Source organism: Bacteroides helcogenes P 36-108, assembly GCF_000186225.1.
Lineage (GTDB): Bacteria > Bacteroidota > Bacteroidia > Bacteroidales > Bacteroidaceae > Bacteroides > Bacteroides helcogenes.
Genome location: NC_014933.1, coordinates 2,768,227 through 2,883,569, shown reverse-complemented (window position 1 = coordinate 2,883,569; position 115,343 = coordinate 2,768,227). Strand labels below are relative to the sequence as shown.

The following is a 115,343-nucleotide window of genomic DNA, read 5'->3' as shown; positions in this document are numbered from 1 at the left end:
ATTTGGGTGGCATTGGGAGCCCATTCACGAAAAATCCAACCGTTGTCAGTGCAATGCAAACCGAAATAAAGATATCCGGATGCAAAGTCTGATAGTTTCTGTTTTCCATCGTTGGTTAATTCAGCTTCTTTGTTTATGGCATGTTGGTGGCGTCCGTTGATGGCATCTGCGTAAGGTTCCAGCCAAGGATCATTCTTAATCAAATTCAATGTTTCCATATTGGATAAGTTTTGGGTATTTGATATATTTATGCTTTTACTTTCACTATTATTTTCTTGACTCCGACTGGGGTGATACCAGGAGCATGTCCATCTTGGGGAAAGAATATAACGAACATGCCGGGGCTAACCTTAATATAGTTTTTGGCCGATCCCTCGAAGAAAGTGATATCTTGTTCTGTATCATAGGGCGTATTTGCTGGGGCACAATCTTCTGCAGCAGTATAGCCTATCATTTCAGTTCCGGAAAGTGGAATCTGTATATCAATGAATTCTTTGTGAGTTTCCAGTTTGGCTTCTTCTTGAGTCTTGGCTTCCGTTTGTGCCACATTCACAAACAAATCTTTGTTTTTCAATTCTATTTTTCCAACTTCCAATGTGTTCAGATCATGTGATTTTAAAAAATCAATGGCTTGCGCAAACAAGGGATTAAGCGAAGCATATTTTTCTATATTTTCTAATTTGTCTATAATCATAATTCAAATGTTTTAAGTTAGTTCATAGGTAATTATTCGAAGTCGTCAATAGTGTAATTTACAAAATCAGAGAAACGTTTCACTTGCCTAAAGATGTCATCTGTATGATCCAGAAAATCAGAAGTGAGGAAAAAACTGTCAGGTTGGCGGCAGGCAACCGTATATTCCTTACACTGCAAGTATTTTAAATATGGATAGTCTTTGGGAAAGCCTTTGGGGGCAGACTTCAGAAAAGTCTCTCCGATTATGGGAAAGTATTTCATAAAAGAAGGATCTTCCACAATACTACGGAACTCGTCCATATTATCATATACAGCCTGACGCAATGCTTTTAATAATGGTGAGGGAGGGCAGTAACTGCCTCCTGCAAGCAGGCAATTGTCCGGTTGCAGATGTATGTAATATCCGCAATGGTCGGATTTCTTTCCTTTGGCATTGATGTAACCCCCGAAATGATTTTTATATGGGGTCTTATCTTCTGTAAAACGGGTATCGCGATAGATACGATATGTACAGTCCTTAGCCTCTATACCACGTATACTCTCATCAAACAAAGAAATACGGGAGATAATGGTTGTAAGCAAATCTTCAAACTCAGTACGGGCAGTTTCATATTGTTCCCGATGAGAATTGAACCATTCACGATTATTGTTTGCGGACAGTTCCTTTAAAAATTGAAAAATAACAGGGATATTCATATCATTTTCTTTCCTTATTATATCTGCCAAATTTACGGATTATTTTCTAACATTCACCATAGAAGAGTAAAAAAAAGCATCGGCTCTGGTAAACCGATGCTCTTTACACATTTATCAATCAAACAGACGCTTCTGTTTTTTGATGTACTTACTTGTCACAAGCGGGTACGTCTCCTTTAATTAATCTTATATCTAATACTATGAAAAACACAATTATAAAACGTTTCATACACATTTTTTGTTCACAAAAATAAGGGTAAATTTTGTATTTATTATATCTTTGCAAGAAAATTCGTTAGATATGGCAGAATATAAGTATGATGAAGGAAGTATCAAACTACTGATGGATTGGGCGAAAAGCATGAATTTTCCTCAACAGGTAAAATTAAACGAAGCTGAAAATATTATTGATGTGAAGCGATATGTGCAAGCGAATCTGAGTGATATAAACACACATTATCCGGATGAATTTTATAATCCAGCCATAACGCGCTTGTATATCCTGAAAGAAAAAATGGAGGGAGGATGAATCCATGCTCCCCTCCTTATAGTTTTATTTTTAATATCTTTCCGCTATATCCGCCAACTGAAACAGTTGTCGCTTTATAAGGAAGCAAACTGATCATTTCTTCTTTTCTGCTAAGTAGATCTATGGCTTTACACCGATCTATTTGTGGTATTTGTAAGAAGTCGAAAGCATGGGCGGGAATGTTGACGGCGAGTTCCACTGACATGTGGTCGAAGTTTACAACAAAGAACAATAGTTCTCTTTCGAATTTGCGTAGAAAGGTATATTGCTTGTGCTCATTAAAGTGCCAGCCGTTGACATTGGCATACATCAAATCAAAAAAATCACCTTTCGCGATAGCTGCTTCTTTATTGCATAGAGTCAATACCTGTTGATAGATACTGTATAGGTATTTTTGATCCTCTGTCAACATCTTACCGTCAAATTTACCACCGTTGCGCCAACGACGGATAGTGTCAACACTCCAATAGTCGAATATTGTGGTACGTCCGTCTCGTCCGCTGAAACCTTCACTGTCCATACCCAATTCTCCGAATTCCTGTCCGAAATAGATCATCATCGGATTGGTATTCATGCAGGCTGATACGATGAGTGCCGGAATGGCTTTACGGGGGTCGCTGGCAAAGAAGTCAGAGGCAATGCGCTGTTCATCGTGATTCTCAAGGAAATTCAACATTCGCTTTTCTATGCCGCCCAGACTTTGCCAGGAATGGGTAATGGCAGTCGCAGACTCGCTTCCGTTTATCAGGGCGCGGAGGGTATCGTACAATCCCACTTTGTCATATAAATAATCAAACTTTCCACGGAACAAATAATTGTGGTATTCTTTCGGATTATAGACTTCAGCTATGAATAATAGCGAGTTATATTGGGCCTTGACTTGCGGGATGGCCCATTCCCAAAATTCAACGGGAACCATTTCTGCCATGTCGCAACGGAAGCCGTCAATCTCTTTCCCTGCCCAGAAGAGGAGGATATCCAACATTTTAGTCCAAGTATCGGGAATAGGGCAGAAGTGGCATGTGCCGCCGTTCTGATAATCCACGCCATAATTCAGTTTTACGGTTTCGTACCAATCATTGATGTTGGGATATGCATCGAAGCGATTGTTTCCGGTTGCTCTTGCTGGACATTCCTTATAGGATTCAGTGGCAGCACCTTTCATGTCGAACTGACCGTGAAGTTCAGACTGTGGAATGTAATAGAAGTTATTGTAAGGGCTGAATGCATAGTTGGAGTCATCATTGGCTCCAAGCTGTGAAGTCCCATCAGGCTGAGCATCCGAGTGGTATTGACGGGCAACGTGGTTGGGCACAAAATCAATAATGACTTTCAGGCCGCTGCGATGTGTACGTTGCACAAGGTTCTCGAATTCCTTCATGCGTTCGGGGACGTCCTTGGCCAAATCAGGATCTACATCATAGTAATCTTTAATGGCATACGGAGAGCCGGCTTTTCCTTTTACAATGGCCGGATGATCGGGCTGGATATTATAGCGCCGATAATCGGTCTGAGTAGCGTGCTCTATAATGCCGGTGTACCAGATATGCGTAGCACCCAGCTTTTTTATTTCGCTCAAAGCTTTGGAGGTAAAGTCGGCCATTTTGCCACACCCGTTCTCTATGATGTTTCCGTTGTTGATGCAGTGATTATTATTGTTTCCGAATAACCGGGTGAATACTTGGTAAATAATCAATTTGTTTTCGTTTCTCATTTTCTTGTTATTTAGAGAATGGTTATTTCTGTTATTCTTTCCAGATAGTGCCTTTGTCCACTAACAGCCGTTCCAATGTGTCATTAGCAGCATTGTAACCTTGCATGAATATTTCTTCCGCCTTTTCCAGTTCTGTATTGCTGTATCCATCCAGATTGTAGGGCTCTACCAATAGGTCAGCTTTTTCGCGTTCGGCAAAAGAGTTGGAGCGAAACATGAAGTTGTATGAGCGAAGGGCAATGCTGACAATGTTCATCTTATATTTGGTAGCCATCAGTGGGCTGACATTGACTGCCACTACTTTTTCGCAAATGCGGCGAATGGTGGATACCGGCAGGTTCATCAGCAGACCACCGTCCACGTAGTGAGTTCCTTCTATCTTGACGGGGGCAAACAATACGGGCATACAACATGAGGCAGCAACGCGTTCTGCGATGTCTCCTTTATGGAAATGTACCGAACGCCCATGGTCCAGGTCAGTGGCGGTAATGATCAGAGGAATTTGCAGTTCTTCCAGTCTTTTGGCTTTCAGGTTGCTCTTCAGAAAACCAATGAATTCTCCTAACTCGAACAATCCTACTTTGGGAATAACTAACTTGGTGAGATCCTGAAATTTGTGTCCGGAAAAATAGTCCAATACCTTATGCGGTTCATTACCATCGGCATAAAATACCCCGGCCAGCGCGCCGGCACTGACACCTGAAAGAATGTCGGGTTTGATGTCGTGTTCCAGCAGGGATTGAATTACTCCTAAATGGGCAAAGCCTTTTATAAAGCCGCCGCTTAGTGCAAAGCCTACGGGATATTTTTTTGTGAACCGGTTATTCGTTGCTATTTCCATGTTGAGAATGATATCTATTGTCAGGGCACGAAATTACTGATTTTCTTGAAGGGAGAAAGGAATTTGAATAAAAAATGTTCAAATCAGAGGTGGAAAATGCCATAAGGGGCCGTTTCCATGTCCTATATGTAGTCCCTTTCCATCGGTGATGGCGTCGCCGATGTACTTCTTTGCACGGCGGACTGCTTCATCCAAATCGTTGCCATAGGCCAGAAATGTGGCTATGGCAGAAGATAGCGTACATCCTGTGCCGTGCAGGTTGCGACTCAATATTTTGGAGCCGGTAAATAGTATGGGAGTCGCATTCTCTGTGGACGGGAGGTTGCAGTGCAACACATCACACATTACATCCCCGTCCAAATGTCCTCCTTTGATAAGGAAGGACGTGCCATATCGCTGCGACAGCTCTTGTGCGACTTGCTCCATGTCTGCCACTGTGGTCACGGGCTTTGCGCATAGCAGGCCGGCTTCAGCGAGGTTCGGGGTGATCAGGGTGCAAAGCGGGAAAAGAAAGTCCTTGATTGTCTGCACGGTTTCTTCTGCCATCAGGCGGCATCCGCTGGTGGCAATCATAACGGGATCGTAAACAACGAACCGAGGGCGGTATTTACGCAGACATCCGGCTATGGCATGCACTATATCGGCATCATGTACCATGCCTATTTTTATGGCAGTTGGTTGCAAGTCGTTCATGACGGATTCTATCTGCATACGTACCATGTGGGCGGACAGTGGAAATACGGCCTGTACGCCAAGAGTGTTTTGAGCTGTGACGGTCGTAATGGCCGAGGCGGCATATCCCTTTAAGGCGGATATGGTTTTGATGTCGGCTTGTATGCCTGCACCGCCCGAACAGTCGGAACCTGCGATAGTGAGGATTACAGGAGGATTCATAAGGATATGTATAGGTTTTAAGGGTTATAAGATTGCCTGAGTTCGAGGAAGTGACTGACGACATCGCTTTTCTCCCTGTTCCAGATGTCACCTAACAAAGCGGCTCCACCGAATCCCAGAGCCTCTATTTTGCGCAGACAACCTGCCGTAATGCCACCCAGTGCCATGACTTTGGAGTCGATGATGCCGACTTTCCGTGCTTCACAGAGTTCCCGGTGGGAGAATGCGGAGGCATAGCCTTCTTTGGAGATGCTGTCGAATATGGGACTGAGAAATACATAATCGCAGGCGGATTTATACTTTGCTACTTCATTGAGCGAGTGGCAGGAGAGGCTGACGTGTCCCACATATCCATGAGGTACATCGGGGCTTCGCCTGTTCAGGTGGATTCCTCTCAGGTTAAAGACGGATGCCAGGTGGAAGTGCTCGTGGATGACGATACGCTGCATGTACTGCTCCGGCAATTGCCGGAGCAGGTGTTCGGTTTCTTCGGCAGAGGCGCCGGGCTTGCGAAGATGAAGCACCTCCAAACCCGCACGAAAAAGGGAGGTGATTTCCTTTGCTTCTCCCTCAAAGAAGCAGGGGGTGGTAATGACGATCAGTTTCATTGCTTTCTTGGTTATATAGTACGTCATTTATCTATTTTGCTATATCGTCAGGATGTATGATTGCATGGCTCTCAGGTCGATGGTCCAGAGTTTTCCCGTCAATGGGGTTCCGTAGCCGCAAATCAGTTTTATCACTTCGTTAGCTTCCACGCTTCCCACAATGGCGGGGGCGGTTCCGATGATCGATTTTCCGGGAGGGGGCATGCTCAGGGTTTCCTCTTCATCGGGATAGAGATCCCGATATGTTTTTGGAGAATCGCCGTGGCAGAGTACGGCGACCTGCCCATCCATCTCTCGGACGGCTCCATAAACATAGGCTTTGCCCTGAGCCGCACAGGCGTCACTCAGCAGGTAGCGTGTAGCAAAATTGTCGCATCCGTCCACCACGATGTCATACCCTTGTATTACTTCGTGGATGTTTCCGCTATGCAGACGGAAAGGGTGGGGCACTGCTTGCACGTCTCCGTTGAGTGCCTGTAGCCTTTGGGCTGCACAGCAGGCTTTCTTTTGCCCCACTTCTGCTTCGGTGTATAATACTTGGCGGTGCAGATTGCTAATGCTGACATTGTCATCATCTGCCAGCCCCAATGTGCCCACGCCTGCACCGGCAAGGTAAAGGGCGATGGGAGAGCCGAGCCCGCCCATGCCGGCTATCAACACTCTGGCCTTACGCAGTTTCTCTTGTCCGGCTTCGCCTATCTCCGCAAGGGAGGTTTGGCGGATATATCTATCGTCCATGATTCGTTAGAGAAGCAGGGGTAAACTTTTCCAGACTCACATCCCAGTCCTTCCACACTGGTTCGCGCCCCAAGCGCCGCAGGGCGGCATCCACTTCCGTAGCTTTACGTTCATCGCTCACGTGGAATTGCTCCAATGTTTGTGGATAACTATAATATCCACCCGGCTCCGTTTTGCTTTCGGCACTCATGGTGGTTACACCGAGTGTGGCCATATTATTGCGTATGGAGGCGGGTTCACGGGTGGAGTAGGAGATGTCCACATCATGGTCGAAGATACGCATGGCAAAAGTGACTTGTGCCAGCTCGCGATCACTCATGACGACGTTCGGCTGGAATCCACCGTTTTCGGACGGGCGCATGCGGGGAAAGTTGACGCTGTATTTTGTTTTCCAATAATGCTTCTGAAGATAGCGCAGATGGTGTGCCATCATGCAGATGTCTGTTCTCCATTCTTTCTCCAATCCGATGAGTACTCCCATGCCGATGGAATGGACTTCGGCCTGCCCCATGCGGTCGAAGCCGTTTACACGCCACTCGAACTTGGACTTCATACCACGGGGATGATAGATGTTGTAATTCGCCTTGTGGTAGGTTTCTTGGAAGCAGATAACGCCGTTCAATCCATGTTCCTTCAGCGTGGCATATTCTGCGGCCTTCAGGGGCATCACTTCAATCTTCAGGTTGCTGAAATAAGGTTTTGCCAGGTCCAGCGCACGGGCAATGTAGGGCACACCGGCCACGGCGGGATTCTCACCCGTTACCAGCAGCAGGTTCTCGAATGGAGCCAAGCGCTTGATAGCTTTATATTCGTTCACTATTTCCTCTTCCGTCAGTATGGTACGGGGCATGGGATTGGTGATGTGGAAACCGCAATACACGCAGGAATTGGTGCAAGAGTTGGTGATATACAGTGGGATGAACATGGAGATGGTCTTGCCGAAGCGTTCTTCGGTGTATCTCTTGCTCAGGCGTGCCATCGTCTCTAAATAAGGCGTGGCGGCGGGCGAGATGAGTGCCATGAAATCCTCCACATCACAATGTTCTTTGGACAGCGCACGGCGCACGTCAGCATCCGTTTTGGAGTTGATGCGTGCTGTGGTTTCTTCCCAGGATATCTTTTCTAATTCGTCTGAAAACATGTTTTCTATGTTTAAGGGGCTCATTTTCCTTGAAAGAAGAATGAGGGATGTTTCACAAATAATATGAATGATAATTTTAGAACGGTTTTCCGTCCTTTTTGGGAGAACTGGAACTTTTTAGTTCTCTCGACAGTCGCATGGCGCAGAAGTTAGGCCCGCACATGGTGCAATACTCTCCGTCCACGTGATGTCCGGCACGGAAATAGGTTTGTGCACGTTCCGGATCAAGTGAAAGGTCAAACTGGTCTTTCCAACGGAACTCGTAACGGGCCTTGCTCAGTGCATTGTCGCGCACCTGTGCACCGGGATGTCCTTTGGCCAGGTCGGCGGCATGGGCGGCTATCTTGTAGGTGATGACCCCCACACGCACATCTTCTTTGTCAGGCAGAGCCAGGTGTTCCTTCGGGGTGACGTAGCAGAGCATTGCCGTGCCCAGCCAGCCTATCTGCGCTGCACCGATGGCGGAGGTAATGTGGTCGTAACCCGGTGCAATGTCCGTCACCAAGGGGCCGAGCGTATAGAACGGTGCATTGTGGCATTTCTCGATCTGGCGTTCCATGTTCTCCCTGATTTTGTGCATGGGCACATGACCGGGGCCTTCAATGAATGCCTGTACATTCTTGTCCCATGCACGCAGCACGAGTTCACCCATCGTGTCGAGCTCGGCAAATTGTGCTTCGTCGTTGGCGTCGCAGGTGGAGCCTGGACGCAATCCGTCACCCAAAGATACAGCTACGTCATATTGCGCCAATATATCACAGATGTCGTCAAAGTGTTCGTACAAGAAGCTTTCACGGTCATGCTCTAAACACCATTTGCTCATGATGCTTCCGCCGCGGCTGACGATGCCGCAAAGACGCTTGTCGGCCAGATGCACATTGTGGCGGCGGATGCCTGCATGGATGGTGAAGTAATCCACGCCCTGTTCGCATTGTTCGATGAGCGTGTCGCGATAGATTTCCCAAGTCAATTCTTCCACCCGGCCGTTCACCTTCTCCAGTGCCTGATAGATAGGTACAGTACCCACCGGGACGGGACAGTTGCGGATAATCCATTCGCGCGTCTCGTGGATGTTCTCTCCGGTAGAAAGGTCCATCAGCGTGTCACCGCCCCATTTGCAACTCCAGAGTGCCTTTTCTACTTCTTCGTCGATGCTCGATGTTGTGGCCGAATTGCCGATGTTGGTGTTGATCTTCACAAGGAAGTTGCGGCCGATAATCATCGGTTCGGCTTCGGGATGATTGACGTTAGCGGGAAGCACAGCACGTCCTTGGGCTATCTCTTGACGCACAAACTCGGGTGTGATGTGTGTTTCTATGCCCAATTCGGCACAGTTCATGTTCTCACGTATGGCCACATATTCCATTTCGGGAGTGATGATACCCTGTTTGGCATAATACATTTGGGTGCAACATTTGCCCTGCTGCGCCCGATAGGGCAGGGCAATGTGTTCAAAGCGGAGTGCATCAAGCGATTGGTCATCGCGGCGCATGCGCCCGTATTCGGAACTTACTTCGGGAAGCCGTTCCACATCGCCGCGCCGCAGTATCCATGGTTCGCGCAAGCGAGGAAGTCCTTTCTTCAGGTCTATCTCAACGGCAGGGTCACTGAATGCTCCGCTGGTGTCGTAGATGTAAATGTCCGGATTGGGGGTGATAACCTTTTCTCCATCTATAAAGTTGGTGCTTGGCACTTGTTCCACCTTGCGCATACCCACACGGAGTTCCGGATAAATACTTCCCGGCAAGTAAACCTTTTCGGAACGTGGGAATTTTATTTTTTGTTTCATGTCAGATAGATTATAATGTAATATTTTTTCCTTTCCTGTATTTCGTGATATTTTAGAACTTTTTTTCTTTTCAGTAAAACTCCGGAGAAGATTTACTAAAACTTCGGGAGATTTTTACTAAAAATCCGGAAAGGTTTTACTAAAAAATTTCTTCACCGCTGGTAATGGCCTGAAAGATATTTTTTCTTTCAGGCCAAAAAAAGAGAAAAAGAGCCTTATTTGTAAAATAATCGGCTTTTATTCATTCAAAAATGCCGTCAATGGTGAGCTGGCTTCGGCCAGAAAGTTGTCTGTCTGTACTCCCAAGCCCGCCTCGTATGCCGTACGACCGGCTTCCACTGCTTGCTTGAAGGCTTGTGCCATGTTCACCGGATTGCCTGCTACGGCAATAGCCGTATTCACCAAGCAAGCAGATGCGCCCAGCTCCATGGCTTCGGCGGCATGGCTCGGAGCACCGATACCGGCATCCACTATCACGGGGATGTTGACTTGTTCAATGATGATGCGCAGGAAGTCACGGGTTTGCAACCCTTTGTTTGTGCCGATGGGTGCACCCAACGGCATCACCGTAGCGGCGCCTGCTTCCTCCAGTCGCTTGCAGAGCGTAGGATCTGCCTGACAGTAGGGGAGCACCACAAACCCCAGTTTCACCAACTCCTCCGTAGCTTTCAGTGTCTCCACAGAGTCAGGAAGCAGATAGCGCGGATCGGGATGTATCTCTAATTTCAACCAGTTTGTGCCAAATGCTTCACGCGCCATTTGTGCAGCAAATATGGCTTCCTCGGCATTGCGCACGCCCGAAGTATTGGGCAGGAGCTGTATATGGGGGTGCTGTATGTGCTTCAGCATATCATCCTCTTTATTGTCTAATTCGATGCGTTTCATGGCGACAGTTACCATTTCTGTGCCGGAAGCCAAGACAGACTGTTCCATCAGTTCATTCGAGTTGAATTTTCCGGTTCCCAAAAACAAACGTGAGCTGAACTCGCGCCCTGCGATAATTAATTTATCCATATCTTCTTTTTCTTAAATGATTATTTGCAATGATTGATTGTCCGGTTGGCTTCCGCAACGGTTCTTTTCATTTCTTCTATTGGATTCTTTGCCCGGAGCACGCTACCGGAAAGAGCAATACCTGTTACGCCCGTCTGCATGATTTCCTTGATATCATCCGGCATTATGCCGCCGATGGCCACTATGGGCAGAGAAATGTGGCTCGCTTCCATCCGTCTGACGATGTCGGCGTAACCGTCCGTGCCCAATATCGGACTGAGATTCTTCTTGGTGGTGGTGTAGCGGAAAGGACCGCAGCCAATGTAGTCTGCCCCAGCCTCATAGTGTTGCCGCACATCCTCAAAAGAGTTGGCTGTTCCGCCTATGATATACGTTTCACCCAAAATGCAGCGTGCATCGGCAATGGGCATGTCCATCTTGCCAAGATGCACGCCATCGGCGTATATCTTGGCAAGTTCCACGTGATCGTCGATGATAAAAAGTGCTCCCTGCTGTTGGCATAACTGCCGGACCTGGCGTGCTGTGGACTCCACTTCTTCAAGGGGAGCATCTTTCATGCGCAGTTGTATCCAGCGACAACCACCCTCAAGTGCTATGCGTGCAGCGTCTAAGTAGGAATAGCATTCGGTGTAGTGCGTGATGAACTGAACGTTTCCGTTTTTCCTTATCAATGATTCCTTTTCCATCGTCTTCATCCTCCGCAAGCTGCTTTGATGACAATGACAGACATCCCTTCTTTCAAAGCAAACTGTGTCCATTCCGTTCGTGAAACCATGTGATTGTCCACAGCCACGGCAATGCCATGCGATGGCAGCGATAACTCCTCGATAAGTTGTGAAAGGGTAATGGCAGCGGTCTGCACCTCTTTGCTGTTTACTGATACATTCATTCTTTTTCTTGTTTTTAAAGATAAAAAAATAGCGGGTAGTAAATACAAAGAAGTTTCCGTTGCGGAAATATCAGAAAAGAAAACAATATCCAATTCCTACGGCAGTACTAACTGCATCAGGTTCGAGGGTATGATCTCAGCCCGTCCGGGCACCCCTTTGTCTTTACGGCAACAAAGATATAACTAATTCTTTATTTTACGATATATTGATGCTTAATTTATACGTGTATGCAAGATGTGCTATGTGTTAGGTCTTTATTTTGTACATTCATAAAAAAGGGAACCGCTTTCATGCAGAAAGCGGTTCCCTTTTTTATGAATGTACAAATAGCAAGCAAAAACTATGCTATGCCGTGAGCATCGACTTCCGGAGTTATTTTCTTGATGAGGCCTTGCAGCACTGCACCCGGTCCACATTCCGTAAAGTCTGTAGCACCATCGGCAACCATATTCTTAACGGTTTGAGTCCAACGTACGGAAGCTGTCAACTGGGCAACCAGGTTCTTCTTGATTTCAGCCGGATCTGTGTGAGGTAGGGCATCCACATTCTGATAAACCGAACATTTAGGAGCATGGATTTCAGTAATGTTGATGGCTGCCTCCAGTTCCACCTTGGCAGGATTCATCAGCGGAGAGTGGAAAGCACCGCCCACTTTCAAAGGCAACGCACGTTTTGCACCAGCGGCCTTCATTAGTTCGCAAGCCTTTTCGATACCTGCGATAGAACCGGAAATTACAATTTGTCCCGGACAGTTATAATTGGCAGCAACACATACTTCACCTTCGGCACTTACTTGGGTACAGATTTCTTCTACCTTCTCATCCGGCAAAGCAATAATGGCAGCCATTGTGGAAGGTTGTGCTTCACAAGCTTTCTGCATTGCCATAGCGCGCGCATAAACCAACTTCAAACCATCTTCAAAACTCAGAGCACCGGCAGCAACCAATGCGGAGAATTCACCCAATGAATGACCGGCCGTCATTTCGGGTTTAAAATCATCTCCCATACACAAAGCGGAAATTACGGAGTGGAGGAATACGGCAGGTTGAGTAACTTTGGTCTGGCGCAGATCCTCATCCGTACCGTTGAACATAATATCTGTAATGCGATATCCGAGAATATCATTTGCCTTCTCAAAAAGTTCTTTGGCTAAAGCTGAATTTTCGTACAGGTCTTTTCCCATACCTACGAATTGGGCCCCCTGACCCGGAAATACAAATGCTTTCATATTTACTTGTTTTTTTATTTAAATAATAAAAGGTGTCGCAAAGGTAGAGGTTTTTCTGATATTCACCACACAAAATATATTTTTTGTGCAATGCTCATCTGTTGTGCTGTGCTGAAATACAATATGGGTATGTGACTTGTTTTTGATAATGATGTATTTACAACTTTCAATTCTTTTACAAAATAACATATTGTACTTTATACTATAACACGCGATATGATATTGTAATAAGTACGATATGTATATTATTGTAAAATAATTATTTATACTATTAATAAAATGTTGTTATATCTATTGTAAATTAGAAAAACCTCTTTATATTTGCAGCGCTTAAAACAAATATATTATGCAAGACATTGATTATAGGACGCCGTTAGCAAACAATCACATTTCTGTAGATTGTGTAGTGATTGGCTTCGATGGAGAACAGTTGAAAGTGTTGCTGATAAAACGGGCAGGCGAGGAGGAAGGAGAAGTGTTTCATGACATGAAGCTGCCGGGAAGCTTGATTTATATGGACGAAGATCTGGATGAAGCTGCCAAAAGGGTATTGAATGAACTGACCGGGCTGAAAAATGTAAACCTGATACAGTTCAAAGCATTCGGTTCCAAAAACCGTACAAAAGACCCCAAAGATGTGCACTGGTTGGAGCGTGCCATGCAGTCTAAAGTAGAGCGTATCGTTACCATAGCCTATCTTTCCTTAGTAAAAATAGATCGGACATTGAGCCGTGACCTGGATAATTATCAGGCCTGTTGGATAGCTATGCACGATATAAGAGCCTTGGCATTTGATCATAATCTGATTATCAAAGAGGCCATGATATATATACGTCAATATGTTGATATAAATCCGTCTTCTTTGTTTGACTTGTTGCCACGTAAATTTACAGTCTCACAACTGCGCACTTTATATGAACTGGTATATGGCAGAAAAATAGATGTACGCAATTTTCATAAAAAAATAGCTTTCATGGAATATGTGGTTCCCTTGGAAGAAAAACAGCAGGGAGTAGCCCACCGTGCGGCGCGTTATTATCGTTTTGACAAGAAAATATACAATAAGATCAGGAGATAATCAGATTTTTAAAGGAAGGTTAATTCTTTAAATAAAAATAATACTATGTACCTATTAGGTTATGACATTGGTAGCTCGTCCGTCAAGGCGAGCCTGGTAAATGCAGAAAGCGGTAAATGTATATCATCCGCTTTTTTCCCGAAAACGGAAGCGGAAATCATCGTAGTAAAACCGGGATGGGCAGAACAAAATCCTGAAGATTGGTGGGAAAATCTAAAGTATGCCACATTAGCTATACTGGCAAAATCCGATGTGAAGGTTGAAGATATAAAGGCCATCGGCATTTCATATCAGATGCATGGACTGGTATGCGTGGATAAAAATCAGGAAGTGTTGCGTCCTGCTATCATTTGGTGTGATTCAAGAGCTGTTTCTTATGGACAGAAAGCTTTTGAAACATTAGGGAAAGAGAATTGCCTTTCTCATTTACTCAATTCTCCAGGCAATTTCACTGCATCTAAATTGGCGTGGATTAAAGAAAATGAACCGGACATTTACGAAAAAATACATAAGATAATATTGCCGGGTGATTATATAGCCATGAAGTTGAGTGGCACGATTTGTACAACGATTCCCGGCTTATCTGAAGGTATGTTCTGGGATTTCAAGAATGGTCAGGTCGCAGATTTCTTGATGAAATATTATGGTATTGATATGTCTTTGATTGCCGACATTAAGCCTACTTTCTCCGAACAAGGTCGCGTTAGTGCGGCCGCAGCCAATGAATTGGGACTGAAAGAAGGCACTCCGATTACATATCGTGCCGGAGATCAGCCCAACAACGCGTTATCACTGAATGTGTTTAATCCTGGAGAAATAGCCTCTACTGCGGGAACGTCTGGTGTGGTATATGGTGTAAATGGTGAAATGAGTTATGACTCCAAATCACGTGTAAATACATTCGCACATGTTAATCATACTACCGGGCAAACTCGTTTAGGTGTGCTGTTATGCATCAATGGTACAGGGATTCTGAACTCATGGATAAAACGTGTGATAGCTCCCCAGAATCTTTCTTATGATGATATGAATCTATTGGCAGCACAAGCTCCTATCGGTAGTGCAGGTATCAGTATTCTGCCTTTCGGCAATGGCGCCGAACGTATGTTGGAAAATAAAGAGGTAGGCTGCTCCATACAGGGAATTGACTTCAACCGGCATGGTAAGCAACATATTATCCGCGCTGCTCAGGAAGGCATTGTTTTCTCTTTTAAATATGGAATTGATATCATGGAGAGCATGGGCATTCCGGTACGAAAAATTCATGCAGGTAAGGCAAATATGTTTCTCAGCCCTCTGTTTCGTGAAACTTTGGCAGGCGTAACGAATTCCGTCATTGAATTGTATGATACGGATGGTTCTGTGGGGGCTGCCAAAGGTGCTGGTATAGGTGCAGGTATTTATAAAGACAATAATGAAGCCTTTTCTACACTTGAAAAACTGGAAGTAATAGAGCCGGAACAATCCGATAGCCAGACTTATGCAGATGCTTATGCACGCTGGAAATATAGTTTGGAGAAAGCAATGAAATGAAAAAAGAATAACGACTAAATATATTAATCCTTAAAAATAAATTAAGATTATGGCAACAAAAGAGTATTTTCCCGGAATAGGAAAGATTAAATTCGAAGGCAAAGAGAGTAAGAATCCGATGGCGTTCCGCTATTATGATGCAGATAAAGTAATTATGGGCAAGAAAATGAGAGACTGGCTGAAATTTGCTATGGCATGGTGGCATACTCTTTGTGCAGAAGGCGGAGACCAATTTGGTGGTGGTACAAAAAAATTTCCTTGGAATGGTGATGTTGACAAAATACAAGCAGCCAAGAATAAAATGGATGCCGGCTTCGAGTTTATGCAGAAAATGGGAATAGGCTACTACTGCTTCCATGATGTTGATCTTTGTGCGGAAGCCGATACTGTGGAAGAATATGAGACTAACCTGAAAACTATCGTGGCCTACGCTAAACAAAAACAAGCCGAAACTGGAATTAAACTGTTGTGGGGTACTGCCAATGTATTCAGTCATGCCCGTTATATGAATGGCGCAGCTACCAATCCTGATTTCGATGTAGTGGCGCGTGCAGCAGTTCAAATCAAGAATGCGATTGATGCAACAATAGAATTGGGTGGTACAAACTATGTATTCTGGGGTGGACGTGAAGGATATATGTCTTTGTTGAACACAGATCAAAAACGTGAAAAAGAGCATCTTGCACAAATGCTGACTATTGCTCGTGATTATGCACGTAGTAAAGGCTTTACAGGTACGTTTCTGATTGAACCAAAACCAATGGAACCGACAAAACATCAGTACGATGTAGATACTGAAACCGTCATCGGCTTCTTGAAAACTCATAATCTGGACAGAGATTTTAAAGTAAATATTGAAGTAAACCATGCTACTTTGGCCGGCCACACTTTTGAACACGAGTTGGCCGTTGCCGTTGACAATGGTATGTTAGGATCTATCGATGCCAATCGCGGCGATTATCAGAATGGTTGGGATACCGATCAGTTCCCCATAGATAATTTTGAATTGGTTCAGGCTATGATGCAGATTATCCGTAATGGTGGCTTAGGTAATGGCGGTACTAATTTTGATGCTAAGACTCGTCGTAATTCCACTGATTTGGAGGATATTTTCATTGCCCACATCGCAGGTATGGATGCTATGGCTCGTGCCCTGGAGAATGCAGCCCGATTATTAGAGGAATCTCCTTATAAGCAGATGCTGGCCGATCGTTATGCTTCTTTTGACAGTGGCAAAGGCAAAGAATTCGAGGAAGGCAAACTGACCTTGGAGGATATTGTGGCTTATGCAAAAAACAATGGCGAACCGAAACAAACCAGTGGAAAACAAGAACTATATGAAGCAATCGTTAATATGTATTGCTGATAATCAATTGATTGGTGATTAGTGTTAACTAATCACCAATTTTCCTTTAACTTCCTAATCTATTTTATTATGAATGATACAGAAAAAGGCAGCAAAGTTTATCTCTTTTTCATTGTGCTTGTAGCTGTTATCGGTGGCCTGCTTTTTGGGTACGATACAGCAGTTATTTCAGGTGCAGAGAAAGGACTTCAGGCATTCTTTATGGGCGCCTCTGATTTTGTTTACACAGACACGATTCACGGTATAACTTCTTCCAGTGCACTGATAGGATGTATCATAGGTAGTGCATTTTCGGGGATTTTTGCCTCAAGTTTAGGGCGTAAAAAATCGCTCTTTATTGCTGGTATATTTTTCTTCTTGTCTGCATTGGGCTCTTATTTTCCCGAATTTTTGTTTTTTGATTATGGTGTTCCTTCTTACTCGCTGCTCATCGCTTTTAATTTCTACCGGATATTGGGAGGCATCGGTGTGGGATTGGCATCAGCCATATGCCCGATGTACATTGCGGAGATAGCGCCGAGCAACATACGTGGTACTTTGGTGTCATGGAATCAGTTTGCTATTATTTTGGGACAGTTGGTTGTTTATTTCGTGAATTTCTTGATATTGGGTGAGAATGTAAATCCGGTAATCAAAGTGGTTGGGGGAATTAATGAGATTTTGAACCCGGAAATTGCAAGATGGACCATAGAAACCGGATGGCGTCTGATGTTTGCCAGTGAAGCCGTTCCTGCCGGAATTTTTGCATTACTTGTGTTGTTTGTTCCTGAAACTCCGCGTTATCTTGCTATGTCCGGTAAAGATGAGAAGGCTCTATATATACTCCAACGTATCAATGGTTTATCACAGGCTAAAGTGATTTTGTCGCAAATTAAGGCCACAGCAGAAGAAAAGACAGAAAGGCTGTTTACTTATGGTTGGATGGTTATTTTCATCGGAATTATGTTGAGCGTATTCCAGCAAGCAGTAGGTATTAATGCCGTACTTTATTTTGCTCCTCGAATATTTGAGACAATGGGGATGGGAAATCCTATGATCCAGACCATAATTATGGGTGTTATCAATATCTTATTTACACTTTTGGCTGTCTTTACCGTTGAGAGATGGGGACGTAAACCGTTACTCATTTCCGGCTCTGTCGGCATGGCGATAGGGGCATTGGGAGTGGCTTTATGCAATATTGTAACCGGGCTTGCTCCGATTGTTTCTGTTGTTTGCATTATGGTTTACAGTGCTTCCTTTATGTTCAGTTGGGGACCGATTTGCTGGGTGTTGATTGCAGAGATTTTCCCGAATACCATTCGCGGAACGGCTGTTGCCATCGCTGTTGCATTTCAATGGATATTTAACTTTATAGTATCTTCAACTTTCGTACCTATGTACAATATGACATTAGGCGATATGGGTGACAAGTTCGGACATATGTTTGCTTATGGTTTATACGGTTTTGTTTGCGTAATAGCAGCTTTGTTCGTATGGAAACTTGTTCCCGAAACCAAGGGAAAAACTTTGGAAGATATGACAAAGTTATGGAAAGAGAGAAGAAATGAAGTATAAGATATATGTTTTCGAAACTCATTTGATCAATAAAAAAGTACGGCCTTTTAGACCGTACTTTTTTATTTCAAGAGAGAAACAATAACGTATATTATTTCAATATATCTTTTATTCGTTTAAAATTCCCATCTGTTTTCTCCGGAACAATCTGCAACAAATAGGCAAGTAGAGGATAAATATCTACATTGACAAAACCTTTTGAAGTGTATCCTTTTTTGAAGTCCGGACCAATGGCACGGAATATGACCTGCATATCGGAATACTGAGGAAAATATCCATGAGCACCTTTATGACTTCGTGCTACATCGGTAAATTGCCACCCCAACTCCGGAGCTACCACAATGTCACCGATACGGTCACTGCTACCATAATTCAGTTCAACTGGAATTTCTTCTTTTTTCCAGACACGGATATGATCTACATCTTTCAATGCATTATAAATAGAATCGCGATAGCCTTTCTTTGAGAAGATGGAGGTCGGGGTACGACCGTCTATTACTTCATACCATTCGGATTTTAAGTACCTATTCATATCTACAACACGGTCTTTACTGATTTCGGTCATTCCATGATCTGAAGTCACTATGAGATTAATATCTTTCGCAAAAGGAAGATTCCATAGTTTTGCAAGTAATACCCCTATCAACTTATCCATACGTTCCACTACGATTCCTGTTTCTTTGCTTCTCGGGCCATTATGATGTCCGCTGCCGTCCGGTTCTTCAAAATAGAGCATAACTAAACGGGGACGTTCTTCTTCTGGTTTCTTTAACCAACTCAAAACGCTGTCTATACGTTGTTCAAAAGTAAGGAAAGGCTTTTCCGACCACTTTCTGTAATAGGTTGGATATGTATTTTTAATGGCAATGTCCGAACCTACCCAATACATATTTCCTGTTTTTATACCTTGTTTCTGAGCTGTCACCCAAATAGGTTCTCCCGAATAATATTGCGGATTATAGCGGGTGGCAGAATCTCCCATAGAGTATTGACGGTTGTATCGTGTATCCCAAAAGGTGTTGTTTATGATACCATTATGGTCTGGTACTAATCCGGTAGCAATTGTGTAATGATTCGGAAAAGTAGATGCCGGATAGGAAGGCAGCATAACGGCTTTTACTCCTTCATGGGCCATGCGATCCAAGTTGGGAGTATTATACATCATGGGGTAATCCCAACGAAAACCATCGAGTGAGACAAGGATGGTATAGCTTTTTTTCGAATTTTGAGCATTCAGGGGTACTAATATCAATAGTACCAAGCAAAGTGCACTTACAATGATTCTACGCATATCTTAATTTATTTTTTGAGTAGTATAATAGCAAAAGTAACTGAAATAAATTTATGTTCTTCTTATTCCCAGCCATTTCTTTATCAGAAGTATTATAAATCATCTTCCAAGGCCGTGCTCTTGGCATAAGCTGTGCTTTTGGCTTCAAAGAAATCAGTCTTTACCATATTGGCATTTGAATATTGTGATACCCAATGCATACTTTCAGGTTCCGTCTGGTTATCCTCATATAAAGGTGCATATCCCAGACTTTTCCAACGCAGATTTCCTAAGTAATGAATATAATCTTCCAACATTTTCCGGCTCAGACCTTGGATATTATCTCCTATGACATATTGTCCCCACGCAATTTCTTGTTTTACACCTTCACGCATCATCTCTTCATAGACTTTCACTTTATCCGGAACAAACAATTCAGGTTCTTCTTTTTTCAGCTCCAGAATGATATTGCGGAACAACCAAAGATGTGTATTTTCATCCCTGTTAATATACCTTATTTCTTGAGCCGAACCAGGCATCTTTCCATTTCGGCTCAGATTATAGAAAAACATAAATCCGCTATAAAAATATATTCCCTCCAAAATATAATTGGCTATTAAAGTTTTCACCAGTGCAAATCCATTTTGACTTTCCTGAAACTCATTATAGCAGTTGCCTATAAAAGTATTTCTTTTTAGGAGATGCTCATCTGTCTTCCATTGGTATAAAATGTCATTACGTTCTTCCGGGCTGCAGATTGAATCAAGCATATAACTATAGCTTTGACTATGCACACATTCCTGAAAGGCTTGTATGTGCAGACAAAGGTTTACTTCATTGGCTGTGATGTATTCGCTGAGAGTTGGCAAATTATTGCTTTGCAGGGAGTCCAGAAAGACGAGAAAACTCAGAATCTTGTCATAGGCTACTCGTTCCGCTTTGTCCAAAAGGGGATAGTCTTTGGTATCTTGAGTAAGATTAATCTCTTCGGGAATCCAAAAATTATTCATAGCTTGACGATACCAGTCGCTTACCCATTTATAGCGCATATTATTGAAGTCATTCAGGTTGGTGGTGTTTCCTCCTATCATTCTCCGATGAAGAATCTCCGTATCACCCGACGGGTTGAATAATGCATTTCTTTTTAATTTATTCATAGCCATATCATTTTTATATAATCTGATTTTATAAATCCTTTAGTTTTTAATAATTTATGATGCACAACTTTCGCATTCTTCCACTTCCAAAGACTTACTTCTCACATAATATAAAGTTTTCACTCCACACTCCCATGCCAACAGATATAATCTAAGTACCTGCCTCATGGTAAACTCATTGGTAATGTATAGATTTAAACTTTGTGCCTGATCAAGATGCCGTTGTCGGATACCGGCAGCACGGATACTCCATTGTTGGTCTATTAAGTATGCGCCTTTGTATATCCAATAAGTCTTGTCGGACAATCCCGGAGCCACACGCGGAAGCATAGCGCCTTTCTTTTCTTCCAGAAAGAAACGTTTCATTACCGGATCGGTTCCGGCAGTTGTTCCTGCTATTATTCCGGTACTGCTGGTAGGTGCAATGGCTAATAGATAGGCGTTTCTCATACCATACTCTGAGACTTTTTTTGCCAATCTCTGCCAGGCAGAAGATGTGTAGCCACGTTTTGAAAAATAAGCTCCGGTCTGCCAGTCACTACCTTCAAAATAAGCATATTTACCTTTTTCTTTGGCCAGGTCTGCACTTGCTTGGATGGCGGCATAGTTAATTCGTTCGAATACTTTGTCCATGAAATGCAAATGTTCGTCACTTTCCCAATGAATGCCACGTAGAGCCAACGCATGATGATAACCACTGACCCCCAATCCTATGCTGCGGTAACGATGGTTTGTTATCCGAGCAAACGGAACTGGATAGAAATTTAAATCAATCACATTGTCAAGTGCACGTACTATGGTTGCTACTTTATCTCTCATCTGCTCTTCATCTTCCAAAGGTAGATGTCCTAATGAAAGGCTGGCAAGGTTACAGACCACAAAATCACCCGGACGGACGGTTTTCACTACGACTGTATCTCCTTCTTTTGTCTTGATGTCCGTGGATATGTTTTCAATGGCCGACATGTTTTGAGCTATTTCCGTACAAAGGTTTGAACAGTAAATGATGCCTTTGTGTGTATTGGGATTGGCATAATTCACGGTATCACGGTTAAAGGTGAAAGGTGTTCCTGTTTCCACGGCCGATCGCAGCACCAGTCTGATAATATCTTTAATACTTATACTCCGTTTGGAAAGTCGGGAATCTTTGACACATTCCAAATATCTGCATTCCCATTCTTTTCCGTAAAAATCTTCTAAACAATAACCTTTTACTGTCATTATTTCATTGGGACAGAACATATACCACACTTGATTTAAATCTTCTTTTGCCATACGCCAGAATAAATCCGGATAACATACGGCGGGAAAGATATCATGAGCTTTCATTCGGTCATCTCCGTTGTTGGTTCGTAGTTGAAGGAATTCCGGCAAGTCTTTATGCCATACATCCAGATAGACAGCAACAGCTCCTTGACGCATGCCCAATTGATCAACAGCTACGGCTGTGTCATTAACAAGTTTCATCCAACGAATTACTCCGCCTGCCACACCTTTAAATCCCCGTATATTGCCTCCGGAAGCACGCACTTTACCAAAATACAGTCCCATTCCACCTCCGAATTTGCTGACCATAGCAAAATTGTCTATACTGCGATAGATGCCTTCTAAACTATCGGGAACAGTATCAATAAAACAGCTTGATAGTTGGTGATAGGGCTTACGGGCATTGGCCATAGTAGGTGTTGCCATCGTTGCCTCCAAACAGCTTAACAGATCATAGATTTTTTTTACCCATGACATTCGGTTTTTGTTTTCAGGCATGGCAAGATGGAGAGCTATTCCCAAATACATTTCTTGTACAGATTCAATCAGTTGATGTGAACGGGTACGAATCAGGTAACGTTTGGCGAGTAAATCCAACCCGGAATAATTAAGTAATTTGTCTCGTTCACTACATAAAAATCCCTCGGCTTCTTCAATTTCCTGAGGAGAATAAGCAGCTAATATATAGTCTCCATACAATCCTTCATTTGTCAGAAAGCACAACTTTTCATAAAAAGAATGTATTCCGGCAACTCCTTCTTGCTCTTTCAATTCCTTGCTTAATTGGAAGTTAAGTATCCGTGCGGCAATAAACTCCCAATCAGGAGCTTCCTGAGTAGTCAATTCTATGGCTGCCTTGACGAGTGCGGTTAACCGTTCTTTTGATGCCATTTCTGGTTTGTAGAAGCTGGAAAATTTTTCTGCAAGCATAATCAGACTGTATTCATTGCAAGTAAAATCCTGTTGAATACTTTTCAGTATATCCATTAATGTAGTGTCGCCAACTTCATTTACTATATTGTTGAGGGCTTTTCTTCGTTCTGTCCGTTGCCAGCGGTAAAGGATGTAGTTTTTGGCTTCTGTATAAAAGCCATGTTCCATCAAGCATCGTTCTACTTCATCCTGAATCCGTTCGACATTTCGGTTTTCCATATTGCCGTCAACGAAATTCTCTACTTCTCTTACCAGAATATATATAGTTTCATCAGTTACTTTCTGTCCGGTGCTGATAAAACTTTTCCGTATTGCAGTGGCAATCTTTTCCTTGTCATAGGGTTCTCTTGTCCCATTTCTCTTGGTTATTTCCATGAGATAGTCTTTTTTATTGTGATTTTTAATGTTTCTTTCGCACTGTATCCCTAATCCCACGAGTGGAAACAGCCTTTAATGAGTGGCAGGTCTTCTGACTTACTCCTTATTTCCGATGCCTTCCCGTTTCCCTCTTTTTAACTTGCAAGACTCAGTGGCAGTAGTTATATCAGAAACATTGATGGAGTTTCACAGCAGCGGGACTGTTCGGGATTTGCACCCGATTCCCTTTTAATCCGAATGACCGATCGGCCTTCCGAAACCAATTCGGGAGCAAAGATAAAAAATAAATGTAACCGTTACAGTATTGATGTTATTAAAATAGCAAAACTTTCTACTGAAAATACAATGATTGTGTTTGGGAAGCCGAGAATATCTTCTTTCAAGAGAATAATGTATGGTTATAAAACGTACCTTTGCAGCATTTTTAACAAGATAGCAGTATTTTATGGAAACACCTAAAATCAATAAAGTACAGATACGTAATCTGATGATTAAGGACTACGAGCAATTGGCACAATCATTCACACGTGTATATTCGGATGGAAGTGATGTATTCTGGACTCACAAGCAGATAGAAAAACTGATTCGTATTTTCCCTGAAGGACAAATTGTGACGGTGGTGGATGAGAAGATCGTGGGCTGTGCTCTTAGTATTATTGTAAATTATGATGATGTAAAAAATGATCATACCTATGCACAAGTGAATACCCACAATCCTGAAGGGAACATCCTTTATGGCATCGAAGTGTTTATTCATCCCCAATATCGCGGCTTGCGTCTGGCACGTCGCATGTACGAATATCGAAAAGAGCTGTGTGAACAATTGAATCTCAAAGCAATAATGTTCGGAGGGCGCATACCCAATTACTATAAATATGCCGACCAACTCCGTCCCAAGGAATATATAGACAAGGTCCGTCAAAAAGAAATTTATGATCCGGTACTGACTTTTCAGCTTTCCAATGACTTCCATGTCCGTAAGGTAATGCGTAATTATCTTCCCAATGATGAAGAATCCAAGCACTACGCTTGCCTTTTGCAATGGGATAATATTTATTATCAGCCGCCCACACAAGACTATGTAAACCCTAAAACAACGGTTCGTGTAGGATTGGTGCAGTGGCAGATGCGCACTTACAAGACATTGGATGACTTATTTGAACAAGTAGAGTTCTTTGTTGATGCCGTATCAGATTATAAAAGTGATTTCGTGCTGTTTCCTGAGTATTTCAATGCTCCGCTGATGGCGAAATTTAATGATGAAGGGGAATCGGAAGCTATCCGAGGATTGGCAGCCTATACAGAAGAAATTAAGGAGCGTTTTATGAAATTAGCCATCAGTTATAATATCAACATTATTACGGGTAGCATGCCGCTAATCAAGGAAGAGGACGGACGTTTGTATAACGTCGGTTTTTTGTGCCGCCGTGACGGGACTTACGAGATGTATGAAAAGATACATGTCACCCCCGATGAAATAAAGAGTTGGGGATTAAGTGGTGGCAAATCTTTGCGGACTTTCGATACGGATTGCGCAAAGATAGGTGTGCTAATATGCTATGATGTGGAATTTCCCGAACTCAGCCGTATCATGGCAGACCAAGGTATGCAAATCCTGTTTGTGCCTTTCTTGACTGATACGCAAAATGCGTATTCACGCGTAAAAGTATGTGCCCATGCCCGTGCTATCGAAAATGAATGTTTTGTTGTAATAGCCGGCAGTGTAGGCAATCTCCCACGTGTGCATAATATGGATATACAGTATGCCCAGTCCGGCGTATTTACCCCTTGTGATTTTGCTTTCCCTACCGACGGAAAGCGTGCCGAGGCAACTCCGAATACTGAAATGATTCTTGTGTCCGATGTGGATTTGGATTTGTTGAACGAACTTCATACTTATGGTAGTGTTCGTAATCTGAAGGATCGCAGGAATGATTTGTATGAAGTAAGAATGAAGAAATAAAAAAAAACAGCATCCGGTCAGTTTCTTACGGCATCTGCATAGTAGCAAGCCATCCGAAGGAAACACTGCATGCTGGCTGTGAACAAGAGAAAAGGGAACAACAAGACTGCTGTTCTCTTGAAAGTAATCCGAATTTTTATTTGTTTTAGCGCATCTGCTTTTAATGAGTAAATGAGCATCTTTACCGACATAATGCAAAACATAATAGGTTGAAACTTGTGCAAGCTGCACTGCTTCAAGCTAACGGTACTTATGACTGCCATTTCAAATTACTTAATAACTTGGTTCTAATTATCTCTAATCATAGCTTCATTTACATTACGAGGTAAAGGTCGTTACATTATAAAGTAAAGACTATTACATGCTGAGGTAACCATTTTTACCTTGTAGTGTAAATAACAGAAATCCGTATTGTTAAAATAGTATTTCTCTATTCTCACGCACTGCTCTATAAGCTTCACTTTTTTCACAGGCAAGGCTGGCAAGAGCGTTTCTTCATCAAGTACATCCGGTGTCAAAAAGGAAATGCCGAATCGCACCGTTTATCTTTACCGGTACAATGACTTTATTTTCGCGAAACTTGAGCATGTATTATAATCGATATAGTTGTACAGATGGCAACAAAGCAGAATGTACGCTTCATATTCATTGTATTTGTAGGAGCAAAAGTGGTTTTTTCTACTCAAAAATCTCTTTTATCTAAGTTTTTTGTAAATTTGCACCCTTAAAATAAAGAGAGTAGCATTTCTAAATATGCAAAAGTACTCTTGAGGTAGTGAATTGTAATTAGCCAAATAGTAAATATCAAGATGGGTAAGAAGTTTGCCGAATATTCGAAGTTTGACCTTTCGGAAATAAACAAGGAAGTGTTGAAGAAATGGGATGAGAACCAAGTTTTCACCAAGAGTATGACAGAACGTGAAGGTTGTCCTTCTTTCGTGTTTTACGAAGGACCTCCCTCGGCCAATGGTATGCCTGGTATTCACCATGTAATGGCTCGCTCCATAAAGGATATTTTTTGCCGTTACAAAACCATGAAGGGATTTCAGGTAAAGCGTAAAGCCGGATGGGATACTCACGGACTTCCTGTGGAACTGGGTGTGGAAAAGGCTCTTGGTATTACGAAAGAGGACATTGGTAAGACTATTTCTGTTGCTGAGTATAATGCTGCTTGCCGTAAAGATGTCATGAAGTTCACCAAAGAGTGGGAAGACTTGACACACAAGATGGGTTATTGGGTGGATATGAAAAATCCGTATATCACCTATGATAACCGTTATATCGAAACCTTGTGGTGGTTGTTGAAGCAACTTCACAAAAAAGGACTCTTATATAAAGGATATACCATACAACCGTATTCCCCGGCTGCCGGAACAGGACTCAGTTCTCACGAGTTAAACCAGCCCGGATGCTATCGTGACGTGAAGGATACGACCGTAGTAGGGCAATTCAAGATGAAGAGTCCTAAGCCCGAAATGGCAGAGTGGGGTACTCCTTATTTTATAGCATGGACTACTACTCCGTGGACATTGCCCAGCAATACCGCACTCTGTGTAGGCCCGAAAATAGACTATGTGGCCGTGCAGACCTACAATAGCTATACCAGTGAAAAAATGACGGTGATACTGGCCAAAACATTGCTATACACTCACTTTAATAAGAAAGCGGAAGATATTGCATTAGAAGATTATAAGCCTGGTGACAAGCTGATTCCATTCAAGGTAGTGGGCGAATACAAAGGCGCAGATTTGGTAGGAATGGAATACGAACAGCTTATCCCGTGGGTGAAACCTGTGGATATTGACAACGATGGTAACTGGGCTATCAGCACGAAAGGGTTCCGCGTCATTCCGGGAGATTATGTAACTACTGAAGACGGTACGGGTATCGTACATATTGCTCCGACATTCGGTGCGGATGATGCGCAAGTAGCACGTGCCGCAGGGATTCCAGCCCTGTTTATGATTAATAAAAAAGGCGAGACTCGTCCGATGGTGGATCTTACCGGAAAGTTTTATCTGCTGGACGAACTGGATGAAAATTTTGTGGAGAAGTGTGTAGATGTAGATGCCTACAAAGAATATCAGGGCAGATGGGTGAAGAATGCCTATGACCCGCAATTCACCATTGACGGTAAATATGATGAAAAAGCGGCTGGATCTGCCGAATCGCTCGATATCTATATTTGCATGATGATGAAAACTGCCAGTCAAGCATTCAAGATAGAAAAGCACGTGCATAATTATCCGCACTGCTGGCGTACGGACAAACCGATATTATACTATCCGTTGGATAGTTGGTTTATTCGCAGCACTGCATGCAAAGAACGCATGATGGAATTGAACAAAACTATCAACTGGAAACCCGAAAGTACGGGTACGGGACGTTTTGGCAAATGGCTGGAGAATCTGAATGACTGGAATCTGAGCCGTTCCCGTTATTGGGGTACTCCGTTACCTATCTGGCGCACAGAGGATGGCAGTGACGAAAAGTGTATCGAATCCGTAGAAGAGCTCTATAATGAAATAGAGAAATCCGTAGCTGCCGGATTGATGGAATCGAACCCTTACAAGGAAAAAGGTTTCCAACCGGGAGCATATACACAAGAGAACTACGACAAGATAGACCTTCACCGTCCGTATGTGGATGATATCATCCTCGTTTCCAAAGACGGCAAGCCCATGAGACGTGAAACGGATTTGATTGACGTATGGTTTGACTCCGGTTCTATGCCCTATGCCCAAATTCACTATCCATTTGAGAATAGAGAATTACTGGACACCCATCAGGTGTACCCCGCCGATTTCATCGCGGAAGGCGTAGATCAAACCCGTGGCTGGTTTTTCACATTGCATGCCATCGCTACAATGGTGTTTGACAGTGTGTCTTACAAGGCTGTTATTTCCAACGGATTGGTACTCGACAAAAATGGCAACAAGATGTCCAAACGTTTGGGCAATGCAGTCGATCCATTCTCTACCATAGAGAAGTACGGTTCCGACCCCTTGCGCTGGTACATGATTACCAACTCCTCACCGTGGGATAACTTGAAATTCGACGTAGATGGAGTGGAAGAGGTACGCCGCAAGTTCTTTGGCACTTTATACAATACATATTCTTTCTTCTCTCTTTATGCCAATGTTGATGGATTTGAATACAAAGAAGCCGATATGCCTATGGAAGAACGTCCTGAAATAGACCGTTGGATTCTTTCTGTCCTGAACACATTGGTAAAGGGTGTGGATACTTGTTATAACGAGTATGAACCGACAAAAGCCGGACGTCTCATTTCTGACTTTGTGAACGATAATCTTTCCAATTGGTACGTTCGCTTGAACCGCAAACGTTTCTGGGGTGGTGGTATGACGCAAGACAAACTGTCTGCTTTTCAAACCCTCTATACATGTCTGGAAACGGTAGCGAAACTGATGGCTCCAATCGCTCCTTTTTATGCAGATATGTTGTACTCCGATCTGATAGCAGCGACGGGACGAGATAATGTTGTTTCCGTTCATCTTGCCAAGTTTCCTGAAAGTAAAGAGAATATGACAGACAAAGAGTTGGAAGCACGCATGCAGATGGCACAGGATGTCACCTCTATGGTGTTGGCACTGCGTCGTAAAGTGAACATTAAAGTTCGTCAGCCATTGCAGTGTATCATGATTCCGGTGGTGGATGAAGAACAGCATACTCACATTGAAGCCGTGAAAGCTCTTATCATGAACGAGGTGAATGTAAAGGAGATTCAATTTGTGGACGGTGCAGCCGGTGTATTGGTAAAGAAGGTAAAATGTGATTTCAAGAAGTTGGGACCTAAATTTGGCAAGCAGATGAAGGATGTAGCTAACCTTGTTTCAACATTATCGCAAGAGGCTATTGCCAAGCTTGAGAAAAATGGTTATTACACCCTCCACTTGGCAGACGGTACGGATGTTGATATAGAAACGGCTGATGTGGAAATTTTCAGCGAAGATATCCCAGGTTGGTTGGTTGCCAATGAAGGCAGGCTGACCGTGGCTCTGGAAGTTACCATAACCGAAGAGCTTCGCCGCGAAGGTGTTGCCCGCGAGTTGGTAAACCGTATCCAAAACATTCGCAAATCAAGTGGTTTTGAGATAACGGACAAAATAGAAATCACATTATCAAAAAATCAGCATACAGATGATGCGGTAACAGAATATAAAGACTATATTTGTAACCAAGTTTTAGGAACCTCACTTATATTGGCAGATAGCGTTGAAAACGGAATAGAATTGGAATTCGACGATTTTTCCTTATTTGTGAATGTACTGAAACAATAATTAATACTAAACTAATCCTTAAACACGTAATGTTATGGCAGAAAAAACAAGATACTCAGACGCTGAATTGGAAGAATTCCGTACCATTATTATGGATAAATTAGAGTTGGCCCAGCGTGACTATGAACTTCTGAGAGCCAGTTTGAACGGTGCAGACGGTAATGATACCGATGATACATCTCCCACATACAAAGTATTGGAGGAAGGTGCAAATACACTGTCCAAAGAAGAAACTACGCGCCTGGCACAACGTCAGTTGAAGTTTATACAGGGGTTACAAGCCGCTTTGGTACGTATTGAGAACAAGACATACGGCATTTGCCGTGAAACCGGTAAATTGATTCCGGCCGAACGTTTGCGTGCTGTTCCTCATGCAACATTAAGCATTGAAGCTAAAAATAATAGCAAAAAATAAGGAGATGGGGAAATTTTTCACGAAAGGCCGTATCGCCTTACTTATTATTTTCTCAATGTTGATTATTGATCAGATAATCAAGATATGGATTAAAACGCATATGTATTGGCACGAAAGCATACGTGTGACAGATTGGTTTTACATTTATTTTACAGAAAATATAGGTATGGCTTTCGGAATGGAAATATTTGATAAACTATTCCTAACTATTTTCCGTATTATTGCAGTTTCGACAATAGGCTGGTTTTTGTACAAGTGTGTGAAACAAAGCATGAAGACAGGTTTTATCGTATGTCTCTCTCTCATATTGACAGGGGCTATGGGTAATATTATTGACAGTCTTTTTTATGGAATATTTTTCAATGAAAGTACCCATGCGCAAATAGCTACTTTTATGCCCGAAAGCGGTGGGTACGCTCCATTGTTTTACGGAAAAGTAGTGGACATGTTCTATTTTCCTATTATTGAAACAAACTGGCCGCAGTGGATGCCTTTTATCGGTGGAGATCATTTTGTTTTTTTCAGCCCGATATTCAATTTTGCCGATGCAGCAATCAGTTGCGGTGTTATTGCTTTATTTCTGTTTTATAGTAAATATCTGAATGAGGCTTACCATGCGGCTATAAAAAAATCATGAAAGGAAGAAAGCGAATTCAATGGTATAGTGTATTCCTTTTGGTATTTTGTTTAACATCTTGCCAGGTAAAAAGGCCTGAAGGTGTTTTACCGGATGCCAAAATGGAAGATGTACTTTATGACTATCATATAGCTAAGGCTATGGGTGATGAAGTTCCTTATAATGAAAGTTATAAACGATTACTATACGTTGAATCCGTTTTCAAAAAACAAGGTATTACTCAAGCTGTTTTCGACTCTTCAATGGTTTGGTATGCACGCAATCCGGAAATCCTCACTAAAATTTATGAAAAAGTAAATTTTCGGTTGAAAGCCGAAAGAGACGGTATCAATCATCTGATTGCCATACGTGACAATAAGCCGAAAGAATCTCTTTCCGGTGACAGCGTTGATGTGTGGACGTGGCAGCATATTTATCAACTCACAGGCATGCCTTTGGACAATAAGATTATATTTAGTTTGCCTTCAGATACTAATTTCCATGACAGGGATACGTTACGATGGAATGTACGCTTCCATTTCCGTGATGGCATGCTGCCGGACAGCGCACATGCTCCTTTGATGGCTATGCAAATTCAGTATGAGAACGACAGCATCATTAATGATATTCTGAAAGTTAAGAAGACAGGAATCAAAACGATCACTCTGACAGCAGATACTTTAGGGAAGATAAAGGAAATACGCGGATTTATTTATTATCCTGTACAAAAGGTGTCTCGACCAGTGCTGATAGATCATATTTCATTGATGCGTTATCATGCTTCCGATTCTATTCCTACAGTTAAAGACAGTCTGCAACAAACTAACAGTAATGTGGGAAAAGATAGTATCGGCCATCCCGATGAGGTTCGATCTGCCAGATCACCGCAAGATGCAAATCACAGGAATATCCGCCCACGTCCTGTACGCGAATCAAAACCTATCATCAGAAAAGAATAATGAAACGTTATGCTTCTCATTTTCTGTTTCTTCCGAGGCATGGGTATCTCAAGCAGTATGTACTCGAAATAGGAAAAAATGGAATAGTGCGTATTTGCCCTTTATCTGAAGAAATAGAGAATACAGAGTGGTTGCCCGGTGTTATAGTTTTGCTTGATAATGATCGTCATACAGCTATTCCCGATTTATCAAAAGAGATCTTTCCTCTGTTTGATAGAGAAGAAAAACCAGTTTTTTTATTATCAGTACCGGAAAGCGTAGAAGAAGAAATTGCATATTCGGTTCCTTATTTGCTTTTTCCTTTTGATTTTACGGCAATGCAGCCTGTCTCCGAAACTCGGCACAAACTACTGCGGTAGCAATAGCTACGTTTAATGATTCGGACGTTTGACGATCTGCCGGATAATTAGGAATGTACAGTCTCCTGTTAATGAGTTGTTCTACTTCTTTTCCTATACCATTACCTTCATTTCCCATTACAATCAGCCCATAAGAAGACAAAGGTTGGCAATAAATGTCTTCCCCATCAAGGAATGTACCGTAAACCGGTATGCCTTTCAAGGCACATATAAGTTCGGGAAGAGGAGTGTAATGAAGCTTCACACGTGCAATTCCCCCCATAGTGGCTTGTACGGTTTTAGGATTATAGGCATCTACTGTATTGGGTGAACAGAAAATATGTTCTATTCCAAACCAATCGGCAAGCCGGATGATCGTTCCTAAATTACCGGGATCTTGTATATCATCCAAAGCGAGACAAAGTGAATGGCTGATAACTGAAAAGTCTGCCGTATCTTCGGGCTGGCGAAATACTGCCAACACTTGTTGGGGAGTTTTTAATAAACTGGCACGAGAAAGTTCTTCTTCAGTAATTATCGTCACATCATCTGTCGGTAAATCTTCGTTTTGAGAGATCCACTCAGAAGTTGCTATAAGAAACTGACAAGGAAAATGCTCCAACAGGTCACCTACTAATTTGGGACCTTCCGCAAGAAAGACCTTATCGTTTTTTCGGTTTTTCTTTAACTCCAATGAGTGGATATATTTAATCCGGTTTTTGCTTAATGTCATAGAATGAAAATATTATTGTTTGACAAAAATACATTATTATTTTTATATATTCAAAAACTCTGCACTCTTACAGCCTTTTTATTTTGAGAACAAAAAAATACGAGTATATTTGTGGCTGTTTATGAGTAATTAATTATTCAGTATGAAGAAAAGTCTTCGTTACGCGATATATGCTGCTATTGTACTTTTGTGGGCTTCCTGTACTTCCACCAAATATGTACCGGATGGTTCGTATTTGCTGGACGAGGTACGCATACAAACGGACAATAAAGATGTCAAACCTTCGGCTTTGTCTTTATACGTCCGTCAAAATCCCAATTCCAAATGGTTTAGCCTGATAAAAACTCAGTTATATATTTACAACTGGTCCGGGCGTGACTCTACGCGCCGGATAAATCGCACATTACGCCGATTAGGAGATGCACCTGTCATTTATAGTGATAAAGAAACTGAACGCACCATAGAGGAAATGACTAAAGCTGTTCAGAACATGGGCTATATGGGAGCCATTGTAGAATCAATGCGGGAGGTAAAGAAAAAGAAAATGAAGTTGGTTTATAAAGTGACTGCAGGTAAGCCCTATAGAGTACGCATGTTGAAATATAACATTCAAGACGATAGGATTCAGCGATACATGCAACAGGATTCTACAAAAACGCTATTGTCTGAAGGCATGCCTTTTGACGTCAACATTTTGGATGAAGAGCGCCAACGGATTACAAATAATCTTTTGCAGAATGGATATTATAAATTTAATAAAGACTATATATCATACACAGCAGATACTGTGCGGAATACTTATTTAGTTGATTTAACTTTGCATTTGGCTCCTTACAAACAGAACAATGAGGATAAACCACAAAATCATCGCCAATATACAATCAATAAAGTGAGCTTCATCACCGATTACAATGTATTGGAATCATCGGCTTTGAATAGCATAGAAGTAAATGACTCTTTGCATTATAAAGGTTTTCCTATTTATTATAAAGACAAGCTATACTTGCGTCCCAAAGTATTAACCAATAACTTGCGAATTACTCCGGGAACTTTATTCAATGAACAAGATGTACAACGCACCTATTCTAACTTCGGGCGTTTACAAGCATTGAAATACACAAATATCCGTTTCTTTGAAACACAGCAAGGAGATAGTGCCAAGCTGAATTCTTATGTACTTTTGACCAAAAGTAAGCATCAGTCTGTTTCTTTTGAGATAGAAGGAACAAACTCAGCCGGTGATTTAGGGGCAGCCGCATCGGTAGCATTCCAACACCGCAATTTATTTAAAGGTTCCGAAGCTTTTATGCTTAAACTGCGTGGTGCATATGAAGCTGTATCAGGTCTGCAGAGCGGGCAGCACAACCAAAATTATACAGAACTTGGCGCAGAGGCAACCGTTAATTTTCCTCGTTTTATGTTTCCTTTCCTTTCCACTGATTTTAAACGGAAAATGCGGGCGACTACGGAATTCGGACTTCAATACAGTTATCAGATGCGACCGGAGTTTACTCGCATTGTGGCATCAGCAGGATGGAGTTATAAATGGAGCAGTGCACAACGACGGCACTCACAACATCGTATTGATTTATTGGATGTCAACTATCTGTACATGCCATGGATAGATCCAACTTTTAAAGAAAATTATTTAGAGACGGATGAAAACTACATTTTACGATATAACTATGCCGACCGTCTGATTGTTCGCACTGGTTACAGCTATACGTACAATAGTACCGGACAGACACTAATGAATAATGCAGTTGCAGGTAACTCTTATACCATCCGTTTCAATTTTGAGTCTGCCGGAAATTTTCTTTATGCCGTAGCCAAAGCGACAGGTATGAAAAAAAATGATAATGGTGAATATACATTATTAAGCATACCTTTTGCACAATATCTGAAAGGAGATTTTGATTTTGCCAAGAATGTTGTTATTGACAATCGTAATTCTTTAGCATTCCATTTTGGGGCAGGCATTGCCATCCCTTATGGCAATGCGACAATAATTCCTTTTGAGAAACGTTATTTTTCGGGAGGAGCTAATAGTGTACGTGGCTGGTCCGTTCGTGGTTTAGGTCCTGGTTCCTTTCCCGGTGACGGTAATTTTCTGAATCAGTCGGGAGACATCAAATTGGATGCGAGCATTGAATATCGCACACGTTTATTTTGGAAATTCAAAGGAGCTTTCTTTATAGACGCGGGTAACATCTGGACATTACGTGATTATAAAGATCAACCTGGAGGAAAATTCAAATTCAACGAATTTTATAAGCAAATAGCAGTGGCTTATGGATTAGGTTTACGCATGGATCTGGATTTTTTCGTGTTGAGATTTGATGGAGGCATGAAAGCCATCAATCCTGTCTATGAAAAAGGAAAAGGCCGATATCCGATTATTCATCCGGATTTCGGCCGTGATTTCGCATTCCACTTTGCAGTGGGATATCCGTTCTAAAGAATTAAAAATAATTCTTACCGTGCTGCATAATAAGTACCGACCATTGTTGCCTGACGGGCAGCAGCTACACCTTGTGCATTCAGAGCAACAGTCATTTCCTCACCGTTTGGTAAAGTCATTTGGGCAGTGCCGTCATTGTTCATTTGCAACAGTTCGGTACTAACACCGTCAGCCACAACATTCCAAGTATTCAGCTCTTTATTATAAATCAGTTCCACAGACGTCGTTTCACCTTCTTTGGTAATAGAGTAACCATTCTCAAGTGTTTCTACCAGATAGTTGCCATTTTCACCTTTTACTTTTTTTACATCGCCTATGCTTGCCATCGGGTTGCTGCCACTCCAGAATTCGATGGAATTGATAACCAGCGCATCAGCCAAATAGCAAACACCATATACTGGTATAATATTGAATGCCAAAAAGACAAGTTCATTAACGAACTTATTACCAATACTTTGATTCCAATTTACGAGTTTACTGTGTAATCCGAAAGAACCAATACAGGAACTGAAAAGAAACACACCGCAAATCATCACAGTTGCGGCCATCTTGAAATTGATTTTTTTCATAATCATTCTTTTTTTATTTTACTGTGTTTAATAAATATAATCCATTGGACTATTTCCATCCCTGCAAATATAGGTGTTTTCCGATAAAGATTGAGATTTCTACCTGAAAAAGTACAATCAGCCCCATAAAAAGAATTATAAACCAGCTTTTCGGGAAAAAATGTTCCCTATTAGACGGTCAACGGAAAATCTACCGGGACCAATAATATACATCAATATAAATACTGTCAGATAGACAAAAGCAAGTTCTTTCACATTGAATGCGTCGTTGGCATGAATTACAAAGAAAGCAACTACCATTGTGAATATCATTGGTATCATTGCCAAGCGGTATAAGAAACCTATGATAAATGCCATGGAACAAACCAATTCACCAAAAATAGCCAGTCCCAAAGATAACGGACTGCCTATGCCCAAAGGATCGGGAAAGACAGCAGACAATTCCTGATAGTTAGACCATTTATCAATGCCATGATTCATTAATAACAGGCCGAAAACAATTCTTACAATCAATAATATGGCAGATACTGCCGCACTATCCGGTTTTAGAGGAAATAAAAATCGTTTAAGCATATAAATCATTTTTTTGTTAATTCTATAATAGAACAAACATTGATGAATGATTGTTTATTTATTACTTTAATTGGTAAGAAGAAAACAGATCATTAAAACAGAAAAAGTGGAAACAAAAAGAATAGTATAAATGAGCACAAGACTAACGAGATGGATATTAGCGATATTGTTGCTGATGACAGAAACAGCCAATCACGCACAAACACATTTTGCGGAATTTGCAATTCCGACAGATTCAACGCATATATCTCCTAACATTGACTCGCTTTCTGCCAACCGTGGTTTCTTTAAAAGGTTCCTTGACTATTTCAATGATGCCAACAAGGAAAAGAATAATAAAAAATTCGATTTCAGTATCATAGGTGGACCTCATTATTCCAGCGATACTAAACTGGGATTAGGGTTGGTAGCTGCCGGACTTTATCGTACAGATCGGAGAGACACACTTCTTCCTTCATCTAATATTTCATTGTATGGAGATGTTTCCACTGTAGGTTTTTATTTGTTGGGCGTACGTGGAAATCATTTATTTCCACAAGATAAATATCGTCTTAATTACAACTTATATTTTTATTCTTTCCCAAGTTTCTACTGGGGAAAGGGATATGATAATGGTTCTGACAATGGCAACAAGAGTGAATATGAACGCTTTCAGGCACAGGTGAAAGCCGATTTTATGTTCCGCATGGCACGCAACTTTTATATTGGCCCAATGGCTATGTTTGATTATGTGAATGGACATGACTTTGAAAAACCGGAATTGTGGGAAGGGATGAAATCGCGGACAGCCAATCTTAGTCTTGGCTTTTCACTATTGTATGATTCGCGGGATTTTCTGACCAATGCTTATAGAGGATATTATTTGAGGATTGACCAACGATTCAGCCCTGCTTTTCTTGGCAACAAATATGCGTTTAGCAGTACAGAACTGACGACAAATTATTACCATCCTATATGGAAAGGTGGCACATTGGCAGGTCAGTTTCACATCTTGTTGAATTATGGAAATCCTCCTTGGGGATTGATGGCAACATTAGGAGGATCTTACTCCATGCGTGGCTATTACGAGGGACGCTATCGTGATAAATGTGTAATGGATTCCCAATTGGAACTGCGTCAGCATGTATGGAAACGGAATGGTGTTGCCGTGTGGGTGGGGGCTGGAACCATATTTCCAGATTTCCAGAAATTCAAGACCAAGCAGATACTTCCCAACTACGGATTTGGCTATCGCTGGGAATTCAAGAAAAGAGTGAATGTGCGTTTAGATTTAGGATTTGGCAAACATCAAACAGGATTTATATTCAATATCAATGAAGCTTTTTAAAAACATGAAGGGACAGTTTGGAAATCAGGAACAGTTGTTTTATTTGTTTCTAACTGTTTTAATAGTTCCCAATATCATACTTTGTTTTACAGAACCGATATCATTGGAGGCAAAGATATGCAATGTGGCGTTACCGTTCTCCTTATATTATATGGTAATGACTTGGTCAAGGAACAGTGGCAGAACTTTCTGGATTTTGTTCCCGTTTATCTTTTTCGGAGCCTTCCAGATAGTGTTGCTTTATCTTTTCGGACAGTCCATTATTGCAGTGGACATGTTCTTGAATCTGGTAACAACCAATCCAAGCGAAGCATTGGAATTACTCGATAATCTGATACCTGCTATCGTCATCGTGGTACTGCTGTATATACCTGCATTGATTCTGGCAATGATTTTAATAGTGCGTAAGCGGAAATTACCGGAAATATTTGTCCGACGGGAACGAAAAAGAGCATGGTTTGCATTAGCTATCGGTATTTCATCTTTAGGCTTTACTCTTTTGTCGGATAGCCGCTACGAACTGAAATCTGATCTGTATCCGGCAAATGTGTGTTATAATATTGCACTTGCTTTTCAACGGGCTACTCAAACACAAAAGTATGAGGAAACATCGAAAGGCTTTACGTTTAATGCCAAAGCCACTCATCCTGCTGGTAGGAGAGAAGTGTATGTAATGGTAGTGGGCGAAACTTCCCGCGCCAATAATTGGTCCATTTATGATTATGAACGTGAAACAAATCCTGAACTCTCAAAGGTAAAAGGATTGACTTATTTCTGTCATGCGCTGACAGAATCAAATACCACGCACAAAAGTGTTCCGATGTTATTATCATCCGTCGATGCTAATGATTTTGATTCTATTTATTATCAGAAAGGAATTATTACTGCATTCAAAGAAGCCGGGTATCAGACCGCTTTTTTCTCCAATCAGCGTTATAACCATTCCTTCATCGATTTTTTTGGTAAAGAGGCCGATACATTTGATTTTATCAAAGAGGACGTAAAAGATTCCAACTATAATCCTTCAGATGATGAATTACTAAAATTGGTGGCAGCCGAAGTTGAGAAGGGAGCTACCAAACAATTTATTGTTCTCCATACTTATGGATCACATTTTAATTATCGTGAGCGTTATCCGGCAGAAAGAGCAGTTTTTTTACCTGACACTCCGGTGGATGCCAAAGTCAGGTATAAAAAAAATTTAGTAAATGCCTATGATAATTCCATTCGATATACAGATGATTTTTTGGCACGTATTATTCACTTGTTACAGCGGCAATGCGTGGATGCAGCCATGCTTTATACCTCCGACCACGGAGAAGATATCTTTGATGATGAGAGGCGTCTGTTTTTGCACGCTTCGCCAGTACCCTCATATTATCAAATTCATGTACCTTTTCTTTTGTGGATGTCTGACAGCTACAAAGAAGCTAATCCGATGTTGGCACAAGCGGCACAAGGCAACCAAAAAAGGAATATTTCTTCCAGCGCTTCTTTTTTCCATACGATGCTCCAATTGGGTGGCATAGCGACTCCTTATCGCAATGATTCCCTATCCGTGACGAGCGCCTTGCTGACAGAAAAGCCCAGAATATATCTGAACGATCACAATAAAGCATGTTCATTAGGTGATACAGGCATGGGAAAAGAAGACTTCGAGATGCTGGATAAGAAGGGAATTCGCTGTAAATAAATTCCCTTCTTATGGTTTCTTATCTTTTGAACGCATATTTATAATAAAATCCTGAATGACCAGATACATCTCTGTTGCATACTTTAATTGACTGCAGGCAGTTTCCAACGGACACCAACCCGTTTTGTCACGATTGATAATATGAGGCACTTCTTGAGCAAATGAGGTCTCTATACCCGCATCACAAAGTAACGCCAGGGCAGGGGTACTTATGATATCAGCATATACTTTTTCTATTCCCCCAAGCACCATCAGGGCAGCAGCTCCCTTGCCTATGATTTTGTCTGCGATGGCAGCTCCTTTCATAAATACGGGATCTGTCTGATATAAATCATACAAATCAGATACACCGCGTTGAGTAAAAGTACGCAATTCATCCCGTTTTTTTATTACGCAAGAATATCCGCCTGCATGCAGCATATTAATTATGCCTTTCATAAATCCTTAGTTTGATTGATTTCTTCCTGCAAAAATACGAAAAACTATCAGATAAAATATCTATGTCCTGCAGTTTTATCAAACCATGACAAAGAAAAGGCTTTGAAAACCAATGATTTTCAAAGCCTTTTTTCTTGTACACCCTCAGGGATTCGAACCCTGGACCCACTGATTAAGAGTCAGTTGCTCTACCAACTGAGCTAAGAGTGCATATCTCTTTCCTTGATTGCGGGTGCAAAAATAGTTCTTTTGTTTTATTCAGCCAAGCAAAAAAGCTACTTTTTGCGATGAAATCGACGTTTTTCATTCAAACTCGTATAAATCAGATGGAGTGGTACGCTTCAATGCACATAGTTGTACATCTTTACCTACAATAATACCTTTTTCTCTTAATTTCCATTCCACAGTTTTGTACGCCAATTCCGGATGATTGTTGTCCTTGCTCAGATGGCAGAGCCAAATATATCGTAAATGTTCTGTGATATTTTCGGCAAGAAATTCAGCAGTTGCAATATTACTCATGTGACCGGTACGACTGGTAATACGATCTTTCAGATATTGCGGATAGGTTCCCATGTGCAACATTTCATCATCATAGTTAGCTTCCAATATCAAAAAATTGGCTTTACGGATATATCCTGCCGCAGTAGGAGTGATTTCGCCAAGGTCAGTAAGGAAAGAAAAAACTTTCCCGTCTATTTCAATGCAATAACCAACATTATCTGTTCCGTCATGAGGCACTTCGAATGATTCGATATGAAAATCTTCCAATTGCATGGGTTGCTGCTTTTCCAAATAGTGGGCGGAAGTATGCAATTTCTCCGTCATACAATAGCTTTTATTGATTCCTTCATGGATCTGTGCCGTTGTATAAATGGGAATATGCAACTTCTCTCCCAATCCGCCCACAGCCTTGATATGATCGGCATGGTCGTGGGTTACAAACACTGCACGTATCATCTCCATACTGATGCCCGCTTCTTTCAGTCCTTTTTTTATGGTGCGCACTGCAATGCCGGCATCAATGAGTATTCCATATTTTTCAGTGCCTATGTAGTAGCAATTACCGCTGCTGCCACTTGCAAGGCTTATAAATCTTATTTTCATTCTAAATCTTCTTTATTACAAAAAGACCATCGTTTTCAGAATAAACGACGGTAAAGATGGTAACCCTATCTTTGCATTGGGACGCAAATATACGGAAATTATGCAATATATAGACTTATGTTTTCTTCTTTTTGTCGATAAATGCGGTGATTGTGGCAGGAAAATAAAATATTATCTACTACGTTTTATATCTCTGTTTACTAAGAATTATTCGTCCCATATCTGTTTCATTATCGTCCGACAATTGTCGGACGATAATGAAACAGATATGGGACGATAATACAACAACTGTCGGACGATTATTTCTTAGTAAGCAAGATATTAGTTTCTTTAGGTGCTATGAATAATTCTTGGGGGTATCGGCAATAATCGCTCGGTTTGAAGCCATATACTTTCTGCCTGACGTATCTTCTTAGAATTGGAAGAATTTCTTGGCATTGTAATAGCTGATATCCTCTATCATCTGATTGACACGTTCCATTTCTGATACAGGGATCTCGCCATTTTCCACATCCCTCCCTACAAGGTTGCACAATGTACGGCGGAAATATTCATGGCGCGGATAGGAGAGGAATGAACGGGAATCAGTCAACATACCTACAAAACGGCTCAGCAATCCAAGCACCGACAGAGCATTCATCTGCTTCTCCATACCGTCCTTCTGATCGAGAAACCACCAGCCTGAACCGAACTGAATCTTTCCGGCAACAGTGCCATCTTGGAAGTTGCCCAGCATGGTAGCAATCACTTCGTTAGCACATGGATTTAAATTATAAAGAATGGTCTTTGTCAGTTTGCCTTCGGAGTTCAGATGATCAAGGAACTTGGACAAAGCTTTGGCTGTAGAAAACTCACCGATAGAATCGAACCCGGTGTCAGGACCGAGCAACTTGAACATCTTGCTATTATTGTTGCGGATAGCGCCATAATGATATTGCTGCGTCCAGCCTTTCTCCCAATCCATTTCGCTAAATATGACAAGCATGGCTGATTTGAATTTCAGAATTTCTTCTCCGGTCAATTCCATTCCACCATACACTTTGTCAAAGATGGCTTTGATTTCAATATCCGTATAGTCCTCTGCATAGAACTCTTCAATACCGTGGTCGGACAATTTACAGCCTTGTGCCGCGAAAAAATCATGGCGCTTGCGCAAAGCAGCAATCATATCGTCAAAATGAGAAATAGCTGTATCACTTACTTCAGACAGCTTTTCCACATAAGTGCGGAAGTCAGCGGGATTTTCCACTGCCATAGCCTTGTCGGGACGCCAGGTCGGCAACATTTTGATTTCAAAGCCACTTTCGCGGGTCTTGATGTGATATTCCAAAGAATCAACTGGATCGTCAGTAGTACAAACCACTTCCACATGATAGCGGCGCATCATGCCACGGGCTGAATATTCAGGTTGCTTCAGCTTCTCATTACATTCGTCGTAAATATCGCGTGCTGTTTGCGGATTCAAAATTTTATTGATGCCGAATGCGGTTTTCAGTTCAAGATGGGTCCAGTGATACAACGGGTTACGAAACGTGTAGGGTACTGTCTCCGCCCATTTTTCGAACTTTTCCCAGTCAGTAGTTTCTTTTCCAGTACAATAGCGTTCGTCTATGCCATTTGTACGCATGGCACGCCATTTGTAATGATCACTTCCCAACCAAATTTCCGTTAAAGATTTGAAGCGATAATCGTCTGCTACCATTTGGGGAATAAGGTGACAGTGATAGTCTATAATCGGCATTTTGGCCGCATGTTCATGATACAACTTCTGTGCAGTTTCTGTCTGTAACAGAAAGTTTTTTCCCATAAAATTTATCATCTTTTATATTCTGATTATCTAAAAATATTACTGATTACTACATTTTGTATATAGTATTGATTATTAATGTAATAAATACAAGTATTCTTTTTATTTTCATTAACCGTTATCGAACACAAAAGTATAAATTTTACTTTTAGAAGCAAAAGGAATCGCATCTTTGTGGTCAATATTTATAATATTTAAGCATTAGAATGGGTAATCTTCATTCCCCTTGAGAAAAGAACAAAATGGAAAACAATAACTTGAATAGCGTTTGCGCAGATCTAAAATTATAATTTAAATCACATCAGCCATTTAAATTATCTTCTAAAATGAAAGTTTAAACAGACAAACTGTTCCCTATATTGTTTACAGCCGTAAAGAAATACCCAGATTCAGTATTCCTTGTTATGTGATTATAATAAATTCACTCTCTTGCCGTACGCAAAATAAAAGTAGTAGCTCCAATAGTGATAATAGCTCCATCCTCAATACGTATGCGATCTTTATCACCTAAAATTTCATTATTCAAAAAAGTCCCCGTTAAGCTGGGAGCATCTCGCAACGTGTACACCAATCTACCTTGTTTATTACGCCTTACATTTACAATGCAATGACGACGATCCATACTCATGTCCGAACTTTCAATGGGGACATTGATAACAGTACCCACACAACGGCGTCCTATTATGTTATCTCCTTCTTGTAAAGGCAACACTTGCTTAAAACCGAATACATTTTCAATGACTGTAATACTTCCGAAAGCCTCTCTGAATTCATCCTCATCTGTTTTCTCTTCCTTTTGGGGAGCCTGCATTTTCGTCTTTCCCAAACGAATGCTGAACTGCTTCTTGCACTGTTCGCAAACAAAGACCAACGACTGTCCTTCACTGTATTTTGTTTCATCGAACATCAGGTAACTCTCACATTTAGGACAACGAATTCGTTTCATTTATTGCTGAAAATTTAGAATTAATATACAAAGAAAAAGTTGTAGCTGCTTTATTTTTTCAGCACCCATGCGCTATGATAAGCCTCATTCTGACGAATTTTATTCAACAGCCGATAAGCTTCCACTTCGGTACTGCATGACTCTATGCTTACACGCATCTTGCCATCACCAACAATAGCTTTTGCATCGGCAAAGCCTTTTTCTACCAATTTCTTTGCCATAACTTCAGCGTCCTTTGCAGTTCCTACGCTTGCAACAATTATATGATAGAATTTGGAAGTAGCAGGACGGGTATTTGTCACAGGCTCCGTTTTCGTGCCCAGCATGGCAGTTGGTGTATCAGGCCGACCTACTTTTATTTCTTTTACAGAAATGGGGGCAACAGTTTTCTTTTTAGCTTGACCTAATCCTGATTTAACCGAGACTTTGGTCTTTTCCATTGTCTGACTATTAACAATAGGAGTAATGGCAAGTGATTGTCTTCCTATTTTTTCAAAAAGTTCTCCGGGAAGTAACTGCGCATAATTTTCTTCGGCAACTTCTGTATTCTCTACTGGAACGGATAGAAAGAAAAAGAGAACGACAACGGCTATCATTGCAACTGCATTTGTCAAATAAGAACGGCTAATCTCTAATTTATACTTCTTTTTTTCTTCCGTGACGAAAACAAAAGGAACGACTTTTTCTTCGGCCGATTGAACCGAAGCAGACAATTCGTTCATTTCAAAACTGTCCAGACCATAAAGATAAGGTGTAGTGATTCTATTGTCATAAGGCATGAAATCATAAATGCCATGAATGGAATAGTGTAATTCACCTACATTCGACAAATCAGCTTTTCCATCTTCATGAAGAACGGTGAGCAGCTCATTGACTTCTTTATCCACAATCTTCGTAGCATCGGAAAAATTGGTGTCATATACAGCCATATAAGATTGCACCAACAATCCATCGTTCATCTTTAACTGTGGATTAAAGCCAATAATGCGGGCAGGTGGAAGAAAAATATTTTCCTCTGCTACTTTTACCGCCGAAGTATAATGGGCAACAAATCCTCCCAATCCCGGAACAATTACACAATCGTTCTCCAATAATAATGCTTCTATATGCTGTGCCAACTCAATCATGCTACAAAAGTAACGGAAATATCGGATATACGCTACTTTCAGAGCTTTTTTCTTATCAACAATTTATAAACCATACCCTAAATATTAGATTTTTTTCCTACTTTTGCATCGTTTAAAAGTAAATAAAACATTTTGAAAAAATGAACTACATACAAACAGAGATTGACGGGGTATGGCTAATTGAACCTAAAGTATTTTCTGACGCACGTGGGTACTTCATGGAAGCGTTTAAAGAAGAAGAATTTCGCATACATGTCGGAGATGTCCACTTCATTCAGGATAATGAATCGAAATCGTCATTCGGTGTATTACGTGGATTGCATTATCAGCAAGGCGAATACAGTCAAGCTAAATTAGTACGTGTCCTCAAGGGTAGGGTGCTGGATGTTGCTGTCGATTTGCGACGTTCTTCTTCTACTTTCGGCAAGTACGTCAGCGTAGAATTGAGTGAAGAAAACAAACGGCAGTTTTTCATACCACGTGGATTTGCACATGGTTTCCTTGTATTGAGCGATGAAGCCGTCTTTACATATAAAGTTGATAATGCATATGCACCACAGGCTGAAGCTTCCATCCGTTTCAACGATGAAACAATAGGTATCGAATGGCCTGTTTCCGAAAAACAACTTTTGTTGTCAGACAAGGATGAACACGCTGTATCATTCAACGATGCGGTATATTTTGAATAAACCATGAAAATAGCTATTGTTGGTACAGGGTATGTCGGTTTAGTAACCGGCACTTGTTTTGCAGAAATAGGTGTCAACGTTGTATGCGTAGATACGAATAGTAACAAAATCAAATCGTTGGAAAAAGGCATCATTCCGATTTATGAAAACGGATTGGAAGAAATGGTTATTCGGAATGCAAAAGCCGGGCGCCTACAATTTACTACTTCTTTGGAAAGTTGCCTTAATGACGTGGATGTAGTGTTCAGCGCAGTAGGCACTCCTCCGGATGAAGATGGAAGTGCCGATTTAAGCTATGTATTGGAAGTAGCCCGCACTATTGGACGCAATATGCAAAAATATGTATTGGTAGTAACTAAGAGTACCGTTCCCGTAGGTACTGCCCAAAAAGTGCGTTCTGCTATTCAAGATGAATTGGATAAAAGAAAAATAGTCATAGAGTTTGATGTAGCCTCTAATCCCGAATTTTTAAAGGAGGGTAATGCTATTAATGACTTCATGAGTCCCGACCGTGTGGTAGTGGGTGTGGAGTCAGAGCGTGCCCGAAAGCTAATGACCAAGCTTTACAAACCATTTTTACTAAATAATTTCCGCGTTATTTTTATGGACATTCCTTCTGCAGAAATGACGAAATATGCCGCAAATTCCATGTTGGCTACCCGCATTAGTTTCATGAACGACATAGCCAATCTCTGTGAATTAGTGGGAGCAGACGTAAATATGGTACGTAGTGGAATAGGATCGGATACTCGTATCGGACGTAAGTTTCTTTATCCGGGTATTGGTTATGGCGGTTCATGTTTTCCTAAGGATGTAAAGGCCCTAATCAAAACAGCGGAACAAACAGGTTATCAAATGCGCGTGCTTCAAGCCGTTGAAGAAGTAAATGAAAATCAGAAAAATATTTTGTTTGAGAAATTACAGAAACATTTCGATAACGATTTGCAAGGAAAAACAATTGCTCTATGGGGGCTGGCTTTCAAGCCGGAAACAGATGACATGCGCGAAGCTCCGGCTTTGGTCCTGATAGACAGTTTACTGAAAGCCGGTTGCAAGGTGAGAGTTTATGATCCTGCCGCCATGAATGAATGCCGAAGGCGAATTGGCGAACTTATTTGCTATGCAACGGATATGTATGATGCTGCTTTGGATGCAGATGCGTTAATGCTGGTAACAGAATGGAAAGAATTTCGCCTGCCGTCATGGGCAGTTATCAAAAGAACCATGAAACAGGCGGTTGTGTTAGATGGACGTAATATCTATGATAAAAAGGAGATGGAAGAACAAGGATTTGTCTATCATTGCATTGGTAAATAAAGTGAAAAACAAATCATGAAAAAATATGCTATTGGACTATGTTTTATCATTTTGTTGGCTGCATGCAGTAGCAATAGTAAAAATGTAAAACCTGCCGAAGAAGACCTTGCCGCTAAAAAAATATTGCAAGGGATCTGGGTGGAAGAAGATACAGAAATGCCTCTGATGCGTATTGAAGGAGATACAATTTATTATGCTGACCCACAGAATGCTCCCGTGGCTTTTAAAATAATTCACGATACCATCTATGTTTATGGAAACGAACCGATTACTTATAAGATAGACAAGCAAACAGAATATAGTTTTTGGTTTCATTCATTGGCAGACGAAATTATAAAAATGCATAAATCAGAAAACGCAGAAGATTCTTTGGCATTCACCAATCGGGAAGTGGAAATAATTCCTGCAACGCCTGGGGTGATAAAAAAAGACAGCATTGTGATGTACAAAGATACGCGTTACAGGGGATATGTGTATATTAATCCATCGAAGATGAAAGTAACCAAAACTTCTTACTCTGAAAATGGATATAGCGTGGATAATGTCTATTATGATAATGTTGTACACATCTGTGTGTATGAAGGACGAAAAATGCTATATGGTCAGGATATCACCAAGAAGATGTTTGCAAATGTATTTCCTGAAGGACTTTTGAACCAGACGATACTTTCGGATATGAATTTTACGGGAGTCAACAGTAGAGGCTATCACTATCAGGCTATTCTCCGTATTCCGGAAAGTTCTGTTTTTAATCTGGTAAATATAACAATAGATTTCAATAATAAGTTAAACATAAAAAAAGCGGAATAAACCGCTTTTTATTTTATTTCTTTTCTTTATGAATGCTGAGATTTAGGCTTATAATTGCGGTTGTTTTTGTTTTTTTTCCTGCCTCCATTATTACCCCTGTTTTCGCCTGATGCACCTGACCGAGGTCTATATTCAGGTGCTTCACCCAATTCTTCTGGAACAGGAATCTTATAAATGTCCTTTTCCAGAAATTTCTCAATATTCTTAAAGTTCGTTTGCTCTTTCTCGCTTATAAAAGTTAAGGCTACACCATCATTGTTGGCACGTGCCGTACGACCTATACGATGTACATAGTCTTCACTGTCATGGGGCACATCATAATTGATCACCAAACGAATATCATCTATGTCAATACCTCTTGCAACAATATCTGTAGCTACAAGAATATTGATCCGCCCTGCTTTAAATTCATACATTACATCTTCACGCTGTGCTTGTTCTAAGTCTGAATGCATTTCTCCGACATTCAATTTCATCTGTTTCAGAGCCTTCGTTACTTCTTTTACTTTCAATTTGGAAGAAGCAAAGATTATAACGCGTTCCGGTGTTTGCTCAGCAAAAAGATTACGGATAATACCCAACTTCTGATTTTCATAACATACATAGGCTGCCTGCACAATCTTGTCAGCAGGTTTGGAAACTGCCAATTTTACTTCTGCAGGATTATTCAGAATATTGTTTGCCAATTGTTGTATTTTTGTCGGCATGGTCGCAGAAAACATAATTGTTTGCCGTTCTTTGGGCAGAAACTTTACAATTTGCATAATATCGTCATAAAATCCCATGTCAAGCATACGGTCTGCTTCATCCAGAATAAAATAGGTGACGCGCGAAAGATCCACATATCCCAGACTTAGGTGAGCAATCAAGCGCCCTGGAGTGGCAATTACGACATCAGCTCCCAAGGTCAATCCTTTTTTTTGCTGTTCAAATAAGATGCCATCATTGCCACCATATACGGCAACACTACTTACCGGCATAAAATAAGAAAAACCTTCCATTTGCTGGTCTATTTGTTGAGCCAATTCACGGGTAGGAGACATTATTATGCAGTTGATAGAGTCTTCAGGATGCTTGCCCTCCGACAGATTGTTGAGCACAGGTAATAGATATGCGGCAGTTTTTCCTGTCCCGGTCTGTGCTACGGCAATCAGATCCCGACCTTCGAGTATGACAGGGATAGATTTTTCTTGTATAGGAGTACACTCATCAAAGCGCATTGCATCCAGCGCATCAAGTACTTGGTCATTTAGTTGTAGTTCGGAAAACTTCATGTTTCTTTTTATTTTTCGCAAAGATAGTGCAAATTACACGCAATTCTATTAAGTTTACTTAAATTTATAAAGCCAAAATACAATCTATTTCGTTGTAAGTATTATTTGGGTACATCAATATATGAATCTTTGAATCCTAAAAAATATAGAACTCCATCAAGGCCTATTGTGTTAATAGATTGTTTTGCATTTGCCACAACTTTGGGCTTTGCATGAAAGGCTATTCCTAATCCGGCAATTCCGAGCATCGGCAGATCATTAGCACCGTCCCCCACGGCAATGGTCTGCGCAATGTCCACTTTCTCTACTTGGGCGATCAAGCGCAGAAGTTCTGCCTTTCGCTTGCCGTCCACTACATCTCCAAGGTAGCGTCCGGTCAGTTTTCCATTTTCAATTTCCAATTCATTAGCATATACATAGTCAATTCCATACTTTTTTTGTAAATACTCTCCGAAATAGGTGAATCCTCCAGAAAGAATGGCTATCTTATAACCATATTTTTTCAGAACATACATCAAACGATCTACACCTTCAGTAATGGGAAGCTTCTCTGCTATTTCCTGCATAACAGATTCGTCCAGTCCTTTCAATAAAGCTACTCTTTCACGGAAGCTTTCTATAAAGTCAATTTCGCCTCTCATGGCACGTTCAGTAATCGCCTTTACCTTGTCTCCAACACCTGCACGTATGGCTAATTCATCAATAACTTCCGTCTCAATCAATGTAGAATCCATATCAAAACAGATTAAGCGGCGCATTCGGCGATACATATTATCCAATTGAAAAGAAAAGTCCATTTCCAGATCTGTTGCCAGTTGCATCAGTTGCTCCTGCATACCGATTCTGTCTTTTGGAGTACCACGAACGGAAAACTCGATACATGCCTTTGTATGCGATTCACATTCATTCAAAGGGATACGTCCGGTCAGACGTTTAATGGCATCAATGTTCATTCCCTGTTCCGAAAGAATACGGGTGACGGCTGAAATCTGTCGGGCAGACAATTTACGTCCCAATAAAGTAAGAATATACCGATTCTTCCCTTGCATATTTACCCAATCTTCATATTCTTTAGTTGTAATAGGGTAAAAGCGCACAGTTACTCCCAAAGAAGAAGCTTTGAAAAGTAACTCTTTCATAATAAAGCCGGAATGTTGCTCTTCCGTTTTACATAATATGCCTAAAGAAAGAGTATTATGTATGTCTGCCTGGCCAATATCAAGAATTGTCGCATCATATTTAGCCAATATTTCAGTAACGGAAGATGTCAATCCTGGGCGATCTTCACCCGTAATACGGATAAGAATGAGTTCGGTATTCAATGGTTGCATAAATTATCTATTTTGAGAAATAATTGACCACAAAAGTACTACAAATCGGATGCATAAGGAAATTTATACTCACTTATTCCCCAACTACAACCTATTTTATATGGCAGAAGTGGATGAAATACCGATTATTTATGCTAAATAACATAAAAAAAGGCATGCAAAAAGTAAGAAATTTGCTTGTTTATTTGGAAGTTAAATTAAGAAATACTTACCTTTGCAGTCGATTTCAGGATTAAAGACTTTGACTATCAATGGATTCTATCTATTGCAAAGTCTGAAAAGACAATGTTTCGGGAAGAAATCGCTGTTGAAGGACAGTCCCGGATAGTATTAACCAAAACCGTATTGCATGAGATATGTAAAATGGATTTTTGTTGTATTACTAATAAGTTCCTTGACTTCTTTTGTAGAAAAAGACAAAACCGCCGGAGGTTTAAATGTGGGTGACATAGCCCCGGACTTCAAACTCCAATCTATGTTGGCTGAGCAATTTAAAGCTGGTCTTTCCGATTTGAAAGGCAAGTATGTAGTGCTTAGTTTTTGGGCAAGTTACGATGCGCATTCCCGGATGCAAAACGCAAGTTTAAGCAATGCACTTCGTTCCACTTCCCGTAGTAATGTGGAAATGGTTTCTATTTCATTTGACAAGTATCAGTCTATATTTGAAGAAACCATTCGTAAGGACCAAATAGTTACACCCATTTGTTTCGTGGAAACTAAAGGTGAATATTCAAGCCTATTTAAAATGTATCGTTTAGGCCAAGGATTTACTAACTATTTACTGGATGATAATGGTGTTATTATTGCCAAAAACATCTCTGCTGCAGAACTTTCTGCTTACTTGACCTCAAACATCATTCTCTGAAAAAGAGTATGAAAAATTAGGGAAAGCTTGTAAGAAGAAAGCGACATGCTCTCTAAACAGACCAGATATACACTGAAGTTTGGCAAAAGAGAGCAGAACAAAAGAGGAAACGAATACAACAAAAAGCCCTTCTCGCTCAAGTGTTCTCACACGTGCGGGAGGGGCTTCTTTATTTTAATTAAATTTTGTGCATACCCCTTGATAATCATCAGCTATTTTGGTGCTTTCCGATATAGGTAAAGCGCCACAAATGCATAAAGCACATTAGGTATCCATATGGCAATGACCGGAGGCACATTGCCATTTACTGCGAATGTGGAGGCAATCGTCTGAAATAAAATATAGGAGAAACTTAATGCCAAACCTATCCCCAAATGAAGTCCCATTCCCCCCTTAGTTTTTTTCGATGACAAAGAAACCCCGATCAATGTCAAAATAAAAGATGCAAATGACATCGCAATACGTTTATGATACTCTATCTCAAATTCTTTGATATTGGCAAAACCACGCTGACGCTGTCTGTCAATATATTCACTCAACTGAGGACTGGTCAACATTTCCTGCTGATTCTTCATAATCAGAAAGTCTGCTGGCTCCATAAAAAGAGTTGTATCAATGCGATCACCCTTCGTGATGCTTTCTTTCATACCATCCATTGCACGAATCATATAGTCTTTTACAATCCATTTATGCACGGAAGTCGTATCATAAGTTATGGAGCGAGCCGTGAGATGAGAAACTAACTGCTTGTCCCTGAACTTGTCCAAAGAGAAACGATATCCCGTTTTACTATAATCTTCAAAGCGTTCAATATAAGCAATTACCCCGGAATCGACTTCCAACTGAATATTACGCGCAGTATTTGCCTTTCGGGGTTTGTAATACTTGTCTTCAAAATTGATTCGTGTCACACTACCTTTGGGTATTATATAAGATCCCAAACAGAAAGTTATAACTGCAATTATAGCTGCAGATACCATATAAGGACGCAACATACGTCTAAAACTCATGCCTGTGGAAAACATAGCTATGATTTCCGAATTTTCTGCTAATTTGGAAGTAAAGAAGATTACTGCAATAAAGACGAACAACGGGCTGAACAAATTAGCAAAATAGGGAATGAAATTTAGATAATAATCGAAAACTATAGCATTCCATGGCGCTTCATGCGACATGAAACGATCCATCTTTTCATTAAAGTCAAATACAACTGCAATAGAGATAATTAAAGCGATGGCAAAGACATACGTACCCAAGAATTTCTTAATGATATACCAATCCAGCCGCTTCAGAAATTTATCCTCAGACAGTCTTGCATTTTTCAATATCTTCCACTTAATTCTTCTCATAATCTTGTAGATACACGTTTCACCATCATCGGCTTCCACGTAGAAAAATCACCGGCAATGATATGTTTACGAGCTTCGCCTACCAGCCACAAATAGAAAGCTAAATTATGGATGGAAGCAATTTGCATGGCAAGCAATTCCTGAGCATGGAATAAATGACGCAAATAAGCTTTGCTGTAAATTGTATCTACATAAGATGCACCGTTCGCTTCAACAGGAGAATAGTCCATTTCCCATTTTTTGTTACGCATGTTTATGATACCATCTTTGGTGAACAACATACCATTGCGTCCGTTACGGGTAGGCATTACACAATCGAACATATCCACACCGCGCTCTATGCCTTCCAATATATTCACCGGGGTTCCCACCCCCATTAGATAGCGAGGTTTATCTTTAGGAAGAATGCCATTCACCAATTCAATCATTTCGTACATCTTGTCAACCGGTTCACCTACCGCCAATCCTCCTATGGCATTACCGTCCGCATTTTTAGAAGCAACAAACTCGGCAGACTGTTCACGAAGATCTCTGTAAACACAGCCCTGTACGATTGGGAACAACGATTGGCGATAACCATATTTCGGTTCGGTTTCATTGAAGCGTTTAATACAACGATCAAGCCAGCGATGTGTTAATCCCAGAGATTTTTTTGCATATTCATAATCAGAATTCCCCGGAGGACATTCATCAAATGCCATCATGATATCAGCGCCAATGGTCCGTTCTATATCCATCACTTTTTCAGGAGTAAAAATATGCTTACTTCCATCAATGTGTGAACGGAATTCTGCACCTTCTTCACGCAATTTACGAATACCGGATAATGAAAAGACCTGAAAGCCGCCACTATCAGTCAACATAGGGCGATCGAATCCATTGAATTTATGCAATCCTCCGGCTCTTTCTATAACCTCTAGTCCCGGACGTAAATAGAGATGATAGGTATTACCTAAAATAATCTGTGTCTTTATATCCTCTTTCAGTTCGGGCAAATGTACACCTTTTACTGTACCCACAGTACCTACCGGCATGAAAATCGGTGTCTCAATCTGCCCGTGATCGGTGGTAATCAAACCGGCACGCGCATTCGTCTTACTGTCTGTATATTGTAGTTCAAATGTCATTCTTCTTTCTTCTCTTTTTTTACGGACAAGTTTATGGCATCGGCTACTTTTTCATCGGTCAGCGCAATGGCAAATACTTCTTTTACATCTTTTACGTAATGGAAACTCAGTCCTTTCAGATATATTTCCTGAATCTCATCTATGTTTTTACGATTTTCATCACTTAAAATAATCTCTTTAATACCGGCACGTTTAGCGGCCAGTATTTTTTCCTTGATACCACCTACCGGTAACACTTTACCTCGAAGTGTTATTTCACCTGTCATTGCAAGATTTGCTTTTACTTTTCGTTGGGTCAGGGCAGAAGCAAGAGAAGTAGCCATCGTGATACCGGCAGACGGACCATCTTTTGGGATAGCCCCTTCAGGCACATGAATATGAATATTCCAATTATCGAAAATGTCTTCATCAAGGTTCAATAAAGAAGCATGTGCCTTGATATATTCAAGTGCCAACATTGCCGATTCTTTCATCACATCACCCAAATTGCCTGTCAGAGTCAGACGGGCGCCTTTACCACGACTCAAACTGGTTTCAACAAAAAGGATTTCGCCACCTACAGCAGTCCAAGCCAATCCCGTTACAACACCGGCATATCCATTTCCTTGATACTTGTCACGGGTATATTCCGGAACGCCAAGAAATTCGTGCAAATCTTCCGTTTTTATTTCCTTCTTTGCAAAATAGCCATTTGTAGCATACTGACGTGCCGATTTACGAAGTATTTTACCTATTTTCTTCTCCAATTCGCGTACACCACTCTCACGAGTATAATTTTCGATAATGGCTTCCAGTGTACTCTTTGGAATCTTGATGTCGTTTTTTTTCATTCCATTAGCTTCCAGTTCTTTCGGAACTAAATGACGACGTGCAATTTCTACTTTTTCTTCTGTAATATACCCGCTTACCTCAATTAATTCCATACGGTCTAACAATGGACCGGGAATTGTATTCAGATTATTGGCCGTAGCAATAAACATTACCTTAGACAAATCATAGTCTACATCTAAAAAATTATCATGGAAAGATGTATTCTGTTCCGGATCAAGTACTTCAAGAAGGGCAGAAGAGGGGTCTCCCTGACGGTCTGCACTAACCTTATCAATCTCATCTAAAATAAACACAGGATTTGAAGAACCAGCCTTTATCAAATTCTTGATGATACGCCCCGGCATTGCCCCGATATAAGTTTTACGGTGTCCGCGAATTTCAGCTTCATCATGTACTCCCCCCAGAGACATACGGATATATTTCCGTTTTAAAGCAGCCGCAATAGAACGCCCCAATGATGTCTTCCCAACACCCGGAGGGCCATACAAGCAAATGATAGGCGATTTCATATCTCCTTTCAACTTTAATACGGCAAGATGCTCCAATATGCGCTCTTTAACTTTCTCCAAACCATAATGATCCTTGTTCAATGTTTTTTCTGCATTAGTGAGATTAAGATTATCTGCCGTGTAAATACCCCATGGCAAACTAAGCATTGTTTGCAGATAATTCAACTGTACACTAAAATCCGGAGATTGTGGATGAGTACGTTCCAATTTGTCCACTTCTCTTAAAAAGGAAGCTTTTATATCCTGACCCCATTTAATATTTTCTGCTTTTTTGCGCATTTCTTCTATTTCCTGCTCCTGACCTCCACCGCCCAATTCGTCTTGAATCGTTTTAATCTGTTGTTGCAAGAAATATTCACGTTGTTGCTGATCTATATCCTCACGCGCACGCATTTGGATAGATTCTTTTATTTCGGCAAGCTGCACTTCTCTATTCATTATTTCCAATAAACGGTAAGTACGGGCACGCAATGAATCAATACGTAGCAATTCTATCTTTTCATCCTTTTTCAATGGCAAATTGGTACAGATAAAATCCACTAAAAACATAGGATTGCTGATATTCTTGATGGCAAATGCCGAATCTTGCGGAAACATATCGGAAGATTTGATATAGCGTACAGTTAAATCCTTGCATGCTTCTACCAATGCCTGAAACTCTTTGTCCTTCTTCTCAGGCAATTCCTCGCTTAAAGTAGCCACACGTCCCTTTAAATAAGGGACTGTATCTGTGACTTCCTTTAATTCCATGCGTTTAGAACCTTGGAGAATAACAGTTGTAGTTTGATCAGGCATTTCTAAAATACGAACTATTTTAGCTACAGTACCGATAGTGTGTAAATCCTCAAATAAAGGAGATTCTGTTTCAGCTATCTTTTGGCATACTACAGCTATGTATGTGTGTTTCTTTTCCGCTTCACGCACTAATTTCAAAGATGATTTTCTTCCTATGGATACAGGCATAAACACACCTGGGAATAATACCATATTCCGAAGAGGTAGCACAGGAAGGATTTCACCTACCTCAATATCCATTAGTTGTTCTTCATTCCCCTCAAAATCAGCAATTACAGAGAAAGCGTTGCCACTATTATCTTCGATATCACTCAGGTAATTTCTTTTCTTCATTTCTTTCTTTTTAGTTTATGTCATATTGGCAGGCCAATAAAGCGCCTGCAAAGGTAAGCTATTTCTTCATAAATAGAAGTCCTTCTTTCTTTAAAAAACACAAAAACAGTGCCAAAATTGTAGCAGTTCTAATACCTTTGAGTATTTTTGAAACCTATAAAAAAAGATGAGTATGACCAATTTATCATTTAAGTTCAAACAATTTACTATATATCATGACAAATGCGCTATGAAAGTAGGTACAGACGGTGTACTTTTAGGAGCATGGGCTCCCGTTGCCAATGCCAAGCGTGTACTTGATGTGGGTACTGGTACTGGACTAATAGCCTTGCAGTTAGCTCAAAGAAACTCCGATGCGAAAATTACAGCAATTGAAATTGATATAGCTGCTGCAAAGCAAGCGAGAGATAACGTATTACATTCTTCATGGGCAGACAGAATAGAAGTTGTATGTATTGATTTCCGAAATTATCAATCAGAAGATAAATTTGACCTTATAGTTTCCAATCCCCCTTATTTTATTAATGCACTCAAATGTCCTAACAAGCAACGTTGTGTGGCACGACATACAGAAGACTTGAATTATAATTTATTGTTTTCTCGGGCAGCACACTTACTTTGTGATCAAGGAGTCATAAGTATTATAATTCCATCTGAGGCTGAAAAACTTGTTCTCGATACCGCTTGGAACCACAAATTACTTCCCTTGCATCGTATGCGTGTCTTTACAAAACCGGAAAAACCGTGCCGTCGCGTATTATTAACCTTCGGTTTCCAAAATAAAGAGTGTATTGAAGAAAATATTTGTATTGAAGTGAATCACAATGAATTTACCCCCGAATATATAGCTCTGACAAAAGACTTTTATCTAAAATTGTGATTCAATATTATAGAAAAATATTCAAAAGGTTTGGTTGGTATCAAAAAAGTTTTTACCTTTGCATTCGCTTTTAAGAAGTAAAGCATTCGGGGTGTAGCGCAGTCCGGTTAGCGCACCTGCTTTGGGAGCAGGGGGTCGTGGGTTCGAATCCCGCTACCCCGACAGAAGATAGTCCTTTATAGTCAATGCAATAGCAAAGATTATAAAGGATATTTTTTTGTTCTCCATTCACTTTAATATGTAAATCCTGCCATTTTTTGACTTTTTTTTCCGTCCTTTGCTGAGAAAACTTCGAGAAAAGCAACAATACCATACCAATAGCAAAATTATGTTTAAATAAAAAAGTAAACAAATGAATACTAAGACATCAATCCTCTCTGCCTTACTATGTCTGTCCGGCACAGCAGTGCTTTATTCGCAAGAAACAATAACCGAGGCTAATTATCTGAAGCAAGACAGCCTTCTTTGGGCAGAATATGAAAGCCGGACTGCAGAGTTGAGCCAATACTGGAAAACGAATCCTGAAGTGAAAGACAGCATCCAGCATGTGTATCAGAAAGTTTATCGGAAGGCCTCCGAAGGAAACATAGCATTAGCTATGAAATACGCATCAGTCCCCAGTGGCTTGCAGCGTTTGTATATGGTCCGCCTGGATATATCTAAAGATACCTTGCAGAGTATTCTGAACAATCTCAGTACAGACATGCAAGAATCTTTTTATGGTAAAAACATCAGAGAGCATATCCAGACCCGGCAAATACAGGAAGGAGATTCCATATCGACTTTCCCTTGCATTCAAAGTGACGAAAAGCCGTTTGATTGGAATGCGACTGAAGGGAAGCAACTGTTGATCCTTTATGGCGGATTGGGATGTATGGGCGAAGATGGACGCCGGGAACTGAAAGAACTCTATGACCGGACATCCCGCAAAAACCTCTTGGTAGCAGTGTATTGGCCTTGCGCTTCATTGGCAGAATTGCAAGAGATAAAGCAAGCATACCCATCCGAATATACTTTTGTCTCTGATTTCAAACGGGATGCAAGTCCCATAAAAATCAAGTATGGCACACAAGCTACCCCTACCTGTTTCCTTACGGATAAGCAGCATGTTGTGAAAGTGAAGTGTACCGGACTTCGCATAAACCTGTTTAATCCTCACATCGAGGATTAGAAGAATCTGTTATAAGAAAAATTATATTGTTGATTATCTGAAGGTAGCAGATTTATTATTTTTGGGTGCGAATAAAGTGTTGCTTTAATACTAATAAAGTAACACTTTATCGGCATTACAGCACTGTTTTAATGCCGATAAAGCGATGCTGTACTCACTGAAAAGTGATTGCATAGTGAGTGGTCAGTTGCTATCGTATGTTGCATTTCCAAAAAGAAAGAATGGGGTGACGAAAACAAAAGAGCTGCCTAAACCGTATTGGTTTATGCAGCTCTTTTGTTTTCGTTTACTTGTTGAGTAGTTATTTGATAATACCTAACTCCTTGAAGCACTTCGTAAGATGATCCACTGCATAATCCACCTGCTCTTTAGTGTGAGTAGCCATCAATGCCACACGTACCAATGTGTCTTGCGGGGCACAAGCAGGAGGTATAACCGGATTGATGAAAATACCTTCATCAAAAGCCATCTTCGTCACAACAAATGTCTTCTCGGTATCACGCACGTACAGAGGAATGATAGGAGATTCGGTTTCACCGATTTCAAAACCGGCATCACGGAACCTTTTTAATGCGTAATTGGTGATATCCCATAAACGTTGGATGCGATCCGGTTCCGACTTTATGATATGCAGAGCTTCGCGTGCGGCTGCAGTTGAAGCAGGTGTACTACTTGCCTGAAAAATATAGGAACGGGCATTATGGCGCAACCAATTAATCACCTCTTTGTCTCCGGCAATAAAACCACCGATGGAAGCCAATGATTTGCTGAATGTTCCCATAATAAGATCAATGTCTTTTGTAACGCCAAAATGGTCACAAACACCACGACCTTGTTTACCGAAAACACCTAAACCATGAGCTTCATCTACATATATGCTGGCATTATATTTCTTCTTCAGGCGGACAATTTCGGGCAAGTTGGCCAAATCACCTTCCATGGAAAAGACTCCATCTACGACAATCAGCTTCACTGCATCCGGTTCGCATTTCTGGAGTTCTTTTTCCAAAGCCTCCATGTCATTGTGCTTATATTTTAATTGCGTAGCAAATGTAAGACGACGCCCGTCCACGATGGAAGCATGGTCACGGTCATCACAAATGATATAATCACCACGGCCTACTACTGCGGGAATAATGCCTTCATTTACCGTAAACCCAGTAGAAAAACACAGTGCTTCGTCTTTTCCGACAAATTCCGCCAATTCTTTCTCCAGTTCAACGTGTATGTCTAACGTTCCATTCAAGAAACGAGAACCTGCACAACCTGTACCGTATTTTTCTGTGGCGGCTATTGAAGCATCAATAATTCGTTTGTCGTAAGTCAGTCCCATGTATGCATTAGAGCCAAACATCAGGACCTTTTTACCATCCATCATTACCTCTGTATCCTGATGGCTGTTAATTGTGCGGAAATACGGATATACGCCTTTTGCCATAAACTGTTGCGGCAGGTCGTACTTCGCAAATTTGTCTTGTAGTAAACCCATGAAATGTCTTTTATATTATGAATATTAAAATTCTATCAAATACACATCTTTCGAAAACAGGGGGCAAAGATAGCAAAATATGTCGGTATATGTTTCATCTGTTCCAAAAAATCTACTCCAACTTGTTTTAAAATGCTCGGATGATTAAAAATTGAAGTATTTATATTACTTTTGCAAGTCAATAGAATTACATAGAAACATCCACCTGCATGGACGAAAAAAAGAAGAAAATATCATTTGTTATAAATCCGATATCCGGCACGCAGAGTAAAGAACAAATAATGAAATGCATTGATGAAAAGCTGGATAAAGCGAAATATGTACAAGAGGTTGTCTATACCGATCATGCCGGTCATGCTGTAGAAATAGCAGCACAAAAGGCAAAGGAAGGTGTACATGCTGTTGTTGCCATTGGAGGAGACGGTACTATTAATGAAATAGCCCGTTCGTTAGTACATACTCGGACTTCCTTGGGGATTATCCCATGCGGTTCGGGTAACGGCCTGGCACGGCACTTGCAAATTCCGATGGAACCTAAAAAAGCCATCGATGTTATTAATGAAGGACTGATAGATATTATTGACTACGGAAAAATAAATGATGTGCCGTTCTTTTGTACTTGCGGCGTGGGATTTGATGCTTTTGTCAGTTTACAGTTTTCAAAAGCAGGCAGAAGAGGTCCGCTTACTTATCTGGAAAAAACATTACTCGAAAGTCTGAAATATCGTCCGGAAACATACGAGTTGGAAATGGATGGAAGCACTCTACGATATAAAGCCTTCCTTATAGCCTGTGGAAATGCTTCACAATACGGAAATAATGCCTATATTGCCCCGCAGGCTACTTTGACAGACGGATTGCTGGATGTCACGATACTGGAGCCTTTTACCGTTTTGGATGTTCCTGCATTATCTTTTCAATTGTTCAATAAGACCATTGATCAAAATAGCCGCATCAAAACATTCCGCTGCCAGACTTTATGTATTCATCGCTCCAAACCGGGAGTAGTGCATTTTGACGGTGATCCGATGATGGCCGGTGAAAATATTGACGTGGAAATTATAAAAAAAGGATTGCAAGTCATTGTTCCGCATAATGCAACAAAAGACACATCCAACGTGCTGCAAAGAGCTCAGGACTATATTAACGGATTGAAGCAGATTAATGAAGCTTTTGTCGAAGATATTGCTCATACTAACAAAAAGATATTGCATAAAGGAAAAGAACAAATTAAAAAACTAACCAAAGGATAAGTAAAACTTGGTATGTTTTTTAAAATAAATATCCGTTGTTTGATGTGCCTATTATTGTTTTAAGTATTTTTGCGCAATGTTTATGTAGCAGATAAGGAATTCCTTATTTATGCGAAGAGATAATAAATATGTAAATAGTCAAATATAAATAGAAAATGTATAGATCACACACCTGCGGAGAACTTCGTATCTCCGATATTAACAAGCAAGTGACACTGGCAGGTTGGGTACAGCGCAGCCGTAAGATGGGAGGCATGACATTCATTGACCTGCGTGACCGTTACGGAATTACTCAATTAGTATTCAATGAAGAAGTAAACTCTGAACTTTGCGAACGTGCCAACCGCTTGGGACGTGAGTTTGTTATCCGGATAACAGGCAGCGTGAATGAGCGTTTCAGTAAAAACAAGAATATTCCAACTGGTGATATCGAAATTATTGTTTCGGAACTGAATGTCTTGAATTCCTCGTTGACGCCACCTTTCACTATTGAAGAAAATACAGATGGCGGAGATGATATCCGTATGAAGTATCGCTATTTGGATTTACGGCGTGCCAATGTTCGCAGCAATCTGGAGCTTCGTCACAAAATGACAATTGAAGTACGTAAATATCTTGATAGCCAGGGATTCATTGAAGTAGAGACTCCCATATTAGTAGGTTCTACTCCTGAGGGTGCACGTGACTTTGTTGTTCCTTCGCGTATGAATCCGGGGCAATTCTACGCTTTGCCGCAAAGCCCGCAAACACTGAAGCAGTTATTAATGGTATCCGGTTTTGACCGTTATTTTCAGATTGCAAAATGCTTCCGTGACGAAGACTTGCGTGCCGACCGCCAGCCTGAATTTACTCAGATAGACTGTGAAATGTCTTTTGTGGAACAAGATGACATCATCAATCTGTTCGAAGGTATGGCTAAATATCTGTTCAAGGAAATCCGTGATGTCGAACTGACCGAACCCTTCTTGCGCATGCCATGGGCTGACGCAATGAAATATTATGGTAGCGATAAACCCGATCTCCGTTTCGGCATGAAATTCGTCGAGCTGATGGATATAATGAAAGGACACGGTTTCTCTGTTTTCGATAATGCTGCATACGTTGGAGGTATCTGTGCAGAAGGTGCTGCAAGCTATACCCGTAAACAATTGGATGCACTGACTGAATTTGTTAAGAAGCCACAGATTGGCGCAAAAGGCATGGTATATGCCCGTATAGAGGCTGACGGTAGTGTAAAATCAAGTGTCGATAAATTCTATACGCAAGAGGTATTGCAAGAGATGAAATCCGCATTCGGTGCAAAACCGGGAGACTTGATTCTGATTCTGAGTGGCGAAGACGTGATGAAAACTCGCAAACAGCTATGTGAACTCCGCCTTGAAGTAGCCGGTCAATTAGGTCTGCGCGACAAGAATAAGTTTGCATTGTTGTGGGTTGTTGACTTCCCAATGTTCGAATGGAGTGAGGAAGAGGGAAGACTGATGGCCATGCACCATCCATTCACTCATCCAAAAGAAGAAGATATTCCTTTATTGGATACCGATCCGGCAGCCGTTCGTGCAGACGCATATGATATGGTATGCAACGGTATTGAAGTGGGGGGAGGTTCTATCCGTATTCATGATGCACAATTACAGGCTAAAATGTTCGAAATATTGGGATTTACTCCAGAAAAAGCTCAAGAACAGTTTGGCTTCCTGATGAATGCTTTTAAGTATGGTGCTCCTCCTCACGGTGGTTTGGCCTATGGGCTTGACCGTTGGGTAAGTATTTTTGCCGGACTTGACAGTATCCGTGACTGCATTGCGTTCCCGAAAAACAATAGCGGACGAGATGTAATGCTGGATGCTCCTTCTGTCATTGACCAAAAACAATTGGATGAACTGAACCTGATTGTTGCAGTAAAAGAATAAGGCAGTAACTCAAAGAGAGTGAAAGAGTCTATACGCATTTTTCGTTTTGCAGCAATTGGCACATTGAATGCTTTGATTATGGCTGTTACCGTTTGGATAATGATGGATAAGCTAAGCATCAATTATATACTTTCTAATGGAACTGCATACACATTAGCACAGATTCATAATTTTATCTGGTGCAAATATTGGATATTTCCCACAAAAAAGAGCAACACTTGGCGTCAAGTGTTGCTCTTTTCCATGGCTTTCGGAACAGCCTATGGGATCCAGTTTCTTTTCCTTATCGGATCGGTGGAAGGTCTTAACTGTAACAAATATCTTGCCCAATTCCTTGGATTGTTTGTTTATGGAGGAGTAAACTTCTTTATAAACAAGAAGATTACCTTTTGCTAAAATTATTAAAGTCAGCCTTCAATCTGTGATTAATTTAGTCCAGAAAACGCTTCGTCAATCCGCCATAAGCATCAACTCTACGATCACGCAAAAATGGCCACCAACGACGCACATTTTCCGAGCGTTCCAAATCCACTTCAACCACAATGTTTTCCGGAGAGTTGTTCCCGGCTTGTGCCAAAAACTCTCCCTGAGGTCCGGCTATAAAACTATTTCCCCAGAATAAGATACCATTGGTCTGCATAGACGGATCTGGTTCATGCCCCACGCGATTGACAGAAACCACCGGCAGGCCATTGGCTACGGCATGACCTCGTTGAGAAATAATCCAAGCATTGAGCTGACGGACTTTTTCATCGTCCTCATCACTACTTTCCCAGCCGATAGCTGTGGGATATATGAGTATTTCCGCACCCCTCAATGACATCAAACGGGCTGCCTCCGGATACCATTGATCCCAGCAAACCAATACACCTAATTTACCCAAAGAAGTTTGGATAGGTTCAAAACCTATGTCACCGGGAGTAAAGTAGAATTTCTCATAATACGCCGGATCATCGGGAATATGCATTTTCCGATATTTCCCGGCTATGCTGCCATCACTTTCAAAAACAACGGCTGTATTATGATACAAGCCGGGTGCACGCTTTTCAAATAGCGATGTAACAAGAACAACATTGTTGGCAGCAGCTAATTCTGAATAGAATCCGGTAGAAGGACCGGGAATAGGTTCCGCCAGATCAAATAACTGTGTATTCTCTGTTTGACAGAAGTACAGGGAGTTGTGCAATTCTTGCAATACTACCAGTTGTGCCCCATGGGCGGCACAGGCTTCAATACTCTGAGTTAGATTCATGAGGTTTGTCCGAACATCGGATGTATTTGCTTGCTGGATGATACCGACTTTTATTTTTCTTGCCATTATCTACTAATATTTGATATTTATAATCTATAACTGAATTATTACAAAACACCTGCGGGATATTGCATTGTGACACAATGCAAAGAACCATGCTGCTTGATCAAAGCACGGCAATCAATTCCAATTATTTCATGATTTGGAAAAGCGTTTTTCAACACTTCTTTGGCAAGGGCATCATTTTTGGTCTGACAATAAGTAGGATAGAGCACAACATCATTCATTATCAAAAAATTGGCATAAGTTGCGGGAAGCCGTTCTCCATCTTCTTCAATACTATCCACCATAGGCAAAGGCAGTAGCCGATAAGGTTCTCCCTTCAGCGTAAGAAATGTTTTTAACTGTTCTTCCATTTTCCGGAGTGCCTCGTAATGTTCATCGGCAACATCGATACACTTCACATAGGCAATGGTGTCGGGTGAACAAAAACGGGCAAGTGTATCAATATGGCTATCAGTATCATCTCCTGCCAAATAACCATGATCCAACCAAAGTACACGTTCTGCATGAAAAACCGAACGAAGATATTCTTCTATTTCAACTCTATTCATTTTCCCGTTACGATTTGGAGAAAGCAAGCACTCGGACGTTGTGAGAATCGTGCCCATACCATCACTTTCAATGGAACCGCCTTCAAGCACAAAATCCAAGTGGTTGATATAAGTCCCCTTTAATATTCCAGCTTCTGTTGCATGGTGCGTAATCAAATTATCTTTGTCGGATGCAAATTTCAGTCCCCAACCATTAAATTTAAAATCGAGAAGGGAAGGTCCATTGGTATCTATCATGGTGATGGCTCCATGATCACGAGCCCAAGTATCATTGGTCTTACATTTCAAAAAACAAACATTATCCATATTGACCGTAGCAGATATCTGTCGTTTCACTTCTTCCGGCTCCGGGGCCACAATAAATAACTTTTCACGTAAGGCTATCTCGCGGGCAATATCAAGAAAACACTTCTGTACTTCATCAAGCATATACATCCAGTCTGTTCCTCTGTGTGGCCAAGTCAACTGTATGCCACTCTGCAATGCCCATTCGGCCGGCAGATGGGGAGCACGCATTTCAACTTGTACTGTCATATTCTTGCCAAACCGTACTTGATAATCTTTTTCAGTAGCACCACCTAACGGTATTCCTACAAAATATCCCATAATTCGTCAATCCTTTTTCCCCTTTAAATGGGGGTATTACATTTTATTTGATTTTATATCACTAAACATATATCCTCTTAGTTATGATTTAGCCGGATTTTCTTTCGGTTTACGATCAAAGAAAGGATTCTTAGAAGATGCACTAACCGGAATAGCGAAAACACTCTTACAGCCTTTCAGCCAATCCAGATGTTGGGCGGCAAGTCCTGCCGAAAACATGACACGGGTATCTACACGCATATCTGCAGCCATAGCACATGCCGAACCAATGGCAATGCCTACATCAACCGTATTCAATGCACATGGTACGCCTTCCGGGCGTTCTGTGCAAGTGGGATAACCGCAATGTCCGCAATTCAACCCCTGAGACTGCTCATGCGTACCTATTATTACGACACACTCAGCCTGCAAAATATTATCTGCATCCCGAAAAAAGAATTTCATACCATGTTCCTCAACCATGGCAACCATTTTCTCCGCCAGTTTTCTTATATCCTCACCCGTAACCAATGCTGCTTCAATAATATCAACACCTTTCCCTTTTGGGGCTGTACGCGCAGCAATTAACATTTGTCTTGCCACATCAAGTACATGCTCATGGCGACAATCACGTTCATTCTGTATCATAATTCTCTGGAATTAATTAGTGAGACAAAGATAGTACAAATATTTTTTTCTATATCTTTGCCGTGGATAAATTAAAGAAACGCCATGCTCCAAATAGAAAATGCCTGCATTGCCTATGATAACAATGTACTTTTTTCAGGATTCAACCTGCATTTAAATCGAGGAGAGATTGTAAGCATCTCCGGCTCTTCAGGATGTGGAAAAACATCCTTGCTCAATGCTATTTTAGGATTTATACCTCTGAAAGAAGGTAGTATCACTCTAAACGGCATATTATTGAAAAAGGAAAGTATAGATATCGTCAGGAAGCAGATAGCATGGATTCCGCAAGAATTAGCACTACCTTTGGCGTGGGTAAAAGATATGGTACAATTGCCTTTCAATCTGAAAGCCAACCGGAACAGCCCTTTTTCCGAATCCAGATTATTTGCCTGTTTTGAAGAACTGGGACTTGAACCGGAACTATATCATAAACGTGTAAATGAAGTGTCGGGCGGACAACGCCAACGTATGATGATAGCTGTAGCATCCATGATAGACAAGTCTCTGATTGTTGTTGATGAACCTACTTCTGCTTTGGATTCAGGCTCAACCGAAAAAGTGCTTTCCTTTTTCCGGCAACAAACAGAAAAGGGGAGCAGTATATTGGCTGTTTCACATGATGAAGGATTCTCTTCCGGATGCGACCGGCACATTAGAATGCAATAAACCTTACTGGTGCTCATGTTTATCAACACAAATATATAAAAGAGTGGGAACAATAGACATATCATATTTTAGTTTAGGTATCGGGCTCCTATTATTGCTGATACCGCTGTTTTACATCTGGAAGTTCAAAACTGGACTTCTACGTGCCACTCTCATCGGTACGGCACGAATGATTGTACAACTGTTCTTTATCGGCATCTATCTAAAATATTTATTCCTATGGAATAATCCGTGGATAAATTTTCTGTGGGTAATAGTCATGGTATTTGTTGCCTCACAAACGGCATTGGCACGTACCGGGCTGAAAAGAAAGGTTCTGCTTATCCCTATCTCCGTAGGATTTCTATGCAGTGTGGTATGTGTAGGCATGTATTTTATTGGGGTCGTCCTACGATTGGACAACATATTCAGCGCCCGATATTTCATTCCGATATTTGGCATACTGATGGGAAATATGCTGTCCAGTAATGTAATAGCTCTCAATACTTATTACAGTGGATTGACAAGAGAACAGCAACTGTACTGTTATCTTCTTGGAAACGGTGCAACAAGAGCAGAGGCACAGGCCCCTTTCATACGTCAAGCTATAGTCAAGGCATTTAGTCCACTGATAGCCAACATCTCCGTCATGGGATTAGTTGCTCTCCCGGGGACAATGATCGGGCAAATTTTGGGAGGAAGTAGTCCTAATGTAGCCATCAAGTATCAAATGATGATTATGGTTATCACTTTTACAGCATCCATGCTTTCACTAATGATTACCATTTCCTTGGCTTCCCGCAAATCATTTGACGCATACGGTAAATTATTACCGGTTACGGTGGAGAAAAAAGAGCACTGACACTATTTCGGCATTTTTTCCGGCATATACCGAAGTTGCACATACTGCTCGCCTGCTTTCACAAAGCCACTGTCTAACATTATTTTAGAGACACGGAACATTTTCATCCTATGTTGAATATACTTTCTGACTTTCCCGTCCTGAGGCTTGACATAGGATAAAATCTCAACTTTGCCAGTAGAATCAATATCTACCTTAGTTTTTACGCTACGTATGGGAATAGGAAACTCTTTTTTTAATGGATCCTTGCTTTTGTCTATCCAAAAAATGGCAGTAGCTTTCGGAGTGGTATCCATCAATTCTTTCGTACCTTCTTCATCGGTAGTTTGGGAATGACTTGACTGTTGGCAAGAAAGCAAGAAAAATGAGAAGAACAAGAAGAATAAGCCCAATAATGTTTTCATACTATTTTGTTATATATTGTGTGACACAAAGATAAAATAAATATCGATTACTTCCAAGCTTTTCATAAAAAGCATAAAAAAGATTCCAGTTTCATTACTTTTTATTATCTTTGTATCCCAAATTCTCTATAGATAATGAAAATTAAAGAGATAGTAAGCGCCCTTGAACGGTTCGCGCCTCTGCCATTGCAAGACGGATTTGATAATGCCGGCCTGCAAATCGGATTGACAGATGCGGAAGCAACAGGGGCTTTGTTGTGTCTTGACGTAACTGAAACTGTGTTGGATGAAGCGATTGCATTGGGGTATAACCTCATCATTGCACATCATCCCCTTATCTTCAAAGGATATAAATCCATAACAGGACGTGATTACGTGGAACGTTGCATCTTGAAGGCTATTAAAAATGACATCGTTGTCTATGCTGCACATACCAATATGGATAATGTAATGGGAGGAGTGAATTTCAAGATTGCCGAAAAAATTGGCTTGAAAAATGTGCGTATACTGGAAGCAAAAAAAAACAATTTGATAAAGTTTGTCACATTTGTGCCAGCAGCGCATGCACAAAGAGTACGACAATCCTTGTTCGATGCTGGTTGTGGGTGTATTGGTCATTACGATTCTTGCAGCTATAATCTGGAAGGAGAGGGGACCTTCCGCGCACAAGAAGGAACACAGCCGTATTGCGGGAAAATAGGAGAATTGCATACAGAAAAGGAAATTCGTATCGAGACGGTATTGCCTGACTACAAGAAAGCAGAAGCTATCAAAGCGTTATTGACCGTGCATCCGTATGAAGAACCGGCATTTGATATTTATCCCTTGCAAAATACTTGGGCACAAGCCGGGGCTGGGATAATCGGTGAGTTAGAAGTGCCGGAAACCGAGTTGGAATTTCTGAAACGTATAAAGAAAACTTTTGAAGTAGGCTGCCTAAAACACAATAAACTGACTGGACGCGAAATCCAGACTGTTGCCTTGTGTGGAGGTGCAGGAGCTTTTCTAATACCACTCGCTATCAATAACAGAGCCGATGTGTTTATTACCGGTGAAATAAAATATCACGATTATTTCGGACATGAGAATGATATATTACTGGCAGAGATAGGGCATTATGAAAGCGAACAATATACCAAAGAAATATTTTATACTATAATCCGGGATTTATTTCCTCATTTTGAAGTCCAATTGACCAAGGTGAATACAAATCCCATAAAATACATGTAACTAAAATGGCTAAAGAAGCAAAAAAAGACCCCCAGGAGTTGACTGTGGAACAAAAGTTAAAAGCTTTGTTCCAGTTGCAGACCATGCTGTCTAAAATTGATGAAATCAAGACGTTGAGAGGTGAACTTCCATTGGAAGTACAAGATTTGGAAGACGAGATTGCCGGTTTAAGTACCCGTATAGACAGAATTAAGGCGGAAGTTGCCGAATTGAAATCTGCTATTGCCGGAAAGAAAGTGGAAATTGAAACTGCAAAGGTTTCCGTAGCCAAATACAAGGATCAGCAAGATAATGTACGTAACAATCGTGAGTACGACTTTCTGAGCAAAGAAATAGAATTCCAGACACTTGAAATTGAACTTTGCGAAAAGCGTATTAAAGAATTTGCTGAACAAGAGGCCGAAAAGTCAGCAGAGGCAGCAGAAAGTCTTTCTGCCCTGGAAGAAAGGCAGAAAGACTTGGACGTAAAGAAGAACGAACTGGACGAAATTATTTCTGAAACAAAGCAAGAGGAGGAGAAACTTAGAGACAAGGCCAAAGACCTCGAAACCAAGATTGAACCACGCTTGCTCCAGTCTTTTAAACGTATCCGTAAAAACTCACGAAACGGATTAGGTATCGTATATGTACAGCGCGATGCCTGCGGAGGTTGCTTTAACAAAATTCCACCTCAGAGACAGTTGGATATCCGTTCTCGCAAGAAAATCATTGTTTGTGAATATTGCGGGCGTATCATGATTGACCCGGAATTGGCAGGTGTGACTCCCGAACAAAAAGAAGAAATAGTAAAGGAGAAACCAGTAAGAGCCAAAAGAAAAATTGTACATATCGGATCGGAAGACTGAGCATAAAATATTTCCATATTAAAAATCGGTAATAGTGAAACATCTATTACCGATTTTTTGTTAAATAAGCACATAATCTCTACTATTAAAGAAAAAAAATATAGTTTTGTATTTAAGAAAATAGATTCAAATTTAGAGACATGAGGCTGAACAGATTATTCATACTCTATTCCTTTATAGGAATATTTGTGACATCGTGCATACGGAATGAAGCACTCAATGCCGAAGCGGATATAACAGCAATATCTTTTCAAACTGATATTCTGGCAAGTTCATATATAGACTTAAATCCTTCTTATGATGAGATTCTGAACGCTTATCCCATACAGATTAACGTCAAAGAAGGCATAGACTTGGCAAATATAGCGCCCGTTTTTGAGCTAACCTCTGGCGCAACCATCAGTCCAGCCAATGGAAGCAGCCAGAATTTCACTAATCCGGTGCACTATACTGTTACTTCAGAAGACAAAAAATGGCAACGCATTTATGCCATTAGCATCAAGGAACAGAAAGTAAGCAATATTCCCACGTCATTTCATTTTGAAAGCGTAAGACTCATCTCAGACAAATACCATGAATTTTATGAGGTATCAAACGGAGAAGAACTGAAATGGGCGAGCGGTAATGAAGGATTCAAATTTGCCATGGGAAGTGCTTCTACCGAAGAATACCCTACGGTGCAATATGCCAATGGGAAAGTTGGAAAATGCGTAAAACTGGAAACCCGTCTCACAGGATCTTTGGGAGCATTGGTCAAAATGCCTATTGCAGCAGGAAATTTATTTATTGGAAGTTTCAATATGCTGAATGCAATTAAAGATCCACTTAGTGCCACCCGCTTTGGAATACCTTTCTACAACAAACCTGTGCGACTGACCGGCTATTATAAATACAAGGCGGGAGAAAAGTTCTATGAAAATGGCGATTATACCTCTCGAAAAGATATTTTCAATATTTATGCCATCTTCTATGAAAAGACAAAAGATATTGATATGCTGGATGGTAATTTGCCAAATGAAAATTACAATCACGCCAATATGGTGGCTCTCGCTCTTCTGTCCGACCCACATGAAACGGATGAATGGAAATACTTTGATATTCCGTTTGACTATGAACGCTATGGAAAGAAGATTGATGAAACCAAACTGATGAATGGCGAATATAAAATAAGTATTATATTCGCATCAAGTAAGGATGGTTCCACTTTTAAAGGTGCTCCCGGCAGTACATTGCTAATAGATGAGGTAGAACTGATTTACGAATGAAGCAACTCTATACAGACAAATATATCATGATAAAAAAGATAATAACATCTATCTTATTGGCATTTTTCGTGCAGATTATGCCGTATGCCCAAGAAAACCAAAATCAGACACTTATAAACGCAGCTCTTCATGGTTGGGAATACGAAATAAAAGCAGGCATCAGTATTGGGGGTACTTCACCATTGCCGCTGCCTGTCGAAATACGGAGTATTGACGCCTATAACCCTACTCTGGCATTCATGATAGAGGGTAACACCATTAAATGGATAGGGCAAAAGAAGAAATGGGGAATAATAACCGGCTTGAGATTAGAAACCAAGAATATGATTACCAAAGCAACTGTGAAAAACTATAGGATGGAAATCACAGGAAATGACGGTAATCGTCTAAGAGGAAACTGGACAGGAGGGGTACAGACAAAAGTGCGTAATGCCTATATAACTGTACCCATGATAGGCGCATATAAGATAAATCCGCGATGTCGCATAAAAGCAGGCGTTTATGTATCCTATCTGATGGATGAAGAATTCTCCGGATATGTGTATGAAGGCTACTTGCGTGAAGATAACCCTACGGGAAAAAAAGTAAATTTTTCTGATGGAGCCATTGCCACTTATGATTTTTCAGATGACTTGCGGAACTTTGTATGGGGAACACAAGTCGGAGTGGATTGGCGCGCATTCAAGCATCTGAATGTTTTTGCCGACCTGGCATGGGGATTAAACGATATCTTCAAAAAAGATTTCAAGACAATCACTTTTGCCATGTATCCCATATACCTGAATGCAGGTTTCGGATACGCCTTCTAAGAAATTGTATAAACAGTGTACTTTTCAACATGATATAATATACTTTTTTCTCATAATTTGTTGATGATGTATAATAAAACACCTATTTTTGCACAAGAAACATTAAAATGGAGAATAAGAAACGAAAAATAAAATTGTAGTAAAGTAAAAGATTAGACATATTAGTATTTGCTATTTATTTCTTTCTCAGTAAAACGACCAAAATGAAAAAGCTCAGAAGAAATAAGTCTGGCGAATACACCTCAAAACGGGGTGTGTTCTATCGGCTTATTAGGTTTGGGCTTGGGTGCTTGGTCGTACCTTCTGAGAACTGATAAGTACGGGTTCACACCTTTTTTATGTCCTTTCACTCCTGCATATATTTACACTCTTGATTAATTAATCCTTAAACCCAAAAACTGCCTATGGACAAATAACCCTTTTCTATTTTCGTACAGATTTCAAATCTTATGCTTCGCCGCATTTTCTCCCATAGAAAAACGACCAATTTATTCTAAGCCCAGAGAAAGGTAAAAGGTGAATGCGTCCCCGTTTTATTTTGTCTTGAATAGGTGCGCTGCCGCTTTTGCATTCTTTTCCCTGAATCGGAAATGCAGAAATGGAGCGCATCTTTTTATTCATAACAATTTAAAACAAACATTCGTATGACAAACGAAAAATTACAATCGCAGACCATCAGCTTTCTGCGTTTCCCCCTTATTGTAGGGGTTGTACTGATACATTCGCATTTCAATGAAGTAGTAATCAATGGAGTCGATTTCATGAAAAGTGATAACTTTCCTGTATATACAACTATTTCATATCTTTTCTCCAGTATTCTTTCAGCTATTGCCGTGCCTCTTTTTTTCTTTATTTCCGGATTTCTGTTCTTTTATAAAACGACCTCTTTTACAGGCCAAGTTTACTTACAAAAGTTGAAGAAAAGGGTACAAACGATTCTTGTTCCTTACATTTTCTGGAATTTGCTGGTAATAGCTTTCTTTTTACTTTCACAAAGCTTCTTGCCCGGATTGATGTCAGGAAAGAACAAAATGATTAGCGACTACTCCGTTTCCGACTGTTTTTGGGCTTTCTGGAATACTAACATGATCACTCCGCCTACGGGCACTGATCTTGCAGCTTATCCCATTTGTTATCAATTCTGGTTTATCCGCGATTTAATGGTAATGATGCTCTTTTCCCCCTTGGTTTACTTTCTGTTGATAAAATTACGTCAATACGCCATATTATGCTTGGGAATTATTTGGTTCTTCGACTGCTGGTTCAATGTTGTCGGATTCAGCATCACAGCTTTTTTCTTCTTTTCAGCAGGTGCGTACTTCAGTGTTTGCCAGAAGAATTTTGTGGAAATAATGAAACCTCTATTTCCTGTCATTATCATGCTATATGGTTTAATAGCGATAGCAGAACTATATTTCATGGATCGAATATGGTGTGATTATCTACACAATACAGGCATCCTGATTGGCATGGTTGCTGCCATTACTCTGACCGTTCATTTCATAGAAAAAGGGAAATGGCAGATAAATTCATTCCTGCCGAACAGCAGTTTTTTTATTTATGCTTATCACGCCATGCCATTGGCTCTTGTTAGCAAGGTTCTATTTAAACTTTTAAAACCGCATTCCGATGAAATGGTACTCGCATTATATATACTCTGCCCCACAATAATAATTTTGACCGGTCTCCTCATCTATAGGTTGCTAAAGAAGTGCCTGCCCCGAATTGCAACTCTCATTACTGGAGGAAGATAACATTACAAAAGCCTTCTACCACTCCTCTGAATTGCTTAATGTACCTGCATCAATATTATGATGCCGATAAGAAGTGGGGACCTTAGCCTCTCTCAGTCCCATAGTGAACATCCGGGTGTTTCAATGAAATACTTCCGGATGTTCTCTTTCAGTAAGGTAGTGAAGTGTGCTAAGTCCTGAAGAAAGGCTTGTACAGTCATAACTTTTGATAGTCAGGAATATCATGCAGAAAAATATAAGTGTTATGTTCGTAATCCATCCGGCAGCAATAGTGCTGTAACCCGTTGCTGACAATGAGATAATCTACTCTCAACACCATATTATAACGGGTTATCTGGTCGAAAACTTTTTGCGTGATTTCAACCTCGGGAGCTTTGTATTCCACAATCATACGGGCGGTGAGATCACGACGGTAGAGTACCGTATCACAACGTTTCCTGGTATTGTTCAGTTGCACCTGCACCTCGTTTGCCATCAATGCTTGCGGATATCCCTTATGAGCAATAAGAAAGTGAATAAAGTGTTGCCGCACCCATTCTTCCGGAGTCAATGCGACATATCGACGGCGTATCACATCAAAAATAACAATTTTTCCATTCCTTGCGGCAATTTTAGCATCGAATGCTGGTAGGTTTAACGATAACATTTACTACATTTGTAAGTTAAATAATGGTTCCCGCCTTTTGGGAACACAAATTTAATGAAATCTTATGAAAACAAAAGAAGAAATCGTAGCTAATTGGCTGCCCCGTTACACAAAACGTAACCTGGAAGATTTTGGAGAGTATATTCTGTTAACCAACTTCAACAAGTACGTAGAGATTTTCGCAGAAAAGTTCAATGTTCCCATTCTCGGAAAAGACGCCAATATGATATCTGCCAGCGCGGAAGGAATCACAATTATCAATTTCGGTATGGGAAGCCCCAACGCTGCCATTATCATGGACTTACTCAGTGCTATCAGCCCCAAGGCATGCCTGTTTTTGGGCAAGTGCGGCGGCATAGACAAGAAAAATAGAATAGGGGATCTTATCCTTCCTATCGCCGCCATCCGTGGTGAAGGTACTTCCAATGACTACTTCCCGCCCGAAGTGCCCTCACTTCCTGCTTTTATGCTGCAGCGTGCGGTTTCTTCCGCCATCCGTGATTATGCCCGCGATTACTGGACCGGTACGGTATATACCACCAACCGCAGGATTTGGGAACATGACGAAGAATTCAAGGAATATCTCAAGAAAACTCGTGCCATGGCCGTAGATATGGAAACTGCTACCTTATTCAGTTGCGGTTTTGCCAATCATATTCCTACCGGAGCCTTGCTGTTGGTTTCCGACCAACCTATGATTCCTGAAGGTGTAAAAACTGATAAAAGTGACAACATAGTTACTCAGAACTATGTAAATGAACATGTTGAGATCGGCATTGCCTCCTTGCGTATGATTATTGATGAGAAAAAGACTGTAAAACACTTGAAGTTTGACTGGTGATACTGTTCTGTGACAGCCGAACAACCTTCATCGATCAACACCTAATTTTTCTATATGGCAAAACAAGAAATAACATGTGACGACATACTTAAAGAGTTGAGAACCAATAAATACCGTCCGGTTTATTATCTGATGGGCGAGGAAGCGTATTATATTGACCTCATTGCAGACTATATCGCAGACAATGTCCTCACCGATACAGAGAAAGAATTTAATCTGAGCGTAGTGTATGGAGCAGATGTAGATATTGCTACCGTCATCAATGCAGCCAAACGTTATCCGATGATGTCCGAACATCAGGTTGTCGTCGTCAAGGAAGCACAATCCATCCGTAATATGGATGAATTGTCTTATTACCTGCAAAAACCACTGAATTCGACCATTTTGGTGATATGCCATAAGCACGGTGTATTGGATAGAAGAAAGAAATTGGCTGCCGAAATAGAGAAAGTAGGCGTCTTATTCGAATCTAAAAAAATAAAGGATGCCCAGTTGCCTGCATTCATCACCGCATACATGAAACGTAAAGGTGTGGATCTTGATCCTAAAGCCACTTCCATGCTTGCAGATTTTGTAGGGACTGACCTCAGCAGACTGACCGGAGAACTGGAAAAGCTGATCATAACACTTCCAAAAGGTCAGACACGTATCACTCCGGAACAGATAGAGCGAAACATCGGCATCAGCAAAGATTACAATAACTTTGAACTTCGTGGAGCCATAGTGGAAAAGGACGTCTTAAAAGCTAACAAAATAATAAAATATTTTGAAGAAAATCCAAAAACAAATCCTATTCAAATGACTTTATCTTTACTTTTTGGCTTCTTCTCCAATCTGATGTTGGCATACTATGCACCAGAAAAATCAGAGCAGGGTATTGCCAATTTCTTGGGCTTAAAAAGCCCGTGGCAGTCTCGCGAATACCTAAGTGCTATGCGTCGGTATAGCGGCGTAAAAACGATGCAAATAATCGGAGAAATCAGATATGCAGATGCCAAGTCTAAAGGGGTAGGAAATTCATCCTTAAACGACGGTGATATACTTCGGGAACTTGTCTTTAAAATCTTGCATTAACTCTTTGATACTTTCGTATCATTTTGTCATGATTAGGGGGATTTTATCCCCCTTTTTTCTATTTTAGCCAATATACCCAACCTATAAAACGGGTATAATATATTATAATACAGATAAATATATCAATTTTCCCCCTCTCAGAATCGCTTATTTTCATTCATCCGATCATTTATACGGAAATAAAGCCAAGATTTAAGGATCCCCTTATATAAAACAAGAAAAAGGAATTTATAACCTTTGCTCATGTTACAGATTTTCTTCTCTATAGGCGACTTGTATGCCAATGGTAAAACATAACATGTTAATATAGTTGTACTATGCAACTACACATTATTACTTTAGTAAAAGCGCAACATTACAATATTATTTTTAAAACAAATATGATTTACTAAAGTGATAATTATTTCTATATAACAATTGTAAATATCGCTAATTTCAATAATAATTTGATATTTTACAAAAGTGTATAAGATAGGCTTAACATGAAAGAATAATATATATAATTAGTTGTATATCATATAAATATACTGTTTTATTAAATTATTTTCCAAGATGGGGGGCTAAAGATAAACAAAACAAATGTAATACCTTATAAAAAGGAGAAGTAAGAAATGAATATATATACTTATAACCATAGTATTATAGAATTTTATTAAAGTAAATATAGCAATTATAAAATAGGATGTTTTACGATATAACATTTGTATTCGTAACATCTGTAATATACAATACACTTTTGTAATACTTTATATTTTACGTTTTTAATTTGCAAATGTGATTTTATTTTTTCACCTTTGTAATCAAATACAGAACAAGTACAATTGTAATAACACTTGCCATGAGTATAAAAAACAGATTCAAAATGGTTATGGATCGAGAGAAATTGACCGCCGGTGCTTTTGCCGAAAGCATTGGAGTAGCCCAAGCTACGATCTCCCATATATTAGGTCCTCGCAACAAATATCCAAGCACTGAAGTAATCCTCCGATTACATCAACGATACAATGACATAAACCTTGAATGGCTACTTACCGGAAAAGGCAATATGAGTAACAATTCAGATTCAACCGAAAATGGCGGATTTGACTACCCTCTATTCGCTGAGAATCCTGAAAATATGTCCGAAGGGACGGGAGAAATTGAAAATCGCAAGGAAATTGCATTAGAAACGCCCCAAAAACAGCCTAAAGAAATTGTAAAACAAGAGATTATCTACAAAGAAAGACCTCCCAGAAAAATAACTGAAATAAGAATTTTCTTTGATGATAACACCTACGAGACTTTCAAACCCGAAAATTGAGAAATTAATGCCATACTCTAAGAAGGTGGCAGCATCCCAACAAAACTTTTCAGGCAAGCTTGAAGTTTTGTATCCGGTTTGCACTATCTTTGTCCCCGAAAGATAAACATCCCTCTTTATGATAATATGAAAAAATACATTTTAGATCTGACAGTGGTTGAGAATATCCGCCTGCATACAAATTATGTATTGCTGAAATTGACTTCTCCGTCTCCACTTCCGGAAATGTTACCGGGACAATTTGCAGAGCTCCGCGTGGATGGTTCTCCAACTACTTTCCTGCGCCGCCCTATTTCTATTAACTACATTGATAGACAGCGGAATGAGGTATGGTTCCTCATCCAACTCGTAGGTGACGGAACAAGGCGCTTAGGAGAAGCAAATAAAGGTGACATTATTAATGTAGTACTTCCGTTGGGAAACTGCTTTACAATGCCCGAAAATCCCTCAGACAAGCTCTTATTGGTAGGCGGAGGTGTAGGCACTGCCCCAATGCTGTATTTAGGTGAACAATTGGCGAAAAGAGGCAGCAAACCTACTTTTCTGCTCGGAGCAAGAAGTGACAAGGATTTACTGCAGTTGGAACAATTTGCAGCCTATGGCGAGGTATATACTACAACAGAAGATGGCAGCCATGGAGAAAAAGGCTATGTAACCCAGCACTCCATATTAAAGAAGGTAAACTTCGAACAGATATACACATGCGGTCCGAAACCCATGATGATGGCTGTTGCCAAATATGCCAAAAGTAAAGGGATTAATTGCGAAGTATCTTTGGAAAACATGATGGCATGCGGTATCGGTGCATGTTTATGCTGTGTGGAAAATACTACAGAAGGTCATTTATGTGTATGTAAGGAAGGTCCGGTTTTTAATATAAACAAACTATTATGGCAGATTTAAGTGTAAAGATTAGTGAATTACAAATGAAAAATCCGGTCATGACGGCATCCGGAACATTTGGATATGGTGAAGAGTTTGCCGATTTCATAGATATATCGCGAATAGGTGGTATAATTGTAAAGGGAACTACCCTTCACAAACGTGAAGGTAACTCGTATCCGCGTATGGCGGAGACTCCTTCTGGCATGTTAAATGCTGTGGGACTGCAAAATAAAGGTGTACATTACTTTGTTGAACATATCTATCCCCGCATCAAAGACATCCAAACCAATATGATTGTAAATGTATCGGGATCTGCCATTGAAGATTATGTAAAAACTGCTGCAATCATTAATGAACTTGACAAAATTCCTGCCATAGAGCTGAACATATCCTGCCCCAACGTAAAGCAAGGCGGAATGGCATTTGGTGTCACAGCCAAAGGGGCCGAGGAAGTGGTTAAAGCTGTGCGCTCAGTTTACAAAAAGACACTTATCGTAAAGCTCTCGCCTAACGTGACCGACATTACCGAAATAGCCAGAGCAGCAGAAAATGGAGGCGCAGATAGCGTATCTCTCATCAACACTCTGCTTGGGATGGCTATAGATGCAGAAAGCAGACGCCCGATTCTTTCTACCGTTACAGGAGGAATGTCAGGTGCAGCCGTGAAACCCATTGCATTGCGCATGGTATGGCAAGTGGCTAAAGCGGTAAAAATACCCGTCATTGGTTTAGGAGGTATCATGGGCTGGAAAGATGCAGTAGAATTCATGCTTGCCGGAGCCTCGGCCATCCAAATAGGTACTGCAAACTTCATTGATCCGACAGTTACCGTAAAGGTGGCAGAAGGTATCAATGACTATCTTGACAGACATGGGTACAAGTCTGTTACAGACATAATCGGTGCACTGGAGTTATAACTCAAAACAAAGGATTGCCATTCGCAATCTAATTTCATAAAAAAGGACATTCTATCATGAATGTCCTTTTTCTTTTTATTTACATTTCAAATTTTACTCTTCCAATAAATCCGGACGCAACTTACGGGTTCTTTCCAATGACTGCTGAAGCTCCCATTCCTTTATCTTAGCCTCATGTCCGGATAGTAAAATATCAGGAACTTTCCATCCCTTGTAATCTGCCGGCCGAGTATAAACCGGCGCCGCCAATAAATTATCCTGGAAAGAATCGGAAAGAGCAGATTGTTCATCTGATATAACTCCCGGTATAATGCGCACAATAGCATCCGCCATAACAGCCGCAGCCAATTCTCCACCAGTAAGCACATAATCGCCAATACTGACTTCCTTTGTTATAAAATGTTCCCGAATACGATAATCAATCCCCTTAAAATGTCCACAGAGAATAATCAGATTCTGCGCAAGAGACAGTGTATTAGCCATCGGTTGATTGAATTGTTCACCATCCGGGGTAGTGAAAATCACCTCATCATAATCTCGTTCTGCTTTCAAGGTATTAATGCAACGCTCAATTGGCTCTATTTTCATAACCATTCCGGCAAATCCACCAAATGGATAATCATCTACACGACGGTACTTATCTTCTGTATAATCACGAAGATTATGGATGTATATCTCTGCAAGGCCTTTATTTTTAGCACGTTTCAAAATAGAATAACTAAAGAAACCTTCAATCATTTCCGGTAAGACTGTAATAATGTCAATACGCATAGTTCTTTATTTTTTTGCAAAAGTAGTGCAAGTAAAGAGTAAAAGCAAAATTTATTTTGTTTTTGCCAATACACCTACCTGTTTTTCGTGCATTAAAAGTACAAATATTCGGGGAGAAACCTGTATTTTTGCATTCAAACAATCTGGGATTATTATGACTGCTAAAGAAAAGATAGACCAACTTCGTGCCGATCTGCATCGGCATAACTACAATTATTATGTATTAAATGCTCCTGAAATATCTGACAAGGAATTTGATAGTATGATGCGTGATCTCCAAAACTTGGAAAAGGAGTACCCTGAATATCAGGATAACAGTTCTCCGACAATGCGTGTAGGAAGTGATTTGAATAAAAACTTTACGCAAGTAATGCACAAATATCCGATGCTTTCATTAGGAAATACTTATTCTGAAAATGAAGTGACAGATTTCTATGACCGAGTTAAACAGTCTCTAAACGAGGATTTTGAAATTTGTTGCGAACTGAAATATGATGGAACCTCAATCTCTTTAACTTATGAAAATGGCAAATTGGTACGTGCCGTCACTCGAGGAGATGGTGAGAAAGGTGATGACGTTACAGACAATGTAAAAACCATCCGTACCATACCACTTTTACTTCATGGAAATTATCCTAAATTATTTGAGATTAGAGGAGAAATATTAATGCCTTGGAAGTCATTTGAAGCTCTGAACAATGAAAGGGAAGCAAGAGAAGAGACTTTGTTTGCCAATCCTCGTAATGCGGCGTCAGGTACATTGAAGTTACAAAATTCGGCTGTTGTTGCATCTCGCAAATTAGATGCTTATTTATATTACTTATTAGGAGAAGAATTGCCTTGTAATGGACATTATGAGAATTTACAAATGGCAGCCAGTTGGGGATTCAAAATATCGGAGCATATGAAAAAAGTGCATAGCCTGGAGGAAATATTCGAATATATCAGCTTTTGGGATACCGAACGTAAAAACCTATCAGTAGCAACAGATGGCATTGTTTTAAAAGTAAACAGCTTGAAACAACAGAAAAATCTTGGTTTTACTGCAAAATCTCCTCGTTGGGCCATTGCATATAAATTTCAGGCTGAACGTGCATTGACTCGTCTGAACAAAGTAACCTATCAAGTGGGGCGTACTGGTACAATCACTCCTGTTGCCAATCTGGATCCAGTACAACTATCAGGAACAGTGGTAAAAAGAGCCTCTTTACACAATGCAGACATCATCGAAGGCTTGGATCTTCACATCGGAGATATGGTTTATGTGGAAAAAGGAGGAGAAATTATACCTAAAATCACTGGCGTAAATAAAGAGGCACGAGGCATGCTACTTGGAGAAAAAGTGAAATTTATTACTCATTGCCCTGAATGTGGCAGCAGATTAATACGCTATGAGGGTGAAGCAGCGCATTATTGTCCTAATGAGACAGCTTGCCCTCCACAAATAAAAGGCAAAATAGAGCATTTCATCTGCCGTAAAGCAATGGATATAGACGGACTGGGGCCAGAGACTGTAGATACTTTCTATCGGTTAGGTTTGATAAAGGATGCTGCAGACTTATATAATCTCAAAGCAGATGATATTAAAGGCTTGGATCGCATGGGAGAGAAGTCTGCGGAAAATATTATAAATGGGATTACAGCGAGTAAAGAGGTTCCTTTTGAACGAGTATTGTTTGCATTGGGCATTCGCTTTGTAGGAGAAACCGTAGCCAAGAGAATAGCTAAATCATTCATAGATATAGAAGAACTTGCCAATGCCAATCTTGAGGTTCTAATAAATATTGATGAAATTGGTGAAAAAATAGCGAAAAGCATTGTAACTTATTTCTGCAATCCATCGAACCGTAAACTGGTGGAACGACTGAAAGATGCCGGATTACAACTCTTTCAAAAAGAAGAAGATTTAAATGAATATACCGATAGGTTAGCAGGTCAGTCCATCGTTATCAGTGGTGTATTTACACATCACTCTCGTGATGAATACAAAATTCTTATTGAAAAGAATGGGGGTAAAAATACAGGCAGTATTTCTGCCAAAACCAATTTTATATTAGCTGGTGAAAATATGGGACCTGCCAAATTAGAAAAAGCACGGAAATTGGGAATAAAGATCATGAATGAAGATGAGTTTTTAGCGTTGATTTCCTAACAAATTTCTACAAAATTCTTTTTATAGCTTATATTTGTAGGGGAAATCGAAAAAAATCGTACTTTTGCGAGTCATTTAATTAGAGATCAATACTCATGATACAGACAAAATTGAAAGGGATGGGAGTAGCGCTGATTACTCCATTTAAAGAGGATGAAAGCGTCGATTACGAGGCGCTGATGCGCATGGTTGATTATTTGCTTCAGAATAATGCTGACTTTTTGTGCGTATTAGGTACAACGGCAGAAACTCCAACTCTCACAGAAGATGAGAAGAAGAAAATAAAGAAAATGGTTATTGAACGTGTAAACGGGAGAATACCTATATTGCTCGGTGTGGGCGGAAACAATACCCGTGCTATAATAGAGACATTGAAATATGACGATTTCACCGGAGTCGATGCAATACTTTCCGTTGTTCCATATTATAATAAGCCATCACAAGAAGGTATATATCAACATTATAAAGCTATTGCCGAAACAACAGAGCTACCTATTGTATTATATAATGTACCCGGCCGTACCGGTGTCAATATGAAAGCTGAAACAACTCTGCGTATTGCACGAGATTTCAAAAATGTTATAGCCATTAAAGAGGCTTCCGGAGATATTACTCAAATGGATGACATCATAAAGAATAAACCTGATAATTTTGACGTTATTTCCGGCGACGATGGCATTACCTTTCCCTTGATTACTTTGGGGGCTGTTGGAATCATTTCGGTCATTGGAAATGCATTTCCACGGGAATTTAGCCGTATGGTGCGTTTGGCATTGCAAGGAGATTATGCTAATGCGCTGACCATCCATCACAAATTCGCAGAATTGTTCAAACTTTTATTTGTTGATGGTAATCCTGCCGGTGTAAAGGCCATGTTAAATGCCATGGGAATGATCGAAAATAAACTTCGGCTTCCATTAGTACCAACCAGAATCACAACTTTTGAGGCAATGAGGAACATATTGAATGAGCTTAATATCAGGTGCTAAACACTAAGCTCCTAACAATGACATATTTTGTTCTTAACAATGACACTCATTGAAAGGATCAAGATGTGTCATTTCTGACGGTAAAGTATCATTTGGAACAAATGAAAAAAGTCTCCACAAGTTTTCTTGTGGAGACTTTGTGATCGCGACAGGATTCAAACCTGTAACCGGCTGATCCGTAGTCAGCTACTCTATTCAGTTGAGCTACGCGACCTTTTTAAATTATGAAAACTGTGACCGCGACAGGATTCAAACCTGTAACCGGCTGATCCGTAGTCAGCTACTCTATTCAGTTGAGCTACGCGGCCAATTAAAATGAAATTTGTGATCGCGACAGGATTCAAACCTGTAACCGGCTGATCCGTAGTCAGCTACTCTATTCAGTTGAGCTACGCGACCTTTTCATTTGACGGGTGCAAAGGTACGTCCTTTTTTTTAAATAGCAAATAAAAAACGAACTTTTTTCCTAAAATATTATTCAACAAAACGATAGTTAAATAATTGCCAACCGATGGTTAGCCCTACATTCCATTCTTTTTTGGGTGAACTATAATGATTTACATATGCAGATATGGCCCCAAAAGGCAAATGGCATATCACTGATAGTTCTCCCATATATTCGAAACGAGAAAAAGCTTTTCCATAAAATGCCTTATTCAATGTATTTTTCTCTATCGGAAAAATTGGCACAAAGCCATAAAACTCAGAGCGAAATTGAAACATATCATTCAATATATAGACAGGTTTAATGCCCGCAGCCATATATTGATTAGCACGGAAAGCTTCATTATACATTAACTGACTATGGGGTGTCGGTGCAAATTCTCCTGCCTGCATCATCGTAGCCGTATAATTTTCCGAGAAATTCTTTGATGAATACAAAGCTTCTGCCATCCAACCCAATGTAAATTTAGGATTCATGGAATGGTATGCTTCTTTCATGTAGGATATTTGCAACCAGGATTGCCTTTCTTTTATAACATTTTGCTCTATAGATGATGGATTTCCCGGAATGAATCTCTCTTTTCCGGTAAAAATCTGGGCTGTTAGTTTCTCCAAATATCCTTTTGTGGCATATTGGCGTGTATTCAAAGTGCTTCCGTAAAAACCGATGGAACCTCCCCACAACTTATATGAACTTTTGTCAGAACGGTCTTTATCAAAATCTATAATATTAGACTGAAAATAATTATCTTCCAGTTTGCCATATCCTAAACCAAATTCAGCACGTTTATTGGCCAGAAAAGGCAAAGCGACCATAAACTTCACGAAGCGCTCATCTTTTGAATTAAAAGACGGACTATCATTTTTAGAGAATAGCTTATCTTTTTTATAATAATCGAAAGTGCTGATAGAGGCAATAAAACGGTAAGAAGTAGGAATATGAGTAGGCAAATCAAACCTTGCCATCAACTGGGCATTATTATAAATTTTGCCCAATTGTCCATCAAAAGTTATTTCTTTTGAGTAATAATTTAGGTTTTGATATCCTAACCCTAAATATATCTGATTCGAGCTGGTAGTAGAAACGCTTCCTCCCAAGCGGACAGAAAAATTATCTTCCATCTTCACCTTCAAATGCAATTCGTACAAATCACTTTCCCGATCATATACAGCATGAGGAATTATTTCAGATATCATATTATCTGCCAATAAACGAAAATATCCACGTTTCAAATCTTCATAAGTAAATACTTCATGAGCTTCATCATGGAATTCTTTCTTAATATAGGCCTGTTGCTGTGTGTTAGCTCCTTCGATATAGATATCCCGAAATCGTAATTGTGGCAGATTACTCCGATACACTAAACGTCTTAAGCGTACATTATCAGCATTTACACGTCGATGAATACGTTTTTTTATAGAATCCATCATATTAATAGTTCTATTATATCCAATATCGTGTAATTCTTGCAAACGATCAAAATCCAACAAATTTATATCATCATACTTGAATGTCATAACTATACCCAAAGAATCAGGAATAGAATAGTCCGTTTTTTGCATAACCATATTTTCTATCTGGCTCATAAGATCATTCTCTTTGGGTTTACTGGGATTAGCAGCAACTACACTACCAATGATTATATCGGGATGAAAATCCTCACGCATGACATCTGTCGGGAAATTATTATAGATTCCTCCGTCGTAAGCTAATACATTATTTATTTCTATAGGTTTAAATACAAATGGAAAACTCATGGAAGCACGAACTGCATCACCTAAATCTCCTTTTCTCAATATCAATGGTTTTTTATTATATACATCGGAAGCTATGCAACGAAAAGGAATAAATAATTTATTAAAGCTTCCTCCGCAAGCAGCCGTCGCACGTGCAAACAGTTCCACAAATACTAAATTCATCTGTATAGGATTAACCATACTCGTAGGAATTATTTGTGGTTTAGCATGCAGTGAATCTTTAAAAGCAAAACGAATATTGAAAAATTCAGGAGTTGGACGATTCTTTTTAAAATAGTATTCATATTTCGACTCCACTTTCCCAGAATACCAGCGTTTAAAGTCCGGTGAACGCAATAAGGCTTCCATATCGTCAGGTGAATATCCCATAGCATACAAGGAGCCGATTATAGCTCCCATAGATGTTCCGGCAATATAATCAATAGGAATATTATTTTCCTCCAAAGCCCGGATTATGCCGATATGTGTCATGCCTTTTGCCCCGCCGCCGCTTAGGACAAGTCCCACTTTTTGAGCCTGCAATATTGGCAAAAGACATAGCAGAGATGACAAAAATAAAAGAAATCTTTTCATGATTATATAATTCCGAATAATAAATGTCCAAATATTCAATGCCAAATATAGGCAATAGTTTCCAAAAACCTCGTATTCAACGGAAAAAACATTTTTGCAACAATAAAAATGAACTAAAAAGGGCATTACAACTTTACAAATTGTAATGCCCTTACAGCATATATGCAAATTTAAAGGGGATTATTTAATAAGATCAATGCTTCTTTTGACAAAGTTATTCAAGCTTTCACCCTTCAACATCCCATTTTGAAGTAACGCTAAATCAATCAACTGACGAACCACCTTATTTTTAGCGGCATAACCTGCAAAAACACCTTCTTTCTGAGCTTTCAACTCATTCCATTTCTTATCCAGATCTTCAGCCTCGTCTTTTTCGGACGTAGGAATATCTTCACCTTTCTTGCCTTCCTGTTGCTTGCGCAAATCTTCGCGACGTTTGTTGACTTCATCCATCTCCTTTTGAATAGGGATAACAGCAGATGCACATTCCCGTTCTTCTTCAGCCAAAACTTCTTTTATCAGTTTGTGGTCAGAATTCAATACCAGATTGTACATATCCGGCATTTCACCATAAAAGCTCATACCGGCCTGTATATTAGCCATTTCTTTCATGCGACGCATATATTCACTTTGAGTAATCATAACCGGAGAAGCATTCTCTCCCAAAGCTTGTGTCGCAATAGTAAATTCCGCTTTTTCCATCTTTGGCATCTGACTCTTAAAAACAACGGAAAGCGCTTCTTGCTTACCTGCTTCCAAAGCCTCACTTTTCTTATCTTCTCTAATAATCAAATTGTCAATCACATCACTGTCAACACGTGTGAAACGAACTTTTTCAAATTTCTGTTCCAACATGCTCACCACTGCAATATCAAGCTGGCCGTCCATCAGCAATACATTATAGCCTTTATTCTTGGCAGCTTCAATATAACTGTATTGTTCGTCCTTATTATTGGCATACAAATAAACGAGATTACCATCTTTATCTGTCTGATTATCTTTAATCAACGCTTTATACTCTTCAAAAATATAATGATTGGTATCCGTATCAGTGAAAAGGGCGAACTCTTTTGCTCTATCATAGAAATCTTCTTGTGTGAGCATTCCGTAATTGATAAAGATTTTCAAATCATTCCACTTTTCTTCAAATTGCTTACGGTCACTTTTGAAAATGGACTGTAAGCGGTCTGATACTTTTTTCGTTATATATGTAGATATCTTCTTGACATTTGCATCGCTTTGCAGATAAGAACGAGACACATTCAAAGGAATATCAGGAGAATCAAGTACACCATGCAACAGAGTCAAAAAATCAGGAACAATACCCTCTACAGAGTCCGTCACATATACTTGGTTACAATAGAGTTGTATCTTATTCTTGTTCAATTCAATATTACTCTTTACTTTAGGGAAATAAAGAATACCTGTAAGATGAAAAGGATAATCTACATTCAAATGAATCCAAAACAATGGTTCATCAGACATTGGATACAAATCCCGGTAGAATTTCTTATAATCTTCATCCTTCAAGTCACTGGGTTTCAAAGTCCACAGCGGATTAGCATCATTAATAATATTATCTTCTGATGTTTCAACCTGCTTACCGTCTTTCCATTCTTTCTTTTTACCAAATGCTACTGGAATAGGGAGGAAGCTGCAATACTTTTTCAGCAATGAGGAAATACGAACTTCTTCAAGAAATTCCTTGCAATCATCATCAATATAAAGAATGATCTCAGTACCACGGTCTGTTTTATCTGCATCTTCAATAGTAAATTCAGGACTGCCATCACAAGTCCATTTTACCGCTTGCGAGTCTTCCTTGCAAGATTTAGTGATGATTTCCACTTTTTTTGCTACCATGAAAGCGGAATAAAAGCCCAGCCCGAAATGACCAATGATAGCATTAGCATCATTCTTGTATTTTTCAAGGAAATCATTTGCGCCCGAAAAGGCAATCTGGTTGATATATTTATCAATTTCTTCTGCTGTCAGGCCGATACCACGATCAGAAACGGTAATAGTATCCTTTCCTAAGGAAACATGCACGGTCAAATCACCCAACTCACCTTTGAATTCACCGATAGAAGCCAGTGTCTTCAGCTTTTGTGTAGCATCAACGGCATTAGAAACCAATTCGCGAAGAAAAATTTCATGATCGCTGTATAAGAACTTCTTGATTACGGGGAAAATATTCTCTGTAGTTACCCCAATATTTCCTTTTTGCATACTATAGTTTATTTTTAAAGTTTAATATTTTTAATCTTATCGTCAATCTGAGAAACAAAAAAAATGCCAGTTCAAATGAACTGACATTTTGACCGTATTTTTGGAGAAAAAGATTATGCTTTCTTAATGCTCAACTCATCCTTCTCCTTATCTATGGAAACGTTCAGTGTATCTCCCGGCTGCAATCCTGAGTTAACAATCAGCTCCGAAACTCCATCTTCCAAATAATTCTGTATGGCACGCTTCAACGGACGTGCACCAAACTGCACGTCATAACCTTTCGCTGCAAGAAACTTTTTCGCATTATCATCCACAACTAACTTATAGCCAATTGCTTCTATCCGTTCATATAGACCTTGCATCTCAATATCGACAATTTTTGTAATTGCATCCAGGGACAATTGATCAAAAGTTATTATTTCATCAAGACGATTCAGAAATTCCGGAGCAAAAGTTTTATTTAAAGCTTTTTGTATTACGCCACGAGAGTGCTCCTTATCATCAATACGATTTTGAGCAGCAAAACCGACACCGCGGCCAAATTCTTTCAGTTGACGAGTACCGATATTAGAAGTCATGATAATAACCGTATTCCTAAAATCAACAGTTCTGCCATAATTGTCAGTCAAACGTCCCTCATCCAATACTTGCAGTAAGATATTGAATACATCCGGATGGGCTTTTTCAATTTCATCTAACAATACGATAGAATACGGTTTGCGACGCACCTTTTCGGTCAACTGACCACCTTCTTCATAGCCCACATATCCGGGAGCAGCGCCAATCATACGGGATACCGTGTACTTTTCCATATATTCACTCATATCAATGCGTATCAATGCATCCGACGAGCCAAACATGTATTTAGCCAACTGCTTAGCCAAGTGTGTCTTTCCAACACCGGTCGGTCCCAGAAACATAAATGTTCCTATAGGACGGTTAGGGTCTTTCAGACCTACACGACTACGTAAAATTGCTTTCACCAACTTCTCTATCGCAGCATCCTGAGCCACAACCCTGGCCTGCAATTCTTCTTTCATACCAGCCAGCCTGACGCCTTCTGCCTGCGCCACTTTTTGTACCGGCACACCGGACATCATTGAAATGACATCTGCTATTTCTTCTTCCCCTACGGTCTGACGATCATCTTTCAAGCGTGCTTCCCATTCTGCTTTCATTTCCTCCAAACGAACAGAAAGTTCTTTTTCACGATCCCGGTAGCTTGCAGCCAGTTCAAAATTCTGCGATCTCACAGCTTCAGCTTTCAGATTACGCGCCTCTTCTATAAGCTTTTCCTGCTCTTCAATTTCTTTCGGAACATTTATATTCGTCAAATGTACTCGTGAACCGGCTTCATCCAATGCATCAATGGCCTTATCAGGAAAGTTACGGTCTGTAATATAACGGCCTGACAAATTGACACATGCTTCAAGAGCTTCATGCGTATAGGTTACATTATGATGATCTTCATACTTTTCTTTGATATTCTTTAATATCTGGAGCGTCTCTTCAGCCGTAGTAGGTTCTACTATTACTTTCTGGAAACGGCGCTCCAATGCACCATCCTTTTCGATATTTTTTCTATATTCATCAAGAGTAGTAGCACCAATGCATTGTATTTCACCACGTGCTAAAGCCGGTTTCAACATATTAGCGGCATCCATAGATCCTGCCGCAGCACCGGCTCCTACAATTGTGTGGATTTCATCAATGAACAGAATGACATTCGGATTCTTCTGCAGTTCATTGATAATAGAACGGATACGCTCTTCAAACTGTCCACGGTATTTTGTTCCGGCAACGACAGAAGCCATATCAAGCATTACGACCTTTTTGTCGAACAGTATTCGTGATACCTTTTTCTGCACAATACGCAAAGCCAGACCTTCTACAATCGCAGATTTACCGACACCCGGTTCACCGATTAATACAGGATTGTTCTTCTTGCGACGACTCAAAATCTGCGCCAAACGTTCTATCTCACGCTCACGGCCTACTACCGGATCTAATTTACCTTCTTCGGCAGCGCGCGTCATGTCCATACCAAAGTTGTCCAATACGGGTGTATCATTAGATGACTTCTTAGATGTGGTCTGCGCCGATGAAGACGAACCGGCCCCAGCATTGCGTGAAGAACGGGATGTATTCATATCTTCCTCCTCATCTTCGTCATCCTCTGTAAATCCCATTCCCGCATTCGGATTGGCCGATTTCATAGAAAGCTGTTCAAATACAGACTGATAATCAACATGATTCTCTTCCAATACCGTTGCTGCTAAATTATCGCCATCCTTCAATATAGCCAACAACACATGCTCTGTATCAGCCGACGTACTCTTTAACAGACGCGCCTCTAACATACACATTTTTAATATCTTAGCAGCAATAGGGGATAGAGGTATCTCTGCATCCGGTAAGAGAGTGTCATCCTCTGCATCTTTTAAAAAGCTTTCCAAACGACGCTTCACTTGCTTCAAATCTATATTGAGCTTCATCAGTATTTCAATGGCTTTTCCTCCACCGTCACGCAACATACCAAGTAGGAGGTGCTCCGGACCGATATATCTGTTTCTCAGCCGATTTGCTTCCTCCTTACTATAAGTTATAATATCAGAAACTCTTTGTGAAAATTGATTGTTCATACACTATTATTCTCCTCAATTAAAGGGTTAGTTACTACAAAGATACACATTTATTAATTCAGCATATCATATTTAACTGATTTAATATCTCACAAATCTCATGCCACAATTTATCCACTGCACTCTTTCTCTTAATACACCTTAATATATTAAAGACTGTGCTCAACACTTTGTTCATAGCCTGCGAACGTTTGTCCAAGCGGCACAAATACATATTCAAGCGTTGCGGTTATGTATTCGCAAGCTGCGAACAGAGATTTCTTCTAATAATAAGAAAGTTTTCTTGCTGTAGCAAAGAACTTTTCTATCCGTGTCCCGTAACTTTTCTTTCAATATCGCATACCTATATCATACAGGCAACAAAGTTTATGAAAGAAAACTTTTGTATATCGTAAAAAAGCACTACTTTAGCGTGGTTTTTTATGAACCCGATAATGTATAATTAATAATCTTTTTAAATGCTTGAACAAGACAGAATTATAAAGATTAACATCGAGGAGGAAATGAAGTCATCGTACATTGACTACTCCATGTCGGTCATTGTTTCACGTGCCCTTCCAGATGTTAGAGATGGTTTTAAACCCGTTCACCGAAGAATTCTCTTCGGAATGATGGGATTAGGAAATACATCAGACAAACCTTATAAAAAATCAGCCAGAGTTGTAGGTGAAGTGTTGGGTAAATACCACCCGCACGGTGATTCTTCAGTATATGGCGCACTCGTCCGTATGGCACAGCCTTGGGCAATGCGTTATATGTTAGTAGATGGACAAGGTAACTATGGCTCGGTGGACGGTGATAGTGCAGCCGCTATGCGTTATACCGAATGCCGTCTGCAAAAGATTGGAGAAGACATGATGCAGGATCTTGATAAAGAGACTGTTGATATGCAAAACAACTTCGATGACTCCTTGCAAGAGCCAACCGTTATGCCTACACGGATACCAAACCTTTTGGTAAACGGTGCATCCGGTATCGCTGTAGGTATGGCTACAAATATGCCAACTCATAACTTGTCAGAAGTAATTGACGCCTGTATCTCATATATCGACAATAACGAGATAGACATTGAAGAACTTATGTCCTATGTCAAAGCTCCGGACTTTCCCACAGGAGGCTACATTTATGGCATGAGTGGCGTACGCGAGGCATATCTCACCGGACGCGGTCGTGTTATAATGCGGGCCAAGGCAGAAATTGAAACCGGATCGACACACGATAAAATTGTCGTAACGGAAATACCTTATGGTGTTAATAAGGCCGAATTGATCAAAAGTATAGCCGATTTGGCTAATGAGAAGAAGATAGAAGGCATTGCCAATGCCAATGATGAATCCGATCGTGAAGGCATGCGCATTGTTATCGATGTAAAACGTGATGCAAATGCCAGTGTAGTGCTGAATAAGCTCTATAAAATGACACTATTACAGACTTCTTTCGGTGTAAATAACGTAGCGTTAGTACATGGGCGGCCACGCTTATTGAATCTGAAAGATTTAATAAAATATTTTGTAGAACATCGTCATGATGTGGTTATTCGTCGTACTCAATATGATTTGCGTAAAGCCAAAGAACGCGCACATATTTTGGAAGGTCTGATTATTGCATCCGACAATATTGATGAAGTAATCAAGATAATTCGTGCAGCCAAGACACCCAATGACGCTATAACAGGTTTGATAGAGCGCTTCCAATTAACAGAAATTCAGTCACGTGCTATTGTCGAGATGCGCCTGCGCCAACTAACAGGATTGATGCAAGACCAGCTCCATGCTGAATATGAGGAAATTCAAAAGCAAATTGCACACCTGGAAGAAATCCTTGTTAACGATGAGCTTTGCCGTAAAGTTATTAAAGATGAGTTGATTGAAATAAAAGATAAATATGGCGATGAACGTCGTTCGGAAATTGTTTATTCGTCAGAAGAATTTAATCCGGAAGATTTCTATGCCGATGACGAAATGATCATTACCATTTCACACATGGGATACATTAAACGTACTCCATTAAGTGAATTCCGTGCACAAAACCGGGGTGGAGTAGGCTCTAAAGGTACTGAAACGCGTGATGAAGACTTTGTTGAGCATATATATCCTGCAACAATGCACAATACCATGATGTTCTTTACACAAAAAGGCAAATGCTATTGGCTGAAAGTATATGAAATACCCGAAGGCACAAAGAACTCTAAGGGACGTGCCATCCAAAACCTGTTGAATATTGATTCGGATGATGCCGTAAACGCTTATCTCCGTGTGAAAAATCTAAATGATCAAGATTTTATCAATAGTCATTACGTCGTGTTCTGTACAAAAAATGGTATCGTCAAGAAAACATTGCTTGAACAGTATTCACGTCCTCGTCAAAATGGTGTCAATGCCATTACAATCCGTGAAGATGACCGCGTCATTGAAGTTCGTATGACTAATGGAGACAATGAAATAATCATAGCCAACCGCAATGGACGTGCTATACGTTTCCATGAAAGCGCAGTTCGTGTTATGGGACGTACAGCTACCGGTGTACGCGGCATGACGTTAGATGAAGACGGACAAGATGAAGTGGTTGGAATGATTTGTATCAAGGACCCTGATACAGAAACCATTATGGTAGTATCAGAACAAGGATATGGAAAGCGTTCTGACATTGAGGATTATCGCAAAACTAATCGTGGCGGCAAAGGAGTCAAAACCATGAATATTACTGATAAGACAGGTAAATTGGTTACTATTAAATCTGTAACTGATGAAAATGATTTAATGATCATCAATAAATCTGGTATCACTATTCGCTTAAAAGTAGCTGACGTACGTATTATGGGACGTGCCACACAAGGTGTACGTTTGATTAACCTGGAGAAGCGTAATGATGAAATTGGCTCCGTATGTAAAGTCACTTCTGAAAATGAAGAAGAGGAAATTGCAGAAGAAGATGAAAATATTTCTGATAATTCTCTGAACGAGATAAATAACAAAAATGAAGAATAGATATAATATTAATTTAAATTTTCTACAATCATGAAAAGAGTACTATTTTCAATGGTTTTACTACTTGCTGCAAGTTTGACTTTCGCTCAAGAAAAAAATGTGAAAGAGGCTAAAAGCATTGCTAATGGAGTGAATCCAGACTTTGCCAAAGCAGAGGAACTGATTAATCAGGCTTTAACTAATCCCGAGACTAAAAACAATGCTGAAACTTGGGATGTAGCAGGCTTTATTCAAAAGAGAAGAAGTGAAAAGGAGATGGAAAATGCTTATCTGAGAAAACCTTATGACACTCTTCAGGTATATAACAGTGCATTGAACATGTGCAAATACTATTTTAAATGTGACGAACTTGCACAAATTCCTAATGAAAAAGGCAAGATCAAAAACAAATATAGAAAACCAAACTCTGCTGCTATTTTAGCAGAGCGTGGTAATCTGATCAATGGTGGTATTCAATTCTTTAACCAAGAAAAGAATAAAGAGGCCTTTGAATTTTTTGCTACTTATGTTGATGTAGCAGCCAATCCAATGTTTGAAAAAGAAAATCTATTGAAAACTGATACAGTCTTACCCCAAATAGCTTATTATGCGAGTTTAGCTGCTGCTAAAATGGAAGACTATCCTAATGTTTTAAAGTATGCCCCATATGCACAAGATGACAAGGAAGTAGGCAAGTACGCTATGGAATTTATATCCACAGCATTAAAAGCAGAAGGTGATACTGTAAAATGGATTGCTTCTTTGAAAGAAGGCATTCAAAAGCACTCTGAACACCCATTCTTCTTCGGACATTTGATTGATTATTATAGCAACAGTAATAAATATGATGAAGCTATGCAGTTCGCTGATGATATGTTAGTTAAAGATCCTAATAATACATTCTATTTGTATGTTAAGGGATATTTATATCATAATATGAAAGACTACGACAAGGCAATTGAGTTTTATAAGAAAACTATCGAAGTAGATCCCAATTATGCCGAAGCATACTCTAACTTAGGCTTAATCTATTGCTTACAGGCACAAGATTTCTCTGAAAAAGCTACGACTGATGTCAATAATCCCAAATATAAAACAGATCAAACTACTTTGAAGGCTTTTTATGAAAAAGCAAAACCTAATTACGAAAAAGCCAGAGAATTAAAACCTGATCAAAAAGATTTATGGTTAAATGGACTCTATAGAGTATATTATAACTTACAAATGGGGCCTGAATTTGATGAGATCGAAAAGTTAATGCCATAATTTTACTCCTTTATCTTAAAATGAAACCCTGTATTCATACAGGGTTTCATTTTATAATATTTGTGTATTTTATCTATATATTGAACATAATACCGATATTATCCAAAAAGTTTCAATTAATTCCGTCTTCCATAGATAACCAATAAAGGAGTATCAGAATGAAAAATCATTTTCCTTGCGATTCCCGGATTAAACAATCGAGAAAAAATATTCCTTTTATAAGATGTCAATGCAATTATATCAATATAGTTGCTTTTAATATATTTATCTAAACTATTTAGGAAATCATCGTTCTTCACAACATCATAATGAATATCCAATAATGGATATTGTTTTTGGAAATATTCTTTAATACCTCCCAATTTTATTTCATTCCAAGCATCCTTTACATGTTCTGATAGATGGATTAATGATACAGAAAAAATAAATGGTTTCAGGCTATTTATCAAAGAATCAAAAGCAATCAGATCGCGCTGATCAAAGTTTGTAATAAATGCAATACGCTTTACTTCAGAAAATTGTTTAAAAGGAGTGTTTTCAGGAATGGCTAAAACAGGAATATGACTTCTCTCAATTACTTCAGCCGTTACACTACCTATCAAATCAATATCCTTCTGATTTTTACCACGAGTCCCCATTACAATAATGTATGGACGGTATTCTTTTGCATATTTTAAAATTTCCTCTTCAGGTATACCTTCACGTAATACACAAGTAAATTTAATGTTAGGAAATTCCCCGGAAGATACTTTTTCTTTCACTTTATCAGACAAAATAGCCAAATCCCCTTGTGTTCTTTGTAAAATATTGCCAACTTTATCTTCATCACTAAGCTGATAATTAAAGACATCACCATATGGCAAAGAAGTGGCATATATAGGAGTAAAATATACATGTAATAATATCACTTCAGCACCAATATTCTTTGCGAAATTAAAACCAAATTCACATGCCTTTAATGAATAATTAGAAAAATCCACTGGAATTAATACCTTATTATTAGTTTTCTCTATTTTAGGAGACTTCTCTCCTACTACCTCTTCGGAAAGCCATGCTGAACTCTCAGTAATTTTTAAAGCATGTGGTAAATCACTTTCTTTAATACGTACACGAACCCCTGAAGACACAACCGGTTGTATCTGATTCACATTGTGAATATAGGATTCAATCCCTTCACTCTCAAGCACATTCTTCAGTATCTGTGCTTTAGCATATGTCAAAATTGCTAAGGTTACTAATTTATCCTCCATAAACGATTGATTTTTAAGTTAAAACAAATAAGAAATCCCAATTGTTTATTAACAATTGGGATTCTTCTCTTTTTAAGCCCGGATAGATTCAGTCTCACCTGCTATTTCATCTAAAATCTTTAAAGCTCGATCTAAAACAGTAGTATCATCTATCATAACTAAACCTCCATCAGGACCAGGCTCTAAATGTATTCCTACACTTTTACCTTCTTTAAAGTTATGCCCTCCAAAAAAATTCCTTACTGTATCAACATTTAGTCCAAGTTCATCAGCTATTCTATGCATGCTACCATTAGGTAATGAATCTTTAACTTTACGAAGTTCATTAAATGTTATTGTTCTCATATTCATAAATTTAATGGTTAATACTCTATTTTTTTTATTATCACGCTATAAACTTAGAGAAAAAAAAAGAGAAAACAAATTATTTCATAGACTTTTTTCTGGAATAGTAATAACAGACACAAAAAACTCATATAAATGAAGACTATTTAAATCTATCATTTATATGAGCCTTATTTATAACTTAATTTACTAATATTAGATAACTTCTATGGCAGAGGAAGATACCCAACCTACTTTTCCATCTTCCAACCGGATTTCTTTCCATTCACGCATTGAGTCATCTTTGATTTCGACTTTATGCCCTTCATGTAAAATAAACAAACTCGTGCCACTATCACTAGGAGTGCTATGCACTGTTACACTGGGAGACAGAACAATAGCTTCATCACGATTGGTTAATCTTATCTTTTGTTGAAATGCAAAAACATTGCTCAAAATAACAAAAGTAAAAAAAGTAATACCAGCAATAAATCCCACTTTCTTCCATAGAATCAGTTTAGAAAAAAAGAAAAGGTAAAGAGATATTAGCAAAAATATAAAACATACAATACCTAATTTTGCCCATACATCTGCATTTAAAGAGTTTATCATGATTTTTGTCCATGCAACAAAAAAGATCTCAGGTAGCGGAGTAACTTTATCAATTGTTTTAGACCGCGCTATCTCTAAATTAGCACGAATATCCGTATTACCAGGCTGTAACAATGAAGCCCGTTCATAATTTAATATAGCTCTTGCTATATCACCTGCTTTGTAATAACTGTTTCCCAAATTATAGTAAATTTCAGCAGCTTCACCTTTCTTCAGCAAATTTTCATAAATCTGGATAGCAGAAACATAATCATTTCTCATATAAGCACTATCACCTTCAGCTTTTGTCACATTACCTTCTTGTTTCACAGCAGAAAATTCCGCGTGTGGTTCAACAGAAGATATTGAATCTATTTGAAGTGTATCAGTAGAATTTTGTGCGAAAGTATTTATTGCTATTACTACCAAGACAAGGACAAAAAATAATGTTTTCTTCATCGTTATACCCTCCCAATTAATGTTTAATTGAATTTTCCATTTTGCTTATCACCTCCAATGAGCCTGAATATATCTTATCCATAGCCTGATTATCATTGCCAGGAGCAAAACGGGCAAATTCACAATTATTCAATGCATCAAGGAATTCCTTTATCAGTATATCTTTCACTCCATAATTATGAAGTTCTTCTTCAATATTATCTTTAGATAAACGAGAAACTGGAATATTCAACTTATCACTAATATATCCCCATAATGCTTTTAGTATTTCATCATAAAATTCATCTTTTTTATTAGCAGCCAAAAGCTTACCTGCTTGTTTCATACGCTTCACTGCAACTTTATTAGCTTTTTTCGTTCGCATTTTCACGACATTGGCATTATCAACAATCTGCTTACGATAAACTGCAAAAAAGATAATAAATATTACGCTTGGAATCAAATAAAACAGCCAATATTCCAATGAACCATAGAAAAAATCACCTTTTTGCGAAAGAGTCACATCATTCTGTTTAATATAACGAATATCCTCATTCAAAATTTTCAAATCTTCTTTATTTGTAAAATTGGCAATGGTTTGAGCTGCATTTCCTACCCCCTTTTCTACATGTAACTCGTATTCTTCTGTCGTCAATGTCTTATATGAGCGAGTCTTGATATCGAAATAGCTAAACTTCACGGCGGGAATCTTATAAGTTCCAGCATTGCGTGGAATTGCCAAATACTCTATTACTTTACTCCCAGAAAGTCCAGTATTAGTTAAACGGAATTTATTATCCACCTTCGGATCATAAACTTCAAAATCTTCAGGAAACTTAATTTCCGGATTAGATACAAGTTTCAAGTTGCCAGTACCAGAAATAACAAGTTTCACTGTAATAGCATCATTTGTCTTAACATTTGTACTATTGATTGAAGAAGTAATATTAAATTCACCTACTCCACCTGAGAAATCAGTAGGTTTACCAATTGGCAAAGACTTCACGTCAATGGTTAATTGGGGAGTTAAAAGAGGTTTCTTGACTTCTACATAATTATTTCCTCCATTAAAGAAAGCTTCAAATGGATCGGCCACCTGTGTAGCTTTGGCAATGACAGCATCAAAACGCGCAGCATCAATGGTCAACTTACCTGATTGTTGGGGAAATAATACAAACTGGCGATAAACAGTAGTTTGATAATTTCTACCTTTGTAATGTTCTAATCCCCATCTCCTGTCATTTGGTAATTCGACTTCTTGTGAATGAAACCCCTTGAAATCAGGTAATTTCACATTATCAAATGTACGCAAATCTACCAACGTATATATCTTGTATGTCAACAAGAAAGCCTCTTGTTCATATATGGTGGTTTTACTAACAGTAGGCAAAATAAACAAATCGCTACTGGATATAGTTGTACCCGATGAAGCCCGGCTTGTAGCTCCTCCACTTTGTTTACCACTATTTCCAGAAGAGGCCGTACCATTCGCCTGATCAGCAGGTAATACCTTTATCCGCACAGAGTTAGATACCATTTGATTGCCACTGGCTGTAATGGTAGCTCCCGGAATTGTGAAATTACCTTCCGTATTGGCCATTAAAATATAAGTGAATGTAATGCTACTTGTAGAAGTGGTTTGCCCATTAATCATTTGCACACTGCTCTGTTCGGAACGACTTGGGCCCATCAGTACATCAAATCCCTTAATGGACGGCGCCCGAAAATCCCTCACTTTCTGTGTAGTCACTGTATAGGACAATCTAAACTGATCTCCTACTGCCACAGCATCGGGAGCAGATGCTACAAATGACACTTTCTCGTCAGCAAATACCTGTATGCTGATTACAATCAGCATGATCCATAAGAAAACTATTTTTCTCATATATTATTTCGTAATTATGTTTGTTACCAATCTTTTTCCAATCGACCACCTTGAAGAATTTGCCGTTTCTTCACTTTATCCTGTACATCCTTCTCATCTTGCATGACAGAATTCAAAAGCTGTTCTGCATTTTCTTTGGACATCTCATCCTTTTTCTTTTCAGGTTGAGACTGCTGTTGTTGATCCTTATTTTTCTGTTGGTCTTGTTTGTCCTGATCCTGATCCTTTTTATCTTGCTCCTTCTGTTGATCCTGCTTATCCTGATCTTGCTTTTGTTGATTCTGCTGCTGGTCTTTCAGCATTTTCTGGGCTAAAACAAGGTTATAGCGGGTTTCATCATCTTTCGGATTATTACGCAATGATTGTTTATAAGCTTCTACAGCTTTTGTATAGTCTTTCTGCGAATGGAATATGACTCCCATATTATGATAAATGTGTGCTAATTTCAACTTGTCTTTTTCTACTTTTGTAGCTCCGACATACTGTTCCATTGCCTCTTGTAATTTACTTTGTTGCACCAATGTATTTCCTAAATTGAACATAGATATAGTCGATTTAGGATTAGCCTCCAAAGCCTTTCGATAATTTACTTCCGCATTAACATACACACTATCTCTAAAAAAACGGTTTCCCTTACGAATAAAATCACGCTCCAATTTTTGTGCAGATGCTGAAACAGCAATGAACAGCAACAAAAACATTCCAATATATTTTCTCTGTAACATAGACATCACTTCTTATTTGAAAATAAATGAATATTACGGAACAAAGGATTCTTACGTTCCAATATCAGCATTTCTGCCAATAGCAACAATAAAATAAGCCATGCTATTACCTGAAATTGCTCATTAAATTCCGTGTAAACCTGTGTTTCCACATCTGCTTTCGCCATTTTATTCATTTCCTGACTAATTGCTTTTTGTGCACTATTCGTGTTATCCACACGCACGTAAATTCCATTTCCTGCTTTAGCTATCTCCTGACACATTTCTTCATTCAGACGTGTTACGATTACATTACCTTCCCGATCACGACGATAATCATTTGTACCTTCTACCGGAATAGGTGCTCCATCAGGCATACCAACCCCTAAAACATTAACTTGAATTCCTTTTTCTGTAGCAGTTTTAGCAGCCTCCGCAACTCCACCTTCATGGTTTTCACCATCAGTAATAACAATAATAGCACGTCCTATACCCTCCTGGGGAGTAAAACTACGGGTAGCCAAACTTATTGCAGCTCCTATAGCCGTGCCCTGTTTAGATATTAATGAGGGGGAAATAGATTCAAGGAACATTTTAGCAGATATATAATCATTGGTTATCGGAAGTTGTGTAAATGCATCACCTGCAAAAACAATCATACCAACTTTATCATTCTGCATCTTATCAACCAACTGTGCAACCAATCTTTTGGCTTTCTCTAAACGACTTGGCTGTACATCCTGTGCCAACATTGAATTGGATATATCCAACGCAATCATCACTTCCACTCCTTGGCGTTTCACTGTTTCAAGTTTTGAGCCAAATTGCGGGCGTGCCAATAACATGGCAAACAAACCAATGACAGCAAATACCAGCCAATATTTTACGTCGGGACGATATTTCGACACATCTGGCATCAACTGTGTCATAAGTATCGGATCACCAAATTTACAAATAGCCTTTCTCCTTCGGTAATTAGAATACAAATAAAAGGCTGCTAAAAAAGGCAACAACAACAACAAATACAAATATGCAGGTTCTTCAAATCGAAACATTTTCTATTTACATTTACTATTTTACAATTAAGCAATACAATAGATTCACTACTATACACTCCTTATTTACATTATGGTATCTTCTTTAAGATAGAGTTACACAGGAGAACTTCCAACAACACACATAAGAAAGCAGCTAATGCAAACCAACGATATTCTTCTTGACGTTTGCTGTATTCCTTCACATTCAATTTTGTTTTCTCCAATTTATCTATTTCTTCATATACCTCTTTAAGCTTGGAATTACTGGTTGCACGAAAATAATTTCCTTCCGTAGTCCCGGCAATCTGTGTCAGAGTCTTTTCATCTATTTCAACAGGCATATTGACATACTGTACTGTTCCGCCTACCGGATATGGATATGGTGCCATACCATTAGTTCCTACTCCAATAGTGTAAACACGAATACCGAAACTCTTGGCTATTTCAGCAGCAGTTAAAGGAGAAATGTCACCTTTATTGTTGACACCATCCGTCAACAGAATAATGACCTTTGATTTAGCTTTGCTATCTTTCAAACGAGTAACAGCATTGGCAAGTCCCATACCAATCGCTGTACCATCTTCAATGAAGCCACATTTCATGTCTTTAAGCAGATTTAACAAGACTGCATGATCTACTGTAAGCGGACATTGTGTGAAACTCTCCCCGGCAAATAAGGTTATACCTATATTGTCATTGGGACGGCCGTTTATAAACTCAGTTGCAACATCTTTTGCCGCTTCCAAGCGATTGGGCTTCAAATCCTCAGCAAGCATACTTGTAGAAACATCCATAGCAAGCATGATATCTATACCTTCAATCTCACTGTTTTGCCAACTATTAGTTGTCTGTGGACGTGCTAAAACAATAATCATCAATATTAAAGCAACTATCCGTAATATAAACGGTGCATGAAGCAAATAATTCTTATAACTTTTCGGAGTATGTGCATATACGCGAGCATCCGAAATCTGAAGTGTTGCTTCACTGTTCTTCCGCTTCATGATATACCATAGTATATAAGGTATAAGTAAAAGCAGTAAAAATAAATATTCAATATTGGCAAAAACCATATCTGTTTACGATTTAACTATTACTATTTAAATTGAGTCATTCTAAGCAAAATAATTGTATAACTCCAAACTTATGTATATCAGCGAACCAATAAGAACAGCAGCCAATAACACAATGCTTGCGCCGAGCAATATTTTAGTACGTAACGAACGTTTTTCAATAATAGTAATCTCAGTAGGCTGAGGTTTCACATTCTGATCCTCTTCCATTTTTGTTTCATTAATAAAGTCAATGGCATTAATCAAGTTAGCATCATTTTCATTCATCATTGGATTGTGCTTGGCGAATTTTACCAAATCAGCAGTCCAGAACAATTCACGTAAATCTGAAATTGCTCCTTTATCGTTAATTTCCAATAACTTATCTATAATTTCAGAAGATGTCATCTCCAAAGCATTAAAGCCAAAACGTTCTTTAATATATATACGAATAGCATCCGTCAATTCCGTATAATACTCCTTCGATAATCCTTTTTGCCAAGCCTTCTCATTTTTAATACGTTCAATTTCTTGCATTGCCAATTGATGAGGTGGTAATTTGGGTTCAACTTTTACCTTGCGAATAATTGGCTTATTGTCACGTATTCGTTTAACAAAATAGATAAGCAGCAAAAGAAAAGGAACAAATAATAATACACACGCAATCGCAACATACCAGTCTTCCCACATAAATGGAACTTGCATCACCGTTTTAGGACCAAAAAACTGATCGGGATGCAAGGTATCCACAGGCATAGAATATACTTTTAATGCCAATGCTTTGGAACGATAAAGTTTGTTGTCCACCATAACTTCCATTGGCGGCAAGTAATAAAGAGCAGAGTCAAAAGATGTAACTGTATATTCTTGGGTAATCAATGAACGCCGACCATCATTCAATAACTGTGTATCTGGTTTAGCCACATCAATAATTTCTACTCCATGTATTAATGTGTCGGTATATACAGGGAATATAGCGCGCTTTCCAGCATCCAATGCAACTTGAAGCTTTATCTTCGCCTGCTCCCCGACGAGGATTTGCAGCGAGTCAATAGTCGCATCTACCGTTACCGACTGGGCTGACATTCTGCCCATTACTGCTACTAACAGTGTTATCAGAAGTAATAATCTTTTCATTTTCCGATTAATTTCGTTTCGCAAACAAATTCATCAATGCCTTGACATAATCCTGATCTGTACGTACAGACACATTATCCACATTACTTTTTGTAAATGTTTCATTCAGTTCCATCTGCTTATTCACCCACCAATCATGGTGAGCCCGGCGCACTGCATGCGAAGAAGTGTCAATCCACTGTTCATGTCCCGTTTCGGCATCCTTAATCTTCATCAAACCTATGGCCGGAAGATCTTCTACGCGACGATCATAAATCTGAATAGCAACCACATCATGTTTGCGATTAGCAATGGTCATAGCACTTTTAAAACTTTTCTGATCAATAAAGTCAGACAAGACAAAAGCCGTACAACGGCGTTTCATCACATTAGTCAGATATTCCAATCCAAGGCAAATATTTGTTCTGCGACTTTCTGCATGAAAGTCTATCAACTCACGAATGATGTAAAGTATATGTTTACGTCCTTTCTTTGGGGGAATGAACTTTTCAATCCGATCCGAGAAGAAGATTACACCGATCTTATCATTATTTTGGATGGCGGAAAAAGCCAAAGTTGCAGCTATCTCAGTCACCATGTCTTTCTTCATTTGCTTTATCGTACCAAATTCCAAACTACCGGAAACATCTACCAATAACATTACGGTCAGTTCACGTTCTTCTTCAAATACCTTCACATAAGGCTTATTGAAGCGCGCAGTCACATTCCAATCAATGTCTCGTATATCATCGCCAAACTGATACTCACGCACTTCGGAAAATGCCATACCTCTACCCTTAAAGGCTGAATGATACTGCCCGGCAAAAATATTGTTGGATAATCCGCGCGTCTTTATTTCAATCTGACGAACCTTCTTTAATAAATCAGTTGTTTCCATTAAATATATGAATAAGAACCGTTAAAATTACACTTAAACAACATCGCCTCATAATTGCAATCGCAGCCTCTCACATTTATATATGTGAGAATTCGCACTTGGTGTCATGAATCGAAGATACTGATACAATACTTTAAGGCACTTCAACCTTATTCAATATTTTACTGATGATTTCATCCGAAGTCATGTTACTGGCTTCTGCCTCATAAGTCAAACCAATACGATGACGTAATACATCATGTGCTACGGCACGAACATCCTCTGGAATAACATAACCACGACGCTTAATGAATGCATAACTGCGGGCAGCCAATGCTAAATTAATAGATGCACGCGGTGAACCGCCAAATCCTATCATCTCCTTCAGTTCTTTCAAATCATATTTATCCGGATAACGCGTAGCAAACACTATATCAACAATATATTTCTCTATTTTTTCATCCAAGTAAACCTGACGAACAACTTTGCGGGCTTCGATAATTTCATTCGCATTCAGAATTGGCCTCACATTGAGCTTTTCTCCATTAATATTCTGACGGATGATCAGCTTTTCTTCCTCTAATTTCGGATAATCAATGACTACTTTCAGCATAAAACGATCTACTTGTGCTTCAGGTAATGGATAAGTACCTTCCTGTTCAATCGGATTTTGCGTAGCAAGTACAAGAAACGGTTCAGGCAATTTGAATGTTTCTTTACCGATAGTAACTTGTCGTTCCTGCATGGCTTCCAGCAAAGCGCTCTGTACTTTGGCCGGAGCACGGTTAATCTCATCAGCCAAAACAAAATTAGCAAAAACGGGACCTTTCTTCACTTGAAATGTCTCGTCTTTCTGACTGTAAACCATTGTACCAATAACATCGGCCGGCAACAAATCCGGTGTAAATTGAACACGACTGTACTGTGCATCAATCAAAGAAGACAATGTTTTGATAGCTAATGTTTTCGCTAATCCGGGCACACCTTCCAGCAACACATGTCCGTCAGATAACAGACCTATTAGCAACGACTCCACCAAATGTTTTTGACCTACGATAACCTGGTCCATGCCTGTGGTAAGATTGGTAACGAAAGCACTCTGTTTCTCAATTCGCTCGTTCAATTCACGAATATCAATTGTTTCAGCCATAAATCAATATATTTTTAATGTTTAATTTTCATATTTATCTGGTCCTGCACCAGCAATTACTTTTCGCTCCCAAAAATACGGGAATAAATTAACCATACCAACTAATTTTTATTAAAAAACAATGCGAAACCTTTTAGATTAAATTACTTTCATAGAGTTTAGTATTTAAACAAAAAAGAAGCAGTATTTTTTTACTGCCTCTTTGCCAATTTAGGTATCTTGATAGTAGTACCAAATGGCACATTATCCGGATTCTTGATTACTTCCGGATTATGCTTCACAATATATGGCCATAATGCCTTTGTTCCATAAAAGCGGAGAGCAACTTTCGTCAATGTCTCTCCTTCTTTGATAGTATAAGTAGTTTCCGTACCAACAATTGTATAGCCGACAGAGTCCGGTTCAAATGGAACAGTAGTCTTCTTCTTTTGCTCTTTCTTTAGTATAGGCTGCGATACATTTTCTTCCGAAATATCTTGTTTTGGCTTCGGGTACGCATCAAGATTTTCAATCACAGTATCTGTTTTCCCAATAACATTTACCACATCAGAACTATCTGTCAAAAGCAGCATATTATCACGTTTATCCGTTTCGGATTCAACAGTTTCTTTTGATGAAGTTTTAGAAGATGAAATTGTATTCAGCAAATCCGGATAATACATGAAAATGACAGTACCTCCACACAATATTACAACGAAAACAACTATACCAACAAAATATTTCATGGCAGATGAATCAGTAGGAGAATCTGTTTTTTTTTCGTAACATCTACTTCTGCTTCCTCCACAAACTGTGGCAGTATCTCATCTTCAAAATTATCTTTTTCAGATATCACCGCAGGATACTCCTTTCTGTCATCAGTTACGGGCTCTTTTACCTCAGACATCTCATCTTCTTCTTCATTTTCAAGAGGAGTATCTTCAAGTACCGTACTATCATTTAAAACAACTGTTTCAAAATGCGAGAACGGTTTATTAATAATATCCTTTAAAGTAGGTTCCGGAGTGAAAGACACCTTAGTATGCCCTTGTATCTCAAATCTCTCTCCCGTATTAACATTGACACTTTCGCGACTTTCTACATCAATCAACTTAAAAGTACCCAGCCCTTTAATCTTCACATACTTGTCTTTCTCCAATGATTCTTCAATCAGCAGAAAAAATTCTTTCACAAAACTATCAGCATTCTTTTTGCTCATGCCATGCTTTTCTGCCAGCATATCTATCAAGTCCTGTATGTTTAACTTTTCATTCATAATTTATGAAATAAAGGACAACTCATTTAAACTTGTCTTTCAATAATGTACTTGGCTTATATGTCAACACCAACTTGGGAGGAACCAGCATACGTTGTTTTGTATTTGGATTAACAGATATGCGTTCCGCCTTTTTCTTCACTTCAAATGTACCAAACCCTTGCACGGATACAATGTTCCCTTCCTCCAACTGCCGCGTCATATCCGACAGTAAAGATGCAACTAACTCAGAGGTATCTTTTAATGTATACCCCAACTTTCGTGACAATTCAGAAGTAAACTCTTTGTTATTCAAAATACAGGCTTTTTATTTGAACTACGGTGCTATATTAGCAAATTTTCACCACATACACAAGTGATTCAGAAAAAAAACATTTAAACAATCTGTCCAAAAAGATCGAAATCATCGGAATTAATAATCTCTGTCTGGTAAAAGTTACCAATAAGCAAATCCTTATCTTTACGCTTAATCAAGACTTCAGGATCCACTTCCGGAGAATCAAACTCCGTACGTCCCACATAATAATCACCTTCTAAACGATCTATTATGACCTTCATTCGCTTCCCTATCTTTGCAGTACTTAATTCTGCTGAAATTCCTTGCTGAATAGTCATCAAATCATCCAATCGTTTCTGTTTTACCTCCTGAGGCACAGAATCCTCATAAGTCGCCGCTGCATAGGTTCCTTCCTCTTCCGAATATGCAAAGGCTCCCATTCTATCAAAGCGAACCTTGTGTACAAAATCCTTCAATTCTTCAAAATCAGCCTCTGTCTCTCCTGGATACCCTACCATAAGAGTAGTACGTAAATGTATACCGGGCACTTCATTGCGGAATTTTTCTATCAACTGATACGTCTCCGCTTTAGTAACATGCCGCCGCATCCTCATAAGCATATTATCACTGATATGCTGCAAAGCAATATCCATATATTTACAAACATTGGAACGTTCCCTCATTACACGGAACAACTCCATTGGAAAATGTGCCGGATAAGCATAATGCAAACGTATCCATTCTACTCCCGGAATCTCGGAAATATGTTCTATCAGCTCAGGAAGCATTTGCTTTTTATATAAATCCACCCCATAATAAGTCAATTCCTGTGCTATAACCTGAAATTCTTTTACTCCCTCTGCTACCAGATATTTCACTTCATCCAGAATCTCCTCCATTGGACGAGATACATGCTTTCCGGTAATAATGGGAATGGCACAATACGAACATTTTCGGTCACACCCTTCTGAAATTTTCAAATAAGCATAATGCTTAGGAGTCGTTAGAGTACGCTCAATGTGCAATTCGTCATGATAAGCCTTGCCTAAATCCTGCAACAATTCTTTCCAGTTAAATTTACCATAAAATTTATCAACTTGCGGAATTTCAACAGCCAGTTCTTTCAAATAGCGTTCTGAAAGGCATCCCATAACATAAAGTTTCTCCAAATCTCCCGCTTCCTTGGCTTGTGCAAATTCCAATATCATATTAATGGATTCTTCCTTTGCATCACCGATGAAACCACAGGTATTAATCACTGCAATTTGCCCTTTCGGATGTTCAGAATCGTGTGTCACATGATAACCCACCCCTTCTAATTGACGCATTAAATGTTCGGAATCCACCAAATTTTTAGAACACCCCAAAGTGATGATATCTATAGTTTTTCTTTTCATGCATTCCCTCCAAACAGTGAATCAACAAATTCTACCTTACGGAACACCTGCAAGTCTTCCATTCCTTCGCCCAAACCGATGTATTTGACTGGAATCTTAAATTGATCGGATATGCCAATGACAACACCACCTTTCGCCGTACCATCCAGTTTGGTAACAGCCATAGCAGTAACTTCTGTTGCTAAAGTAAACTGACGCGCTTGTTCGAAAGCATTTTGCCCGGTAGAACCATCCAAGACAAGTAGTACTTCATCAGGAGCATCAGACACAACCTTCTTCATTACATTCTTAATCTTAGTCAACTCATTCATCAAACCGACTTTGTTATGGAGACGACCGGCTGTATCAATAATCACCACATCAGCATTGTTAGCCACCGCAGAACTTAATGTATCAAATGCAACAGAAGCGGGATCCGCTCCCATTTTTTGTTTTACGACAGGCACTCCCACCCGTTCGCCCCAAATCATTAATTGCTCCACAGCGGCAGCACGAAATGTATCAGCCGCTCCCAAATAAACAGATTTACCGGCTTTCTTAAATTGATAGGCTAATTTACCAATTGTTGTAGTTTTCCCCACGCCATTCACGCCAACCACCATAATAACGTAAGGTTTCTTCATTATTGGCGCTTCAAAATCATCCACATCTTTAGAATTATTCTCCGTAAGTAAAGCTGCGATTTCATCGCGCAGAATCATATTCAGTTCCTGAGCATTCATATATTTTTCGGCTGCAGCGCGCTTCTCTATACGTCCAATAATTTTCAGTGTAGTTTCTACCCCCACATCCGAAGTTATTAATACTTCTTCCAGATTATCCAGAACTTCATCATCTACTTTTGACTTTCCTGCCACAGTGCGAGCAATCTTGCCAAATACACTTTCTTTCGTCTTAGATAATCCTTTATCTAAAGTTTCCTTCTTTTCTTTTGAGAAAAAACTAAAAAATCCCATACTCTAATTGTTTGTACAATACATTATTATCGCAAAGATATAACAAAACTGACGAATAATAAAAACTTCGTCCTCTTTTTAAAAATAAATCCCCTTATCGGCTTATCCGATAAAGGGATTTATTAAGATATTGATAGCCATAGAGGCTTTATCTTCATTTATTTCTTAAAAAAATCTTGCACTTTTTCATTTTGTACCATTTGCTCATCAAAGATGTAAGCACCGGTTTTCGGAGACTTTACCATTTTGATAACCTTAGTATAAGAACGACCTTCTTTAGATCCTTCGTGCAAACTTGCTACTGTTTTCTTTGCCATGGGTTATGCTTTATTATTTAATTTCTTTATGTACTGTCACTCTCTTCAGGATCGGATTATATTTTTTCAACTCCAATCTCTCTGTGGTATTCTTTCTATTCTTCGTTGTAATATAACGAGAAGTTCCCGGCATACCGCTATCCTTGTGTTCTGTGCATTCCAGAATCACCTGTACTCTGTTACCTTTTGCTTTCTTTGCCATAATCAGTATTCTCCTACTTTTTAGCCAATAACTTTAATGCTTTTCCAATCACAATAACCGTTAGCTACTGCATCTTTTAAAGCAGCGTCCAGTCCTTTCTTATTAATAATGCGTAAGCCGTTAGCGCAAATGCTAAGACTAATCCAACAATCCTGTTCTACATAATAGAACTTTTTGTTAAACAAGTTCAAATCAAAGGTTCTTTTAGTTCTTCTCTTTGAGTGTGAAACATTGTTGCCAATCATGGCCTTCTTTCCGGTAATTTGACAAATCTTTGACATTTCTATCTTAATTTTTATAGTTTTCTTTTATGCCTATTTCAAACAGAGCGCAAAGTAAGCACTTTTATAGTTACCAAACAAGTTTTTCATAAAATAATTCATTGTATGATAGCATTTTTTCCTCATTTCAGTCTATTACGAAGCATGATAAGTGCGTTTTGGATAGCTTTTTGCACATTTCCCGTTCTTCCTAAATTTCCCTCCTGCTTCATAGATATAATTTCATCTTTATAAGCAGCAGCAATCCACACAGTGCCTACAGGCTTTTCCGGAGTACCTCCTCCAGGTCCTGCAATTCCGGAAGTGGCGATAGCACAATCAGTTTTCAACGTTTTCATCGCACCTTTTGCCATTTCTATCACAGTTTCACGACTCACGGCGCCATGTTTTTCCAAAGTTTCGACAGAGACGTGGAGCAAAGACATTTTCACTTCATTGGAATAAGCGACAATTCCACCATTGAAATATTCCGAACTTCCGGGAATGGAGGTTATCAAAGCAGCAATCCCGCCTCCTGTACAGCTTTCTGCGGTAGAAAGAGATAAATTCTTTGCTTTTAACAACTCTCCTATTTCTTCTTCCAGTTTCATATCAATTGTTGTAAATAATGCTCCCAAATCTATTTCTTCTTATTTCAAAGTTACACGTGAATATGCCGGAGCTTCCATCGGACAAAAGTCTTTATCCAAAAATTTGAAATAACCTGTAATGGCAATCATGGCAGCATTATCGGTTGTATAACTGAATTTCGGAATAAAAATATTCCATCCATATTTCTCCGCATGATCTCGAAATGCATTGCGCAGTCCATTATTTGCAGAAACTCCTCCGGCAACTGCAACTTCCTTTATCTTGTATTGTTTGGCAGCCTTACGTAATTTATCCATCAAGATCTCCACTATTGTTGCCTCCAATGAAGCCGCCAAATCGGTCTTATGATGCTCTATAAAATCGGGATCTTCCTTCATCCAATCGCGTAAAGAATAAAGAAATGACGTCTTTAATCCACTAAAACTGTAATTCAGTCCCGGAATATGCGGCTTGCTGAATGTAAAGGCTTTCGGATTACCCTGACGTGCCAACTTATCAATAATCGGACCTCCAGGATATCCCAATCCCATCACTTTAGAGCATTTGTCGATAGCTTCACCGGCGGCATCATCAATAGTCTGCCCCAAAATTTTCATATCATTATAGGCTTCTACCAAGATTATCTGAGAGTTTCCACCAGAAACCAACAAACAAAGAAAAGGAAATCCCGGCTGTATATTATCTTCACCTTCAGCTTTAATAAAATGAGCCAAAACATGTCCAGTCAAATGATTAACATCAATCATTGGTATATTTAAGGAACGAGCAAATCCTTTAGCAAACGACACACCTACCAATAAAGACCCCATCAAACCTGGACCACGTGTAAAAGCTACGGCACTCAATTCTTCTTTAGTCACCCCAGCGCGCTTCAACGCTTCATGTACTACCGGAACTATATTTTGTTGGTGTGCGCGAGAAGCTAATTCAGGCACTACACCACCGTATGCTTCATGCACCGCTTGGCTGGCCACTACATTCGATAGCAGATAACCATCTTTGATGACTGCCGCAGAGGTATCATCACAAGAGGATTCTATTCCTAAAATTATTGTACTCATAGTGATTACTTACATTTAAACTCTGCAAAAATAGTGATAAAGTGTGATTTCAATGCAAATTTTCCATTTAAAATACTTATTATTACTCAAAGCTGTGTCGCTACGTAACATTTATGGAGAAGCTTTTTCTTATCTGTCGAAAACTTAAAACGAAAGTTTCATTTATAAAAGTAAGGAGTATAACGTATTATTTCCTATTTTTGTTGGCTAATTATAAAATTCACCGCTTATCAGAAAGCTAAAAAAGACAGTACGTTGGGTACTCGGTATTATATTGGGACTATATATCGGTATTATTTTATTACTGAACATTCCTTATGTTCAGGATAAAATTTCAATGCTTGTTTCAAAGGAACTGACCTCTATATTAAGAAGTAAAGTCACTGTCAGGAGAATAGATATGGGATTGCTGAATCGTATAATAGTTGACGACTTGCTGCTGAATGACCAGACTGGCAGAGAAATGTTGAAAGTAACCCGCCTCTCGGCCAAATTCGATCTTCTTCCGTTATTCAACGGCAAAATATCTATCAGCAACGTGCAACTATTCGGCTTCAATATTAATTTAGAGAAAAAGACTCTTCAGGATAAGCCCAATTATCAATTCATTCTCGACACTTTTGCTGCAAAAGACACAGTACAGAAAAAAAACGACCTTGACCTCCGCATCAATTCCCTGTTGATACGCCGAGGAAAAGTATCTTATGATGTCCGTTCTGAAAAGGAAACTCCCGGAAAATTCAATTCTCATCATATCCGTTTACGGAATATCATAGCCAACATCTCACTGAAAGCTTTACAGAATGACTCCATTAACGCTGCCATCAAACGCATGAGTATTGAGGAGGAAAATTCCGGATTTGAATTAAAGAAATTAAGTCTGAAAGTTGTAGGCAACAGCCGGCAGATGAAAATAGAGAACTTCTTCATTGATCTTCCACATACTTCACTAACCATGGACACCATCCGAATGAAATACAACAGTTTGGAGGCTTTCAATAACTTTACCCACAACGTACATTTTGCTTTCCGCATGCTGCCCTCCGAAATTGCATTGCAAGACTTGTCGGCCTTTGTTCCGGCTTTCTGTTCATTCAAAGAAAAGTTGCAAGTGGAAGTTGAGACAAACGGAACCATCAATCAACTGAATTGCCCACATCTTGCCATCTCTGCCGGAAATCACTTCCATTTGAAGGGAGACATATCATTGCAAGATTTATCCCGACCGGAAGATACTTATATCTTCGGCAATTTGTCAAACCTGTATGTCGATCCTGAAGGAATTGCTTTCTTTGTCAGAAATCTAAGCAAGAATTTTGATGGGGTCCCTTCTGTCCTGCAACATTTAGGAACCGTTTCATTCCGTGGAGAGATATCCGGTTATTTCACGGACCTTGTTACGTATGGAGAAGTACGGACAGACATCGGTACAATCAAGACTGACGTCAAGCTAAGCTCAAATAAAGAAAAAGATTCTTTTGCCTATTCAGGGGCTGTAAAAACAGAAGAATTCGAATTGGGTAGGATGTTGGGGAATGATAAATTCGGCAAAGTGACATTCAATCTGGATGTCAATGGCAGCCACTACAAAAAGCAATATCCATCCATCACATTGAAGGGATTGGTAGCCTCCATAGATTACAGCAATTATAATTATGAAAATATCATTCTGGACGGAGAGTACAAGCAAGGCGGTTTCACCGGAAAACTGGCGTTGGATGATGAAAATGGATCAGTCAAACTGAATGGAACCATCAATACAGCAAGCCGAGTACCTACCTTCAATTTTCTTGCAAGCATCAATAATATCCGTCCTCACAACCTCCATCTAACTCCTAAACACAAAGATACTGAGATATCTGTAAAAATAAAGGCGGACTTTACCGGAGGCTCCATTGATGAAATGAATGGTGAAATCAATATTGACAGTCTTCAATACAATGCGCCGGACAAGCAATATTTCTTGAATAACCTGAAAATTGCAGCGACTCGGGAAGACGGGCATCAGAAACGTTTGAGCATCATTTCCAGTTTTCTGCAAGGAAGCATTGAAGGAGATTATTCTTACCGTACCCTACCCGCCAGCGTATTGAATATCATGCGACGCTACATCCCCGCATTAATCTTACCGGACAAAAAGATGACGGTAACGGAAAACAACTTCAACTTTGATTTACATATTTATGATACGGAATTGTTATCCGCCATTTTTCAGATACCCATAAAAGTATATACCCATTCCACCGTCAAGGGATATTTCAATGATAAGGCCCGTCGTCTCCGTGTAGAGGGCTATTTTCCCCGCCTGCGATACGGAGAAAAATTTATAGAATCAGGAATGGTGCTCTGTGAGAATCCCGGTGACCGGTTTCATGCACGGCTGCGTTTCACAGACCGAAAACCGGATGGTTCCGTCAATATAGCTTTAGAAGCACAGGCACAAAAAGACAGTGTTCAAACTACTTTAAATTGGGGCAATAATAATGCTGCTACTTATAGTGGAAAATTGGCTGCAGTTGCCCGCTTCATCCGTCAGCAGAATACGGAAAATGCCGGTAGAAAAGGAATATCTCCATTAAAGACGATAGTCGATATCCGGCCTACCGACATTATCCTGAATGATACCTTATGGGAAATACACCCTTCACAAGTAATACTTGATTCAGGAAAGATACATATAAATAATTTCAATTTCAGTCATAAAGAACGCTACCTGCACATTAACGGCACAATATCCAAAGAACCGCAAGACACGGTACGCCTCGACTTGCAGGATATCAATATCGGATATGTATTCGACATTGCTGATTTGGGCGTAAACTTCAAAGGAGAAGCTACAGGCCCCGCCTTTGCCAGCGGTGTACTTGATAAGCCGGTCATGAGCACAGATTTGCTTATTCGCAATCTTGGATTGAACGAAGGAGTCCTCGGAGACGCCAATATTCATGGAGAATGGCATCATGATGTAAAAGGTATCTATCTGGATGCCCACATCCATGAAGAGAACATTGCGAAAAGTCATGTCCATGGCTATGTCTATCCCATCAAGCCTACCAGCGCGCTTGACCTCCAGATTGAAGCAGAAAATACCAATTTGAAATTCATACATTACTTCATGAGCAGCATTACTCCTGAATTTAATGGCCGCGCCACCGGACAAGTGCATTTCTACGGGAAATTCAAAGAACTGACAATGAAAGGACGTGTACTCGGTGATGCCTCTATGAAAGTTGATGTGCTGAATACCACGTTTTCTGTAAAAGATAGCATTTATATTGAACCTGACGGATTGACTTTCAAGAACAACCGTATATTTGATACTCAAGGCCATCAAGGCAGAATGAACGGCTATCTCCATTACCGGCATTTCAAGAATTTGGAATACCGTTTCAATTTCAATGTCAACAATATGCTGATAATGAACACCAAAGAGTCTCCCGACTTTCCATTCTACGGTACAGTCTATGGAACCGGAAATGCCACAATTGCCGGAAATGCATTGGATGGAGTAAATATAGATGTAGCAATGACCACTAATCGTAATACAAA

General features: G+C 39.8%; 98 protein-coding genes, 5 tRNA genes, 1 pseudogene and 2 riboswitches (2 of these 106 only partly in view). Of the genes and pseudogenes, 41 read left to right on the top strand and 63 right to left on the bottom strand.

Annotated elements, in window-relative coordinates:
* The 3 genes in view from BACHE_RS11755 to BACHE_RS11745 are tightly spaced (at most 32 nt apart) and all read right to left on the bottom strand, a layout consistent with a single transcriptional unit that may run on beyond the window.
* On the bottom strand, window positions 1-218 hold the 5' end (the start) of the coding sequence (locus BACHE_RS11755; RefSeq protein WP_013547931.1) for an alpha amylase C-terminal domain-containing protein. It extends 1,795 nt beyond the left edge of the window; the window shows 218 of its 2,013 coding nt (coding positions 1-218); it begins with the start codon at window positions 216-218; the stop codon falls past the left edge of the window.
* Between the two features lie 29 nt (window positions 219-247).
* Window positions 248-694, bottom strand: coding sequence for a NanQ anomerase/TabA/YiaL family protein (locus BACHE_RS11750; protein ID WP_013547930.1), 447 nt, complete (start codon window positions 692-694; stop codon window positions 248-250).
* Between the two features lie 32 nt (window positions 695-726).
* Window positions 727-1,392, bottom strand: coding sequence for a DUF2461 domain-containing protein (locus BACHE_RS11745; RefSeq protein ID WP_013547929.1), 666 nt, complete (start codon window positions 1,390-1,392; stop codon window positions 727-729).
* Window positions 1,393-1,693: 301 nt separating this feature from the next.
* Between BACHE_RS11745 and BACHE_RS11740 the strand changes: the two genes are divergently transcribed.
* On the top strand, window positions 1,694-1,921 hold the full coding sequence (locus tag BACHE_RS11740) for a DUF6965 family protein (RefSeq protein ID WP_013547928.1): 228 nt from the start codon (window positions 1,694-1,696) through the stop codon (window positions 1,919-1,921).
* A 16-nt stretch (window positions 1,922-1,937) separates the two neighbouring features.
* Here BACHE_RS11740 and BACHE_RS11735 read toward each other — a convergent pair whose 3' ends face one another.
* From BACHE_RS11735 to fabD, 11 genes are all read right to left on the bottom strand, one after another.
* A complete protein-coding gene (locus tag BACHE_RS11735) occupies window positions 1,938-3,635 on the bottom strand; it encodes an alpha-amylase family protein (protein ID WP_013547927.1) in 1,698 nt (565 codons plus the stop codon).
* A 31-nt stretch (window positions 3,636-3,666) separates the two neighbouring features.
* Window positions 3,667-4,476 (bottom strand): patatin-like phospholipase family protein, encoded by an 810-nt coding sequence (locus BACHE_RS11730; protein ID WP_013547926.1) that lies wholly within the window; start codon window positions 4,474-4,476, stop codon window positions 3,667-3,669.
* Window positions 4,477-4,554: 78 nt separating this feature from the next.
* On the bottom strand, window positions 4,555-5,370 hold the full coding sequence (gene thiD, locus BACHE_RS11725) for a bifunctional hydroxymethylpyrimidine kinase/phosphomethylpyrimidine kinase (protein WP_013547925.1): 816 nt from the start codon (window positions 5,368-5,370) through the stop codon (window positions 4,555-4,557).
* Between the two features lie 17 nt (window positions 5,371-5,387).
* The gene (locus BACHE_RS11720; RefSeq protein WP_013547924.1) at window positions 5,388-5,978 is read right to left on the bottom strand and encodes a thiamine phosphate synthase; all 591 of its coding nucleotides are present in this window, start codon (window positions 5,976-5,978) and stop codon (window positions 5,388-5,390) included.
* A gap of 39 nt (window positions 5,979-6,017) precedes the next feature.
* Entirely contained in the window at window positions 6,018-6,716 is a 699-nt protein-coding gene (locus BACHE_RS11715; RefSeq protein ID WP_013547923.1) for a HesA/MoeB/ThiF family protein, read from the bottom strand.
* Window positions 6,706-7,857, bottom strand: a complete 1,152-nt coding sequence (gene thiH / locus BACHE_RS11710) for a 2-iminoacetate synthase ThiH (protein WP_013547922.1) — start codon at window positions 7,855-7,857, stop codon at window positions 6,706-6,708. The genes BACHE_RS11715 and thiH overlap by 11 nt, the downstream gene beginning before the upstream one ends.
* 76 nt (window positions 7,858-7,933) lie before the next feature.
* Window positions 7,934-9,646, bottom strand: coding sequence for a phosphomethylpyrimidine synthase ThiC (gene thiC, locus BACHE_RS11705; RefSeq protein ID WP_013547921.1), 1,713 nt, complete (start codon window positions 9,644-9,646; stop codon window positions 7,934-7,936).
* A 237-nt stretch (window positions 9,647-9,883) separates the two neighbouring features.
* The gene (locus BACHE_RS11700) at window positions 9,884-10,660 is read right to left on the bottom strand and encodes a thiazole synthase (protein ID WP_013547920.1); all 777 of its coding nucleotides are present in this window, start codon (window positions 10,658-10,660) and stop codon (window positions 9,884-9,886) included.
* Window positions 10,661-10,680: 20 nt separating this feature from the next.
* A complete protein-coding gene (locus tag BACHE_RS11695) occupies window positions 10,681-11,355 on the bottom strand; it encodes a thiamine phosphate synthase (RefSeq protein ID WP_013547919.1) in 675 nt (224 codons plus the stop codon).
* Window positions 11,352-11,549 carry a sulfur carrier protein ThiS gene (gene thiS / locus BACHE_RS11690; RefSeq protein WP_013547918.1) on the bottom strand — a complete coding sequence of 66 codons (198 nt, stop codon included), beginning with the start codon at window positions 11,547-11,549 and terminating at the stop codon, window positions 11,352-11,354. Before thiS ends, BACHE_RS11695 begins: the two co-directional genes overlap by 4 nt.
* A gap of 76 nt (window positions 11,550-11,625) precedes the next feature.
* A riboswitch (TPP riboswitch) is annotated at window positions 11,626-11,716 on the bottom strand.
* Between the two features lie 174 nt (window positions 11,717-11,890).
* Window positions 11,891-12,778, bottom strand: coding sequence for an ACP S-malonyltransferase (gene fabD / locus BACHE_RS11685; protein WP_013547916.1), 888 nt, complete (start codon window positions 12,776-12,778; stop codon window positions 11,891-11,893).
* Window positions 12,779-13,124: 346 nt separating this feature from the next.
* Between fabD and BACHE_RS11680 the strand changes: the two genes are divergently transcribed.
* From BACHE_RS11680 to xylE, 4 genes are all read left to right on the top strand, one after another.
* Window positions 13,125-13,856, top strand: a complete 732-nt coding sequence (locus tag BACHE_RS11680) for an NUDIX hydrolase (protein WP_013547915.1) — start codon at window positions 13,125-13,127, stop codon at window positions 13,854-13,856.
* 45 nt (window positions 13,857-13,901) lie between these two features.
* Entirely contained in the window at window positions 13,902-15,389 is a 1,488-nt protein-coding gene (locus BACHE_RS11675; RefSeq protein WP_013547914.1) for a xylulokinase, read from the top strand.
* 49 nt (window positions 15,390-15,438) lie between these two features.
* Window positions 15,439-16,755 (top strand): xylose isomerase, encoded by a 1,317-nt coding sequence (gene xylA, locus BACHE_RS11670; RefSeq protein ID WP_013547913.1) that lies wholly within the window; start codon window positions 15,439-15,441, stop codon window positions 16,753-16,755.
* Between the two features lie 69 nt (window positions 16,756-16,824).
* Window positions 16,825-18,312: a D-xylose transporter XylE gene (xylE, locus tag BACHE_RS11665; RefSeq protein WP_013547912.1), complete on the top strand. Its 1,488-nt coding sequence runs from the start codon at window positions 16,825-16,827 to the stop codon at window positions 18,310-18,312.
* A gap of 91 nt (window positions 18,313-18,403) precedes the next feature.
* Here xylE and BACHE_RS11660 read toward each other — a convergent pair whose 3' ends face one another.
* From BACHE_RS11660 to BACHE_RS11650, 3 genes are all read right to left on the bottom strand, one after another.
* Entirely contained in the window at window positions 18,404-19,603 is a 1,200-nt protein-coding gene (locus tag BACHE_RS11660) for an alkaline phosphatase family protein (RefSeq protein ID WP_013547911.1), read from the bottom strand.
* A gap of 92 nt (window positions 19,604-19,695) precedes the next feature.
* Window positions 19,696-20,745 (bottom strand): ribonucleotide-diphosphate reductase subunit beta, encoded by a 1,050-nt coding sequence (locus BACHE_RS11655; protein ID WP_041579374.1) that lies wholly within the window; start codon window positions 20,743-20,745, stop codon window positions 19,696-19,698.
* A 48-nt stretch (window positions 20,746-20,793) separates the two neighbouring features.
* Window positions 20,794-23,313, bottom strand: coding sequence for a ribonucleoside-diphosphate reductase subunit alpha (locus tag BACHE_RS11650; protein ID WP_013547909.1), 2,520 nt, complete (start codon window positions 23,311-23,313; stop codon window positions 20,794-20,796).
* A gap of 67 nt (window positions 23,314-23,380) precedes the next feature.
* Window positions 23,381-23,595, bottom strand: a riboswitch (cobalamin riboswitch).
* A gap of 166 nt (window positions 23,596-23,761) precedes the next feature.
* On the opposite strand from BACHE_RS11650, the gene BACHE_RS11645 reads away from it, so the two are divergent.
* The 6 genes from BACHE_RS11645 (at window position 23,762) to BACHE_RS11615 (ending at window position 31,929) form a co-directional block, all read left to right on the top strand.
* Window positions 23,762-25,279 carry a carbon-nitrogen hydrolase family protein gene (locus BACHE_RS11645; RefSeq protein ID WP_013547908.1) on the top strand — a complete coding sequence of 506 codons (1,518 nt, stop codon included), beginning with the start codon at window positions 23,762-23,764 and terminating at the stop codon, window positions 25,277-25,279.
* A gap of 809 nt (window positions 25,280-26,088) precedes the next feature.
* Complete coding sequence (ileS, locus tag BACHE_RS11635) at window positions 26,089-29,580, top strand: isoleucine--tRNA ligase (protein ID WP_013547907.1); 3,492 nt, start codon at window positions 26,089-26,091, stop codon at window positions 29,578-29,580.
* A gap of 34 nt (window positions 29,581-29,614) precedes the next feature.
* On the top strand, window positions 29,615-29,995 hold the full coding sequence (locus BACHE_RS11630; protein WP_013547906.1) for a TraR/DksA family transcriptional regulator: 381 nt from the start codon (window positions 29,615-29,617) through the stop codon (window positions 29,993-29,995).
* A gap of 4 nt (window positions 29,996-29,999) precedes the next feature.
* The gene (locus BACHE_RS11625; protein ID WP_013547905.1) at window positions 30,000-30,632 is read left to right on the top strand and encodes a lipoprotein signal peptidase; all 633 of its coding nucleotides are present in this window, start codon (window positions 30,000-30,002) and stop codon (window positions 30,630-30,632) included.
* Window positions 30,629-31,570: a DUF4296 domain-containing protein gene (locus BACHE_RS11620; RefSeq protein WP_013547904.1), complete on the top strand. Its 942-nt coding sequence runs from the start codon at window positions 30,629-30,631 to the stop codon at window positions 31,568-31,570. The genes BACHE_RS11625 and BACHE_RS11620 overlap by 4 nt, the downstream gene beginning before the upstream one ends.
* The gene (locus BACHE_RS11615; protein ID WP_013547903.1) at window positions 31,570-31,929 is read left to right on the top strand and encodes a hypothetical protein; all 360 of its coding nucleotides are present in this window, start codon (window positions 31,570-31,572) and stop codon (window positions 31,927-31,929) included. Before BACHE_RS11620 ends, BACHE_RS11615 begins: the two co-directional genes overlap by 1 nt.
* On the opposite strand, the gene BACHE_RS11610 is transcribed toward BACHE_RS11615, so the two are convergent.
* Window positions 31,880-32,641, bottom strand: a complete 762-nt coding sequence (locus BACHE_RS11610) for a TrmH family RNA methyltransferase (RefSeq protein WP_013547902.1) — start codon at window positions 32,639-32,641, stop codon at window positions 31,880-31,882. The genes BACHE_RS11615 and BACHE_RS11610 overlap by 50 nt on opposite strands.
* Window positions 32,642-32,783: 142 nt before the next feature.
* Between BACHE_RS11610 and tamL the strand changes: the two genes are divergently transcribed.
* Window positions 32,784-35,099: a translocation and assembly module lipoprotein TamL gene (tamL, locus tag BACHE_RS11605; protein WP_013547901.1), complete on the top strand. Its 2,316-nt coding sequence runs from the start codon at window positions 32,784-32,786 to the stop codon at window positions 35,097-35,099.
* 17 nt (window positions 35,100-35,116) lie between these two features.
* Here the strand turns inward: tamL and BACHE_RS11600 are convergent, their stop codons facing one another.
* Together BACHE_RS11600 and BACHE_RS11595 are read right to left on the bottom strand one after the other, a co-directional pair.
* Window positions 35,117-35,671 carry a DUF3332 domain-containing protein gene (locus BACHE_RS11600; protein ID WP_013547900.1) on the bottom strand — a complete coding sequence of 185 codons (555 nt, stop codon included), beginning with the start codon at window positions 35,669-35,671 and terminating at the stop codon, window positions 35,117-35,119.
* A 135-nt stretch (window positions 35,672-35,806) separates the two neighbouring features.
* Entirely contained in the window at window positions 35,807-36,244 is a 438-nt protein-coding gene (locus tag BACHE_RS11595; RefSeq protein WP_013547899.1) for a DoxX family protein, read from the bottom strand.
* Window positions 36,245-36,374: 130 nt separating this feature from the next.
* Between BACHE_RS11595 and BACHE_RS11590 the strand changes: the two genes are divergently transcribed.
* Both BACHE_RS11590 and BACHE_RS11585 read left to right on the top strand, forming a co-directional pair.
* Window positions 36,375-37,571: a BamA/TamA family outer membrane protein gene (locus BACHE_RS11590; RefSeq protein WP_013547898.1), complete on the top strand. Its 1,197-nt coding sequence runs from the start codon at window positions 36,375-36,377 to the stop codon at window positions 37,569-37,571.
* The gene (locus BACHE_RS11585) at window positions 37,558-39,264 is read left to right on the top strand and encodes a phosphoethanolamine transferase family protein (protein WP_013547897.1); all 1,707 of its coding nucleotides are present in this window, start codon (window positions 37,558-37,560) and stop codon (window positions 39,262-39,264) included. The genes BACHE_RS11590 and BACHE_RS11585 overlap by 14 nt, the downstream gene beginning before the upstream one ends.
* A gap of 9 nt (window positions 39,265-39,273) precedes the next feature.
* On the opposite strand, the gene BACHE_RS11580 is transcribed toward BACHE_RS11585, so the two are convergent.
* The 6 genes from BACHE_RS11580 to BACHE_RS11555 form a co-directional block, all read right to left on the bottom strand.
* On the bottom strand, window positions 39,274-39,702 hold the full coding sequence (locus BACHE_RS11580) for a DUF1893 domain-containing protein (protein ID WP_013547896.1): 429 nt from the start codon (window positions 39,700-39,702) through the stop codon (window positions 39,274-39,276).
* Between the two features lie 137 nt (window positions 39,703-39,839).
* A tRNA-Lys gene (locus BACHE_RS11575) sits at window positions 39,840-39,912 on the bottom strand.
* A gap of 93 nt (window positions 39,913-40,005) precedes the next feature.
* Window positions 40,006-40,809, bottom strand: coding sequence for an MBL fold metallo-hydrolase (locus BACHE_RS11570; protein ID WP_013547895.1), 804 nt, complete (start codon window positions 40,807-40,809; stop codon window positions 40,006-40,008).
* A gap of 412 nt (window positions 40,810-41,221) precedes the next feature.
* Window positions 41,222-42,628 carry a glucuronate isomerase gene (gene uxaC, locus BACHE_RS11565; protein ID WP_041579371.1) on the bottom strand — a complete coding sequence of 469 codons (1,407 nt, stop codon included), beginning with the start codon at window positions 42,626-42,628 and terminating at the stop codon, window positions 41,222-41,224.
* 409 nt (window positions 42,629-43,037) lie between these two features.
* The gene (locus BACHE_RS11560; protein ID WP_013547892.1) at window positions 43,038-43,562 is read right to left on the bottom strand and encodes an FHA domain-containing protein; all 525 of its coding nucleotides are present in this window, start codon (window positions 43,560-43,562) and stop codon (window positions 43,038-43,040) included.
* A gap of 50 nt (window positions 43,563-43,612) precedes the next feature.
* Window positions 43,613-44,689, bottom strand: coding sequence for an HU domain-containing protein (locus BACHE_RS11555; RefSeq protein ID WP_013547891.1), 1,077 nt, complete (start codon window positions 44,687-44,689; stop codon window positions 43,613-43,615).
* 140 nt (window positions 44,690-44,829) lie between these two features.
* Here BACHE_RS11555 and rfbC point away from each other — a divergent pair, with 140 nt between their 5' ends.
* The 3 genes from rfbC to BACHE_RS11540 are packed head-to-tail and all read left to right on the top strand — an operon-like array spanning window position 44,830 to window position 47,505.
* Entirely contained in the window at window positions 44,830-45,378 is a 549-nt protein-coding gene (gene rfbC, locus BACHE_RS11550; RefSeq protein ID WP_013547890.1) for a dTDP-4-dehydrorhamnose 3,5-epimerase, read from the top strand.
* Window positions 45,379-45,381: 3 nt separating this feature from the next.
* On the top strand, window positions 45,382-46,695 hold the full coding sequence (locus tag BACHE_RS11545) for a UDP-glucose dehydrogenase family protein (RefSeq protein WP_013547889.1): 1,314 nt from the start codon (window positions 45,382-45,384) through the stop codon (window positions 46,693-46,695).
* Window positions 46,696-46,710: 15 nt separating this feature from the next.
* Window positions 46,711-47,505, top strand: coding sequence for a DUF4738 domain-containing protein (locus tag BACHE_RS11540; RefSeq protein ID WP_013547888.1), 795 nt, complete (start codon window positions 46,711-46,713; stop codon window positions 47,503-47,505).
* A gap of 26 nt (window positions 47,506-47,531) precedes the next feature.
* On the opposite strand, the gene BACHE_RS11535 is transcribed toward BACHE_RS11540, so the two are convergent.
* Window positions 47,532-48,779, bottom strand: a complete 1,248-nt coding sequence (locus BACHE_RS11535; RefSeq protein WP_013547887.1) for a DEAD/DEAH box helicase — start codon at window positions 48,777-48,779, stop codon at window positions 47,532-47,534.
* Between the two features lie 101 nt (window positions 48,780-48,880).
* Window positions 48,881-50,110 (bottom strand): phosphoserine phosphatase SerB, encoded by a 1,230-nt coding sequence (gene serB, locus BACHE_RS11530; protein ID WP_013547886.1) that lies wholly within the window; start codon window positions 50,108-50,110, stop codon window positions 48,881-48,883.
* A gap of 349 nt (window positions 50,111-50,459) precedes the next feature.
* On the opposite strand from serB, the gene BACHE_RS11525 reads away from it, so the two are divergent.
* Window positions 50,460-50,975 (top strand): redoxin domain-containing protein, encoded by a 516-nt coding sequence (locus tag BACHE_RS11525; RefSeq protein ID WP_013547884.1) that lies wholly within the window; start codon window positions 50,460-50,462, stop codon window positions 50,973-50,975.
* A 212-nt stretch (window positions 50,976-51,187) separates the two neighbouring features.
* Here the strand turns inward: BACHE_RS11525 and BACHE_RS11520 are convergent, their stop codons facing one another.
* Genes BACHE_RS11520 through lon form a run of 3 tightly spaced genes read right to left on the bottom strand, consistent with a single transcriptional unit; the run spans window position 51,188 to window position 55,919 of the window.
* Complete coding sequence (locus BACHE_RS11520) at window positions 51,188-52,324, bottom strand: LptF/LptG family permease (RefSeq protein WP_013547882.1); 1,137 nt, start codon at window positions 52,322-52,324, stop codon at window positions 51,188-51,190.
* Window positions 52,321-53,451 (bottom strand): tRNA guanosine(34) transglycosylase Tgt, encoded by a 1,131-nt coding sequence (gene tgt / locus BACHE_RS11515; RefSeq protein ID WP_013547881.1) that lies wholly within the window; start codon window positions 53,449-53,451, stop codon window positions 52,321-52,323. Before tgt ends, BACHE_RS11520 begins: the two co-directional genes overlap by 4 nt.
* A complete protein-coding gene (lon, locus tag BACHE_RS11510) occupies window positions 53,448-55,919 on the bottom strand; it encodes an endopeptidase La (RefSeq protein ID WP_013547880.1) in 2,472 nt (823 codons plus the stop codon). Before lon ends, tgt begins: the two co-directional genes overlap by 4 nt.
* Window positions 55,920-56,091: 172 nt before the next feature.
* Between lon and BACHE_RS11505 the strand changes: the two genes are divergently transcribed.
* The 3 genes from BACHE_RS11505 to BACHE_RS11495 all read left to right on the top strand — a co-directional run bounded on the left by BACHE_RS11505 (window position 56,092) and on the right by BACHE_RS11495 (window position 57,970).
* Window positions 56,092-56,799 carry a tRNA1(Val) (adenine(37)-N6)-methyltransferase gene (locus BACHE_RS11505; RefSeq protein WP_013547879.1) on the top strand — a complete coding sequence of 236 codons (708 nt, stop codon included), beginning with the start codon at window positions 56,092-56,094 and terminating at the stop codon, window positions 56,797-56,799.
* An 87-nt stretch (window positions 56,800-56,886) separates the two neighbouring features.
* Window positions 56,887-56,961, top strand: a tRNA-Pro gene (locus tag BACHE_RS11500).
* Window positions 56,962-57,151: 190 nt separating this feature from the next.
* On the top strand, window positions 57,152-57,970 hold the full coding sequence (locus BACHE_RS11495) for a hypothetical protein (RefSeq protein WP_013547878.1): 819 nt from the start codon (window positions 57,152-57,154) through the stop codon (window positions 57,968-57,970).
* Window positions 57,971-58,271: 301 nt separating this feature from the next.
* Here the strand turns inward: BACHE_RS11495 and spt are convergent, their stop codons facing one another.
* On the bottom strand, window positions 58,272-59,459 hold the full coding sequence (gene spt, locus BACHE_RS11490; protein WP_013547877.1) for a serine palmitoyltransferase: 1,188 nt from the start codon (window positions 59,457-59,459) through the stop codon (window positions 58,272-58,274).
* 209 nt (window positions 59,460-59,668) lie between these two features.
* Between spt and BACHE_RS11485 the strand changes: the two genes are divergently transcribed.
* The 3 genes from BACHE_RS11485 (at window position 59,669) to BACHE_RS11475 (ending at window position 63,021) form a co-directional block, all read left to right on the top strand.
* Window positions 59,669-60,712, top strand: a complete 1,044-nt coding sequence (locus tag BACHE_RS11485) for a diacylglycerol/lipid kinase family protein (protein ID WP_013547876.1) — start codon at window positions 59,669-59,671, stop codon at window positions 60,710-60,712.
* A 155-nt stretch (window positions 60,713-60,867) separates the two neighbouring features.
* A complete protein-coding gene (gene aspS / locus BACHE_RS11480) occupies window positions 60,868-62,625 on the top strand; it encodes an aspartate--tRNA ligase (protein WP_013547875.1) in 1,758 nt (585 codons plus the stop codon).
* 18 nt (window positions 62,626-62,643) lie between these two features.
* Window positions 62,644-63,021, top strand: coding sequence for a GtrA family protein (locus tag BACHE_RS11475; RefSeq protein ID WP_013547874.1), 378 nt, complete (start codon window positions 62,644-62,646; stop codon window positions 63,019-63,021).
* Between the two features lie 34 nt (window positions 63,022-63,055).
* Here BACHE_RS11475 and BACHE_RS11470 read toward each other — a convergent pair whose 3' ends face one another.
* The 3 genes from BACHE_RS11470 to BACHE_RS11460 form a co-directional block, all read right to left on the bottom strand.
* Window positions 63,056-63,943, bottom strand: a complete 888-nt coding sequence (locus BACHE_RS11470; RefSeq protein ID WP_013547873.1) for a carbon-nitrogen hydrolase — start codon at window positions 63,941-63,943, stop codon at window positions 63,056-63,058.
* 41 nt (window positions 63,944-63,984) lie between these two features.
* The gene (locus BACHE_RS11465) at window positions 63,985-65,097 is read right to left on the bottom strand and encodes an agmatine deiminase family protein (protein ID WP_013547872.1); all 1,113 of its coding nucleotides are present in this window, start codon (window positions 65,095-65,097) and stop codon (window positions 63,985-63,987) included.
* A gap of 81 nt (window positions 65,098-65,178) precedes the next feature.
* Window positions 65,179-65,724: a ferredoxin domain-containing protein gene (locus BACHE_RS11460; protein ID WP_013547871.1), complete on the bottom strand. Its 546-nt coding sequence runs from the start codon at window positions 65,722-65,724 to the stop codon at window positions 65,179-65,181.
* Between the two features lie 84 nt (window positions 65,725-65,808).
* Here BACHE_RS11460 and BACHE_RS11455 point away from each other — a divergent pair, with 84 nt between their 5' ends.
* Window positions 65,809-66,432, top strand: coding sequence for an ABC transporter ATP-binding protein (locus BACHE_RS11455; RefSeq protein WP_013547870.1), 624 nt, complete (start codon window positions 65,809-65,811; stop codon window positions 66,430-66,432).
* Between the two features lie 43 nt (window positions 66,433-66,475).
* Window positions 66,476-67,273 (top strand): ABC transporter permease, encoded by a 798-nt coding sequence (locus BACHE_RS11450; protein ID WP_013547869.1) that lies wholly within the window; start codon window positions 66,476-66,478, stop codon window positions 67,271-67,273.
* A 2-nt stretch (window positions 67,274-67,275) separates the two neighbouring features.
* Here the strand turns inward: BACHE_RS11450 and BACHE_RS11445 are convergent, their stop codons facing one another.
* Entirely contained in the window at window positions 67,276-67,677 is a 402-nt protein-coding gene (locus BACHE_RS11445) for a DUF4891 domain-containing protein (protein WP_013547868.1), read from the bottom strand.
* A 135-nt stretch (window positions 67,678-67,812) separates the two neighbouring features.
* On the opposite strand from BACHE_RS11445, the gene BACHE_RS11440 reads away from it, so the two are divergent.
* The 5 genes from BACHE_RS11440 (at window position 67,813) to BACHE_RS11420 (ending at window position 73,580) form a co-directional block, all read left to right on the top strand.
* Window positions 67,813-68,907 (top strand): Nif3-like dinuclear metal center hexameric protein, encoded by a 1,095-nt coding sequence (locus tag BACHE_RS11440; RefSeq protein WP_013547867.1) that lies wholly within the window; start codon window positions 67,813-67,815, stop codon window positions 68,905-68,907.
* Between the two features lie 5 nt (window positions 68,908-68,912).
* Window positions 68,913-69,752, top strand: a complete 840-nt coding sequence (locus BACHE_RS11435) for a zinc ribbon domain-containing protein (protein ID WP_013547866.1) — start codon at window positions 68,913-68,915, stop codon at window positions 69,750-69,752.
* A gap of 140 nt (window positions 69,753-69,892) precedes the next feature.
* Window positions 69,893-71,017, top strand: a complete 1,125-nt coding sequence (locus tag BACHE_RS11430) for a PCMD domain-containing protein (protein WP_013547865.1) — start codon at window positions 69,893-69,895, stop codon at window positions 71,015-71,017.
* A 26-nt stretch (window positions 71,018-71,043) separates the two neighbouring features.
* Window positions 71,044-71,826: a porin family protein gene (locus BACHE_RS11425; RefSeq protein WP_041579813.1), complete on the top strand. Its 783-nt coding sequence runs from the start codon at window positions 71,044-71,046 to the stop codon at window positions 71,824-71,826.
* Window positions 71,827-72,470: 644 nt separating this feature from the next.
* Window positions 72,471-73,580, top strand: a complete 1,110-nt coding sequence (locus BACHE_RS11420; RefSeq protein ID WP_013547863.1) for an acyltransferase family protein — start codon at window positions 72,471-72,473, stop codon at window positions 73,578-73,580.
* Between the two features lie 196 nt (window positions 73,581-73,776).
* On the opposite strand, the gene BACHE_RS11415 is transcribed toward BACHE_RS11420, so the two are convergent.
* The gene (locus tag BACHE_RS11415; RefSeq protein WP_013547862.1) at window positions 73,777-74,226 is read right to left on the bottom strand and encodes a type I restriction enzyme HsdR N-terminal domain-containing protein; all 450 of its coding nucleotides are present in this window, start codon (window positions 74,224-74,226) and stop codon (window positions 73,777-73,779) included.
* Between the two features lie 64 nt (window positions 74,227-74,290).
* Between BACHE_RS11415 and BACHE_RS11410 the strand changes: the two genes are divergently transcribed.
* The 5 genes from BACHE_RS11410 (at window position 74,291) to BACHE_RS11390 (ending at window position 79,243) form a co-directional block, all read left to right on the top strand.
* Complete coding sequence (locus BACHE_RS11410) at window positions 74,291-75,067, top strand: AMP nucleosidase (protein ID WP_013547861.1); 777 nt, start codon at window positions 74,291-74,293, stop codon at window positions 75,065-75,067.
* 54 nt (window positions 75,068-75,121) lie between these two features.
* Complete coding sequence (gene holA, locus BACHE_RS11405) at window positions 75,122-76,141, top strand: DNA polymerase III subunit delta (RefSeq protein ID WP_013547860.1); 1,020 nt, start codon at window positions 75,122-75,124, stop codon at window positions 76,139-76,141.
* 838 nt (window positions 76,142-76,979) lie between these two features.
* Complete coding sequence (locus BACHE_RS11400; protein ID WP_013547859.1) at window positions 76,980-77,441, top strand: helix-turn-helix domain-containing protein; 462 nt, start codon at window positions 76,980-76,982, stop codon at window positions 77,439-77,441.
* 126 nt (window positions 77,442-77,567) lie between these two features.
* Window positions 77,568-78,344, top strand: coding sequence for a dihydroorotate dehydrogenase electron transfer subunit (locus BACHE_RS11395; RefSeq protein WP_013547858.1), 777 nt, complete (start codon window positions 77,568-77,570; stop codon window positions 78,342-78,344).
* Window positions 78,332-79,243, top strand: coding sequence for a dihydroorotate dehydrogenase (locus BACHE_RS11390; protein WP_013547857.1), 912 nt, complete (start codon window positions 78,332-78,334; stop codon window positions 79,241-79,243). Before BACHE_RS11395 ends, BACHE_RS11390 begins: the two co-directional genes overlap by 13 nt.
* Window positions 79,244-79,336: 93 nt before the next feature.
* Here BACHE_RS11390 and trmD read toward each other — a convergent pair whose 3' ends face one another.
* On the bottom strand, window positions 79,337-80,014 hold the full coding sequence (gene trmD, locus BACHE_RS11385) for a tRNA (guanosine(37)-N1)-methyltransferase TrmD (RefSeq protein WP_013547856.1): 678 nt from the start codon (window positions 80,012-80,014) through the stop codon (window positions 79,337-79,339).
* Between the two features lie 154 nt (window positions 80,015-80,168).
* Between trmD and ligA the strand changes: the two genes are divergently transcribed.
* Both ligA and dapA read left to right on the top strand, forming a co-directional pair.
* Window positions 80,169-82,166 (top strand): NAD-dependent DNA ligase LigA, encoded by a 1,998-nt coding sequence (ligA, locus tag BACHE_RS11380; RefSeq protein ID WP_013547855.1) that lies wholly within the window; start codon window positions 80,169-80,171, stop codon window positions 82,164-82,166.
* Between the two features lie 95 nt (window positions 82,167-82,261).
* Entirely contained in the window at window positions 82,262-83,155 is an 894-nt protein-coding gene (gene dapA / locus BACHE_RS11375) for a 4-hydroxy-tetrahydrodipicolinate synthase (RefSeq protein WP_013547854.1), read from the top strand.
* Between the two features lie 140 nt (window positions 83,156-83,295).
* On the opposite strand, the gene BACHE_RS11370 is transcribed toward dapA, so the two are convergent.
* From BACHE_RS11370 to BACHE_RS11345, 6 genes are all read right to left on the bottom strand, one after another.
* Window positions 83,296-83,369 (bottom strand) — tRNA-Arg (locus BACHE_RS11370).
* A gap of 20 nt (window positions 83,370-83,389) precedes the next feature.
* Window positions 83,390-83,463, bottom strand: a tRNA-Arg gene (locus BACHE_RS11365).
* Window positions 83,464-83,480: 17 nt separating this feature from the next.
* A tRNA-Arg gene (locus BACHE_RS11360) sits at window positions 83,481-83,554 on the bottom strand.
* A gap of 75 nt (window positions 83,555-83,629) precedes the next feature.
* Window positions 83,630-85,930 carry a patatin-like phospholipase family protein gene (locus tag BACHE_RS11355; RefSeq protein ID WP_041579812.1) on the bottom strand — a complete coding sequence of 767 codons (2,301 nt, stop codon included), beginning with the start codon at window positions 85,928-85,930 and terminating at the stop codon, window positions 83,630-83,632.
* A gap of 180 nt (window positions 85,931-86,110) precedes the next feature.
* Window positions 86,111-88,159: a molecular chaperone HtpG gene (htpG, locus tag BACHE_RS11350; RefSeq protein WP_013547852.1), complete on the bottom strand. Its 2,049-nt coding sequence runs from the start codon at window positions 88,157-88,159 to the stop codon at window positions 86,111-86,113.
* Window positions 88,160-88,272: 113 nt separating this feature from the next.
* Window positions 88,273-90,801, bottom strand: a complete 2,529-nt coding sequence (locus BACHE_RS11345) for an ATP-dependent Clp protease ATP-binding subunit (RefSeq protein ID WP_013547851.1) — start codon at window positions 90,799-90,801, stop codon at window positions 88,273-88,275.
* 458 nt (window positions 90,802-91,259) lie between these two features.
* On the opposite strand from BACHE_RS11345, the gene gyrA reads away from it, so the two are divergent.
* Both gyrA and BACHE_RS11335 read left to right on the top strand, forming a co-directional pair.
* Window positions 91,260-93,788 carry a DNA gyrase subunit A gene (gene gyrA / locus BACHE_RS11340; RefSeq protein WP_013547849.1) on the top strand — a complete coding sequence of 843 codons (2,529 nt, stop codon included), beginning with the start codon at window positions 91,260-91,262 and terminating at the stop codon, window positions 93,786-93,788.
* A 30-nt stretch (window positions 93,789-93,818) separates the two neighbouring features.
* On the top strand, window positions 93,819-95,033 hold the full coding sequence (locus BACHE_RS11335) for a tetratricopeptide repeat protein (protein ID WP_013547848.1): 1,215 nt from the start codon (window positions 93,819-93,821) through the stop codon (window positions 95,031-95,033).
* 116 nt (window positions 95,034-95,149) lie between these two features.
* On the opposite strand, the gene BACHE_RS11330 is transcribed toward BACHE_RS11335, so the two are convergent.
* From BACHE_RS11330 to tsaD, 19 genes and pseudogenes are all read right to left on the bottom strand, one after another.
* On the bottom strand, window positions 95,150-96,283 hold the full coding sequence (locus BACHE_RS11330; RefSeq protein ID WP_013547847.1) for a universal stress protein: 1,134 nt from the start codon (window positions 96,281-96,283) through the stop codon (window positions 95,150-95,152).
* A 72-nt stretch (window positions 96,284-96,355) separates the two neighbouring features.
* Complete coding sequence (locus BACHE_RS11325) at window positions 96,356-96,634, bottom strand: hypothetical protein (protein WP_013547846.1); 279 nt, start codon at window positions 96,632-96,634, stop codon at window positions 96,356-96,358.
* A gap of 189 nt (window positions 96,635-96,823) precedes the next feature.
* Window positions 96,824-97,657, bottom strand: a complete 834-nt coding sequence (locus tag BACHE_RS11320; RefSeq protein ID WP_013547845.1) for a tetratricopeptide repeat protein — start codon at window positions 97,655-97,657, stop codon at window positions 96,824-96,826.
* Between the two features lie 16 nt (window positions 97,658-97,673).
* A complete protein-coding gene (locus tag BACHE_RS11315) occupies window positions 97,674-99,521 on the bottom strand; it encodes a BatD family protein (RefSeq protein WP_013547844.1) in 1,848 nt (615 codons plus the stop codon).
* Between the two features lie 23 nt (window positions 99,522-99,544).
* Window positions 99,545-100,246, bottom strand: coding sequence for a tetratricopeptide repeat protein (locus tag BACHE_RS11310; RefSeq protein WP_013547843.1), 702 nt, complete (start codon window positions 100,244-100,246; stop codon window positions 99,545-99,547).
* Between the two features lie 5 nt (window positions 100,247-100,251).
* Window positions 100,252-101,280: a vWA domain-containing protein gene (locus BACHE_RS11305; RefSeq protein WP_013547842.1), complete on the bottom strand. Its 1,029-nt coding sequence runs from the start codon at window positions 101,278-101,280 to the stop codon at window positions 100,252-100,254.
* A gap of 71 nt (window positions 101,281-101,351) precedes the next feature.
* Window positions 101,352-102,335, bottom strand: a complete 984-nt coding sequence (locus tag BACHE_RS11300; RefSeq protein WP_013547841.1) for a vWA domain-containing protein — start codon at window positions 102,333-102,335, stop codon at window positions 101,352-101,354.
* 42 nt (window positions 102,336-102,377) lie between these two features.
* Window positions 102,378-103,451, bottom strand: a complete 1,074-nt coding sequence (locus BACHE_RS11295) for a hypothetical protein (protein WP_013547840.1) — start codon at window positions 103,449-103,451, stop codon at window positions 102,378-102,380.
* A gap of 7 nt (window positions 103,452-103,458) precedes the next feature.
* A complete protein-coding gene (locus tag BACHE_RS11290) occupies window positions 103,459-104,328 on the bottom strand; it encodes a DUF58 domain-containing protein (RefSeq protein ID WP_013547839.1) in 870 nt (289 codons plus the stop codon).
* A gap of 133 nt (window positions 104,329-104,461) precedes the next feature.
* Entirely contained in the window at window positions 104,462-105,457 is a 996-nt protein-coding gene (locus tag BACHE_RS11285; RefSeq protein ID WP_013547838.1) for an AAA family ATPase, read from the bottom strand.
* Between the two features lie 191 nt (window positions 105,458-105,648).
* Window positions 105,649-106,712 (bottom strand): annotated as a pseudogene (locus BACHE_RS11280) (HU family DNA-binding protein).
* Window positions 106,713-106,734: 22 nt separating this feature from the next.
* Window positions 106,735-107,007: an HU family DNA-binding protein gene (locus tag BACHE_RS11275; protein WP_013547837.1), complete on the bottom strand. Its 273-nt coding sequence runs from the start codon at window positions 107,005-107,007 to the stop codon at window positions 106,735-106,737.
* An 80-nt stretch (window positions 107,008-107,087) separates the two neighbouring features.
* Window positions 107,088-108,386 carry a 30S ribosomal protein S12 methylthiotransferase RimO gene (rimO, locus tag BACHE_RS11270; RefSeq protein ID WP_013547836.1) on the bottom strand — a complete coding sequence of 433 codons (1,299 nt, stop codon included), beginning with the start codon at window positions 108,384-108,386 and terminating at the stop codon, window positions 107,088-107,090.
* A complete protein-coding gene (gene ftsY, locus BACHE_RS11265; protein ID WP_013547835.1) occupies window positions 108,383-109,342 on the bottom strand; it encodes a signal recognition particle-docking protein FtsY in 960 nt (319 codons plus the stop codon). Before ftsY ends, rimO begins: the two co-directional genes overlap by 4 nt.
* Window positions 109,343-109,500: 158 nt before the next feature.
* Window positions 109,501-109,659, bottom strand: coding sequence for a DUF4295 domain-containing protein (locus BACHE_RS17080; RefSeq protein ID WP_013547834.1), 159 nt, complete (start codon window positions 109,657-109,659; stop codon window positions 109,501-109,503).
* Window positions 109,660-109,672: 13 nt separating this feature from the next.
* Complete coding sequence (gene rpmG / locus BACHE_RS11260) at window positions 109,673-109,861, bottom strand: 50S ribosomal protein L33 (protein WP_002560155.1); 189 nt, start codon at window positions 109,859-109,861, stop codon at window positions 109,673-109,675.
* A 20-nt stretch (window positions 109,862-109,881) separates the two neighbouring features.
* Entirely contained in the window at window positions 109,882-110,142 is a 261-nt protein-coding gene (gene rpmB, locus BACHE_RS11255) for a 50S ribosomal protein L28 (protein ID WP_013547833.1), read from the bottom strand.
* Window positions 110,143-110,264: 122 nt separating this feature from the next.
* Window positions 110,265-110,732: a CinA family protein gene (locus BACHE_RS11250; protein ID WP_013547832.1), complete on the bottom strand. Its 468-nt coding sequence runs from the start codon at window positions 110,730-110,732 to the stop codon at window positions 110,265-110,267.
* Between the two features lie 39 nt (window positions 110,733-110,771).
* Complete coding sequence (gene tsaD / locus BACHE_RS11245; protein WP_013547831.1) at window positions 110,772-111,794, bottom strand: tRNA (adenosine(37)-N6)-threonylcarbamoyltransferase complex transferase subunit TsaD; 1,023 nt, start codon at window positions 111,792-111,794, stop codon at window positions 110,772-110,774.
* Window positions 111,795-112,131: 337 nt separating this feature from the next.
* Here tsaD and BACHE_RS11240 point away from each other — a divergent pair, with 337 nt between their 5' ends.
* A protein-coding gene (locus BACHE_RS11240; protein WP_013547829.1) for a translocation/assembly module TamB domain-containing protein crosses the window boundary here: on the top strand, window positions 112,132-115,343 show its 5' portion. Its footprint extends 1,276 nt past the window's final position; only the first 3,212 of its 4,488 coding nucleotides appear in the window; it begins with the start codon at window positions 112,132-112,134; its stop codon lies off the right edge, out of view.

Coding starts and splice junctions, on each gene's coding strand:
- BACHE_RS11285 (WP_013547838.1), bottom strand. CDS start 105,457: ATGGCTGAAACAATTGATATTCGTGAATTGAACGAGCGAATTGAGAAA.
- BACHE_RS11580 (WP_013547896.1), bottom strand. CDS start 39,702: ATGAAAGGCATAATTAATATGCTGCATGCAGGCGGATATTCTTGCGTA.
- BACHE_RS11610 (WP_013547902.1), bottom strand. CDS start 32,641: ATGACATTAAGCAAAAACCGGATTAAATATATCCACTCATTGGAGTTA.
- BACHE_RS11660 (WP_013547911.1), bottom strand. CDS start 19,603: ATGCGTAGAATCATTGTAAGTGCACTTTGCTTGGTACTATTGATATTA.
- BACHE_RS11310 (WP_013547843.1), bottom strand. CDS start 100,246: ATGTTACAGAGAAAATATATTGGAATGTTTTTGTTGCTGTTCATTGCT.
- BACHE_RS11545 (WP_013547889.1), top strand. CDS start 45,382: ATGAAAATAGCTATTGTTGGTACAGGGTATGTCGGTTTAGTAACCGGC.
- BACHE_RS11320 (WP_013547845.1), bottom strand. CDS start 97,657: ATGAAGAAAACATTATTTTTTGTCCTTGTCTTGGTAGTAATAGCAATA.
- BACHE_RS11355 (WP_041579812.1), bottom strand. CDS start 85,930: ATGAAAAGATTTCTTTTATTTTTGTCATCTCTGCTATGTCTTTTGCCA.
- BACHE_RS11435 (WP_013547866.1), top strand. CDS start 68,913: ATGGCTAAAGAAGCAAAAAAAGACCCCCAGGAGTTGACTGTGGAACAA.
- ileS (WP_013547907.1), top strand. CDS start 26,089: ATGGGTAAGAAGTTTGCCGAATATTCGAAGTTTGACCTTTCGGAAATA.
- BACHE_RS11520 (WP_013547882.1), bottom strand. CDS start 52,324: ATGAGAAGAATTAAGTGGAAGATATTGAAAAATGCAAGACTGTCTGAG.
- BACHE_RS11600 (WP_013547900.1), bottom strand. CDS start 35,671: ATGAAAAAAATCAATTTCAAGATGGCCGCAACTGTGATGATTTGCGGT.
- xylA (WP_013547913.1), top strand. CDS start 15,439: ATGGCAACAAAAGAGTATTTTCCCGGAATAGGAAAGATTAAATTCGAA.
- BACHE_RS11700 (WP_013547920.1), bottom strand. CDS start 10,660: ATGGATAAATTAATTATCGCAGGGCGCGAGTTCAGCTCACGTTTGTTT.
- BACHE_RS11620 (WP_013547904.1), top strand. CDS start 30,629: ATGAAAGGAAGAAAGCGAATTCAATGGTATAGTGTATTCCTTTTGGTA.
- rimO (WP_013547836.1), bottom strand. CDS start 108,386: ATGAAAAGAAAAACTATAGATATCATCACTTTGGGGTGTTCTAAAAAT.
- BACHE_RS11425 (WP_041579813.1), top strand. CDS start 71,044: ATGATAAAAAAGATAATAACATCTATCTTATTGGCATTTTTCGTGCAG.
- BACHE_RS11730 (WP_013547926.1), bottom strand. CDS start 4,476: ATGGAAATAGCAACGAATAACCGGTTCACAAAAAAATATCCCGTAGGC.
- spt (WP_013547877.1), bottom strand. CDS start 59,459: ATGGGTTTACTACAAGACAAATTTGCGAAGTACGACCTGCCGCAACAG.
- BACHE_RS11505 (WP_013547879.1), top strand. CDS start 56,092: ATGACCAATTTATCATTTAAGTTCAAACAATTTACTATATATCATGAC.
- uxaC (WP_041579371.1), bottom strand. CDS start 42,628: ATGATAAATTTTATGGGAAAAAACTTTCTGTTACAGACAGAAACTGCA.
- BACHE_RS11420 (WP_013547863.1), top strand. CDS start 72,471: ATGACAAACGAAAAATTACAATCGCAGACCATCAGCTTTCTGCGTTTC.
- BACHE_RS11750 (WP_013547930.1), bottom strand. CDS start 694: ATGATTATAGACAAATTAGAAAATATAGAAAAATATGCTTCGCTTAAT.
- BACHE_RS11290 (WP_013547839.1), bottom strand. CDS start 104,328: ATGGAAACAACTGATTTATTAAAGAAGGTTCGTCAGATTGAAATAAAG.
- htpG (WP_013547852.1), bottom strand. CDS start 88,159: ATGCAAAAAGGAAATATTGGGGTAACTACAGAGAATATTTTCCCCGTA.
- BACHE_RS11495 (WP_013547878.1), top strand. CDS start 57,152: ATGAATACTAAGACATCAATCCTCTCTGCCTTACTATGTCTGTCCGGC.
- BACHE_RS11675 (WP_013547914.1), top strand. CDS start 13,902: ATGTACCTATTAGGTTATGACATTGGTAGCTCGTCCGTCAAGGCGAGC.
- dapA (WP_013547854.1), top strand. CDS start 82,262: ATGATACAGACAAAATTGAAAGGGATGGGAGTAGCGCTGATTACTCCA.
- BACHE_RS11560 (WP_013547892.1), bottom strand. CDS start 43,562: ATGAAACGAATTCGTTGTCCTAAATGTGAGAGTTACCTGATGTTCGAT.
- BACHE_RS11650 (WP_013547909.1), bottom strand. CDS start 23,313: ATGGAAATAACCAAGAGAAATGGGACAAGAGAACCCTATGACAAGGAA.
- BACHE_RS11485 (WP_013547876.1), top strand. CDS start 59,669: ATGGACGAAAAAAAGAAGAAAATATCATTTGTTATAAATCCGATATCC.
- BACHE_RS11745 (WP_013547929.1), bottom strand. CDS start 1,392: ATGAATATCCCTGTTATTTTTCAATTTTTAAAGGAACTGTCCGCAAAC.
- rfbC (WP_013547890.1), top strand. CDS start 44,830: ATGAACTACATACAAACAGAGATTGACGGGGTATGGCTAATTGAACCT.
- BACHE_RS11440 (WP_013547867.1), top strand. CDS start 67,813: ATGAAAATTAAAGAGATAGTAAGCGCCCTTGAACGGTTCGCGCCTCTG.
- BACHE_RS11740 (WP_013547928.1), top strand. CDS start 1,694: ATGGCAGAATATAAGTATGATGAAGGAAGTATCAAACTACTGATGGAT.
- serB (WP_013547886.1), bottom strand. CDS start 50,110: ATGCAACCATTGAATACCGAACTCATTCTTATCCGTATTACGGGTGAA.
- BACHE_RS11555 (WP_013547891.1), bottom strand. CDS start 44,689: ATGATTGAGTTGGCACAGCATATAGAAGCATTATTATTGGAGAACGAT.
- lon (WP_013547880.1), bottom strand. CDS start 55,919: ATGAAGAAAAGAAATTACCTGAGTGATATCGAAGATAATAGTGGCAAC.
- tamL (WP_013547901.1), top strand. CDS start 32,784: ATGAAGAAAAGTCTTCGTTACGCGATATATGCTGCTATTGTACTTTTG.
- tsaD (WP_013547831.1), bottom strand. CDS start 111,794: ATGAGTACAATAATTTTAGGAATAGAATCCTCTTGTGATGATACCTCT.
- BACHE_RS11630 (WP_013547906.1), top strand. CDS start 29,615: ATGGCAGAAAAAACAAGATACTCAGACGCTGAATTGGAAGAATTCCGT.
- BACHE_RS11415 (WP_013547862.1), bottom strand. CDS start 74,226: ATGTTATCGTTAAACCTACCAGCATTCGATGCTAAAATTGCCGCAAGG.
- BACHE_RS11345 (WP_013547851.1), bottom strand. CDS start 90,801: ATGAACAATCAATTTTCACAAAGAGTTTCTGATATTATAACTTATAGT.
- BACHE_RS11390 (WP_013547857.1), top strand. CDS start 78,332: ATGGCAGATTTAAGTGTAAAGATTAGTGAATTACAAATGAAAAATCCG.
- xylE (WP_013547912.1), top strand. CDS start 16,825: ATGAATGATACAGAAAAAGGCAGCAAAGTTTATCTCTTTTTCATTGTG.
- BACHE_RS11400 (WP_013547859.1), top strand. CDS start 76,980: ATGAGTATAAAAAACAGATTCAAAATGGTTATGGATCGAGAGAAATTG.
- BACHE_RS11250 (WP_013547832.1), bottom strand. CDS start 110,732: ATGAAACTGGAAGAAGAAATAGGAGAGTTGTTAAAAGCAAAGAATTTA.
- BACHE_RS11305 (WP_013547842.1), bottom strand. CDS start 101,280: ATGTTTCGATTTGAAGAACCTGCATATTTGTATTTGTTGTTGTTGTTG.
- BACHE_RS11695 (WP_013547919.1), bottom strand. CDS start 11,355: ATGAAGACGATGGAAAAGGAATCATTGATAAGGAAAAACGGAAACGTT.
- BACHE_RS11680 (WP_013547915.1), top strand. CDS start 13,125: ATGCAAGACATTGATTATAGGACGCCGTTAGCAAACAATCACATTTCT.
- BACHE_RS11540 (WP_013547888.1), top strand. CDS start 46,711: ATGAAAAAATATGCTATTGGACTATGTTTTATCATTTTGTTGGCTGCA.
- tgt (WP_013547881.1), bottom strand. CDS start 53,451: ATGACATTTGAACTACAATATACAGACAGTAAGACGAATGCGCGTGCC.
- fabD (WP_013547916.1), bottom strand. CDS start 12,778: ATGAAAGCATTTGTATTTCCGGGTCAGGGGGCCCAATTCGTAGGTATG.
- BACHE_RS11410 (WP_013547861.1), top strand. CDS start 74,291: ATGAAAACAAAAGAAGAAATCGTAGCTAATTGGCTGCCCCGTTACACA.
- BACHE_RS11315 (WP_013547844.1), bottom strand. CDS start 99,521: ATGAGAAAAATAGTTTTCTTATGGATCATGCTGATTGTAATCAGCATA.
- BACHE_RS11655 (WP_041579374.1), bottom strand. CDS start 20,745: ATGGCTATGAATAAATTAAAAAGAAATGCATTATTCAACCCGTCGGGT.
- BACHE_RS11615 (WP_013547903.1), top strand. CDS start 31,570: ATGAAACGTTATGCTTCTCATTTTCTGTTTCTTCCGAGGCATGGGTAT.
- BACHE_RS11470 (WP_013547873.1), bottom strand. CDS start 63,943: ATGGCAAGAAAAATAAAAGTCGGTATCATCCAGCAAGCAAATACATCC.
- BACHE_RS11590 (WP_013547898.1), top strand. CDS start 36,375: ATGAGCACAAGACTAACGAGATGGATATTAGCGATATTGTTGCTGATG.
- BACHE_RS17080 (WP_013547834.1), bottom strand. CDS start 109,659: ATGGCAAAGAAAACAGTAGCAAGTTTGCACGAAGGATCTAAAGAAGGT.
- gyrA (WP_013547849.1), top strand. CDS start 91,260: ATGCTTGAACAAGACAGAATTATAAAGATTAACATCGAGGAGGAAATG.
- BACHE_RS11325 (WP_013547846.1), bottom strand. CDS start 96,634: ATGAATATGAGAACAATAACATTTAATGAACTTCGTAAAGTTAAAGAT.
- BACHE_RS11465 (WP_013547872.1), bottom strand. CDS start 65,097: ATGGGATATTTTGTAGGAATACCGTTAGGTGGTGCTACTGAAAAAGAT.
- BACHE_RS11335 (WP_013547848.1), top strand. CDS start 93,819: ATGAAAAGAGTACTATTTTCAATGGTTTTACTACTTGCTGCAAGTTTG.
- BACHE_RS11735 (WP_013547927.1), bottom strand. CDS start 3,635: ATGAGAAACGAAAACAAATTGATTATTTACCAAGTATTCACCCGGTTA.
- BACHE_RS11330 (WP_013547847.1), bottom strand. CDS start 96,283: ATGGAGGATAAATTAGTAACCTTAGCAATTTTGACATATGCTAAAGCA.
- BACHE_RS11625 (WP_013547905.1), top strand. CDS start 30,000: ATGGGGAAATTTTTCACGAAAGGCCGTATCGCCTTACTTATTATTTTC.
- BACHE_RS11445 (WP_013547868.1), bottom strand. CDS start 67,677: ATGAAAACATTATTGGGCTTATTCTTCTTGTTCTTCTCATTTTTCTTG.
- BACHE_RS11595 (WP_013547899.1), bottom strand. CDS start 36,244: ATGCTTAAACGATTTTTATTTCCTCTAAAACCGGATAGTGCGGCAGTA.
- holA (WP_013547860.1), top strand. CDS start 75,122: ATGGCAAAACAAGAAATAACATGTGACGACATACTTAAAGAGTTGAGA.
- BACHE_RS11460 (WP_013547871.1), bottom strand. CDS start 65,724: ATGATACAGAATGAACGTGATTGTCGCCATGAGCATGTACTTGATGTG.
- BACHE_RS11535 (WP_013547887.1), bottom strand. CDS start 48,779: ATGAAGTTTTCCGAACTACAACTAAATGACCAAGTACTTGATGCGCTG.
- aspS (WP_013547875.1), top strand. CDS start 60,868: ATGTATAGATCACACACCTGCGGAGAACTTCGTATCTCCGATATTAAC.
- BACHE_RS11395 (WP_013547858.1), top strand. CDS start 77,568: ATGAAAAAATACATTTTAGATCTGACAGTGGTTGAGAATATCCGCCTG.
- ftsY (WP_013547835.1), bottom strand. CDS start 109,342: ATGGGATTTTTTAGTTTTTTCTCAAAAGAAAAGAAGGAAACTTTAGAT.
- thiD (WP_013547925.1), bottom strand. CDS start 5,370: ATGAATCCTCCTGTAATCCTCACTATCGCAGGTTCCGACTGTTCGGGC.
- BACHE_RS11430 (WP_013547865.1), top strand. CDS start 69,893: ATGAGGCTGAACAGATTATTCATACTCTATTCCTTTATAGGAATATTT.
- thiC (WP_013547921.1), bottom strand. CDS start 9,646: ATGAAACAAAAAATAAAATTCCCACGTTCCGAAAAGGTTTACTTGCCG.
- trmD (WP_013547856.1), bottom strand. CDS start 80,014: ATGCGTATTGACATTATTACAGTCTTACCGGAAATGATTGAAGGTTTC.
- thiS (WP_013547918.1), bottom strand. CDS start 11,549: ATGAATGTATCAGTAAACAGCAAAGAGGTGCAGACCGCTGCCATTACC.
- ligA (WP_013547855.1), top strand. CDS start 80,169: ATGACTGCTAAAGAAAAGATAGACCAACTTCGTGCCGATCTGCATCGG.
- rpmB (WP_013547833.1), bottom strand. CDS start 110,142: ATGTCAAAGATTTGTCAAATTACCGGAAAGAAGGCCATGATTGGCAAC.
- thiH (WP_013547922.1), bottom strand. CDS start 7,857: ATGTTTTCAGACGAATTAGAAAAGATATCCTGGGAAGAAACCACAGCA.
- BACHE_RS11525 (WP_013547884.1), top strand. CDS start 50,460: ATGAGATATGTAAAATGGATTTTTGTTGTATTACTAATAAGTTCCTTG.
- BACHE_RS11645 (WP_013547908.1), top strand. CDS start 23,762: ATGGAAACACCTAAAATCAATAAAGTACAGATACGTAATCTGATGATT.
- BACHE_RS11455 (WP_013547870.1), top strand. CDS start 65,809: ATGCTCCAAATAGAAAATGCCTGCATTGCCTATGATAACAATGTACTT.
- BACHE_RS11720 (WP_013547924.1), bottom strand. CDS start 5,978: ATGAAACTGATCGTCATTACCACCCCCTGCTTCTTTGAGGGAGAAGCA.
- BACHE_RS11715 (WP_013547923.1), bottom strand. CDS start 6,716: ATGGACGATAGATATATCCGCCAAACCTCCCTTGCGGAGATAGGCGAA.
- BACHE_RS11570 (WP_013547895.1), bottom strand. CDS start 40,809: ATGAAAATAAGATTTATAAGCCTTGCAAGTGGCAGCAGCGGTAATTGC.
- BACHE_RS11585 (WP_013547897.1), top strand. CDS start 37,558: ATGAAGCTTTTTAAAAACATGAAGGGACAGTTTGGAAATCAGGAACAG.
- BACHE_RS11295 (WP_013547840.1), bottom strand. CDS start 103,451: ATGAAAAGATTATTACTTCTGATAACACTGTTAGTAGCAGTAATGGGC.
- BACHE_RS11300 (WP_013547841.1), bottom strand. CDS start 102,335: ATGGTTTTTGCCAATATTGAATATTTATTTTTACTGCTTTTACTTATA.
- rpmG (WP_002560155.1), bottom strand. CDS start 109,861: ATGGCAAAGAAAGCAAAAGGTAACAGAGTACAGGTGATTCTGGAATGC.